The organism is Streptomyces huasconensis (assembly GCF_021028635.1).
Taxonomy (GTDB): domain Bacteria; phylum Actinomycetota; class Actinomycetes; order Streptomycetales; family Streptomycetaceae; genus Streptomyces; species Streptomyces huasconensis.
In genome coordinates, this window is the sequence record NZ_CP086119.1 from 4704649 (window position 1) to 4819991 (window position 115343).

Below are 115343 nucleotides of genomic sequence, written 5' to 3' on the forward strand. Positions count from 1 at the left end.
GCGCTCTTCGGCGTCGGCCGGCTCCAGCCGCTGCTCGACGACCCCGAGGTCGAGAACATCGACATCAACGGCTGCGACCAGGTCTTCGTCGGATACGCCGACGGCCGCGAGGTCAAGGCCGACCCGGTCGCCGAGACCGACGAGGAACTCGTCGAGCTGATCCAGGTCCTCGGCGCGTACTCGGGTCTGTCCTCGCGCCCCTTCGACTCCGCGAACCCGCAGCTCGACCTGCGGCTGCCCGACGGCTCGCGTCTGTCGGCGGTCATGGACGTCACGCGCCGCCCCGCCCTCTCCATCCGCCGCGCCCGCATGGGCAAGGTCTTCATGTCGGACCTGGTCGGCAACGGCACGCTCACCCCGGAGATCGGCCACTTCCTCGCCTGCGCGGTCCGGGCCCGCAAGAACATCATGATCGCGGGCGCGACCAACGCCGGCAAGACCACGCTCCTGCGCGCCCTCGCCAACGAGATCCCGCCGCACGAGCGCCTGGTGACCGTCGAACGCGCCCTGGAGCTGGGCCTCGACCAGTTCGCCGACCTGCACCCGAACGTCGTCGCGTTCGAGGAGCGGCTGCCCAACTCCGAGGGCCAGGGCGAGATCTCGATGGCGGAGCTGGTGCGCCGCTCGCTGCGCATGAACCCCTCGCGCGTCATCGTCGGCGAGGTCCTCGGCGACGAGATCGTGACGATGCTCAACGCGATGTCGCAGGGCAACGACGGCTCGCTCTCCACGATCCACGCCAACAGCTCCAGCGAGGTCTTCAACCGTATCTCCACCTACGCGCTCCAGGCGTCCGAGCGGCTGCCCATCGAGGCGAGCCAGATGCTCGTCGCGGGAGCGGTCAACTTCGTCGTCTTCATCCAGCGGCGCAACAACTACCAGTCCGGCGGCAAGCTCCAGCGCATGGTGACCTCGATCCGCGAGGTCAACGGCGTCGACGGCCGCGTCCTGTCCAGCGAGGTCTTCGCGGAGGCCCCCGACGGGAGGGTCGTCGCGCACGCGCCGATAGCCTGCATGGACGACCTGGCGGCGTTCGGCTACCGCCCCGCCGGGCAATGGGGGTGAGCACGACATGAACACGCTGGGCTCCATGGGCGGCCTCTTCTCGCTGCCCGTCCTGTACGCGCTGGGCTGCGGCGTCGCCGCGGGCGGCGGCATCGCGCTCCTCGTGATCGCCCTCCGCGGCCTGCCCGCCAAGCCCGCCCACGAGAAGCAGAAGGCGAGCGAGCGCGCGAGCGAACTGCTGCGCTTCGCGGGGCAGCGCGGCTCCCTGGCCGCCGGTGTCGGCCTCGTCGTCCTGCTGCTGACCCGCTGGGCGGTGGCGGGCATCGCCGCCGGCATCCTCGTCTTCTTCTGGGACAAGCTCTTCGGCGGCGCCGCGGAGGAGCGGGCGCAGATGAAGCGCGTCGAGGCCCTCGCGGCCTGGACGGAGTCGCTGCGCGACACCATCGCGGGCGCGGTCGGCCTGGAGCAGGCCATCCCCGCCTCCGCCCGCGCGGCGGCACCGGTGCTCCGCCCGCACCTGGACGCCCTGGTGGACCGGCTGCGCGCCCGCACGCCGCTCCCCGAGGCCCTCCAGATCCTCGCCGACGAGATCGACGACGCCTCGGCCGACATCATCGTCGCGGCGCTCATCCTCAACGCCAAGCTGCGCGGCCCCGGCCTGCGCCAGGTCCTCGGCGCGCTCGCCAAGTCGGCGCGCGAGGAGGTCGACATGCGCCAGCGCGTCATGGCGCAGCGCGCGTCGACGCGCCGCTCGGTGCAGATCGTGGTGGCCGTCTCGGTCGCCTTCGTCCTCGGCCTGTCCATCTTCAACCGCGAGTTCGTCGAGCCGTACGGCACGCCCGTCGGACAGCTCGTGCTCGCCATGGTGTGCGCGCTGTTCGCGCTCGGCTTCTGGTGGCTGCGGAAGCTGTCGACGGTGGAGACGCCGGACCGCTTCCTGGTCAGGGACGAGCCGGGCGTGCAGTTCGTCCGCCCGAGGGGCCCGGCCGCCACCGCGGACCAGCCGCAGCAGCCGTCCCAGCAGGGCCTGCCGGGTTATGCCAACTCTCCCGAGGGGGTACGTCGATGAGCCTGACGACGCCGATAGTGATCGGCGCGATCCTCGGCCTCGGCATCTTCACCCTCGTACGCGCCCTCATGCCGTCCAAGCGCAGCGCGGTCGCCACGGTGGCCCGCATCGACGCGATGCGGGCGCGCGGCGCGGCGTACGAGTCGCACCGGGCCACCTCGGACACCGAGAAGCCGGGCCGCATCGGGTCGATGCGGACCCGCGTCGGCCTGCGCGTCGCGGACTTCTACCTCCAGCAGGGGTGGGAGCAGCGGTCGCTGCGGGCCGACCTCGCGGTCCTCGACCGCAGCTGGGAGAAGTTCCTCGCGACGAAGGTGCTCCTTGCCGCGGCCGGTGTCTTCTTCGGCCCGTTCCTCTTCGCCGTCGTCTACACGCTCGGCGTGGGCCGCAGCCCGATCATCCCGGTCTGGCTCGCGCTGATGTTCGGCGTGCTCTTCTTCTTCCTGCCCGATCTGGAGGTACGCAGGGACGCGGCGGACAAGCGGCGCGACCTGCGCCGCGTCATCGGCGCCTATCTGGACCTGGTGTCGATGAGCCTCGCGGGCGGCCGCGGCCTCCCCGAGGCGCTCATGGCGGCGGCGGAGGTCTCCGACGGCTGGGCGACGCAGCGCATCCGCAGCGCGCTGGCCGACGCCCGCATCACCGGCGTCAGCCAGTGGCAGGCCCTCGGCTCGCTCGGCGAGGAACTGGGCGTGGAGGAGCTGAAGGACCTGTCGGCGTCCCTGGCGCTGGTGGCGGACGACGGCGCGAAGGTGCGCGAGTCCCTCGCCTCCCGCGCGGAGACGATGCGCCACCGCGAGCTGGCCGAGATCGAGGGCAGCGCGGGCGAGAAGTCCCAGTCGATGCTGGTCGCGCAGCTGCTGCTGTGCGCGGGGTTCCTGGTCTTCCTCATCTTCCCGGCGGCGATGCGCGTGTTCCAGGTCTAGGGCCCGGCAGCTCCAGGGCCCTGCGAGACGACGGCGCCGGACGAAACGGGGCCCGGCGCCCCTTCCCCCCACCACTTCTGAGAGGACAACTCATCATGAACGGACGGAACTTCAGTCACCCGGCTGTCGACTTCCTCGTGACCTTCCTGAAGGGCCGCGTCCAGCGTGCCCGCTCCGGCGAGCTGGACCGCGGCGCGTCCGCGGTCGAGTGGGTCATCATCTCGGCGGTCGTCGTGGCGATCGTGGGCGTGGTGGCCGCGGTCATCAACGCCGCGCTGAAGGGCGGCGCCGACAAGGTGAGCGACTGCATCAAGGGCGCGGACGCCGGCAGCACCTGCTGACGCGGCGGTGAACGGGGACAGGGGGCGGACACGCGTGCACGAACGTGCGAGACGATGGGTACGCCGCAGGGTGGAGGCCGCCTCCGCCCGCGGCGAATCCGGCCTGACCGCGATCGAGTTCGTGCTGCTCACCCCGGTGCTGTTCTTCATGATCTTCGCGACGGTGCAGTTCGCGCTGTACTTCTTCGCCGACCACGTCGCCCAGGCCGCGGCCCAGGCGGGCGCCCGCAAGGCGCGCGCCACGGCCGACCAGAACCCCGGCGGCTGGCGGGGCGAGGCGCGTGACGTGGCCGACGCGTACATCAGCCAGCTCGGCCCGGAGCTGGTGCTCGGCCCGGACGTGAAGACCATCCAGCCGGAGCAGACCACCGTCGGCGTGGAGATCACGGCCCGGATTCCCACGGTCTTCCCGGGCCTGGACCTGACGGTGCACGCGCGGTCCGCGGGGCCGGTGGAGCGGTTCGTGGAGGAGACCGACTGATGCGGGGCGTACGGGACGCGTGGACCGGGGCGCGGGCGGCGGTGCGCGCCGGCATCCGTCGGGACGACCGGGGCCTGTCGACCGTCGAAGTGGTGATCCTCGCCCCGGTGATGATCCTCTTCATCCTGGTCCTGGTCGCCTTCGGCCAGCTCGTCGAGGGCCGGGGGGCCATCGACGGTGCGGCGCGCGACGCCGCCCGCGCCGGGTCGATCCAGAAGGAGCACGGAACGGCGATGGCGGAGGCGCGCAAGGCCGCGCGGGCCGACCTCGCCGACGTCTGCTCGGGCCCCGTCTCGGTGGTCCAGAAGAGCACCGGCTTCGACGAGAAGGTCGACCCGTTCTTCACCGTCGAGGTCAGCTGCGAGGTCAAGGGCCTGGCCATGCTGGGCCTGGACATCCCGACGACGCTGGAGGCCACCTTCAGCTCGCCGCTCGACCCGTACCGGAGGTCGGCGTGACGCGCCGTCCCGTCGTACGCGACTGGCTCGCGTCCCGCCACGCGCGCCTCGACGACCGGGGCTCGGGGGCCGGCGCGGTCATCGTCTTCGCCATCGTCTTCCTCACCCTGTCGGCGTTCGTCATCGACGGCGGCCTCTCCATCTCCAAACGGGAGCGCGCCGCCGACATCGCGGAACAGGCCGCGCGCTACGCCGCGCAGGACCTCGAACTCGAGGACATCTACGAGGGCGTGAAGGGCGCGCCCATCAACTACGAGAACTGCGAGGCGCGGGTCAGGGCCTTCGTGGAGGAGGCGGGCCTCAAGGGCGCCGACGTGGCCAACACGCACTGCGTCACGGCGAACCCGCAGCAGGTCGAGGTCGAGGTCCAGATGACCTACAGCCCGGTGTTCACGGGCATGTTCTACGGCGGGGACGTGACGGTGAAGGGCAGGGCGGTGGCGGAGAACGAGGTGGGCTGAGGCCGCCGCGGCTACTTGGCGCCGCCCCCGCCCTTCCCGTCTCCCTTGCCCCCCTTGCCGTCGCCCTTGCCGCCCTTGCCCTCCTTCACCTTCACCGCGTCGTTGACGGCCTTCGTCAGGTCGTCCTCCAGCTTCTTGAACTCGCGTACGACCGCGTCCGACAGGTCCGCGAGCTGGTCCAACTGCTGGCCGATGTCCTCGCGGCCGTCCTCCCAGTTGGACTCGAAGTCGTCGAGGGAGTCGCAGACACCGCCGTCCCCTATGTCGTCGCGGTAGGAGTCGAAGATCTTCTTCGTGCGGTTCATGCGGTCCTTGATGGAGCGGAGCCGGCTGCCGTAGTCCTCCAGATCCGTGAGCGGGATCGAGAGGTCGCTCTTGCCCTTGCCGCCCATGTTCCGTATTCCCCCTGAGTGATGCGCCGTGCCGATGGCCGTCGTGTCGTAGGCCGTCATGATGCTTTACGTCATGACGGCGGCGGTAGCTCGTCGGTTCGCTCCCGGTGGCATGTTCAGTGCCACTCGGCCGGGTCCAGTTCGGCCGCCACGAAGCGGTCGCCCGCCGTGACGACCAGGTCGGGCTGCCGGGGTTTCCCGTCACATCCAAGCCGGTCATTCCGGCCATTTCCGCATCACCCCCGTGCATCGTCGCACCGTCGGACACGGGCCCGTCCGATCCGTACCGGAACTGTGACGGGCGCCCTCGATCACGACGAGGCACCTTCCGTACCATCACTCAGTAGTCTCACCCGACCCCTCTCCCCTCCACTCCTCCCCACCGGACACCAGGACACCCGCCATGGCGCGCACCACTTCACGCTCGACGAGCCCGCCTGACCCGCAGCCGCCGCGGAACCGGACGCCGCAGCCCCTGCCGAGGCGCGGGCGCACCGCCGGGGACTTCGTCAAGGCCTTCCTCGCCTTCGTCGCGCTGGCCGTGCTCCTGGTCGGCGTGCCCGGGGCGCTCGTGATGTTCGTGGGGTGGCCGCTGCCGAGCGGGGCGCCCTCGCTCAGCTGGCTGCAGCAGGAGATCACCGTCAGTACGTTCATCAACGTACTGACCGTCGTCGTCTGGTTCGCCTGGGCGCAGTTCACCGCCTGCGTGCTCGTCGAGATAAAGGCCGCGCTGTCCGGGGTGGGCATCCCGAGCCGGGTGCCGGGCGCCGGCGGCAGCCAGATGCTCGCGCGGCAGCTCGTCGCCGCCCTGCTGCTCGTCGGGGCCACCGCCGCCAGCTTCGCGCCCGGGCTCTCGCAGTTCGGGCAGTCGCCGGAGGGGAACCAGAAGCCCGCGTCCGCCGCGAGCGCCCAGCAGACCCCCGGCCTCTTCGCACCGGGGCAGCAGGCCGCCGCGTCCGCCGCCGACGCCCTCGCCGCGCAGGCCGAACAGGCCGCCGCGCACGCGGAGGGCGGCGCGAAGGAGGGGGACACGAAGTACTACCGGATTCAGCCGCCCGAGGGCCGCCACCACGACTCCCTGTGGGAGATCGCCGAGCGGCACCTGGGCGACGGCCGCCGGTACAAGGAGATCTACCAGCTCAACAAGGACCGCGAGCAGCCCGACGGTTCGAAGCTCTCCGAGGCCAGCCTCATCCGGCCCGGCTGGATCATGGAGATGCCCGCGGACGCGCACGGCGGCGAACTCGTCGAGATGCCCGACGAGGCCCCCAAGGTCTCCAAGGACGTCAAGGAGCAGATCTCCGACTACGCCAAGACCGGCGACCAGCGGCAGGGCGGCGGCCAGGAACAAGGTGGCGGCCAGGAGCAGGGCGGCGGCCGGGAGCAGGGCGGCGGCAGCTCCGTCGACCGCGACACCGCGCACATCGTCCTGCCCGAACAGCGGCCCTCCGCGCCGGAGAAGCCCGCGATGCCGCAGGCCCCGGCCACTCCCGAGACACCCGCCGCCGAAGCTCCCGACGCTTCCGGGGCCACCGGCGGCAGGACGTCCGACGGCTCCGGCTTCGGCCTGCCGGAAGCGCTCCTCGGCGCGCCCCTCCTCGCCGCCGGCCTGCTCGGCGCCCTCGGCCGCCGTCGCCGCCACGCCCTGTGGCAGTCGGCGATGAGCGCGGTCGGCGGACACCGCGGCATGCATCCGCGGACCCCGACCGGGGACGCCGCCGACGCGCAGGACGCGCTGCTCGTGGGCGCCGACCCCGAGGGCGTACGCCTGCTCGACCTGTCGCTGCGCGGCCTCGCCGCCTCGCTCGCCGAGGAGAACCGCGAGCTGCCGACCGTGTACGCGGCCTGGCTGACCAACGGCGACCTGCACCTCCAGCTCGCCCAGCCCGCCGGACGGCCGCCCGCGCCCTGGCAGTTGGGGCAGGACCAGACGTTCTGGGTGCTGGCCCGCACCGACGCCGAGCGGTACGAGGACGTGGACACCGCCGCGCCCTACCCGGGGCTCGTCAGCCTCGGCACCCTCGGCGGCCCCGAGGAATCCCGGCTGCTCCTCAACCTGGAGTCCGTGCCCGGCATCGTCTCGCTGAGCGGCGCCGAGAGCGACCGCGCCGCCGTCTTCGCCTCGGTCGCCGCCGAACTCGCCACCAACGGCTGGTCGGACCGCATGACCATCACCGTCGTCGGCTTCGGGCAGGACCTCACCCCGCTCGCCCCGAACCGGCTGCGGCACCTGGAAGACGTCGAGGCGCTCCTGGAGACCATGGAGGCCGAGACGCGGCAGCGGCGCGGCGCGCTCGGCGCCGCCGGGCACGACTCCGTGCTCACCGGCCGCACCGGGCCCGCCCAGCACACCCGCTGGGCCCCGCACCTCGTCTTGCTCGCCGCCGAGCCGACCGGCGAGGACGCCGTCAAGCTCGCCGAACTCGCCGCCGACGCCGCCCGCCTCGGCATCGGCTACCTCGTCGGCACGGAGTCCGGGGACCTGCCCGGCGCCGCCTGGGAGATGGAGATCACCCGCGCGGGCAAGCTCCTCGCGCCCCTGCTCGGCCTCGAACTCCAGGCGCAGACGCTGCCCGAGGCCCAGCAGCGGGCCATCGTCCGCCTCTTCACCGAGGCGGACCCGGAGAGCGACTCCGGTCCCACCGGCCCCGACGACGGGCCCACGGGCGCCGCGCCGCCGTTCCTCGTCGACGTCACCGAGCAGGGGCGGCCCGCGGTCTACGCCCGCCTCGTCGGCACGTACGAGATCATCGGCCTCGACACGCCGGACGGCGAGCGCAGCGCGCTGATGCACGAGGCCCTCGCCCTGCTGCTCATGCACCGCGAAGGAGTGCACCCCCGGGTGCTCGCCTCCGCGCTGTGGCCGCGCGGTGTCACCGACGACGTGCGCGACGCGCTGGTCGAGCGGCTGCGCGAGTGGCTCGGCACCGACCCCGACGGCTCGCCCCGGCTGCGGGCCGACGGCAACGGACGGCTCACGCTCGCCAAGTCCGTCGTCTCGGACCTGGACGTGCTGCGCTCGCTCTACCACGAGGCCACGCAGGGGCGCGGCGCCGGGAACCGCGCCGTGCGCGGGCGGATGCTCACCGACGCCCTGGTGCTCGTCCGCGGACCGCTGCTCGCCGACCGGCCGCAGGGCCGCTACGCGTGGCTCACACACGAGATCATCGACGCGCAGCTGCCGCTGCTCGTCGCCGACATCGGGCTCGCCCTCTGTGAGTTCCACCTGGAGAAGGGGCGGGCCCAGAAGGCGATCGAGGCGTTGAACGCCGCGCTCGGCTCCGCGCCGCGCGACGAGCGGCTCTGGAACGAGCTGCTGCGGGCCACGGCCGCCACCCAGGACCCGGCCCGGCTCCGGCAGGTGGCGGCGGATCTGCTCGCCCGGAGCGGGGCGCGCGGGCTGCCGCCCCGCACCGAGGCCTTGCTGGACGAGCTGCTTCCCGCGTGGCGCAGTGGGGTCACGGCGGCGGGGTGAACCTCGTGCTCGTGCTCCTCGCCTGCGGCGGCGCGCTCTGGGGCGCCCTCACCGGACTCCTCGTCCCCCGCGCCGCCTACCGGCTCTCCGTCCCGCCGGACGGCACCTGGCGCGGAGAGTGCCCCGAGGGGCACCCCCTCGGCGGCTGGGTCGGGCTCGCGCGCTGCGGGCACGGGGACCGCTACGGCCCCCGCGCCGCCCTGGCCGCCGCCGCCACCGCGGCCGTCTGCGCCGCCCTCGCCGGCGCCACCGGCCCCCGCCCCGAACTCGCCGCGTGGCTGCTGCTCGCCCCGGTCGCCGTCCTGCTGACCGTGGTCGACTTCGGGGTGCACCGGCTGCCGGACGTCGTCACGCTGCCGCTGGCCGGGGCCGCGCTCGCGCTGCTCGGGGGCGCCGCGCTGCTGCCCGGGCACGGCGGCTCGTGGACCGGGGCGCTGTACGGGGCGCTGGCGCTGGCCGGGGCGTACTTCGTGCTCTTCCTGATCAACCCCAACGGCATGGGCTTCGGTGACGTCAAGCTCGCCCTCGCGCTCGGGGCGGTGCTCGGCTGGTACGGCTGGGGCGTGCTGCTGCTGGGCACCTTCGCCGGGTTCCTGCTCGCCTCGCTGTACGGCGTCGCGCTCGTCGCCGCCCGCCGTGCCGGCCGCAAGACGGCGATCCCGTTCGGCCCCTTCCTGCTCGGCGGTGCCTTCGTGGGCGTGCTGCTCGGGGCCTGCGCCGCCTGACGTCGGGGCCCCGGAAGGGCTGGCGTACGCTGGCTTGGTCTGTCCACAACCCTTACGAAAGGGACGTCCCGGTGACCGAGAAGGCCGACCTCACGTCGTTTGATGTCCCCGCCGTCCTCGACCGTGCCGCCGCAGGTGGGCGGATCACCCCCGAGGAAGCGCTCGTCCTCTACCGGGACGCCCCGCTGCACGCGCTCGGCGCCACCGCCGACGCCCTCCGCCGCCGGCGCTACGCCGGTACGGAGCACATCGCGACGTACATCATCGAGCGGAACATCAACTACACGAACGTCTGTGTGACGGCGTGCAAGTTCTGCGCCTTCTACGCCGCGCCCAAGGACACGAAGAAGGGCTGGAGCCGCGACCTCGACGACATCCTGCGCCGCTGCGCGGAGACCGTCGAGCTGGGCGGCACCCAGATCATGTTCCAGGGCGGCCACCACCCGGACTACGGCGTCGAGTACTACGAGAAGCACTTCTCCGCGATCAAGAAGGAGTTCCCGCAGCTGGTCATCCACTCCCTCGGCGCGTCCGAGGTCGAGCACATGGCCCGCATCTCCAAGGTGTCGGTGGAGGAGGCCATCCAGCGCATCAACGCCGCCGGCCTCGACTCCTTCGCCGGCGCGGGCGCCGAGCTGCTGCCCGCCCGCCCGCGCAAGGCCATCGCCCCGCTCAAGGAGAGCGGCGAGCGCTGGCTGGAGATCATGGAGACGGCGCACAACCTCGGGGTGGAGTCCACGTCCACCATGCTCATGGGTACGGGCGAGACCAACGCCGAGCGCATCGAGCACCTGCGGATGATCCGCGACGTACAGGACCGGACCGGAGGCTTCCGGGCCTTCATCCCGTACACGTACCAGCCCGAGAACAACCACCTCAAGGGCCGCACGCAGGCCACGATCTTCGAGTACATCCGCATGATCGCGATCGCGCGGATCTTCCTCGACAACGTCGCGCACATCCAGGGCTCCTGGCTCACCACCGGCAAGGAGGCGGGCCAGCTGACGCTGCACTACGGCGCGGACGACCTCGGCTCGGTGATGCTGGAGGAGAACGTCGTCTCCTCGGCCGGTGCCAAGCACCGCTCGAACCTCCGCGAGATGATCGACATGATCCGTACGGCGGACCGCGTGCCGGCCCAGCGCGCCACGACGTACGAGCACCTCGTCGTCCACGATGACCCGGCGAACGACCCGGTCGACGACCGCGTCGCCTCGCACATCTCGTCCACCGCGATCGAGGGCGGCACGGCACACCCGGAGCTGAAGCTCCTCGCCACCAACTGAGGCCGTCTTGCTCACCCTGCACGTCGCCGAAGACTCTCCGGAGACGGCGGTCCTGGTCGACGGGGCGGTCGTCGCGGCCGTCGGCCCGTACGAGGAGCTGGCGGCGGCCCACCCCTCGGCCCGCGTCCGCCGCTGGCCCGGCATCCTGACCCCCGGTCTGCTCAACCCGTACGGCCCCGAGCTGCTGGAAGCCACCTACCACCCCGACCCTCGCGAGGCCGACCGCCTCGGCACGGCGCCGATCGGCGGGGAGCGCGCCCGGGCGATCTTCCGCGCGGACCCGTCCCGCGTCGGCGCCAGCGCGCGGCGCGGGGTGCAGCGGCTGCTGGCCCACGGCACGGTGGCCATCGCGGGCGAACTCCGCGCCCGCCCGGTCCTCGACGCGGTACGCGGAGCGGGCCTCGCGGTGGGCCAACGCCCACCCCGCCTCCCGGGCCCCGCGTCCCTCTCCCCGACCCCCCTGATCCTGCTTCCGCCCCCGACCCCCGGCGCCCCCGCCCGCTTCGCCGTCTTCGACGTACCCGACCGCACGGAGCTGGTGCGCCGGGGCGCGCAGACGTGCGTGGCAACAGTGCTGGCCGGCCGCCTCCTCTACCGCGCCCGCTAGCCCCTGACGGGGCGCCGGAGGCGCTTTCAAGGGGCGCGGGGAACTGCGCGACAAGCCACAACCGACCCGCGCCCGCCAGACCCCCGAACCCGGCAGACGCCCCGCGCATCAGCCCGCCGCAGGCGAAACACCCCCACCCCCGGCACCCAAGGCCCCCGCCACAAGAGAAGACCGGCCTGACACAATGGGCCGGGTGACCCGCGCATCCTTGGACAAGCAGCCGCACGAAGTCGCCACGATGTTCGACGACGTCGCGGAACGATACGACCTCACCAACGACGTGCTCTCCCTCGGCCAGGCCCGCCTCTGGCGCAAGGAGGTCGCCAAGGCCGTCGACGCGCGCCCCGCGCAGAAGATCCTGGACCTCGCCGCCGGCACCGCCACCTCCTCCCAGCCCTTCGCGCAGGCCGGCGCGTACGTCGTACCCTGCGACTTCTCGCTCGGCATGCTCCGGGTCGGCAAGGAGCGCCACCCCTGGATGCCGTTCACGGCGGGCGACGGGACGAAGCTGCCGTTCAAGGACGACACCTTCGACGCCGTCACCATCTCCTTCGGGCTGCGCAACATCCAGGACACCGACGCCGCCCTGCGCGAGCTGTACCGCGTGACGAAGCCCGGCGGCCGGGTCGTGATCTGCGAGTTCTCCAGCCCTACGTGGGAGCCGTTCAGGACCGTCTACACCGAGTACCTGATGCGGGCCCTGCCGCCGGTCGCCCGCGCCGTGTCCTCCAACCCCGACGCGTACGTCTACCTCGCCGAGTCGATCCGCTCCTGGCCCGACCAGCCCGCGCTGGCCGCACGGCTGAAGGACGCGGGCTGGTCGAAGGTGGCCTGGCGGAACCTCACGGGCGGCGTCGTGGCGCTGCACCGCGGCTTCAAGCAGGGCTGAACCGCGACGGGTTCGGCGGGCCGGGAACCGGCCGCCGGGCAAGACGTGTCCGTTCATACGACCCTCGGCAGAACTTATGCGGTTCTTATAGGGTCGGTCCCTCCCGCTCGTGGGGATCTCCTGGACTGTGACGGAGCGTTAGATGGCGTCGTACTGCCCGCACTGTGGGGCACCAGCCCCCGATGAGGCCCGCTTCTGCATGAAGTGCGGGAAGGAACGCCTCCCGGACCCGCCCGCCCCCGACGCACCACCGGTTCCGGACACACCGCCCGCCCCGGCGGAGGCCCCCGCCTCACCGCCTCCGCCCGCCTACACCCCTGCCCCGGCCTCCGCCCCGGCCCCCACCGCCCCCTCTCCCGTCGGCGCCTTCCTCGGCCGTGCGTTCCGCGGCGACTGGGCCGGGTCCGCGCAGGCCGCGCTCTGGCCCTTCGCGCTGCTCCTGCTCGGGGGCCTCTCCCTCGCCATCCCGTCGTACGGCCAGGGCGACGAGACGGTCATCGGCTTCACCGACCGCCTGCGGATCGCCCTCGCGCTGCTCCTCCAGTCGGTGGGCGGCGGCTTCCATCTGACGGGCCATGAGCAGCGGCCGACCCTCGGCGGGTCGGACGGACTCGACACGGGTTCGGACGGCTTGACCTCGGGCGGCCTGGGCTCAGGCGGCCTGGGCTCGGACGGTCTGGGTTCGGGTGGCCTGGGCTCGGACTCCTCGGACGCCGTGCTCGAAGGCACGGCCTCCCTGCACTTCGTCCCGCTCACCGTGACCGCGCTGTGGATCGTGGCACTCCTCATCGGCGTACGCGTCCTGCGCACCCGCCTCCTCGCACGCGGGTACGGACAGCAGGGCGGTGGCACGGCCGGTCTCGAAGCGACCGTGCGGGTCTCGCTGCTGGCGTGCGTCGGCGTCCTCGTACTGGCGCTCTTCGCGCAGCCGGAGATCGAGGGCGTCGAACTGTCGTCCTCCCCGCTGCTCGCGGCGCTCGGCGCACTCGGCATCGCGCTCGTCGTCTCCTGCGGAGTGCTGCACCGCGTCGACCCGCTCCAGGCCGCCGCACGCCCCGGCGTCCAGGCCGCCCTCCGGGCCGCGGGGACCGCGCTGCGGGCCCTGGTCGTCGTCCTGGTGCTCTGCTCCGTCGTCGCCTTCATCAGCCTGGCCCAGGCCGACGACCTGGGCGAGCTGTCCGACCTCGACGACGACGGCGTCTCGCCGCTCCTGGTCGCGCTGCTCATCCTGCCGAACCTCGCGGTCGCGGCCCTCGGCATCGGCTGGGGCGCGGGCGCCGAGTTCTCCGTGAGCGGCAGCAGTTCGCTGTACGGCGGCGGGTACCGGAGCAAGTCCTTCGGCCTCTCCGAACTGGGCGACGCCACCAACGACTGGGCGGTCGTCGGCGCGTTGGCGCTCGGCCTCGTCTGCGCGCTGACGCTCGGTGTCCTCGCCGCCCGGCGCTGCGCGAGCCGGGGCGAGCAACTCCTGGCCGCGGCCGTCTTCTTCGGGCTCGTCCTGTTGCTCGCCGCGGTCGGCGGCCTCGGCCTTGAGGCGTCCGGCGCGGTCACCGGCGACTCGGGGCTGGGCGGGGCCGGCGGCAAGGGCGGCGTGGAGATCGGGCTCAGTGTCCCGGAGGTCCTGCTGTTCGGGCTGCTGTGGGTCTTCCCCGCCGCGCTGCTCGGGCCGTACCTGCTGCGGATGGCGGGGCAGAGCGGCGCTCCGGCCGCGCCCGCGTACGCACCGGCGGTGCCGCCGGTCCCGGGGGCCGCCCCGGCCGGGCCGTCCGCCGCCGAAACCGCCGCGCTCGTCACCCAGTCGGCACCCCCCGGCCCCACCGGCCCCGCCACCCCTTCCGCCCCCGGCACGCCCGTCCACACGTACGGCCCGCACGCCGTGCAGCTCGTCCCGCAGTCCCCCGCCGCCGCCAAGCCGCGCGGCCGGGCCGGGGTGTGGGCGGCCACGCTCGCCGGGGCCTTCCTCATCGGCGGTGGCGCGACGGCCGGCGTCCTTATCTGGCAGGACAACAACGACGACAAGGCGGGTGACGCGGGCAAGGACGACAAGCCCGCCGTCAGCCGGTCCGAAGCGCCGAGCACGGAGCCGAGCCAGGAACCGGGTCCGTCCGCCCCGCCGACCACGCCGAGCCAGGAACCGAGCGACAGCGCGGACTCCGAAGCCGTCGACGAGGCCGAGGTGCCCGAGGGCTCCGAGCGGGTGACGGACCCCGAGAAGTTCTCCTTCGCGGTCCCCGAAGGGTGGACGCGGCAGTCCGTGAACCCGGAGCGGCCCGGACAGATCACCTATGCCGGGTCGACCGGGCGGGAGGAGTTCCTCGTCGGCGTCGTGAAGGACGCGCCCTACACCTCGTACGAGAACTTCACGGACATCGAGAAGCACACCAAGACCGCCTCGGACAAGTCGGACTACCGGCGGATTCGGCTGGAGCGGAACACCTTCCAGGGGCAGGACGGCGCCATCTGGGAGTACACGTACACGGACGAGGCGGACCGCACGATCCACGCCATCAACCAGAGCTACGTCGCCGAGAACGGCACCGAGTACGCCATCCAGCTCTCCTGGCGCGAGGACTTCTGGCCCGCGGGCGAGGGCGCGAAGACGCACCGGACCGCCCTGAAGACCTGGCGGCTCACGGACTGACCCTCCCCCGAGCGAGTCGCGCGCCTCGACCAAAGCTCATACATGTCCTACAGCGTGAGCCGGAAGCAGTGCGCCAGGCGCCGCTCCGCGCCCGTCCCCGGCCTGGTGAACGTCTCGCTCAGCACCATGCCGAGCCGCCGCGCCACCGCGGCGGAGCGCTCGTTGCCGGCGTCGACCACCGCCGTCACGGCGGGCACGCGCGCCGCCCGCAGCCGCTCCAGCGTGGCGTGGGCGGCCGCGGTCGCGTACCCCTTGCCCCAGGCCGCGCGGGCCAGCCGCCAGCCGATCTCTATCTCCCCGGTCGGGCCCCAGTCGCGGGGCCAGGGCTGGGCGCCCGCGAAGCCGATCGGCTCACCCGCCTCGTCCAGCAACGTCCACAGGCAGAAGCCCAGTTCGGCGTCGTGTCTGCGCTGCCGGGCGGTCAGCTCCTCGTACATGGAGAGTTCCGCGGGCGCGCCGCCGAGGAACTCCATGACCTCGCGGTCGCGGAAGAGCCGGTGCCAGGCGAAGGCGTCCTCGTGGGTGGGGACGCGCAGCCGCACCACGGGGAGGTGCGGGGCGGGCAGGGTCTCGGTCTGCTCGGTCACGTGTGGCCCTTCGGCTGGCTGGTCGGTACCGCCTCATAGACTGCCCATATCCCGTGCCGGTCGGCACATAGATTTCGAGCCTGGGGAGAACCCGCCGTGACCGAGCCCCTCTCCGAACACACAGCGGACGTCATCGTCGTCGGAGCCGGGCCCGCGGGTTCGACGACGGCGTACTACCTGGCGAAGGCCGGGCTCGACGTCCTCCTCCTGGAGAAGACCGCGTTCCCGCGCGAGAAGGTCTGTGGTGACGGGCTCACCCCGCGCGCCACCAAGCAGCTCGTCTCCATGGGCATCGACATCTCCGAAGAGGCGGGCTGGCTGCGCAACAAGGGCCTGCGCATCATCGGCGGCGGTGTGCGGCTCCAGCTGGACTGGCCCGAGCTGGCCTCGTACCCCGACTACGGCCTCGTACGCAAGCGCGACGACTTCGACGAGCAGCTCGCCCGGCAGGCACAGAAGGCGGGCGCCCGGCTGTACGAGCGGTGCAACGTGGGGGAGCCGGTCATCGACGACCGCACCGGCCGCATCACCGGCGTGCACGCCAAGCTCGGCGAGGAGAAGACCCCGGTCACCTTCCACGCCCCGCTGGTCGTCGCGGCCGACGGCAACTCCTCGCGCATCTCGCTGGCCATGGGGCTGCACCGGCGCGAGGACCGCCCGATGGGCGTCGCCGTGCGGACGTACTTCACCTCGCCCCGCCACGACGACGACTACCTGGAGTCCTGGCTGGAGCTGTGGGACCGCCGCGGGCCCGGCGAGGACCGGCTCCTGCCCGGCTACGGCTGGATCTTCGGCATGGGCGACGGCACCTCCAACGTCGGCCTCGGCATCCTCAACTCCTCCAAAGCCTTCCGCGAGCTGGACTGGCGCGAGGTCCTCAAGGCGTGGTGCGCCTCGATGCCGGAGGACTGGGGGTACACCCCGGAGAACATGACGATGCCGATCCGCGGCGCGGCCCTGCCGATGGCCTTCAACCGCCAGCCGCACTACACCAAGGGCCTGCTCCTGGTGGGCGACGCGGGCGGCCTGGTCAACCCGTTCAACGGCGAGGGCATCGCGTACGCCATGGAGTCCGGCCAGATCGCGGCCGACGTCATCGTGCAGGCACACGCGCGTGCCACCCCGGCCCAGCGCGAACTGGCCCTCCAGAACTACCCGCAGACGCTCAAGGAGACCTACGGCGGCTACTACACGCTGGGCCGCGCCTTCGTGAAGCTCATCGGCAACCCGAAGGTCATGAAGATCGCCACGCAGCGCGGTCTGACGCACCCCGTCCTGATGAAGTTCACGCTGAAGATGCTGGCCAACCTCACCGACCCGACGGGCGGCGACGCCATGGACCGCATCATCAACGGCCTGAGCAAGGTGGCACCGAAGGCGTGAGCGACGGGCGTCTCGCCCCAGGTCAGACCCTCATCGCCCGATTTGCCCACCCGTCGGAGGCAAGGCAGGCTGACGTCATGATTTTCATCGCCGTCAAGTTCACCGTCCGCCCCGAGCACGCCGACACCTGGCTGGAGCGGACCGCCGAATTCACCCGGGCCACGCGCGCCGAGCCCGGCAACCTCTTCTACGAGTGGTCGCGCAGCGTCGACGACCCCAACCAGTTCGTGCTCCTGGAGGCCTTCGCCTCGCCCGAGGCGGGCGCCGCGCACGTGAACTCCGACCACTTCAAGGCCGGCATGGAGACGATGTCCGAGGCGATCGCGGAGGTCCCGCAGATCATCAACACGGAGATCGAGGGCGACGACTGGTCGCGGATGGCGGAGCTGTCGCCGAAGAACAGCTAGCAGTTCCCCTCTGGAACGGCTGTACGGCCGTCTGAGGGCACGCCAAGGGCCGGAACCCCACCCGGGGGTTCCGGCCCTTGGTACATCGCTCTAAGGGGCCGTCAGAGGACGCGCACGGCGCCCGAGGCCGGGTAACCCGACAGGTCCTGGATGACAACGCCCTTGCTGGGGTTGGCGGCGTCCAGGTACTGGCCGTTGCCGATGTACACACCGACGTGGTACGCGGAGCCGGCGCCACCCCAGTAAAGGATGTCGCCCACCTGGATGTTGGAGAGCGCGACCGGCGTACCGGCGACCGACTGGTCCTGCGAGACGCGCGGAAGGTCCACGCCCGCCTGCTTGAACGCGGCCTGCACGAGGCTGGAGCAGTCCCAGGCGTTCGGACCCGAGGCACCCATCACATACGCGTCGCCGAGCTGCGCCTTGAGGAAGCTGATGACCGTGCCGACGCTGCCGCTGGCCGGGGCGACCGAGTCGGAGGCGGTGGCGGCGGAGGCGCCGGAGCCGGAGGTCGACTGGGTGGAGAGCGTGGTGCGCTCGGTGTCGCGGGAGGCGCGCTCCGCCTCGGCCTTCTTCTTCGCGGCGGCCTCGGCCTTGCGCTTGGCCTCGGCCTTCTTCTCGGCCTGCGCCTGGTCTTCCTTGGCCTGCTTGGCGGCCTTGGCGGCGGCGGCGTCCTGCTCGGCGCGCGACTCGTAGGTGTCGGCGGCCTGCTGGGTGGCGTCCGCCGACTGCGCGATCTGGGCGGTCAGATCGGCGGTCAGGGTGGGCATCTCGATGGTCTCGGACACCGGCTCGGCCGCGTTCGCCGTACCGGCCGCCGCGGCCACTGCCAGGGTGCTGAGGACGCCACCGGCAACTCCGGCCCGCAGGGCCATCTTGGAGGCGCTGCGACGGGGCTTCCGGTGGCTGGGTATGTGAGCGGTGTGGGACATGGGAACAACCGCTATCAGGGACACACGGTTCCCTTCAAGAAACGTGTGGTGCGCCACAGTTGCCGTTTCGGGCCCTGAATCCCGGGCGTGTCGCTCCTTATTGACGCCGTAACGGGCAATGCGGACACGGCCGATCACGCCTGTGATCAAGGGTTTTCTGAGATACGCCCGAATTGCTCCCGGACTACCACCGGTTGAGGCAGATGGCCAAGCCCGGTTGATTGGGGGGTGGGGGAGGTGTGGCGCAGGTCACACGCGTCCCTTGCGGGAAGCTCTCGGGGGTCTCCCCGAGAGCTCGCCGAGACCTCCCTGAGATCTCCCGTACTTTTCGGCTGCCCGTCAGGTGGCTCCCGAACCCTCTCCGTCTCCGGTCCGACAGGGGCGCGCGCTCGTGAATCGGTGCACGCGTCCACATCTGTCCACATCTCTGCCGCCAAAGTGTGAACGCGGCGCCTTTATCAAGTGATCACGTCCAGCGCCAATTTGCGTGCCATGGCCACCTCTTGATAGAGCGACACCCCTTCGACCAGCGATGACGCGCCAAGATGTCACCTCTGGTGATCACTCAGGTGCTTCGCGTACGAAGATCACCGCTCATCCGACTTCATGATCCTTCGTCAGGTGGTGGAGATCACAAAGCCGTTGTCGCGCCCCGTGTCGCAGATCACAGACCGCCGGGCATAAGATGCGGGGCAGTTGGGCTTGTGACCTGCTTCACATGTAAGCGATCTTCAGTGGGAGCCGGGGCCCGGTCCGACGTAACCGCCAACAGTCAGTGCCGACTGAGAGGAGCGAGGAGCGTGAACGCCTATGCGCCCATCCTCGTGCTGGGAGCCCTCGGGGCAGGCTTTGCGATCTTCTCCGTGGTCATGGCCACGCTTATCGGTCCAAAGCGGTACAACCGCGCGAAGCTAGAGGCCTACGAGTGCGGTATCGAGCCGACGCCGACGCCGGCCGGCGGTGGGCGATTCCCCATCAAGTACTACCTGACGGCGATGCTCTTCATCGTCTTCGACATCGAGATCGTCTTCCTCTACCCCTGGGCCGTCACCTTCGACGCGCTGGGGATTTTCGGGCTCGTGGAGATGCTGCTCTTCGTGCTCACCGTCTTCGTCGCGTACGCGTACGTATGGCGGCGTGGCGGCCTGGAATGGGACTAAAGGTCTGAGGGGCCAAAGAGCATGGGACTCGAAGAGAAACTGCCGAGCGGTTTTCTGCTGACCACCGTCGAACAAGCCGCGGGCTGGGTGCGCAAGTCATCCGTCTTCCCCGCCACGTTCGGCCTCGCGTGCTGCGCCATCGAGATGATGACGACGGGTGCGGGGCGGTACGACCTGGCGCGCTTCGGCATGGAGGTCTTCCGCGGCTCACCGCGCCAGGCGGACCTGATGATCGTGGCCGGCCGGGTCAGCCAGAAGATGGCGCCGGTGCTGCGACAGGTCTACGACCAGATGCCCAACCCCAAGTGGGTGATCTCCATGGGAGTGTGCGCCTCGTCGGGTGGGATGTTCAACAATTACGCGATTGTGCAGGGTGTGGACCATGTCGTCCCCGTTGACATCTATTTGCCCGGATGCCCGCCGCGGCCCGAGATGCTGATGGACGCGATTCTCAAGCTCCACCAGAAGATCCAGGGCGGCAAGCTCGGCGTGAACGCGGAAGAAGCGGCCCGCGAGGCGGAGGAGGCGGCCCTCAAGGCGCTCCCCACCATCGAGATGAAGGGGCTGCTGCGGTGAGCGACGCGCACGACAAGCGCCCGAACGACAAGCGCCCGAACGACAAGGGCCCGAACGACAAGGGCCCGAACGACAAGGGTGCCGACAAGAACCTGAACGGCAACGGCCTGCCCGCCCCGCGCGACGCGGCCGGCGAGGTCATCCGCGTACGCAAGGGCATGTTCGGCGCCGAGAACGGCGGCGACACCACCGGCTACGGCGGCCTCGTCCGGACCATCGCGCTGCCCGGCGCCTCCGCGCGCCCCTACGGCGGCTGGTTCGACGAGGTCGCGGACGAACTGGAAGGGGCCCTGGAGGAACAGGGCCTCCTCCCGGAGAACGCGATCGAGAAGACGGTCGTCGACCGCGGCGAGCTGACCTTCCACATCGCGCGCGAGCACCTCGTCCGCGTCGCCCGGACGCTGCGCGACGACCCGGCCCTGCGCTTCGAACTGTGCACGGGCGTCTCCGGCGTGCACTTCCTGGAGGACAAGGGCCGCGAGCTGCACGCCGTCTACCACCTGCGCTCGATCACCCACAACCGGCTGATCCGGCTCGAGGTCAGCGCCCCCGACGCCGATCCGCACGTCCCCTCGCTGGTCTCCGTCTACCCGACGAACGACTGGCACGAGCGCGAGACGTACGACTTCTTCGGGCTGATCTTCGACGGTCACCCGGCCCTGACGCGGATCATGATGCCGGACGACTGGCAGGGCTTCCCGCAGCGCAAGGACTACCCCCTCGGCGGCATCCCCGTCGAGTACAAGGGCGCCCAGATCCCGGCTCCGGACCAGCGGAGGTCGTACAGCTGATGTCTGCTTCTCACGCTTCCGCTCGGGAGACGACCGAGGGGACCGTATATACGGTCACCGGCGGCGACTGGGACGAAGTCGTCCAGTCCGCCGCGAAGGCCGACGACGAGCGCATCATCGTCAACATGGGGCCCCAGCACCCCTCCACCCACGGCGTGCTCCGCCTGATCCTGGAGATCGAGGGCGAGACCGTCTCCGAGGCCCGCTGCGGCATCGGCTATCTGCACACGGGCATCGAGAAGAACCTCGAGTACCGCACGTGGACGCAGGGCACGACGTTCGTCACGCGCATGGACTATCTGACGCCGTTCTTCAACGAGACGGCGTACTGCCTCGGCGTCGAGAAGCTCCTCGGCATCGAGGACCAGATCCCCGACCGCGCCTCGGTCATCCGCGTGCTCCTCATGGAGCTCAACCGCCTCTCCTCGCACCTGGTGTGCATCGCCACCGGCGGCATGGAGCTGGGCGCGACCACGATCATGATCTACGGCTTCCGAGATCGTGAACTGATTCTCGACATCTACGAGTTGATCACCGGCCTGCGGATGAACCACGCGTACATCCGGCCCGGCGGACTCGCCCAGGACCTGCCGCCCGGCGCGGTGGACCAGATCCGCGAGTTCGTGAAGAAGATGAAGAAGAACCTCCCCGAGTACGACAAGCTCGCCACCGGGAACCCCATCTTCAAGGCCCGCATGCAGGACGTCGGCTATCTCGACCTCGCCGGCTGCATGGCGCTCGGCGCCACGGGCCCGGTCCTGCGCTCGGCGGGCCTGCCGCACGACCTGCGCAAGGCCCAGCCCTACTGCGGCTACGAGAACTACGACTTCGAGGTCCCGACCGCGGACACCTGCGACTCCTACGGCCGCTTCCTGATCCGCCTCGAAGAGATGCGCCAGTCGCTGCGCATCATCGAGCAGTGCCTGGACCGGCTCGCCCCGGGCCCGGTGATGGTCGCCGACAAGAAGATCGCCTGGCCCGCACAGCTGGCCCTCGGCCCGGACGGACTCGGCAACTCCCTCGACCACATCAAGAAGATCATGGGCACCTCCATGGAGGCCCTGATCCACCACTTCAAGCTGGTGACCGAGGGCTTCAGGGTGCCGGCCGGACAGGCGTACACCGCGGTCGAGTCGCCCAAGGGCGAACTCGGCGTGCACGTCGTCTCCGACGGCGGCACCCGCCCCTACCGGGTCCACTTCCGCGACCCGTCCTTCACCAACCTCCAGGCCATGGCGGCGATGTGCGAGGGCGGCCAGGTCGCCGACGTCATCGTCGCCGTCGCGTCCATCGACCCCGTGATGGGAGGCGTCGACCGGTGACCACCACTCCGTCAGAGAAGGCCGCGGGCGTCAGCCTGGGCATGCCCCAACTCCCCGCCCCCGACTACCCGGCCGACGTACGGGCCCGGCTCGAGGCGGACGCCAAGGAGATCATCGCCCGCTACCCCGGATCGCGGTCCGCGCTCCTGCCGCTGCTGCACCTGGTGCAGTCCGAGGAAGGCCACGTCACCCGCACCGGCATGCAGTTCTGCGCCGACGTGCTCGGCCTGACCACGGCCGAGGTCACCGCCGTCGCGACCTTCTACACCATGTACCGGCGCAAGCCCTCCGGTGACTACCAGGTCGGGGTGTGCACCAACACGCTCTGCGCGGTCATGGGCGGCGACGCGATCTTCGACGAACTCAAGCAGCACCTCGGCGTCGGCAACGACGAGACCACCGAGGACGGCAAGATCACGCTCGAACACATCGAGTGCAACGCGGCCTGCGACTTCGCCCCCGTGGTGATGGTCAACTGGGAGTTCTTCGACAACCAGACCCCCGAGTCCGCCAAGCAACTCGTCGACGACCTGCGCGCGGGCGTGCCGGTCGAGCCCACCCGCGGCGCGCCCCTGTGCACGTACAAGGAGACCGCCCGCATCCTCGCCGGCTTCCCCGACGAGCGGCCCGGCGCCGTGGAGGCGAGCGGCGGCGCGGGCCCCGCCTCCCTGATCGGACTGCGCCTGGCCAAGGGCGAGGCGCCGCAGCGACGCGTGGTCCACCCGCGCGCGGGAGGGCCGCAGGACGAAGGCCCCCACACGGGCACACAGGACGCCGCCGAGCACCTCAGCTCGCACGACGCACCGCAGCAGACCTCGGCATCCGACCCGGCCCACCCGGCCGGACCGACCGCCGAGGAGGGGGAGTGATGACCTTGGCAGCCGAGATCGACCACGAGACGAGCCCGGAGAAGCTGCTCGCGCCGGTTCTCTCCGCCTTCTGGGACGAGGAGAAGCCCTGGACGCTGGAGACCTACCGGCGCCACGACGGGTACGAAGGCCTGCGCAAGGCGCTCGCCATGGCGCCGGACGACCTCATCGCGTACGTGAAGGACTCGGGCCTGCGGGGCCGGGGCGGCGCCGGATTCCCCACCGGGATGAAGTGGCAGTTCATCCCGCAGGGAGACGGCAAACCGCACTATCTAGTTGTCAACGCCGACGAGTCGGAGCCGGGGACCTGCAAGGACATCCCGCTCCTCTTCGCGAACCCGCATTCCCTCATCGAGGGGATCGTGATCGCGTGCTACGCGATCCGGTCGTCGCATGCCTTCATCTATCTGCGGGGCGAGGTCGTCCCCGTGCTGCGCAGGCTGCACGAGGCCGTCCGCGAGGCCTATGCGGCGGGCTACCTCGGCAAGGACATCCTGGGCAGCGGACTCGATCTGGAACTCACCGTGCACGCGGGCGCGGGCGCGTACATCTGCGGTGAGGAGACCGCGCTGCTCGACTCGCTCGAAGGCCGCCGGGGCCAACCGCGACTGCGTCCCCCCTTCCCGGCCGTCGCGGGCCTTTACGCATGCCCCACTGTGGTGAACAACGTCGAGTCCATCGCGTCGGTTCCCGCGATCCTCCACCGCGGAAAAGACTGGTTCAAATCGATGGGCAGCGAGAAGTCCCCGGGCTTCACGCTCTACTCGCTCAGCGGCCACGTCACCAACCCCGGCCAGTACGAGGCCCCGCTCGGCATCACGCTGCGCCAGCTGCTCGACATGAGCGGCGGCATGCGGGCCGGGCACCGGCTCAAGTTCTGGACGCCCGGCGGCTCCTCGACGCCGATGTTCACCGACGAGCACCTCGACGTGCCCCTCGACTACGAGGGCGTGGGCGCCGCCGGTTCGATGCTCGGCACGAAGGCCCTCCAGTGCTTCGACGAGACGACGTGCGTCGTGCGCGCCGTGACGCGCTGGACCGAGTTCTACGCCCACGAGTCCTGCGGCAAGTGCACGCCCTGCCGTGAAGGGACGTACTGGTTGGTGCAGTTGCTCCGCGACATCGAGGCCGGCAAGGGCGTCATGGCCGACCTCGACAAGCTGAACGACATCGCCGACAACATCAACGGCAAGTCCTTCTGCGCCCTGGGCGACGGAGCGGCCTCACCGATCTTCTCCTCGCTGAAGTACTTCCGGGAGGAGTACGAGCAGCACATCACCGGCGGGGGCTGCCCCTTCGACCCGGCCAAGTCGACTCTCTGGGCCGACCGGCCCGCTGGAAACGCGCAGGTGAACGCATGACAGTGACCACGAACAGCGCTCCCTCCGGGGGCGGGGAGGCGGCCGTCCCGCCGGAGGACCTCGTCTCGCTGACGATCGACGGCATCGAGATCAGCGTCCCCAAGGGCACGCTGGTGATCCGCGCCGCCGAACTCCTCGGCATCGAGATCCCCCGGTTCTGCGACCACCCGCTGCTCGACCCGGCGGGTGCCTGCCGCCAGTGCATCGTGGAGGTGGAGGGCCAGCGCAAGCCGATGGCGTCCTGCACCATCACCTGCACCGACGGCATGGTCGTGAAGTCGCAGCTGAGCTCGCCGGTCGCCGAGAAGGCGCAGCGCGGCGTGATGGAGCTGCTGCTCATCAACCACCCGCTGGACTGCCCGGTGTGCGACAAGGGCGGCGAATGCCCCCTGCAGAACCAGGCGATGCAGGTCGGTGACCCGGACTCCCGCTTCGACGGCAAGAAGCGGACGTTCGAGAAGCCGGTGCCGATCTCCACGCAGGTGCTGCTGGACCGTGAGCGGTGCGTGCTGTGCGCGCGCTGCACCCGCTTCAGCAACCAGATCGCCGGCGACCCGATGATCGAACTCATCGAGCGCGGCGCCCTCCAGCAAGTCGGCACAGGCGAGGGCGACCCCTTCGAGTCGTACTTCTCCGGGAACACCATCCAGATCTGCCCGGTCGGCGCGCTGACCTCGGCGGCGTACCGATTCCGCTCCCGCCCCTTCGACCTGGTGTCGTCGCCGTCGGTGTGCGAACACTGCTCGGGCGGCTGCGCGAGCCGCACCGACCACCGCCGCGGCAAGGTCATGCGGCGCCTCGCGCAGGAGGACCCCGAGGTCAACGAAGAGTGGATGTGCGACAAGGGACGCTTCGCCTTCCGCTACGCCCAGCGGCCCGACCGGCTCACCAACCCCCTGGTGCGCAACGCCGCGGGTGACCTGGAGCCCGCCAGCTGGCCCGAGGCCCTGGCGGTCGCGGCCCGTGGTCTGGCCGCCGCGCGCGGCCGGGCGGGCGTGCTGACCGGCGGCCGGCTCACCGTGGAGGACGCCTACGCGTACAGCAAGTACGCGCGCGTGGCGCTCGACACGAACGACATCGACTTCCGCGCGCGCGTGCACAGCAGCGAGGAGGCCGACTTCCTCGCCGCACGGGTGGCCGGGCGGGGCCGGGACCTCGACGGGAGCGGCGTCACGTACACCGCCCTGGAGAAGGCGCCCGCCGTCCTGCTCGCGGGGTTCGAGTCCGAGGAGGAGGCGCCCGGCGTCTTCCTGCGGCTGCGCAAGGCCTGGCGCAAGCACGGCCAGCGCACCTTCTCCCTGGCGACGCACATGACCCGCGGCCTGGAGAAGGCGGGCGGCACGCTGCTGCCCGCGGCTCCCGGCACCGAGACGGAGTGGCTGGACGCGCTCGCCGCCGGGGTGGGGCTCGCGGACGACGCGGCCAGGGCCGCCGAGGCGCTGCGTACGCCTGGCGCGGTCATCGTCGTAGGGGAGCGGCTCGCGGCCGTGGCCGGCGGGCTCACCGCCGCTGTCCGCGCCGCCACCGCGACCGGCGCCCAGCTGGTGTGGATTCCGCGCAGGGCGGGGGAGCGGGCCGCCGTCGAGGTGGGCGCGCTGCCGTCGCTGCTGCCCGGCGGGCGTCCGGCCACCGACCCGCGCGCGCGGGACGAGGTCGCGGCCGCCTGGGGCGTCGCCGAACTCCCGCACCGCTACGGCCGCGACACCGGCCAGATCATCGAGGCCGCGGCGACCGGCGAGCTGGGCGCGCTGCTCGTCGCGGGCGTCGAGGTCGCCGACCTGCCCGACCCGGCACGCGCGCGTGAGGCGCTCGAAGCGGTCGGCTTCCTGGTCTCGCTGGAGCTGCGGCCCAGCGAGGTGACGGAGCGGGCGGACGTCGTCCTCCCGGTGGCCGCGGTCGCGGAGAAGCCGGGCACTTTCCTCAACTGGGAGGGACGTGCACGGATGTTCGACGCCGCGCTGAAGCCGGACCAGATGACCCGCAGGCTGGCGCCCACCGACGCGCGCGTGCTGCACATGCTGGCCGACGCCGGGGACGTCCACCTCGGCCTGCCCGACCTGGTGACCCTCCGCCGCGAGCTGGACCGGCTCGGCGGCTGGGACGGGCCGTACGCGGACGGGCCCCGCGAGACGGCGGCACAGCCGCCGCGGCCCGCCTCCGGTGAGGCCGTGCTCGCCGGGCACCGGCTGCTGCTCGACCAGGGCCGCCTCCAGGACGGCGACGAAGCGCTGGCCGGTACCCGGCACGCCGCCCACGCGCGCGTGTCGGCCGCCACGGCCGCCGAGGCGGGCGTCAAGGACGGCGACCTCCTCGCGGTCACCGGCCCGGCCGGGTCGACCGCGCTGCCGCTCCAGGTCACGCCGATGCCGGACCGCGTGGTCTGGCTGCCGCTGAACTCGACCGGGGGAGGCGTCACTTCGGACACCGGCGCACGCCCCGGCGACCTCGTCCGTATCGGCCCGGCGGTCCCGCCGGAGTCCACTGAGGCCCCGGAGGTGACGTCGTGACGCACACCGTGGTGCCGCTTGCGGCGGAAGACCTGTCCATGTTCGGCCGCGACCCCTGGTGGCTGATCGCCCTCAAGGCGGTCTTCTGCTTCGCGTTCCTGATGCTGACGGTCCTGTTCTCCATCGTGTGGGAGCGCAAGGTCGTCGCGTGGATGCAGCTGCGCATCGGCCCCAACCGGCACGGCCCCTGGGGCATGCTCCAGTCCCTCGCGGACGGCATCAAGCTGATGCTCAAGGAAGACGTGATCGTCAAGCGCGCGGACAAGGTGGTCTACGTCCTCGCCCCCGTCGTCGCGGCGATCCCGGCCTTCATGGCGATCGCGGTGATCCCCTTCGGGCCCGCGGGCAACGAAATCTCGATCTTCGGCCAGCGCACCACGATGCAACTCACCGACCTGCCGATCGCGATGCTCTACATCCTCGCGGTCGCCTCCGTCGGCATCTACGGCATCGTGCTGGCGGGGTGGAGTTCCGGCTCCACCTATCCGCTCCTCGGCGGCCTGCGCTCCTGCGCGCAGATGATCTCGTACGAGATCGCGATGGGCGCGGCCTTCGCCTCCGTCTTCCTCTACTCCGGGTCGATGTCGACCTCGGCGATCGTGGAGGCGCAGGCGGACCGCTGGTACGTGCTCCTGCTGCCGGTCTCGTTCCTGATCTACATCGTGACGATGATCGGTGAGACCAACCGCGCGCCGTTCGACATGCCGGAGTCCGAGGGCGACCTCGTCGGCGGCTTCAACACCGAGTACTCCTCCATCAAGTTCGCGCTGTTCATGCTCGCCGAGTACGTCAACATGGTCACCGTCTCGGCGGTCTCGGTCACGCTCTTCCTGGGCGGCTGGCGGGCCCCGTACCCGGTCAGTGCCTTCTGGGAGGGCGCGAACCACGGCTGGTGGCCGATGCTCTGGTTCGTGATCAAGGTCCAGCTGCTGCTGTTCTTCTTCATCTGGCTGCGCGGCACGCTGCCCCGCGTGCGCTACGACCAGCTGATGAAGCTCGGCTGGAAGGTCCTCATCCCGGTCTCGGTCCTCTGGCTGATGCTCGTCGCCACGGTCAGGGCGATGCGGAACGAGAACTACGACTTCACCTCGATCGCGCTCTATGTGGGCGGCGGGGTCATCGCGCTGCTGTTGCTCTCCGTGGTCGTCGACATCTTCCGCGACAAGCGGGAGAAGGAGGCCGCCGCCGAGGAGAAGCCGGTCGCCTTCGACCCGATGGCGGGCGGATTCCCCGTACCACCGCTGCCCGGCCAGAGCCTGCCGCCCGTTCCGCGCCGGCGGTCGCGCCGGGAGCGGGAGCTGATTGTCAGTGGTGGACCGGATACTCAAAGTGACGGAACTCGAAGTGGCGGAACCCGAAGTGACGGAAAGGAGGCGTCCGATGGCTGAGTCGAACAACGAATCACCGGCAGCACCGGCAGCACCGGGATCACCGGGATCGCCGGGGTCACCCCACGAGTCGAACCAATCGAAGCAGGGGTTCCAGAACCCCGTCGCGGGCTTCGGCGTGACCTTCAAGGCCATGTTCAAGAAGCGGCTCACCGAGCAGTATCCGGAGCAGCAGAAGATCACCGCTCCCCGCTTCCACGGCAGGCACCAGCTGAACCGCCATCCGGACGGCCTGGAGAAGTGCGTCGGCTGTGAGCTCTGCGCCTGGGCCTGTCCCGCGGACGCCATCTATGTGGAGGGCGCGGACAACACCGAAGAGGAGCGTTACTCCCCCGGCGAGCGGTACGGCCGCGTCTACCAGATCAACTACGCCCGCTGCATCCTGTGCGGCCTGTGCATCGAGGCGTGCCCCACGCGCGCGTTGACGATGACGAACGAGTTCGAGCTGGCCGACAGCAGCCGCGAGAGCCTCATCTACACCAAGGAGCAGCTGCTCGCCGGGCTCGAAGAGGGCATGGTCGACACTCCGCACTCGATCTTCCCCGGCATGGACGAGCAGGACTACTACCGGGGTCTGGTGACCGAGGCCGCTCCGGGGACGGTTCCGCAGGTGGCCCGCTCCAAGGGGGAGACGCCTCAGGAGGCGGCCTCCGACTTCGGGCCCGGCGAACCGGCGTCCGGGAAGGTGGTCGCCGGACCGGCCACCGGGAGAGCGGCCGGCGAATCGGCCACGGGGGAAGCGTCGGTCGACCCGGCCTCCGGGAAGACGGCCAAGGACCCGGCTTCCGGAAAGGGGGTCGGCCGATGACGCAACTCGCCGCCTACACCACCTCCACCGGCGAGGCCGTCCAGTTCTGGGTGCTCGGCACGGTCGCCGTGATCGGCGCCCTGTGCACGATCCTCATGAAGAAGGCCGTGCACAGCGCGCTCTGCCTCGCCGGGACCATGATCGTCCTCGCGGTGTTCTACCTCGCCAACGGCGCGTACTTCCTCGGCATCGTCCAGATCGTCGTCTACACCGGCGCGATCATGATGCTGTTCCTCTTCGTGGTCATGCTCGTCGGCGTCACCGCCGCCGACTCCCTGAAGGAGACCATCAAGGGCCAGCGCTGGCTGGCACTGCTGTGCGGACTCGGCTTCGCGGTGCTGCTCTTCGCAGGCATCGGGAACGCCTCGGTGACGCAGTTCAACGGCCTCGGCAAGGCGAACGCCGGCGGCAACGTCGAGGGTCTCGCGGCCCTCATCTTCACCAAGTACGTCTTCGCCTTCGAGATCACCGGCGCCCTGCTCATCACCGCCACGGTCGGCGCGATGGTGCTCACCCACCGCGAGCGCACGGAGCGCGCCAAGACCCAGCGCGAGCGGTCCGAGGAGCGCGTGCGCGCGGGCAAGCACCTGCCGCCCCTGCCCGCCCCCGGTGTCTACGCCCGGCACAACGCCGTGGACATCGCGGGCCTGTTGCCCGACGGCACCCCGTCGGAGCTGACGGTCAACAAGACGCTGCGCGAGCGCGGCCAGATCCGTGACGTGTCGGCCGAGGCCCTGGACGACCTGCGGGCGCTGGAGCAGCGCTCCGCCGACCGTTTGGAGCGGCCGGACCTGCGCGGCACCGACATCGGGCGGACCGAGGAGGCGTCGAAGTGAACCCCGTCAACTACCTCTATCTCGCCGCCCTGTTGTTCGCGATCGGCGCGACCGGCGTGCTCATCAGGCGCAACGCGATCGTGGTGTTCATGTGCATCGAGCTGATGCTCAACGCCTGCAACCTCGCGTTCGTCGCCTTCTCCCGGATGCACGGCAACCTCGACGGCCAGATCATCGCCTTCTTCACGATGGTCGTCGCCGCCGCGGAGGTCGTGGTCGGGCTGGCGATCATCGTGTCGCTGTTCCGTTCCCGCCACTCGGCCTCGGTCGACGACGCCAGCCTGATGAAGCTGTGAGGGGCTGAAAGTGGAGAACCTGATCGCGCTGCTCGTCGCGGCGCCTGTGCTCGGAGCGGCCGTACTTCTGTGCGGCGGGCGGGCGTTGGACCGCGCGGGCCACTGGCTCGGCACGCTGCTCGCGGCCGCCTCCTTCGTCATCGCCGTGGTGCTCTTCACGGACATGCTGGGCAAGGGCGCCGAGGAGCGCGCCCTGTCGCAGCACCTGTTCAGCTGGATTCCCGTGGAGGGCTTCCAGGCGGACGTCGCCTTCCAGCTCGACCAGCTGTCGATGACGTTCGTCCTGCTGATCTCCGGTGTCGGCACCCTGATCCACGTCTACTCCATCGGCTACATGGAGCACGACGAGCGGCGCCGCCGCTTCTTCGGCTACCTGAACCTCTTCCTCGCGGCGATGCTCCTGCTCGTCCTCGCCGACAACTACCTCCTGCTGTACGTCGGCTGGGAGGGTGTCGGCCTCGCCTCGTACCTCCTGATCGGCTTCTGGCAGCACAAGCCCAGCGCGGCGACCGCCGCGAAGAAGGCCTTCCTGGTCAACCGGGTCGGCGACGTGGGCCTCTCGATCGCGATCATGCTGATGTTCACCACCTTCGGGACGTTCGCCTTCGGGCCCGTCCTGGAGGCGACGGGACAGACCAGCGAGGGCAAGCTCACCGCCATCGGCCTGATGCTGCTGCTCGCCGCGTGCGGCAAGTCCGCACAGGTGCCGCTCCAGTCCTGGCTCGGCGACGCGATGGAGGGCCCGACACCGGTCTCGGCCCTGATCCACGCCGCCACGATGGTGACCGCCGGCGTCTACTTGATCGTCCGCTCCGGAGCGATCTTCAACGGCGCGCCGGACGCCCAGCTCGTCGTCACGATCGTCGGAGCGGTCACGCTGCTGTTCGGTGCGATCGTCGGTTGCGCGAAGGACGACATCAAGAAGGCCCTCGCCGGGTCGACCATGTCCCAGATCGGCTACATGATCCTGGCCGCGGGCCTCGGCCCCATCGGTTACGTCTTCGCGATCATGCACCTGGTGACGCACGGCTTCTTCAAGGCCGGGCTCTTCCTGGGGGCCGGTTCGGTCATGCACGGCATGAACGACGAGGTCGACATGAGGAAGTACGGCGGCCTCAGGAAGTACATGCCGGTCACCTTCGTGACGTTCGGCCTCGGTTACTTGGCCATCATCGGCTTCCCCGGCCTGTCCGGCTTCTTCTCCAAGGACAAGATCATTGAGGCGGCCTTCGCCAAGGGCGGCACGGAGGGCTGGCTCCTCGGCTCGGTGGCGCTCCTGGGCGCGGCCATCACCGCGTACTACATGACGCGCGTGATGATCATGACGTTCTTCGGGGACAAGCGCTGGCAGCCGGATGCCGACGGACACGCACCGCACCCCCACGAGTCCCCGAAGTCCATGACGATCCCGATGATCGTGCTCGCCTTCGGGTCGGTCTTCGCGGGCGGCTTCTTCAGCATCGGTGATCGCTTCATGCACTGGCTGGAGCCGGTCACCCGTCACGACCACGGGAACTCCCCGCTCAGCGCCGCGACGGTCACGGGCGCCACCATGGTGGTTCTCGTCATCGGCGTCGCCCTGGCCTACGTCCAGTACGGGCGCCGGCCGGTGCCGGTCACCGCTCCGCGCGGCTCGCTGCTCACGCGGGCCGCCCGCCGCGACCTCCTCCAGGACGACTTCAACCACGTCGTCCTGGTGCGCGGCGGCGAGCACCTCACGCGCTCCCTGGTCTACGTCGACCACAGCCTGGTCGACGGCGTCGTCAACGGCACGGCGGCCTCCATGGGCGGCCTCTCCGGCCGCCTGCGCAAACTGCAGAACGGCTACGCCCGCTCCTACGCGGTCTCGATGTTCGGCGGCGCTGCGGTGCTCATCGCCGCGACCCTGCTGATGAGGGCGGTCTGATACCGATGTCCTTTCCTCTCCTGACAGCGACGGCGGCCCTGCCCGCGGTCGGCGCGATCGTCACGGCGGCCGTCCCGGCCGCCCGGCGGACCGCCGCCAAGTGGCTCGCGCTGCTCGTCTCGCTCGCCACCCTCGCGCTGGCCGTGACCGTGCTCGTGCGGTTCGACCCGGACGGCGACCGCTACCAACTGACCGAGTCCCGCGCGTGGATCGCCGACTTCGGGGTGCGGTACGAACTGGGGGTCGACGGCATCGGCGTCGCCCTCATCGGACTGACCGCGCTGCTGATCCCCTTCATCATCCTGGCGGGCTGGCACGACGCCGACCCTTCCCCAAGCTCTCAACTTCGTTCGAGCAGGGGAGGCCCCCATGAGACGAAAGCCCCCTACAAATGGCGGCCGACCCAGGGCTTCTTCGCCCTGATCCTGGCCGTCGAGGCGATGGTGATCATCTCCTTCGAGGCCACCGACGTCTTCCTCTTCTACATCTTCTTCGAAGCCATGCTCATCCCGATGTACTTCCTCATCGGCGGCTTCGGGGACCGTGCCCACGCGGGCAGCGACGAGAACGCCTCGGCGCAGCGCAGCTACGCGGCGGTGAAGTTCCTCCTCTACAACCTCGTCGGCGGCCTCATCATGCTGGCCGCGGTCATCGGGCTCTACGTGGTCGCGGGGAACTTCTCCCTCCAGGAGATCGCCGAGGCCCGGGCCAACGGCACACTGGACATGGCGACCAACACCGAGCGGCTGCTCTTCCTCGGCTTCTTCTTCGCCTTCGCGGTGAAGGCGCCGCTGTGGCCGCTGCACACCTGGCTGCCGAACGCGATGGGGGAGGCCACGGCCCCGGTCGCGGTGCTGATCACGGCCGTGGTCGACAAGGTCGGTACGTTCGCGATGCTGCGGTTCTGCCTCGGGCTCTTCCCCGAGGCGAGCAAGTGGGCGACGCCGGTCATCCTCGTACTGGCACTGATCAGCATCATCTACGGCGCGCTGCTCGCGGTCGGCCAGCGTGACATCAAGCGCCTGGTGGCGTACGCGTCGATCTCCCACTTCGGGTTCATCATCCTCGGCATCTTCGTGATGACCTCGCAGGGCCAGTCCGGCGCCACGCTCTACATGGTCAACCACGGCATCTCGACCGCCGCGCTGATGCTGGTGGCCGGCTTCCTGATCTCGCGGCGCGGCTCACGTCTGATCGCCGACTACGGAGGGGTGCAGAAAGTCGCCCCGGTGCTCGCGGGCACCTTCCTGATCGGTGGTCTGGCGACGCTCTCGCTGCCCGGGCTCGCGCCCTTCGTGAGTGAGTTCCTGGTCCTGGTCGGCGCGTTCGCGCGCTACCCGGTGGTCGGGATCATCGCGACGGTCGGCATCGTGCTCGCGGCGCTCTACATCCTCGTCCTCTACCAGCGGACGATGACGGGTCCTGTGAAGCCCGAGGTGTCGGCCATGCCGGACCTGCGGGTGCGGGAACTGGTCGTCGTGGCCCCGTTGATCGCCCTCCTGATCGGCCTCGGGGTCTACCCCAAGCCGCTCACCGAGCTGGTGAACCCGGCGGTCGAGCACACCATGTCCGACGTCCAGAAGAAGGACCCCGAGCCCGAGGTGGAGGCGGCCAAGTGAGCGCATCAGCCGTCCACAGCCTGTGGACAATGGCGGCGGACCCGGTCGACAAGATCGGCGCCCCCAAGATCGAGTATGGGCAGCTGTCGCCGACGTTGATCGTCATCGGCGCCGCCGTCGTCGGAGTGCTCATCGAAGCCTTCGTCCCGCGCAAGTCCCGTTACTACATCCAGCTCTTCGTCTCCGTCGTCGCCCTCGCCGCCGCCTTCGCCGCGGTGGTCGGGCTCGCGGCCCGCGGCTTCGGCACGACGAAGGCACAGATCGCGGCGATGGGCGCGATCGCCGTCGACGGACCGGCGCTCTTCCTCCAGGGCACCATCCTGCTGGCCGGGCTCGTCGCCGTCTTCACCTTCGCCGAGCGGCGGCTCGACCCCGTGGCGCACGGCAACCGCGTCGACTCGTTCGTCGCCCAGGCCGGGTCCGTGCCCGGCAGTGAGGGCGAACAGGACGCCACGAAGGCCGGGTTCACCACCACCGAGGTGTTCCCGCTGGCGCTCTTCGCCATCGGCGGCATGCTCGTCTTCCCCGCGGCCAACGACCTCCTGACGCTCTTCATCGCCCTGGAAGTCTTCTCCCTGCCGCTGTACCTGCTGTGCGCGCTCGCCCGCCGCAAGCGCCTGATGTCGCAGGAAGCCGCCGTCAAGTACTTCCTGCTCGGCGCGTTCGCCTCCGCGTTCACGCTCTTCGGCATCGCCCTCCTGTACGGGTACGCGGGCTCCGTGTCGTACGCGACGATCGCGAACGTCGTCGAGGGCAAGGTCGCGACCGTGGACCCGGCACTGGCCGACACCATGGGCAACGACGCGCTGCTGCTGATCGGCGTCGCGATGGTGGTGATGGGGCTGCTCTTCAAGGTGGGCGCGGTGCCGTTCCACATGTGGACCCCGGACGTGTACCAGGGTGCTCCGACGCCGGTCACCGGCTTCATGGCGGCCGCGACGAAGGTGGCCGCGTTCGGCGCCCTCCTGCGTCTGCTGTACGTGGTCCTGCCGGGCCTGCGCTGGGACTGGCGGCCGGTCATGTGGGGCATCGCGATCATCACGATGCTGGGCGGCGCGATCGTCGCGATCACCCAGACCGACATCAAGCGGCTCCTGGCGTACTCGTCCATCGCACACGCGGGCTTCATCCTCGCCGGTGTGATCGCCACCACCCCGGACGGTGTCTCCTCGGTCCTCTTCTACCTCGCCGCCTACTCCTTCGTGACGATCGGTGCCTTCGCCGTCGTCACGCTGGTCAGGGACGCGGGGGGCGAGGCCACGCACCTGTCGAAGTGGGCGGGGCTCGGGCGCAGGTCCCCGCTGGTCGCGGCCGTCTTCGCGGTCTTCCTGCTGGCCTTCGCGGGCATTCCGCTGACCTCTGGGTTCACCGGCAAGTTCGCGGTGTTCAAGGCGGCGGCGGAAGGTGGCGCGGGCGCGCTGGTGGTCGTCGGTGTGCTGTCGTCGGCGATCGCCGCGTTCTTCTACATCCGGGTGATCGTGCTGATGTTCTTCAGCGAGCCGAAGGCGGACGGCCCCACGGTCGCCGTGCCCTCGCCGCTGACGATGACGGCGATCGGTGTGGGCGTCGCGGTGACGCTGGTGCTCGGTGTGGCCCCGCAGTACTTCCTGGATCTCGCGGGACAGGCGGGGGTCTTCGTCCGGTAGACCGGCCTCCCTGGCGCCGCCTTCCCCGGCCTCGAACGTGTGTCGCCGCCCGGCACCCCGATCTGGGGGTGCCGGGCGGTGGCCTGTGGATAACTTCTCGGGCTGTCGGTGCGGGGCCCTATCGTGGAGGCAGTGGTCGGGGGAGTGACCGGAGCGGTGACCGAGGCAGGACGTACGGCGGGGGACAGAGCGATGGACGGGAACAGCGGTATGAGCGAGGTGACGGAGAGCGACGCGCTGCGGACGCTCCATCGCGTCTTCGGGTACGACGCCTTCCGAGGTGAGCAGGAGGCGATCATCGATCATGTGGTCGCCGGCGGGGACGCCGTCGTCCTCATGCCCACCGGCGGCGGAAAGTCCCTCTGCTATCAGATCCCCGCCCTGGTCAGACCGGGCACGGGCATCGTGGTCTCGCCGCTGATCGCGCTCATGCAGGACCAGGTGGACGCGTTGCGGGCGCTCGGCGTGCGCGCCGGCTTCATCAACTCCACGCAGGACTTCGACGAGCGGCGCGTGATGGAGGCGGAGTTCCTCGCGGGGGAGCTGGACGTGCTCTATCTCGCCCCGGAGCGGCTGCGCCTGGACGCCACCCTGGACCTCCTGTCGCGGGGCAAGATCTCCGTCTTCGCCATCGACGAGGCGCACTGCGTGGCGCAGTGGGGCCACGACTTCCGGCCCGACTACCTCACGCTCTCCGTGCTCGGGCAGCGCTGGCCGGACGTGCCCCGCATCGCCCTGACGGCGACGGCCACGCACGCAACGCACCGGGAGATCACCGAGCGGCTCGGCATGCCGGACGCCAAGCACTTCGTGGCGAGCTTCGACCGGCCCAACATCCAATACCGCATCGTGCCCAAGGCCGAACCGAAGAAGCAGCTGCTGGCCTTCTTGAAGGAGGAGCACGCGGGCGACGCGGGCATCGTCTACTGCCTCTCGCGGAACTCCGTCGAGAAGACCGCCGAGTTCCTCTGCCGGAACGGCATCGAGGCCGTCCCGTACCACGCGGGTCTCGACGGCGGCACGCGCGCGGCGCACCAGTCCCGCTTCCTGCGCGAGGAGGGACTCGTCGTCTGCGCCACGATCGCGTTCGGCATGGGCATCGACAAGCCGGACGTCCGCTTCGTCGCCCACCTCGACCTGCCCAAGTCGGTCGAGGGGTACTACCAGGAGACGGGCCGCGCGGGCCGTGACGGCCTGCCCTCGACGGCCTGGATGGCGTACGGCCTCCAGGACGTCGTCCAGCAGCGGAAGATGATCCAGGGCAGTGAGGGCGACGAGGCGTTCCGGCGCCGCGCCGCCTCGCACCTGGACTCGATGCTGGCGCTCTGCGAGACCGCGCAGTGCCGCCGCGCCCAGCTCCTCACCTACTTCGGCCAGGAAGCGACGGCGCAGTCGTGCGGCAACTGCGACACGTGCCTGACCCCGCCCGAGACCTGGGACGGCACGGTCGCCGCTCAGAAGGTGCTCTCCGCGGTGGTGCGGCTCCAGCGGGAGCGCGGCCAGAAGTTCGGCGCGGGGCAGATCATCGACATCCTGCTCGGCAAGAAGACCGCGAAGGTCATCCAGTTCGACCACGACCAGCTCTCCGTCTTCGGCATCGGAGAGGAGCTGGCGGAGGCTGAGTGGCGGGGCGTCATACGCCAGTTGCTGGCACAGGGCCTGCTCGCGGTCGAGGGGGAGTACGGCACGCTGGTGCTCACCGAGACGAGCGGGTCCGTGCTGGGCCGGGAGCGCGAGGTGCGGCTGCGCAAGGAGCCGAAGCGGGTCCCGGCGGCGCGGGCCGCCAGGGGTGAGCGCAAGGCGAAGTCGGCGGCGGCCGTCGCCGACCTGCCTCAGGAGGCCGTGCCGCTCTTCGAGGCGCTGCGCGCCTGGCGCGGCGCTCAGGCCAAGGAGCAGGGCGTCCCGGCGTATGTGATCTTCCATGACGCCACGCTGCGCGAGATCGCCACGCTGCGGCCGACGTCCGTGGCGGACCTCGCGGGCATCAGCGGCGTGGGCGAGAAGAAGCGGGCGACGTACGGCGAGGGCGTGGTCGGGGTCGTCGCGGAGTTCGCGGGTGGGGACGCCCCGGAGGGCGGGGCTTCCGGTGACTCGGCGGCGGGCCCGGCGGCTGCGGCGCGGGCAGCCGAGCCGCAGCTCAGTGACGACGTGGAGCCGGACTGGGGGGACGAGATGGAGCCGGACTGGACGTCGTGACGATCAGCTTGGCTGCGGGGTGCGGCTGAGGGAACGGCCGCCTCACGTGGTGGCCAGGCGCGGCTGAAGGCACGGTCTTGCCGGCTGCGGGGCGCGGCCTACTGCCTCACCCGGCGGCCGGGCGCGGCTGAGGACCCCCGGCTGCCGGGCGCGGCTGAGGGCACCCGGCTGTGGGCGCCGCCTCGCCCGGCCGCGGGGTTCCACCCGAGGGCACTGCCCCGTCCGGGAGGTTCAGGCCCCGCCTCACACAGGCCCGCCGTATAGGCGCCCCGCAGCCCGGCACTGCCTACCGCGCCGCCACGATCCGTCCCGTCACCTCGCCGAGGCCCACCCTGGTGTGCCCCGGGCCGGGGGCCCAGGCGGAGAGCGTGACCTCGTCGCCGTCCTCCAGGAACGTCCGCTTGCCGTCGGGGAGTTCGATGGGGTCGCGGCCGTTCCAGGTGATCTCGATCAGGGAGCCGTACTGGCCGGCCGAGGGGCCGCTGACCGTGCCGGATCCGTACAGGTCGCCGGTGCGCAGGGAGGCGCCGTTGACCGTCATGTGCGCGAGCTGCTGCGCCGCCGTCCAGTACACGGTGGAGAACGGCGGCTCGGAGATGACCTGGCCGTTGAGCGTGACGGTCATGCGCAGGTCGTAGCCGCCCGGTTCGTCGGCCGCGGACTCGGCGGAGTCGTCCAGGTAGGGCAGGAGCTGGTGCGTGCGCTCCGGGGGTGTGACCCGGGCCGCGTCCAGCGCTTCGAGGGGGGTGATCCACGCCGACACCGACGTGGCGAAGGACTTGCCGAGGAAGGGGCCGAGCGGGACGTACTCCCAGGCCTGGATGTCGCGCGCCGACCAGTCATTGAGGAGGGTGAGGCCGAAGACGTGCTCGCGGAAGTCGGCGAGCGGGACGGGCGTACCGTGCGTCGAGGGCGCGCCGACCACGAAGCCGACCTCCGCCTCGATGTCCAGGCGGGCCGAGGGGCCGAAGACGGGGGCCGTGTCGGTGGGTGCCTTGCGCTGGCCGCAGGGGCGCACCACGTCCGTCCCGGAGACCACGACGGTGCCGGACCGGCCGTGGTAACCGATGGGCAGGTGCTTCCAGTTGGGGGTCAGCGGGGTCGGCGAGTCCGGGCGGAACATCTTGCCCAGGTGCGTCGCGTGGTGCTCCGAGGCATAGAAGTCGACGTAGTCCGCGACCTCGAACGGCAGGTGCAGGGTGACGTCGGAGAGGGGGTGGAGCAGGGGGCGTACGGATTCCCGGTACGACGGGACCGTCACCCACGCGGTCAGGGCGCGCCGCACGTCGGACCAGGCGGTGCGGCCCGCGGAGAGCAGCGGGTTCAGCGTGGGCCGGGCGAGCAGCGAGACGTAGGGGGAGCCGAGCGCGGCGGCCGCGGCGCCCGCGTCCAGGACGTATGAGCCGAGCCGTACGCCGACCCTGCGCTGGTCGTCCCGCTCGCCGGGCAGGGAGAAGACGCCGTAGGGGAGGTTGTGCGGTCCGAAGGGGTCGCCCTCGGGCAGGCCGAAGGGGTCTCCGTCGGACGCGCCGAGGGGGTCGCCCCCGGGCCGGCCGAAGGAGTCGCTTCCGGGGAGGCCGGAGGAGTCACCGGCGGCCGGGTCGAGCGGGGTCTGCTCGGACATGCGTACCTGCCTCGCTTTCCATGGGGGTGTGCCACAGGGTGTGCCACACGTTACGTGTGGTGGACCTCGTTACGGCAGTGCCCACAGAGCTTCGGCCGCATGACAGAACCACTGGGCGCCATGCCCAGACGGGGCCCTGGTTGCGGACGGGGCGCGGACGCGCGGAAAGGGCCTTCAGGGCCGTTGTGTTGGAACGTCAACTTCCACTTTCTGATGAACTGCATGCGGCTCCGCCGCCTCCCGCCCGCACCGGCCTTGCGAAGCCGCTTCCCGCATCGCTCAGGGTCCGTATTCTCTGGATCATGGCCGATCCCCTCGCATATGCCCTCATCGCCACTGACCTGGACGGGACGCTGCTGCGCGGCGACGACACGGTGTCCGACCGGTCCCGGAGGGCGTTGGCCGCCGTGAGCGGGGCGGGAGGGCGGCACCTGGTGGTGACAGGGCGGCCCGCGCCCCGGGTGCGGCCCCTCTTCGACGACCTCGGGTACGACGGGCTCGCCGTCTGCGGGCAGGGCGCCCAGCTCTACGACGCCGGGGCGCACCGCATGGTGTGGTCCGTGACCCTCGACCGGGAGCTGGCCGAGGCCGCCCTCGGGAAGGTCGAGGCCGAGGTCGGGCAGGTCTTCGCGGCCGTCGACCAGGACGGCGTGGACGGCCTCACGCTCATCGAGCCGGGGTACGAGATGCCGCACCCCACGCTGCCCGCGATGCGCGTCCCCGAGCGCGACGTGCTGTGGGAGGCCCCCATCAGCAAGGTGCTGCTGCGCCATCCGACGCTGGCTGATGACGAGTTGGCCGCGGTGGCGCGCGGCGTCGTGGGGTCGCTCGCGACGGTGACGATGTCCGGGCCGGGCACCGTGGAGCTTCAGCCGTGCGGGGTGACCAAGGCGACCGGGCTCGCGCTCGCCGCCGAGCGGCTCGGCCTGACGGCCGCCGACACGGTGGCCTTCGGGGACATGCCCAACGACATCCCGATGTTTCTGTGGGCGGCCCACGGAGTGGCCATGGCCAACGCGCACGAGGAACTCAAGGCGGTGGCCGACGCGTTGACCCTTTCGAACGAGGACGATGGGATCGCCCTGGTCCTCGAACGGATGATGGCGGGCGGGGTGGCTCCCGACCCGCGGCGGGAACCCCTCACCCCGCCGTCCGCCTGATCCGCCGTTGCCAGGTGCGGTGGAAGACGACCTCGTCGCCGTGGCGGCAGATCACCTCGTCGGAGGTGTGGAAGTCCGCCGCGTCGCAGGTGATCTCCGAGTGCGTCTCCACCGACACGTCCCAGCCGAGTTCGGGGCGGTGCAGGCGGATCGTCCAGTCGGAGCGGGTGCGGGCGCTCAGCGGGTCCTTCTCGCGGATCGTGTACGTCTCCAGGGCGTCCTCGGTGAACTCCAGGCCGTCGGGGTAGACGCGCGTGCCGCCGTGGCGCGGGTCGACCTCCAGGCGCCACTCGCCCTTGGCGACATCGCGTACGACCAGACGTTCGGGGCGTTCCTCGTCGAGGGTCGCCGGGCAGGCCACGCCGAGCGGCTCGGAGTGCTCCGGGGGCTCGAAGGTGATCGCCGGGTCCAAGCCGCCCGCCCGTACCGGAAGCTCCAGCGAGCTGCCGAGCGGCTCCAGGGTGAAGCCCGCCGTGTCCGCCTGCGGCCAGATCCACGGCCAGTACGCGGAGGAGATCGCGAGGCGGATGCGGTGGCCCGGCGGGAAGGTGTGCCCGATGCCGTTGAGTTCGAAGGTCACGTCCTCGGTGACGCCGAGCGGCCAGGCATCCGCGCGGTCCCCGCCGTGCCGGGCGGAGAGGTTCAGCACGCCGCGCGTGACCAGCGTCGACGAGCCGTCGGGCGCGATGTCGCACAGGCGTGCGATGGCCTGGCCGAAGGGCACGTCCATCCGCAGCCGCAGCGTCACCTTGGGGCGCCCGAGAATCCGTACCTCCGAAGGCACCTCGAACTCGAAGCACGCCGACTTCGCGTCCTCGTCCCGCTGGTCGGGCGGCAGGTCGGCGTCGTTGCCGAACGGGCAGGAGCGGCCCGCGTCCAGGCCGGTCTGCTGCGGGGAGTTGACCAGCAGCGGGGTGCCCTGGAGGGCGTAGGTCGTCGGGGTGACGTTCGGGGACGGCCAGGTGGGGTCGCCGACCCAGCCGCCGCGCAGCTCGGGGTGGACCGTGGCCGGCGGGTGCGAGTCGCTGATCCAGGAGCGGAGCTTCGGCTCGGCCATGATGCCCGTGTCGACGCCCTTGAGATGGTGGTCCCACCAGCGCAGCGTCTCCTGGAGGAAGCCGATCGCCGGGCCCGGCGCCAGGCCCTGGTCCGGGTACTGGTGCGACCACGGGCCGATCAGACCCCGCACCTGGTCGTCGGGGAGATGTTCGACCAGGCGCAGGACCGTGTCGCGGTACGGGTCGTGCCACCCGCCCACCGCGAGGACCGCGGCGCCGATCGCGGAGTAGTCCTCGCGGACGCTGCCGTGCCGCCAGTAGTCGTCGCGCGTCTGATGGTCCAGCCAGGTGTGGATGAAGGGCTCGACGGCTTCCAGGCGCGTCAGCCACATGGCGCGCCACGCGTCGCCCACGTAGTGCGGGTCCGGTGGGCGCGAGACGAAGGCGAGCATCGTCGCCGCCCACGCGTGCATGTCCACCGCGAGGACGGAACCACCCATGTAGTGCGCGTCGTTGTCATAACGGTCGTCCGTGGAGCAGACCGTGACGACCGCCTTGAGCGGCTCGGGCGCGAGGGCCGCGATCTGGAGGGAGTTGCAGCCACCCCAGGAGATGCCGAACATGCCGACCTTCCCGGTCGACCAGTCCTGCGCGGCCAGCCAGTTCACCACCTCGACGCCGTCGGCCAGCTCCTGCGCCGAGTACTCGTCCGTGGGCAGGCCCTCGCTGTTGCCGTGGCCCCGGACATCGACGCGTACGGAGGCGTAGCCGTGACCGGCGTACCAGGGGTGGCGCTGCCGGTCGCGGGGCGCCGTCCAGTCGCTGAGGCGGCAGGGGAGGTATTCGAGGAGCACGGGCACGGGCTCCTCGGTGACGGGACGCCACACGCGTGCGGAGAGCTTGGTGCCGTCGGCGAGGGGTACGCGGATGTCCTCGTGCGTCGTCTCGTACGGGAAGTCGGTCCGGATCTTCGGGTGCGTCGTCTTCGAGTGCGTCGTTCTTGGATGCGTCGTTTCTGGGTGCGTCGTCTTCGGGTCTGTCGTCTTCCGGTCTGTCGTCATGGGAGGAACCTCGTGGGCGGCGCGGCTTCACGACAGGGAGGACCCGGACGAGCACCCGGACCCAGTTCCAGCACCGGTTCCGGCGCCGGGGCCGCAGGTGGCTCGTACTCGTCAGTAGTACGGGACAAAGTGTCGGCTCCCGGTCTTTGCTCGCATTCTGGTGCAGGGCGGTCTTGTCGGTCGTATGGGCTGATCACGAACATACCGGTGGTGATCGCGGACCGCCCGGTCGCCTCTGCACGGGCAGGTGCTCGCTGTGATCGAAAGGCGACCGGATACGCTGACTTGAGTGATGGCAGCGACACATCGACAAACCGTGTCATCGACCGAGATCCAATGATCGACCGAGTTCGCCATGTGATCGTCAGCAGACAGGAGAACCTCTCGTGACCGTCGTCGGGCCTTTTGGGCTGAGCGTGCGGGACCAGGCTCTCGAAGCCGATGTCCAGGCAGGGTTGGCGGCTGTCGAGGAGGGCCTTCTCGAGGCCACCAAGAGCGAGGTCCCGTTCATCACCGAGGCCGCCCAGCACCTCGTCCGGGCCGGGGGGAAGCGTTTCCGCCCGCTGCTCGTGATGCTCGCCTCCCAGTTCGGCGACCCCTACGCGCCGGGTGTCGTGCCCTCCGCCGTGGTCGTCGAGCTCACGCACCTCGCGACGCTCTACCACGACGACGTGATGGACGAGGCGGACGTGCGCCGCGGCGTCCCCAGCGCCAACCAGCGCTGGGGCAACTCCGTGGCCGTGCTCACCGGCGATTTCCTCTTCGCCCGCGCCTCGTACATCCTCGCCGACCTCGGCCCGGAGGCCGTCCGCATCCAGGCGGAGGCCTTCGAACGCCTGGTCACCGGCCAGATCCTGGAGACCGCGGGGCCCAGCGAGGGCCGTGACCCGGTCGACCACTATCTCGACGTGCTCGGCGGCAAGACCGGTTCGCTGGTCGCCGTGGCGTGCCGGTTCGGCGCGATGATGTCGGGCGCCGACGAGACCGTCGTGGACGTCCTCACGCAGTACGGCGAGCGGCTGGGCGTCGCGTTCCAGCTCGCCGACGACGTGCTCGACATCGCCTCCGACTCGCACGAGTCCGGCAAGACCCCGGGCACCGACCTGCGCGAGGGCATCCCGACGCTGCCGGTCCTGCGTCTGCGTGAACGCGTCGAGCGGCTCGGCCTGCCCGAGGACATCGCCCTGAGCGAACTGCTCGACTCCGACCTCACCGATGACGCCCGCCACAGGGAGGCGCTCACCGGGCTGCGCGCCCACCCCGCCCTGGAGCAGGCCCGCCGGGACACGGTGCGGTACGCCGAGGAGGCGCGGGCCGCGCTGGCGCCGCTGCCGGAGTGCGACGCGAAGACCTCGCTGGTCGAACTCTGCGACCTGGTGGTGCACCGGGCGGGCTGAGGGCCGGTACGCGGTACTTCGGTACGCGGCAGTCCCATACGCGGTACTTCGGTACGTCGTACTCCGGTACGCGTTACTGAGCATCGGCGGCGTCACCCCCTACGGGTCGGGGGAGGCGCCGCCGCTTTTTGTCATCCCGTGGCAGTACGTCGAGTTGCACCCGGGGTCTGACGCTTCTGCGCGGCGGATTTGGTCGGATGGACCTCAGTAAGGACACCACCACTCCTGACCAATTCGGGTGAGAATGGCGGCGCGGGGTGGACGCAGGCACGTACGCATGCATGGACGTAGGGCACGTACACACAGCACTACAGCTGGATACACGCACGCACAGCACGTACAGGCACGTACAGGAGAGCCGCCGCCGACCACGGAGGTAGGGCACACAATGGCACCGTACGAACCGGAACAGGACACCAGCGAAGTCGGGGAACTGCGCGTCGGGCGCCGCAAGGCGGTCCGTTACGTCGTCCCGGTCGCGGTGGCGGGGGTGGCGGCGGCGACCATCGGGCTCGTCCCGGCGCTCGCCACCTCGGGCGACCCGGACCTGCCGAAGGTCACCGCTCAGGAACTCATCGAGAAGATCGCCGCATCGGACACGCAGCGGCTCTCCGGCAACGTGAAGATCAGCACGGATCTGGGCCTGCCGTCGATGGGCGGCATGGCGGGCGGCTTCGCGGGCGCCGGCGGTGGCGCCGACCGCGGCGACGGCGAGGACGGCGGAGGCTCGGCCGCCGACCCCAAGAGCAAGCTGATGGAGCTGGCGTCCGGCACGCACACGCTGCGCGTCGCGGCCGACGGCCCCGACAAGCAGAAGGTGTCCGTCCTGGAGGACGCCGCCGAGTACAGCCTGATCCACAACGGCGACGAGGTGTGGGCGTACGACAGCGCGTCGAACGAGGCGTACCACGCGAAGGGCTTCCAGGTCTCGGGAGACAAGGGCCAGGCGGAGCCGCCGAAGGGCGTGCCCGCGACGCCCAAGGACTTCGCCGAGCAGGCGCTGAAGGCCGTCGACGACACGACGTCCGTGAAGGTCGACGGGACCGCGCAGGTCGCGGGACGCGACGCGTACCGCCTGGTCGTCGAGCCGAAGCAGTCCGGTTCGACGGTCGGCCGGATCACGGTCGCCGTGGACGCGAAGACGGGTACGCCGCTCAAGTTCACGCTGACCCCGGCCTCCGGTGGCGCGGCGGTGATCGACGCGGGCTTCACGAAGGTCGACTTCGGCAAGCCGTCCGCGAGCACGTTCGACTTCGCGCCGCCCAAGGGCGCGAAGGTCACCGAGGCCGACGAGCACGCGGCGGAGGGCCGTGACTTCAGGGACAAGGCGAAGGACGGCAAGGAGTTCAGGGACGAGGACCTGAACGACCTGAAGGTCATCGGCGAGGGCTGGACCGCCATAGCCGAGCTGCGGCTGCCGGGCGGCCAGGGCCTGCCGACGGCTGGTTCGGGTGACGTCCCGCCGGAGGCGCAGAAGCTGCTCGACTCGCTGGGCGACCAGGTCAACGGCAAGTTCGGCTCGGGCACGGTCTTCTCGACCCGCCTGATCAACGCCCTCATCACCGCCGACGGCAAGGTCTACGCGGGCGCCGTCACGAAGGACGCCCTGGTGAAGGCGGCGAACGCGGCGCATTAGGCGCGGGACCGGAGCGGTGGGCCACGGCGGCGGCACCGTGGCCCGCGGCGACGGGCCGTTCCCGGCACCGCCGAACCGTGCACGTGCCGCAGCGGCGCGGGCCGGGCGGGCGAGAGGAGGAGACGGTGGGCGGAGAGGAGACGGTGAGCCGGGACGGGAAGGTGAGCCGGGACGGGAAGGTGGGCGGCCAGGAGACGGTGGGTGGCCAGGAGAGGGTGGGCGGCGAGGGGAAAGTGGGCGGCGAGGAGAAGGCGGGTGGCGAGGAGGCGGTGGGCGGGCGTGGGCGGTCGGGCGGTGACTCACCGTCCCCGTACGTGATCGAGACGCGCGGGCTCACCAAGCGCTATGGCCGGCATCTCGCCGTCGACCGGCTGGACCTGACCGTCCCCGAAGGCAGCGTCTTCGGGTTCCTCGGGCCGAACGGCTCGGGCAAGACGACCACCATCCGCATGCTGATGGGCCTCATCGAGCCGACCTCGGGCACCGCGCGCGTCCTCGGCAGCCCCATGCCGCGGGCCACGCGCACCGTCCTGCCGCACGTGGGCGCGCTGATCGAGGGCCCTGCCCTCTACGGCTTCCTGTCGGGCCGCGACAACCTCCTGCGGTACGACTCCGCCGACCCGGCCGCCGATCCCCGTACCCGGCGCAGACGCGCCGAGGCCGCCCTGGACCGGGTGGGCCTGACCGCCGCCGCGGGCAAGAAGGCGAAGGCGTACTCACTCGGCATGAAACAGCGGCTCGGCCTCGCGGCCGCGCTGCTCCAGCCCCGCAGGCTGCTGGTCCTGGACGAACCGACGAACGGCCTCGACCCGCAGGGCATGCGCGAGATCCGCACGCTCGTGCGGGAGCTGGCGCAGGAGGGCACGACCGTCTTCCTCTCCTCGCACCTCCTCGACGAGATCGAGCAGGTCTGCACCCACGCGGCCGTGATGACCCGGGGCCGCCTGATCACCCAGGGCCCGGTCGCCGAACTGGCGGCGGGCGCGCGCGGCAGGCTGGTCGTGACGACACCGGACCCGGGCGACGCGGCCCGCGTCCTGAAGGAGTGGGGCGTGGCGGACCTCGTCGTGACGCAGGACCGCGTGACGGGCGAGCCGCCGGGCAAGGACGCGTCCGGCCAGGACACGGAACTCGCCGATCTGAACGCCGCGCTGGTCAAGGCGGGCGTACGCGTCCGCGGCTTCGGTCTGGAACGGGCCTCGCTGGAGGACGCGTTCGTGGCGCTGACGGGGGAGGGCTTCGATGTCGCGGGCTGAGCCGTGGGACGTACCAGGGGCGGACGTGACCAGGGCGGACGTACCCAAGGGGGACCTGAACAAGCGGGCCGTACCCAAGGCAGACGTAGGGAGGGAGCCGCGGCTGAGCTGGACTCTTGGGCTCTTCCGCAGCGAGCTCGCGATCACCTTCCGCCGTTGGCGGACCCTCGCGCTGCTCGGCGTGCTCGCCGCCGTGCCGGTTCTCGTCGGTGTCGCCGTCAGGATCGAGACCGGCGACGGTTCGACGATCGGCGGAGGCGGCGAGGGCGGCGGCCCCGCTTTCATCGCGCAGATCACCAACAACGGCCTGTTTCTGGTCTTCACCGCGCTCGCCGCGACGCTGCCGTTCTTCCTGCCGATGGCGGTCGGCGTCGTCGCCGGTGACGCCATCGCGGGTGAGGCGAGCGCGGGCACGCTGCGCTATCTGCTGGTGGCGCCCGCCGGCCGCACCCGCCTGCTCCTCGTCAAGTACGCGACCACACTGACGTTCTGCCTGGTCGCGACCCTGGTCGTCGCCGTATCCGCGCTCGCGACGGGCGCGCTGCTCTTTCCGCTCGGCGAGGTCACCACGATCTCCGGCACCCGCATCGGCTTCGGCGAAGGACTGCTGCGGGCCCTGCTCATCGCGCTCGTGGTGGCCGCGTCACTGATCGGCGTGGCGGCACTCGGCCTGTTCGTCTCGACACTCACCAGCAGCGGCATCGCCGCGATGGCGACCACCGTCGGCCTGCTGATCACCGTGCAGATCCTCGACCAGATCCCGCAACTGGACGCCCTCCACCCGTACTTCTTCTCCCACTACTGGCTGTCCTTCGCCGACCTGATGCGCGAGCCCGTCCAGTGGGACGACCTCATCAAGAACTTCCAGATGCAGGGGCTCTACGCGGCTGTCTTCGGCTCGGCGGCGTGGGCGCGGTTCGGGGCGAAGGACGTCATGGCGTAGCCCGGAGCGCCGCCCTCAGCCCTTACCGTCCCGGGCCCCTGCCGCCTCAGCCCTTGTCGTCCTCAGTCCTTGTCGTCCTCAGTCCTTGTCGTACGGGTAGCGGGCGAGCGGCGGCTCCTGGGCGAAGAACGTCTTGGCGCGTGCCAGGGCCTCGGAGTCCTCCAGGACGTGGCCGGGCCGGGTGCCGTTGCCGAGCAGGACGCCGCCGAAGCGCATCGGGAAGAAGGCGGCGGTGTGGTTCAACGTGCCGACCAGCGGGGCCGCGACCTCCTCCTCGCGGTGCGCGAGCGCCGTCACGCCCCACAGCGTGCGGCCCTTGAGGCTGTCCTTGAAGTCGATCTCCGGCGTCTCCAGCCACGCGTCCCAGTAGTCGAGGTACCGCTTGACGGTGGCCGACACCGAGTACCAGTACAGCGGCGACACGATGACGATGTCGGTGGCGTCGAGCGTGGCGTCCAGGAGCAGCGCCTCGTTGTTCCCCTCGGGGCGCGGGAGGGCGCGGGGGCGGGTGTCGTCGTGACGCAGGTCCTGGAAGTCGGGCAGTGGGTGATCGTCGAGGTGAATCCAGCGCTGTTCGACGTCCGGGGGCAACTGCTCGGCGGCCTTGCGGGCCAGGAGTTCGGTGTTGCCCTCGCGGCGGGCGCTGCCGACGACGAAGAGGAACTTGCGGGTCATAAGAGTCTCCCCCTGGAGGTGGCCCGGCGCGTGAGGCAGGGGCGCCGGGCTGACTGATCGCTGCCACAACTGCGTGCGCGTGCACTATATGCATGTGCATTCAGTTCCGTCCAGGGTTTATGGGGTCACCGGCCGCGCAGCGCCCGGGGCGCCTGGCTTCAGGGGTGGGTGCCGCGTCAGAGGTGCGCGCCCCGCTTCAGGGACGTACGTGGATGGCCCATCCGCGCATATACGTGTCGGGCACCGTGTGGCGCGGCCAGTCGCGGGCCCACTCCGGGGGTGCTGCCCTGCGCATCACGAGGGCAGTGGGGCGGCGCGGATCGTCGAGTCCGCCGCCGGGGGCGCAGCCGGCGGTGTGGGCCAGGGGGATGACGGAGGTGTTGCCGTTCAGGAGGCAGGGCGCGGCGGTGCCGGGGCTCGTGCCGTTGCCGACGCCGTGCTGCTCCAGCGTCTCAGCGATCCGCGCCCAGTCGCGGCGGGCGTCCCCCTGGATCTTGGCGTTGCCGTGGGCGAGGGCGGCCTGGACGGTGAGATGGCCGCCGAGTACGAGCGCGGGTACGACGACGCCGACCCACCGGGGCCGGACCGCGCGCGCGAGGCGGAGCAGGGCGAGGAGTCCGATGGCCGCGGTGGGGGCGAACAGGGCGTGGGTCGGGAGCAGGAACCGCGGGGTCGCGTAGGGGACGAGGACGAAGTACGGGAGGGCGATGGCCAGGCCCGTGACGAGAGCGAGGACGGCGTCGCGGAACGGGGTTGGCGGGGCTGGGGCGACGGGTGGCGGTGGCGGCGCGGCAGATCTGGTTGAGGCTGTGGCGGATGGTGGTGGCGGCGAGGCAGGCCCGGCCGGGGCTGTGGCGGATGCGGGTGGCGGGGCGGCAGGCCCGGCCGGGTGGGGCGTGGGCCGGGCCTCCTCGCGGCCCCCCGCGCGGCGCAGGGCCCACAGGCCGGCCGCCACCAGGAGCGCCAGCAGCACCCACCACTCCGCCGCCACCGGCCGCACGCTGTCGTTGTCGCAGGGGCGGCAGAGCAGCGGCCCGTCGATGACCGTGAGGTGGTGGACGAACGAGAGCAGCGGACGCAGATCGCCCTGCACCTCGCTCGCCTCCTTCAGCCGTTCGAGGACCCCGCCGAAACGGACGTACGCCTCCACGGCCCAGGGCAGGGCGCCCGCCCCGAGCCCGACGAGCACCGCGAGGACGCGGCGTCGTCCGCGCCAGGCGGGGAACAGCAGGGCGGCGATGAGGAGCGGCAGCCCTATGGCGAAGCCGTCGTTGGGCCGCATCAGCGTGGCGAGGGCGATACCGGCGGCGATACCGGTGCAGGTCAGGAGGGACTGCCGTGGCCACAGGAAGAGCCCGACCGCGCCGACGGCGCCCATGGCCGTGTAGTGGTTGGGCATGGCCTCGTTCGCGTAGAAGAGCGTGATCCACAGGCTGCCGTACAGCGCGGCGGCGACGGGCGCCGCCCAGGGCCGGCGGGCCGCGCGCAACCAGGGGCGGAACCCCAGGTAGAGGGCGGCGGTCGCCAGCAGCGTCAGCCACACCCTGAGCAGCACGACGGAGTCGCTCCAGGTGGCCACGGGAGCGATGAGGAACGGCACGCCGCGGGTCCGGGGTGCGCTGAACGGCGTGGCGGGCGCGTAGGGCGAGTACCGGCTGGCGTAGACCAGCTCGTCCCAGCCGAGGGGCAGCGTGAGCGGCACGAGGACGCAGGACAGCAGGGCGAAGGCGCAGCAGACGGCGAGGAGGAGGCGGTGGGCGAGGCGCTCGCGGTCGGGTCCGGGGCTGGGGGCGGGACCGGGCTCGGGGGAGCTGGGCGTGGCGCTGGGGGTGGAGTCGGGGTTGGGGGTGCGGGCGGGGCCGGGGGCGCCGCGTGCGGGGTCGGCGTGGCGGGCGTGGGCGTGGTGGGCGCCGTATCGGCGGGCCGAGTCCGCAGAGGCTCCGCCGGGCGCGGTGGCGGAGCCGCCTGGCCGGTCGGAGCCGTCGACCGCGGAGCCGCCGCCGACCATGGCCTCACCGGCCGTGACTCGGTCAGCCGCGGCTTCGCCAACCGCGTCGTCGCCGCCCGCCTCGTCGTCGGGCGGGTGGCCCACCGGAGCCGTGTCGGGAAGGTCCCCGGAGGCTTTGCCGGACGCGGAGAGTGCGGGTGGTGGCGTCGGACCGCCGGCGTTCGTGGTGGCCTGGTGGCGTGCGACTCCTCGCTCGCTCACCGTGTCTTCGCCGCCGCGCTCAGCCCCTCCACCGGCCTGTCCCCGATCTCCGTAAGCCCTGGTCGGGCGTACGCGGCGCCCGGAAGCAGCGAGTACCGAGGGGCGTGGCCGGCCGCGTGCGCGGTGGGGCGGGGGAACCTCAGGGTCATACCGGGCAGGACCATAAGGAACGGCCTCCTCGACGCTGGCAGCAAGTGGGGCAGGCAGGCTGGCAGGACCGTCCCCCTGCGGCCCGAGGGGCCAGGGAGACGTCACGGCCAGCTTGCCACCGCCGGGCCGCCGCCCCTAGTGGACACAGAACTCGTTCCCCTCCGGGTCGGTCATGATCACCCACTCGCCGCCCGCTTCCTTGACGTGCCGGGTCACGGAGGCGCCCAGCGCCTCCAGACGGGTGACCTCCTCGTCGCGGCGCCCGGCCTCGGAGTGCACATCGAGGTGCAGCCGGTTCTTGCCGGTCTTGGCCTCGGGCACGCGCTGGAAGAGAATCCGGCGGCCCAGGCCCACGCCGGTCTCCTCCTCGTACGGGTCGTCGGGGTGCCGTACGGCGATGAGGTCGCGCCAGGCGCGGCGGCCGCGGAACTCGACGGTCGCCTCCTCCGGTACCGCGCCGAGGTCGAGGAGGCGGCCGATCAGCGCGCTGTTGTCCTCGATCTCGTACCCCAGCGTTGCGCCCCAGAAGGTGGCCTGCGCGTGCGGGTCGGTGGCGTCGACGACGAGCTTCCAGTGCAGAGTGGTCATGTAACCAGTTATATCGGTTACAGGGAGGGTCAGTTACTAAGAGTGGAGATGCCGCTTTGCCCGGCCGCGTGCGAACTCGCGTCACCTAGGGGGAGGTTGGGGGTCGGCTCGGGGTGTTCCCGGATCGCGGGGAGGCGCCCGGGTCGTCATGCTGGAGGGGTCACGGAGAACCTCGCGTGGTCATGGAAGGCCGTGGAGTCGTCACAGGCGATTCGGTCCTGAAGTGATCAGGGGGCAAGGGACCAAGGGCATGGGGCAAGGGTCAAGGGGAGGGGGAGGGCACGTTGAAACCGCGCAGCCGCCGCACGTTCGTGCACGCCACGGACGCCGCCGTCTACGTCAACGCCTTCGCGCTGACCGGCGCCGGCACGGTCCTCGCCACCCGCGCCTTCCTGGCGATGGCCGGTTATCCGAAGCTCGGTGGGAGCGGTGACAGCCGGCTGCACATCGCCCACATGCTCTGGGGCGGGCTCCTGATGATGGCGGCGATCCTGCTCGCGCTCGGCTTCCTCGGCCGCGCGGCCCGGCTCGCGGGCGCCGTCGTGGGCGGCGTCGGCTTCGGGCTCTTCATCGACGAGGTCGGCAAGCAGATCACGGACGAACCGGGGTACTTCTACCGACCAGCCGCCGGAATCATCTACGCGAGCTTCGCCTTGCTCCTCCTGCTCACCTACCTCATACGCGGCCGCGCGGCAGATCCCTCGGCCCTGGACGCCCGGCAGCGCACCGCGAACGCCGCCGACCACGCCCTCACGGGGGTCACCACGGGCCTCACGGCCGAGCAGCGCCGGGCGGCGATACGCCTCGTCGAGGGCTCGGACCGCGAGGTGGACGCGGCGCTGGTCCGGCTGCTCACCGTCGTTCCCGAGCGCCCGCCGGCCATTCCCGCGCGGTGGCGGACCTGGGCGGACGGGGCGGGGCGGGCGCTGCGGTGGCTGGCGCGTACCCGGGTGGTGCTGGGGGCGGCCGTGCTCTGCCTGCTGACGGAGGCGTTGCTGTTCGCCGTCTGGATGTCCATGGACCTCTTCGGCGGGCAGCTGGCGCGGGAGCCGCAGCCGGGCGCCCACCTCGCCGTCGCGCTCACCGAGGTGGCCTCGGCCGCGTTGGGCCTCGCCGGACTGATACGTCTGCGCGGTGACCGGAGGGCGTCCTTGCGGCTCTTCCAGGCGGCGCTGCTCGTGGACATCCTGGTGGGTCAGATATTCAAGTTCACGGCGGACCAGTTCGCCGCGGTGATCGAGCTGGGCATCGATCTGGGGCTGCTCTGGGTGGTCTCCGCGTTCCTCGCGGCTCAGCCCGCCACGCGGAGCGCCGGACCGGAGGCCGCGTTGCCCGAGGCCGGCGAGGCGCCCGCGGTGTCCGCCGTCCGCGAGGCACCCGTCTTGCCCGTGGTCAGCGAGGCACGGTAGGCGCTCGGTGCGATGCCCCTGATGCGCTTGAAGGCGTCGCTGAAGCCGAACCCGTCGGCATAGCCCACCTGCCCGGCCACGGAGGCGACCGTCGCGCCGGGCTCGGCGAGCAGCTCCGCGGCGAGCGTCATGCGCCACTCGGTGAGGTACGCCATCGGGGGCCTGCCGACCAGGTCGGTGAAGTTCCTGGCGAACACCGCGCGGGAGACCTGGGCCCGCGCGGCGAGCGCCGCCACCGTCCAAGGGCGCGCGGGTTCGTCGTGCATGGCGTGCAGGGCGGGGCCGACGACATCGTCGCCGAGCGCGCGGTACCAGGCGGGAGGGCAGGCTTCGGGCAGGTCGAACCACTCGCGCAGGGTGCAGGCCAGCATCCAGTCGAGCATCCGGTCCATCACGTACTGGCGCCCGGGACGGTCGGCGGCGATCTCGGCGGCGATGAGTTCCACGATGGGCATGCACTCCTCTCCGGAGGGGACGGCCAGCAGAGGAGGGAGCGTACTGATCAGACGTCGTCCGACGGAGCTGTCCAACTGGTAGGAGCAGCTGACCAGTTCGCACTCGTTCCCGGCGGCGGCCAGGGTGAACGGCGCCTTCGTGCACACGATCGCGGCGCCGCCCTCACGCAGGGTTCGCGTCTCGTCCGGCGCCACGGAGACGCGGACCGAGCCGCGTACCACCGTGATCAGTTCGAGTGCGGCTCCCTCGGCGCGGCGCGTCTCCCAAGGCCGCGTCAGCACCGTCCGGTTGAACAGCGCGCCGTCCGCGCGCACCCCTCGCAACAGATCCCCCAGAGCGTCCATGTCCCAACGGTAGACGGACGCCCATCCCTTCGAGACGGATGCCCATGCTCCCTGACTCGCCAAGGAGGTTGGCTGAACCCATGACCAGCAACGAGCAGACGAATCACCAGGCCCAGCAGACCCACCAGACCGAGCAGCAGCCCTCGGAGGGCCGGCGGCCCGCACAGCAGCAGCAATCCGCCACCGCACAGGGCCAGACGCCTACCGATGGTGCTCCGATCCTCGTCCTCGGCGCCACCGGCAAGACCGGCCGCCGTGTCGTCGCCCGGCTCCGCGCGGCCGGGCACACCGTGCGGGCCGCCTCCAGGACCGCGGAGACGCCGTTCGACTGGTCCGACCGGGCCACGTGGGGTCCCGCCCTGGAGGGTGTGGGCGCGCTCTACCTGGTCGGTCCGCCCGACCCCGAGCCGATCGCCGACTTCGTCGCCCGGGCCCAGGCGGCGGGAGTGCGCCGCTTCGTGGTCCTGTCCGGCAGAGGCATCGAGGTCTACGGCGACTCCTTCGAGCCGTCCATGGCGGAGGCCGAGCGTGTGGTCCGCGAGGCGGGCGTGGACTGGACGGTGATCCGTCCGAACAACTTCTCGCAGAACTTCGACGAGGACGTCTTCCACGAGCCCCTGCTCGAAGGGCGTCTGGCACTGCCCGTCGGCGACGTGCCGGAGCCGTTCATCGACGTGGAGGACATCGCGGAGGTGGCCGCCGTCCTGCTCACCGAGGACGGCCACTCGGGCCGTACGTACGAACTCTCCGGGCCCCGCTCGCTGACGTTCGCCCAGGCGGTGGCGGAGATGGCGAAGGCGTCGGGGCGGCCGATGCGGTTCGAGCACGTCACGGAGGAGGCGTACGTGGCGGAGCTGATAGGGCGGGGCGCGCCCGAGGAGGCCGCCCGCTCGCTGGCGGCCGTGCTCACGTTCCTCGCCGGGGGCCACAACTGCGCGCCGGTCTCCGGGGTCCGTGAGGTCCTCGGCCGGGAGGCCCGTGACTTCACGGAGTACGCGAAGAGGGCCGCGGAGTCGGGCGCCTGGGGATAGGCAGGGAAAGAGAGATGGAAAGAGAGATGGAAAGAGATGAGGGGGGCGGGGCCGGCGCCGGGTGTCAGACCGCGGGCTCCCGTTCGCCCTGGACGGCGGGCGGGCCGGCCGTCGCGGCCTGGCGGGCGGCGGCCAGCCGGACCGCGTTGCGGCGGGCCGTCCGCAGCGCGTCCCACGTCAGCAGCGAGAGCGCCAGCCACACGAGACCGAAGCCCGCCCACCGCTCGGGCGGCATCGCCTCATGGAAGTACAGGATGCCGAGGAGGAACTGGAAGACGGGCGCGAGGTACTGGAGCAGCCCCAGCGTGGAGAGCGGCACCCGGATCGCCGCCGCTCCGAAGCAGACCAGCGGAGCGGCGGTCACCACCCCGGTGGCGGCCAGCAGCGCCGCGTGGCCGACGCCCTCCGTGCCGAACGTGGCCTCGCCCTGCGCGCCGAGCCACACCAGGTAGCCGACGGCGGGCAGGAACTGCACGGCGGTCTCGGCGGCGAGCGACTCCAGTCCGCTGAGGTTGACCTTCTTCTTCACCAGGCCGTACGTGGCGAAGGAGAAGGCGAGGCAGAGCGAGATCCACGGCGGCTGCCCATAGCCGAAGGCGAGGACGAGGACCGCGGCGAGCCCGACGGCGACCGCCGTCCACTGGACGGGTCGCAGCCGTTCGCCGAGCAGCAGGACGCCCATCGCGATGGTGACCAGGGGGTTGATGAAGTACCCGAGCGAGGCTTCGACGACATGGCCGGTGTTCACGGACCAGATGTAGACGCCCCAGTTGAGGGTGATGACGGCCGCGGCGACCGCCACCAGACCCAGCCTCCGCGGCTGGCGGATCAACTCGCGCGCCCAACCCCAGCGCCGTACGAAGAGCAGCGCGATGCCCACGACGACCAGGGACCACGCCATGCGGTGGGCGAGGATCTCGGCAGCCCCGGACGGCTTGAGGAGCGGCCAGAACAGGGGGACGAGCCCCCACATCCCGTAGGCCGCGAAGCCGTTCAGCAACCCGATGCGCTGCTCGCTCCTCGACTGCCCGGCTGCTCCGCTGTCCACGGCCCCTCCTCCTTGCGCGGCAGTCCGACACTGCCAGACCGAAGGTAGCGCCGAAAGGCCTCGGCTGTCATGCCCGTATGCCAGGAACACTCATGACAGCCCGGCGCGTCTGCCGCAGGCCGCCCCGCTGACCCCGGCGCCCCCCGCCGCGCGTCGCCGACGCCGGCCCCGGCCTCAGCCCCGAAGCGCCGCGGACACCGCGTCGGCGAGAGGCGTGGTCGGGCGGCCGATCAGTCGTGCCAGGTCACCGCTGGTGCCTGCGAGGCGGCCGCGCGCGATCGCCGCGTCCACGTCCACGAGGATCGCGGCCATCGGCTCGGGCACGCCGGCGCCGGTCAGGATCGCCAGGTGCTGCTCGGCGGGGACGTTCGTGTGGGCAATGTCCTTGCCGCTCTGCCGGGCGACCTCGGCGGCGTACTCGGTCATGGACCAGGCGACGTCGCCGCTCAGCTCGTACGCCTTGCCCTCGTGGCCCTCGCCGGTCAGCACGGCGACCGCGGCCGCGGCGTAGTCGGCGCGCGCGGCGGAGGCGACGCGGCCCTCGCCCGCGGAGGCGACGACGGCGCCGTGTGCGAGGACCGGGGCGAGGTGCTCCGTGTAGTTCTCGTGGTACCAGCCGTTGCGCAGGAAGGTGTACGGCAGGCCCGAGTCGAGGATCAGCCGCTCGGTCACCTTGTGCTCGGCCGCGAGGTCGAAGTCGGCGTCGGGCCCGCCGAGGATGCCCGTGTAGGCGAGGAGCGCGACGCCCGCCTCGCGCGCGGCGTCGATCACCGCGCGGTGCTGCGGCACGCGCTGCCCGACCTCGCTGCCGGAGATGAGCAGGACCCGGTCGCCCGCCGCGAAGGCGCCCCGCAGGGTCTCGGGGGCGCTGTAGTCGGCGATCCGCAGCTCGACGCCGCGCTCCGCGAGATCGGCGGCCTTGTCCTTGTCGCGGACCACCGCGGCGACCTCCGCGGCGGGGACGCCGACGGCGAGGAGGCCCTCGATGACGAGGCGGCCGAGGTGTCCGGTGGCTCCGGTGACGACGATGCTCATGCTGAATGCTCCTGATGTGGCTGGTTGAGCGTTGGTGCGGCGATTCAGCCGCCCTCATGCGGTACGCCCCCATGTGGTACGCCCTCATGTGGTATGCCACTCACCCTAGACCCGGCACTAACTATCCGTAAGTACCCACTTTGAAGTAAGGTACTGGTATGGCCGTAAGTAAGGAAAAGCCCGGTGACGAGGACATGTGCCCGTACCGGCTGGTCCTGGAGCACGTCACCAGCCGGTGGGGTGTCCTCGTTCTGATCGCCCTCGAAGAGCGCTCCTACCGCTTCAGCGAGCTGCGCCGCGCCATCGGCCGCGTCAGCGAGAAGATGCTGACCCAGACCCTCCAGACCCTGGAGCGGGACGGCCTGGTGCACCGCGACGCCAAGCCGGTCATCCCGCCCCGCGTCGACTACTCCCTCACGGACCTCGGTCGCGAGGCCGCCGCGCAGGTCAGGGGCCTCGCGACCTGGACGGAGCGGCGCATGGCCGACGTGCAGAAGGCGCGCACGGCATACGACGAGGCCCGGTCCTGAGGGGTTCAGGACCGGGCCCCGGGAGAAGGCCGGCGGCTGCGGGGCCGGGCTAGCCGACGACCGTCCAGGTGTCGCCGCCCGCGAGCAGGGCGGCGAGATCGCCCTTGCCGTCCCTTTCGACGGCGGTGTCGAGCTGGTCGGCCATGAGCGTGTCGTAGACCGGCCGCTCGATGTCGCGGAAGACGCCGATCGGCGTGTGGTGCAGGGTGTCGGGGTCGGCGAGGCGGGAGAGGGCGAACGCGGTCGTCGGGGACGCGGAGTGCGCGTCGTGGACGAGGATGTCGCGTTCGTTCTCCGGGGTGACGGCGACGACCGCCAGGTCGCCGGTCAGCGCGTCGCGGACGACGCCCTTCGACTGGTCGGCGCCGAAGCGGATCGGCTGCCCGTGCTCCAGGCGGATCACCGCCTCCTCGGCCTGCTGCTTGTCCTTGAGGACCTCGAAGGCGCCGTCGTTGAAGATGTTGCAGTTCTGGTAGATCTCGACCAGGGCGGTGCCGGGATGGTCGGCGGCCTGGCGCAGCACCGACGTGAGGTGCTTGCGGTCGGAGTCCACCGTCCGCGCCACGAAGGACGCCTCCGCGCCGATCGCCAGCGAGACCGGGTTGAAGGGCGCGTCGAGCGAGCCCATCGGCGTCGACTTGGTGATCTTGCCGACCTCCGATGTGGGGCTGTACTGCCCCTTGGTGAGGCCGTAGATCCGGTTGTTGAAGAGCAGGATCTTCAGGTTGACGTTGCGGCGCAGCGCGTGGATGAGGTGGTTGCCGCCGATGGAGAGCGCATCGCCGTCACCGGTGACCACCCACACGCTCAGGTCGCGCCGCGAGGAGGCGAGACCGGTGGCGATGGCCGGGGCGCGGCCGTGGATGGAGTGCATCCCGTACGTGTTCATGTAGTACGGGAAGCGGGAGGAGCAGCCGATGCCGGAGACGAAGACGATGTTCTCCTTCGCCAGGCCGAGGTCCGGCATGAAGCCCTGCACGGCGGCCAGTACGGCGTAGTCCCCGCAGCCCGGGCACCAGCGCACTTCCTGGTCGGACTTGAAGTCCTTCATGGACTGCTTGGCCTCGGCCTTGGGCACCAGCTTCAGCAGTGCGTTGCCGGCGTCAGTCATCGATGGCCTCCTTGAGAGCCGTGGCGAGCTGCTCGGCCTTGAACGGCATGCCGTTGACCTGGTTGTACGAGACCGCGTCCACCAGGTACCTCGCCCTGATGAGGGTGGCGAGCTGACCGAGGTTCATCTCGGGGATCACCACCTTGTCGTAACGTCCGAGCACCTCGCCGAGGTTCCGCGGGAACGGGTTCAGGTGGCGCAGATGGGCCTGCGCGATGGGGACCCCGGCCGCGCGCAGCCGGCGGACCGCCGCGGTGATCGGCCCGTACGTCGAGCCCCAGCCGAGCACCAGCGTGCGGGCCTCGCCGCTCGGGTCCTCGGCCGCCAGGTCGGGTACGTCGATGCCGTCGACCTTGGCCTGGCGGGTGCGGACCATGAAGTCGTGGTTGGCCGGGTCGTAGGAGATGTTGCCTGTGCCGTCCTGCTTCTCGATGCCGCCGATCCGGTGCTCCAGGCCGGGCGTGCCCGGGATCGCCCAGGGGCGGGCCAGGGTCTGCGGGTCGCGCTTGTAGGGCCAGAACACCTCGGTGCCGTCGTCCTCGGTGTGGTTGGTCCCCGAGGCGAACTGCACGCGCAGGTCCGGCAGTTCGTCCACGTCCGGGATGCGCCAGGGCTCGCTGCCGTTGGCGAGGTAGCCGTCGCTCAGCAGGAAGACCGGCGTGCGGTAGGTGACCGCGATCCGGGCCGCCTCCAGGGCGGCGTCGAAGCAGTCCGCCGGAGTTCTGGGCGCCACGATCGGCACGGGGGCCTCGCCGTTGCGGCCGTACATTGCCTGGAGCAGGTCGGCCTGCTCGGTCTTGGTCGGCAGGCCGGTGGAAGGGCCGCCGCGCTGGATGTCCACGATCAGCAGCGGCAGTTCGAGCGAGACGGCGAGCCCGATGGTCTCCGACTTGAGCGCCACACCGGGCCCCGAGGTCGTCGTCACCGCCAGCGAACCGCCGAACGCCGCGCCGAGCGCCGCGCCGATCCCCGCGATCTCGTCCTCCGCCTGGAACGTGCGTACGCCGAAGTTCTTGTGCTTGGACAGCTCGTGGAGGATGTCCGAGGCCGGCGTGATGGGGTACGAGCCGAGATACAGCGGCAGATCCGCCTGCCGGCCCGCCGCGATCAGCCCGTACGAAAGGGCCAGGTTCCCCGAGATGTTGCGGTACGTGCCGGTGGGGAAGGCCGTGGCGGCCGGGGCGACCTCGTAGGAGACCGCGAAGTCCTCGGTCGTCTCACCGAAGTTCCAGCCCGCCCGGAACGCCGCGATGTTCGCCTCGGCGATCTCGGGCTTCTTCGCGAACTTGGTCCGCAGGAACTTCTCGGTGCCCTCGGTCGGCCGGTGGTACATCCACGACAGCAGGCCCAGCGCGAACATGTTCTTGGACCGGCCCGCGTCCTTGCGCGAGAGGTCGAAGTCCTTCAGGGCCTCCACCGTCAGCGTGGTCAGCGGCACCGGGTGCACGCTGTAGCCGTCCAGGGAGCCGTCCTCCAGCGGCGAGACGTCGTAACCGACCTTCTGCATCGCGCGCTTGGAGAACTCGTCGGTGTTGACGATGATCTCCGCGCCGCGCGGCACGTCGCCGATGTTCGCCTTCAGGGCCGCCGGGTTCATCGCCACCAGGACGTTCGGGGCGTCGCCCGGGGTCAGGATGTCGTGGTCGGCGAAGTGGAGCTGGAAGGAGGAGACACCCGGCAGGGTCCCGGCGGGCGCCCTGATCTCGGCCGGGAAGTTCGGCAGCGTCGACAGGTCGTTGCCGAAGGACGCGGTCTCCGAAGTGAAGCGGTCGCCCGTGAGCTGCATGCCGTCACCGGAGTCACCCGCGAAGCGGATGATCACCCGGTCCAGGCGTCGTACGTCTTTCCCACCCGCGGGCTTGCGTTGCTCTCCGACGACTGCCCCGTCGGCCTGCTCGGCTTCGCTACTGACCTGGCTGGTCACTGAACTGGACCTCCCTCAAGGCGGCTGAGGGCAAACGCCGGGACGCCCGGCGCTCCCAAGGCCCACCCTACGTCTGTAAGGGGTGCCTTCCTCGGGTAGCTCGTCATGTGGACGCCATTTTGAGACGCCTTGTTGTCCTGGTTTGCCATGGTTCGCCTATTCCCCCGGCCCTTGGTAGATGATGCTCCCCGCTCATCCTTTGGTTCTAGGACTCCTACGGGTTGTCTCTGACCGATCCCTGACCCGGACCTGACACGATCTTGTGTTTCCGGCCCGTCCGGTCCGGTCCCTTCGGTGTGGTCCGACCCGTCTGACCTGCCCGGACCGGCCTGTCCGGCCCGCCTGGCCCGTCCGGCCTCCGGCGGGTCGCGGCCCGGTCATGAATTGAGGTACGTGAGGACGGCGAGCACCCTGCGGTGGTCTCCGTCGCTGGGGGACAGGCCGAGCTTCAGGAAGATGTTGCTCACGTGCTTCTCGACGGCGCCGTCGCTCACGACGAGCTGCCGGGCGATCGCCGAGTTCGTCCGGCCCTCCGCCATCAGCCCGAGCACCTCGCGCTCACGCGGCGTGAGCCCCGCCAGGACGTCCTGCTTGCGGCTGCGGCCGAGCAGCTGCGCCACGACCTCCGGGTCGAGCGCCGTACCGCCCTCGGCCACCCGCACCACCGCGTCCACGAACTCGCGCACCTCGGCGACGCGGTCCTTGAGCAGGTAACCCACGCCCCGGCTCGACCCGGCGAGCAGCTCGGTGGCGTACTGCTCCTCGACGTACTGCGAAAGGACCAGCACTCCGAGCCCCGGGTGCCGGTGCCGCAGCTGCACCGCGGCCCGCACCCCCTCGTCGGTGTGCGTCGGCGGCATCCGTACGTCGGCGACGACCACGTCCGGCAGGGCGTCCTGCGCCGCGAGGTCGGTGATGGTCTTGATCAGCGCCTCGGCGTCGCCCACCCCGGCGACCACGTCGTGCCCGCGGTCGGTCAGCAACCGGGTCAGGCCCTCCCTGAGCAGCACTGAATCCTCGGCGATGACCACCCGCACTGTGTCCTCCACTGTTCTTGGCCCCCCGGCCCGCTCGGCCGATGTCACCGCCGTCGGTCCGACAGGTCCGCCATGTTCGCCATGGGGAATGTCGGCCGAGCGTCCGGCACCTCAGTATCGCGCGATCCGGGGCCGTCCACCGGTGCTGTTGCCAGACTGGTTCATCCGTCACCCGCCGCGGCGCCCCCGGTCCGGCGTACGGGGCGGGGGCGGCGTGCTTGGTGGGGGTGGCTGCCGACGCGGGTGGGGCGGGCCTCCGGGGGGGGCAATTCGGGCGTGACGCCGTGTCGGCTCGGGCGTGACGTGCCGCCAACTCGGGTGTGACGACCTGGCAACTCGCGTGTGGGGCCCGGTCGGCTCGGGTGGGCGGCTCGGTTGGCTTGCGCGGGAGGGCTCGGTTGGGCGGGGCGGGATGTCCTGACGGCTCGCGTACGAGGTCCTGACGGGTCACGCGCGACGGCCGGTCACTTCGCGTGCGGCGCCCTGACGGCTTACGTGCGACGGCCTGGCGGCTCACGCGCAACGAACGGTCAACTCGCGCGCGACGACTGGTCGACTCGCGTCCGACGGCCGGTCGACTTGCGTGTGGCGTCCAGGCGGCTCACGTGCGACGGCCGGGCAACTCGCTCGCGGCGACTGGTCACTGCACGCGCGGCGGTCGGTCGCTTCGCGTGCGACGGCTGGTCACTTCGCGTACAGCGCCGGGCCAACTCGCGTGTGTCAACCGGTCAGTACGCGTGTGTCGACCGGTCAGTACGCGTCCGACGGCCGGTCACTACGCGTCCGACGACCGCTCACTACACGTGCGGTGACCGGTCAACTCACCTGCGATGACCGGCCACTTCGCACGCGGCCGCCGGGCAACTCACGCCTGTCGCCACGGAAGTTCCGCCGTGACCGTCGTCGGTCCGCCCTGCGGTGAGTCGACCACCAGGATGCCGTCGACCGCGTCCAGCCGCTCCGCGAGGCCCGCGAGACCGGAGCCCGCCGTCACGTCGGCGCCGCCCGCGCCGTTGTCCGTGACCTGGAGCATCAGCCGGTTCTCGGACCGCCACACGTCCACCGAGGCCTGGCTCGCCCCGCTGTGCTTGCTGATGTTCTGCAGCAGCTCGGAGACGGTGAAGTACGCGATGCCCTCGATGGCGGCGGCCGGACGGCTCGCCAGCTCCACCTCCACCTGGACCGGCACCGTGCAGCGCGCGGCCAGCGCGGAGAGCGCGGCGTTCAGGCCGCGGTCGGTGAGGACCGCCGGGTGGATGCCGCGTGCCAGGTCGCGCAGCTCCTGGAGGGCGACCTTCACCTCGCCGTGCGCCTCGTCCACCATGCGGGCCGCGGCCTCGGGGTCGTCGGCCAGCTTCTCCTTGGCGAGGCCGAGGTCCATGGCGAGGGCGACCAGCCGGGCCTGCGCGCCGTCGTGCAGGTCGCGCTCGATGCGGCGCAGGTCGGCGGCGGCGGTGTCCACGACCACGCCCCGGTCCGACTCCAGCTCGACGACGCGGGTCGCGAGCCGCGAGGGGCCGAGCAGCCCGTGCACCATCAGCCGGTCCACGGTCGTCAGGGCCCGCACGATCCACGGCGTGGCCAGCGTGATCAGCAGGCCGGTCGCCGCCGTGGCGCCGATCTCGAAGGGGTTGTCGAGGTAGATGCGGTGGTTCTCGTCGCCGTAGAGCTGGATGCCTGCCTGGCCGCCGTACATCGGGAAGAGCCAGAACCACAGCGGGTACGTGAGCATCAGCCAGCCGTACGACCAGAAGACGACCGCCACGACGAACGAGAAGATCGACCAGGGCATCAGCAGCACGGAGTAGAGCAGGTGCCGCCAGGACGCGCCGCTTTTGAGGACGGCCCCGACGAGCGCCATCGCGCCGCCGCCCTTGGGCCGCAGCGGTTCCGGGGGAGCGACCTCCAGGCCGAGCAGACCGCGGGCCCGCGTCCGCTCCAGGGCGCCGATGCCGCGGCAGCCGGCCAGGGCGCCGGCGAGGACCGGGACCCCGATGAAGGTGACCAGCAGCCCCGCGCCGAGCGAGAGCATCGTGACCGCGAAGACGAAGGACGCGATACCGATGGGCAGGCTGAGCAGGGTGTAGCCGAACTCCTTCCAGGTACGGGCCTCGATCGGGGCGCGCAGCCCCGCGGGGAGGCGGTGGCGCCGCTCTCCGACGCCGGTCGCCCGGAAGTCCGGCCGGTCCATCTGCGCGTACCCCTGTCCGTACTCCGTGGCCATCGCCGCCATCCGTTTCTGCGTGAGTCGTGAGTGGTGAGTCGTCGGTCGTGAGTCGTGAGCCGTCAGTCATGGGCCGTGAGCCGTGCTGACGCCGTCCCTTTCTCCGTCCTCCCAGCCTCGCGGTCGCGCCGCCGCCGGGCCATGGAGCGCGTCGGCGTCTTGGGACGGGGGTTTTCCCTACCTCCGGGAGGCGCGGGCGAGGCCATCGGCAGGAGGGCCGGACGGCGTCACGCCCTGCGCGCCCCGGAGGGCCGGTCCGCCGCCGTGCGGTCGCGCCACGGCAGCTCCGCCGTGATCGTCGTCGGCCCGCCCTGCGGCGAGTCGATCACGAAGAGGCCGTCGACCGCGCCGAGCCGGTCCGCGAGCCCCGCCATGCCGGTGCCGCCGTCCAGCCGGGCCCCGCCCCGCCCGTCGTCCCACACCTGGATGAGCAGCCGGTCGTCCGCGCGCCACACCTCGACGCTCGCGTTCCGCGCCCCGCTGTGCTTGCTGATGTTCTGCAGCAGCTCGGAGACGGTGAAGTACGCGATGCCCTCGATGGCCGCCGCCGGACGCGCCGGCAGGTCGGCGGTCACCTTCACCGGCACCGTGCAGCGTGACGCGACGGAGGACAGCGCGGCGTTCAGGCCGCGGTCGGTGAGGACCGCCGGGTGGATGCCGCGTGCCAGGTCGCGCAACTCCTGGAGGGCCAGCTTCACCTCGCCGTGCGCCTCGTCCACCATCAGGGCCGCGGCGTCGGGGTCCTCCAGCAGCTTCTCCTTGGCGAGACCGAGCCCCATCGCGAGGGCGACCAGGCGGGCCTGCGCGCCGTCGTGCAGGTCGCGCTCGATGCGGCGCAGGTCGGCGGCGGCGGTGTCCACGACCACGCCGCGGTCGGACTCCAGTTCGGCGATGCGTCGCTCCAGCTCGTCGGAGGGGCAGAGCAGCCCCCGCACCATCGCCCGGTCGGCGTTGGTCAGGCCACGGGCGATGAAGGGCAGCACCGGCCAGAGCACGATGAGCCCGACGAGCGTCACGGTGAAGGTGACCACGCCCCACGGCAACCGGATGACCGCGTACAGCATCGTGCGCCAGCCCACCGGGTCCTTCAGGGTCGACCAGAGCCGGCCGAAGAAGCCGCCCCCGTAGGGCACCCGCATCGGGCTCGGCTCCTCCACCCGTACGCCGAGCAGCTTCCTCGCCCGCACCCGCTCGGCCCGGCCCAGCGCACGCGCACCGAGCAGCCCCAACGCCAGCAACGGCAGGCCGACGACCGTCACCGTCAGCCCGGCGCCGAGCGACAGCGTGCACACCGCGTAGACGAAGCCGGCGATGCCCACCGGCAGGTTCACCAGAAGGTGGGTGATCTCCTGCCACGTGCGCGTGTCGTACGCGAAGCGCGCGGGCGGCAGCGGTTCGGCGTCGAGGGGGAGTGTGGTGCTGCGTACGGTCATACGCGCCAGAGTGCCGGGCGCGCCGCCGTAACGCCATGAGGAACCCCGCCAGGCCGCCCGGGGGATAACCCCACCTCGCCTCACCGGCGGGTGACGCGCACGTCGACCGAGGAGTGACGCTCTGCTTACCGATCCTTTAGCAGGCCCTAGACTCCCGTGCGTACAGATCGTCGAACAGGCTCAGGCACAGGCCAAGGCGCAGGTACGGAATCAGGATCAAGGCGGTCGAGGAGTGAAGGGGCTGACGTGCACGTGACGAACGTCGCGGCGAGCTACTACCAGTCGTACTCCGTCGTGGGGCTGCTCGCGCTCATCGGCGTGCTGTTCGTCGCCGTCGCCTTCGGCGCGGGACGGCTGCTGCGCCCGGTGGTGCCCACCCCCGAGAAACTCCTGACGTACGAGTGCGGCGTCGACCCCGTCGGCGAGGGCTGGGCCCACACCCAGGTCCGCTACTACGTCTACGCCTTCCTCTACGTGATCTTCGCCGTCGACTCGATCTTCCTCTTCCCCTGGGCGACGGTCTTCGCCGCGCCCGGCTACGGCGCGACGACGCTCGTGGAGATGTTCATCTTCCTCGGCTTCCTCGCCGTGGGCCTGCTGTACGCATACAAGAAGGGCGTCCTCACATGGACGTGAGCCCCGTGACCCCCGCCCCCGTAGACCTTCCGGAGCCGAAGCGGCTGGGCGTGCTCTCCCGCCTCGCCCCCGAGCCCATGAAGGTGGTCCTCAACTGGGGCCGCCGCTACTCCCTGTGGGTCTTCAACTTCGGCCTCGCCTGCTGCGCGATCGAGTTCATCGCCGCCTCGATGGCGCGCCACGACTTCATCCGGCTCGGCGTCATCCCGTTCGCACCCGGCCCGCGCCAGGCCGACCTGATGGTCGTGTCCGGCACGGTCACCGACAAGATGGCGCCCGCCGTGAAGCGTCTGTACGAACAGATGCCCGAACCGAAGTACGTCATCTCCTTCGGCGCCTGCTCCAACTGCGGCGGACCGTACTGGGACTCGTACTCCGTCACCAAGGGCGTCGACCAGATCATCCCCGTCGACGTGTACGTTCCCGGCTGCCCGCCCCGGCCCGAGGCGCTGCTCCAGGGCATCCTCAAGCTCCAGGAGAAGATCGCCCGCGAGTCGCTCGGTGAGCGGTACGGCGGCGGAACGCGGCCTTCCGCGGCGGCGCTGCGCAGCGGCCTCGTCCAGGGACCCGCGTCCGCGCCCGAGGCCCGGGAGGGCGACCGGTGACCGGCTGGCTGCCGAGCCCCGTCGAGGAGCTCTTCGGCGCGGAGGCGACGGCCGAGGAGTCGTACGACGTACTGACTGTCGACGTCCCCCCGGCCCAGTGGACGACCGCCCTGGAAACCGCCCGCACCACGCTCTCCTGCACCTACTTCGACTGGCTGAGCGCGGTCGACGAACCCGGCACGGGCTTCCGGATCTGCGCCCACGTGGTCGCACTCGCGCCCGTACGCCGCCTCCTCCTGCGTACGACGGTCCCGCACGACGCCCCGGTGCTCGCCTCCGCGGTCGGCGTCTACGCGGGCGCCGCCTGGCATGAGCGCGAGACCCACGAGATGTTCGGCGTGACGTTCGAGGGCCACCCCGGGCTGACCCCGCTGCTGCTGCCCGAGAACTTCGAGGGCCACCCGCTGCGCAAGGACTTTGTCCTCGCGGCGCGCGTCGCGAAGGCCTGGCCGGGCGCCAAGGAGCCGGGGGAGTCGGAACACGGCGGCCCCAAGCGACGCCAGATGCTGCCGCCCGGCGTCCCCGACCCCAACGAGTGGGGCCCCCTGAAGGGCCAGCTCCCCGCGGCCCCGACCCGCCCGGCCCGAGGCGCGGGCCGCGCGGCGACCGGTGACCGCCCGGTACGGCGAACCCGCTCGGCGAGCGAGGGCTCGGCGAGCCAGCCGGCCACCTCCCAGCAACCGGAAGCCCCGTCCCGCCCCCCGCGCCGCTCCCGCAGCGTCACCCAGGGCTCGGCCTCCCAGCGACCGACGGATACGCCTACGCCTACGCCCACGCCGACTGAGGCAGAGGCGGTGCGCGAACCGGTGTCCGAGCCGGAGCCCGCGGGCGGAACTGCGGCCAAGGCCGACCCGCCGACCAACCGCCCCTCGCCACCCCGCAGTTCCGACGCCCCCTGGCACCACGCCCGCCCGACGTTCGACGCCCCACCCCACCCGACCACTCCGGAACCTGAGAGTCCGGAGCCGGAGGCAGAGCGCCCGGCAGACAAGCCGACGCGTCCCGAGCCAAAGCCCGCCCGGGCGGCAGCGGAGCCCACGCAGCCCGCAGCAGCACCCGTACGCCCCGAGCCGCAGACCAACCAGTCGGCAGCCGAGCCCGATCCCCAGGCGGACCGGCCCGCTGCGGCGCCCGCGCGCCCTGAGCCCGAGGCGGACCGGCCCGTGGCGGAGTCCATGCGGCCCGAGCCGCAGACCAACCAGTCGGCAGCCGAGCCCGAGCCCCAGGCGGACCGGCCCGCTGCGGCGCCCGCGCGCCCCGAGCCCGAGACGGACCGGCCCGCGACCGAGCCCACACACCCCGAGCCCCAGGCCAACCAGTCGGCAGCCGAGCCCAAGGCCGACCGGCCCGCTGCGGCGCCCGCGCGCGCTGAGCCCGAGGCGGACGGGCCTGTGGCCGAGCCCGCACACCCCGAGCCGCAGGCCAACCAGTCGGCAGCCGAGCGCGAGCCCGAGCCCAAGGCCGACCGGCCCGCTGCGGCGCCCGCGCGCCCCGAGCCGCAACCCAACCAGCCCGCAGCCGCCCCCAAGCCCGACCCCGCACCGGGCCCGGCAGCCAACCCCACCTCACCCACCACCCCGTCCCCCGCAAACGACGACCGCACCGGAGGCACCGAGTGAACGACGCCCTCGACGTCGCCCTGCGCCTCGTCATCGTCTTCGCGGTGTTCCTGGTCCTGCCCCTCGTCATCGGTCAGACCGAACACAAGGTGATGGCCCACATGCAGGGCCGCCTCGGCCCCATGTACGCCGGCGGCTTCCACGGCTGGGCGCAACTCGTCGCGGACGGCGTCAAGTTCGCGCAGAAGGAAGACATCGTCCCGGCCGACGCCGACCGCCGCGTCTTCCAGCTCGCCCCCGCCATCGCCCTGCTGCCCTACCTCCTCGTACTCGTCGCCATCCCGATCGGCCCCGGCGAGGGCGCCGTCGGCGAGGTCGTCGACGCGGGCATCTTCTTCGTCCTCGCGATCATGGGCATCAGCGTCCTCGGCTCGCTCATGGCGGGCTGGGCCAGCGCCAACAAGTTCTCCCTCCTCGGCGGCCTGCGCACCGCCGCCCAGCTCCTCGCCTACGAACTGCCGATGCTGCTCGCCGCCGCCTCGGTCGCGATGGCGGCGGGCACGGTCTCCCTGCCCGGCATCGTCGACGAGTTCGAGTGGTGGTGGCTGCCCTGGCAGATCGTCGGCGCCCTCGTGTTCTTCGTCGCCGGCCTCGCCGAACTCCAGCGCCCGCCCTTCGACATGCCGGTCGCCGACTCCGAGATCATCTTCGGTGCCTACACCGAGTACACGGGCCTGCGCTTCGCCCTCTTCCTCCTCGCCGAGTACGCCGGAATCGTCGTCCTGTGCGGCCTGACCACCGTCCTCTTCCTGGGCGGCTGGCACGGCCCATGGGGCGCCGACGGCCTGGGCTGGGTCTGGACCCTGCTCAAGACGGCCGTCCTCGCGTTCGTCGTGATCTGGCTGCGCGTGTCCTACCCCCGTCTCCGTGAGGACCAGCTCCAGAAGCTGGCCTGGACCACCCTCGTCCCCCTCGCCCTCGCGCAGATCGCGCTCACCGGAATCGTGAAGGTGGCGATCAACTGATGCCCCCGATCCCAGGGTCCGGCCTCGCCAAGGGCCTCGCCGTCACCCTCCGCACGATGACGAAGAAGACCGTCACCGAGCAGTACCCCGACGCCCAGCCCGAACTGCCGCCCCGCACCCGCGGCGTCATCGGCCTGTTCGAGGAGAACTGCACGGTCTGCATGCTGTGCGCCCGCGAGTGCCCGGACTGGTGCATCTACATCGACTCCCACAAGGAGACGGTGCCGCCCGCCGCCCCCGGTGGCCGCGAGCGCAGCCGCAACGTCCTCGACCGCTTCGCCATCGACTTCTCCCTCTGCATGTACTGCGGCATCTGCATCGAGGTCTGCCCCTTCGACGCCCTCTTCTGGTCCCCGGAGTTCGAGTACGCCGAGACCGACATCCACGAACTCACCCACGAGCGCGACAAGCTCCGCGAGTGGATGTGGACGGTCCCGGCCCCGCCCGCCCTCGACCCCGGCGCCGAGGAGCCGAAGGAGCTCGCCGCCGCCCGCAAGGCAGCGGAGAAACTCGCCGCAGCCCAAGAACCCGAGCCCGAGCCGCGGGAAGGGGAGTCGTGACCTCCGCAGCAGCCACCGCGGCGACGGCGGCCGCGGCCGCCGAGAACCACGGTTTCCTCTCACCGACCGGCGTCGAGATCGCCTTCCTCCTCGTCGGCCTCGTCACGCTCGGCGCGGCGGTCATCACCGTCACGACCCGCCAACTGGTGCACGCCGCCCTGTGGCTGGTCGTGGCGCTCGGGGGCCTCGCCGTCGAGTACCTCCTGCTGACCGCGGAGTTCATCGCCTGGGTGCAGGTCCTCATCTACGTCGGTTCCGTCGTGGTCCTCCTCCTCTTCGGTCTGATGCTCACCCGGGCGCCCATCGGCCGCTCCCCGGACGCCGATTCGGGCAACCGCCCGCTCGCGCTCGCCGTGGCCCTCGCCGCTGCCGCCGCCCTGGTCTGGGTCGTCGTGGACGCGTTCCGCACCACGGTGATCGACCTGGACGGCGCCGCCCAGGGCTCCACCGGCGTGACCGGCTCGGTCCTCTTCCGGCACTGGGTGCTCCCCTTCGAAGCGCTCTCCGTCCTCCTCCTCGCCGCCCTCGTCGGCGCGATCGTCCTGTCCCGCAAGACGGCCAAGGGCACACCCGCCCCGGAGGGAGACCGCTGATGCACCTCCACCTCGCCTATCCCGCCGTCCTCGCCGCCCTCCTCTTCTGCGTCGGCCTGTACGGCGTACTCGCCCGGCGCAACGCGATCCTGGTCCTGATGTCCGTCGAGCTGATGCTCAACGCCGTCAACCTCAACCTCGTCGCCTTCGACGTCTGGCTCCGCGACTCCCTCCACGCCGGCCAGGCCCTGACCCTCTTCGTCATCGCCATCGCCGCCGCCGAGATCGGCATCGGCCTCGCGATCGTCCTCGCGGTCTACCGCAACCGCGGCACCTCCGCCGTCGACGCCCTCCGCGACACCGCCGAGCCCACCACGGAGCACGAGGCGCGGGCACAGGAGGAACAGATGCAGGCCGAGCAGGCACAGATGCAGGCCGAGCAGGCACAGGCGTCGCGCGCGCCCCAGCCGTCACCGCAGTCGCAGAAGACCGAGGCCACCGCGTGACCACCACCACCCTCGCCACTCTCGTCCCCCTCCTCCCGTTCCTGGGCGCGGCCGCGGGCCTGCTGCTCGGCCGCCGGAGCCCCGGACTCGTACGCCCCCTCGCGGTGCTGCCCACGCTGACGGCACTCGTCCTGGCCGTCCTCGTCGCCGCCCGCCAAGGCGGCGGCCGGGCCGTCGACGCCGCGACCGAGCTGACCCCGACCGGCTCGGTCCCCATTGAGCTGGCCCTGCACATCGATGGCTTCGCCGCCCTCGTCGCCGTCCTGGTCGGCGTCGTCGCCTCCTGCGTGCAGATCTACTCGACGGGCTACCTCCGCGAGGACCCGCGCTACCCCTCGTACGCCGCTCTCGTCTCCCTCTTCACCTCCGCGATGCTGCTCGTCGTCTACTCCGGCGACCTGATGGTGCTGCTGGTCGGCTGGGAGATCATGGGCATCTGCTCGTACTTCCTCGTCGGCCACTACTGGGAGACGCCCGAGGCGCGCGCCGCCTCCCTGAAGGCCTTCCTGGTCACCAAGCTCGGCGACGTCCCCTTCCTGATCGGCCTGTTCGCCCTCGCCGTCGACGCGGGCTCCTTCCGGATCACGACGATCCTCGCGGCGGTCGGCGACGGCGGGCTCGACCACCCGACGCTGATCGCCCTGCTGCTCCTCGCGGGCGTGGCGGGCAAGTCGGCGCAGTTCCCGCTGCACACCTGGCTGCCCGACGCGATGGCGGGCCCCACGCCCGTCTCGGCGCTAATCCACGCCGCGACGATGGTCGCCGCCGGTGTCTACTTCGTGGCCCGGCTCCTCCCCGTCTTCGCCGCCTCCGGGGCGGCCCTGGTCGTCCTCGCCGTCATGGCCGCCGCCACGATGGCCGGTTCGGCCCTCGCCGCGCTCGCCCAGGACGACATCAAGCGCGTCCTCGCGTACTCGACGATCGGTCAGCTCGGGTACATGACCGGCGCCCTCGCCGTCGGCGACCGCGGTGCCGCCGTCTTCCACCTCCTGTCCCACGGCGCCTTCAAGGCGCTGCTGTTCCTGGCGGCAGGCATGGTCATCCACGCCGCCGGCACGAACTCCCTGGCCGCCATGTCCCGCATGCGGGGCCTGCCCGACCGCATCCCGGACGCCTACTGGACGATGACCGTGGCACTCCTCGCGCTCGCCGCGATCCCGCCGTTCAGCGGCTTCTTCTCCAAGGAGGCCGTGCTCGGTGCCGCCGAGCACACCGCCACGGGCCACGCCGACTCCGTGCCCACCGCAGCCGGCTGGATCGTCCTCGTCGCCGGACTGCTCACCGCCCTCCTCACCGCCGCCTACGCGACGCGTCTGTGGCTGCTCGCCTTCCACGGCAGGGGAGCGGAAGCCCCCGACCACGGGAAGCAGCCCGTGGCCATGACCGCCGTGCTCTGGGTGCTCGCGGTCCCCTCCCTCGCCTTCGGACTCACCGTCGGTGTCCTGCCGGACTGGTTCGACGGGCACTCACTCACCCCGACGCTGACGACCTCCGTGCTCGGCACGGGCCTCGCCCTCGCCGGCGGCCTTGTCACGTACGGCGCGTGGCGGCACACCACCGCGCTCGCCGCCCGTGTCCCGATGGGCGCGGTCGCGGTGAGCCCGGGCGGCGACGGAGGACAGGTCGAGGCGCAGGCCATCGCCTCGCACACCCCCGCCTACGGGAACGTGGCCTCGGCCCACGACCCGGCCGACCCCGGCCGCCTCCTGCTCGGCCCCCTGCACCGCCAAGCCGCCGGCGGCTTCCGCCTCGACGCCGTCTACACCGCCCTGTTCGTCCGCCCGGTCCAGGCCGCCGCGCGTCTCGTCCGCTTCCTCGACCGCGAGGTCGTCGAGACGTACGTGCGCGGCGCGGGCACCGCACCCCGCTGGCTCGGCGCGGCCGTCCGGCGCGCGCAGACCGGCAACGTGCAGACCTATCTGAGCGCGCTGCTCGCAGGCACGGTCGTCCTGGCCGTCGCCGCCGTCCTCGTCGCCACCGCCGGAGCGTGAGCAGCCGTGATCGGTATCAGTGAGTCCGTGATGCAGTTTCTTCTGGCGTTGATTGTCGTCGGCCCGCTCATCGGCGCCGTGGCCGCTCTCCTGCCGGCCCCGCCCGGGCTGAAGGGAGAGTCACCCGACCAGGCAGTGCTCCGCCACGGCGTGATCGTGACCGGCGCCGTCCTGCTCGCCGCGCTCGTCCTCGCGCTCGGCTTCGACCACGACCACCCGTCGAAGATGCAGGCGACGACCGACATCAGCTGGATTCCCGCACTCGACGTGCGCATCCACCTCGGCATCGACGGCATTTCGCTCCCCCTCCTGGTCCTGACCGCGCTGCTGACCTTCCTCTGCGCGCTCTACAGCTACTTCAAGATGCCCAAGGGCCCGTCCCCCAAGGCATTCGTCGCACTGATCCTCGTCCTCGAGTCCGGCACCCTCGCGACCTTCGCCGTCCTCGATCTGCTGCTGTTCTTCCTGGCGTTCGAGATGGTGCTCATCCCGATGTACTTCCTCATCGCCCGCTGGGGCGGCGAGCAACGAACCCAGGCCGCCTGGAAGTTCATCCTCTACACCCTGCTCGGGTCCGTCGTGATGCTGCTGGGCCTGCTCCTCATCGGGCTCAAGTCCGGCACATTCGACATGGTGGCACTCGCCACTGACAACGGCCGCGGACTGAGTACGTCGGTGCAGGTCATCGCCGTTCTGGCGATCGGGATCGGGCTCGCGGTCAAGACGCCGATGTGGCCGCTGCACAGCTGGCTGCCCGACGCCCACACCGCCGCGCCCACCGTCGGCTCGGTCCTGCTCGCCGGCGTGCTGCTGAAGATGGGTACGTACGGGTTCGTCCGCATTCTCCTGCCCATCGCCCCCGACGGCATGCGGGAGTTCGCGCCCTACCTCGCGGCCTTCGCGGTCGTCGGGATCATCTACGGCTCCCTCGCCTGCCTCGCCCTCGCCAAGCGGGGCGCGAAGGGTGACCTCAAGCGGCTCATCGCGTACTCGTCTGTCGGCCACATGGGCTTCGTACTGCTCGGCATCGCGACGATGAGCCCGACCGGCGTGAACGGCGCGCTGTTCGCCAACATCGCCCACGGCCTCATCACCGGCCTGCTCTTCTTCCTCGTCGGCGCGCTCAAGGACCGCACCGGCACCACCGACCTCGACTCGCTCGCACAGGAGTCCGGCGCCGCGCTCTACGGCAAGGCCCCCCGCCTCGGCGGCCTGCTCGCGTTCGGCGCGGTCGCCTCCCTCGGCCTGCCGGGCCTCGCCGGGTTCTGGGGCGAGATGCTCGCGCTGTTCGGTGCCTTCAAGCCCGCCGACGGCCTGAGCCGTCCCGCCTTCCTCACCTTCATGGCGATCGCCGCCTTCGGCACGCTGCTCACCGCCGCGTACATGCTCATCGTCGTACGGCGTGTCTGCATGGGCCCGATGCCGCAGCCCGCGGCCGAGCCCGCGCCCCCGGTGCTCGCCGACGTCCACGGCTACGAACTCGCCGCCTGGACCCCGCTCGTCGCCCTCACCGTCCTCGCCGGACTCTGGCCCGCGGCTCTCCTCGGCCTGACCGACCCGGCCGTGCAGAAGCTCCTCACTGGAGGCAAGTCGTGACCGTGGCCGCCGAAAGCGCCGCAAGCCTCGTCCAGTCCGTCGACTGGCTCGCGATCGCGCCGCCGACCATCGCCGCGGTGGCCGGCCTCGTCGTCCTCGTGGCGGACCTCTTCGTGGGCGACGGCAAGAAGGCCGTCCTCGGCTGGGTCTCCGTGGCGGGCCTGGCCGCGGCCGCGCTCGCCCTGCTGCCCCTCCTGGACGACGACCGCTCGACCTTCTGCCTGACCGGTGGCGGCACGCACGCGTGCAGCTACACCGCCGACCGCTTCACTCTGGTCATCCAGCTCCTCGTCCTCGGCGGCGCCCTGCTGGCCGCCCTGCTCTCCATGAGCACCCTCAAGGACTCCCGAGGCGACCTGCCGGCGGGGGAGTACTGGTTCCTCCTGCTGTCCTCCGCGGCGGGCGCCGCCCTGCTGCCCGCCTCACGCGACCTCGCGACGCTCATCGTCGCCCTGGAGGTCGCCTCCCTGCCCGCCTTCGCCCTCGTCGGCCTCCGGCACGGCGACAAGCGCTCCTCCGAAGCGGCCCTGAAGTTCTTCCTCTCCTCGGTCACCGCCACCGCCGTGAGCCTGATGGGCGTCAGCTTCGTGTACGCGGCCACCGGCACCCTGCACCTCACCGAGATCGCCACCAAGCTTCAGGAGGTCGACGGACAGCTGGACACGCTCGCCCGCACAGGTGTTGCCCTCACCCTCGTCGGCTTCGCCTTCAAGGTGGCGGCCGTGCCCTTCCACTTCTGGGTACCGGACACCTACGTAGGCGCGCCCCTGCCGGTCGCCGCGTACCTCTCCGTCGTCGGGAAGGCCGTCGGCTTCACCGGCCTCATCCTCGTCACCGTCGTCGCCTTCCCCTCGTACGCCGACGTCTGGGGCCCGGTGCTCGCCGTCCTCGCCGCGCTCACCATGACCGCGGGCAACGTCGCCGCCCTGCGGCAGCAGTCCACGCGCGCGTACAGCGCGGTCCGCCTCCTCGCCTGGTCCTCGGTCGGCCAGGCCGGCTACCTTCTGGTGCCGATCGCCGCCGCCGGGTACGCCGACAACGAAGCCGCCGCGGAGAAGGCCGTCGGCTCCACCGTCGCGTACGCCCTGATGTACGCGGCCGTGAACCTCGGAGCCTTCGCCGTCGCCGCGCTCGTCGGCCGCACCCAGCGCCTGAACCGCGTCAGCGACTACCGGGGCCTGTACGCGCGCAGCCCCCTGGCCGCCCTCGTCCTGGCCTTCTTCCTGCTCTGCCTCGCGGGCCTGCCGCCCGGCATCATCGGCCTCTTCGCCAAGGTCACGGTCTTCTCGGCGGCGGTCGACGCGGGCCTCGGCTGGCTCGCCGTCGTGATGGCCGTGAACGTCGTGATCGCGCTCTACTACTACCTCCAGTGGACCGCGCTCCTGTTCCGCGCCCCTGAGGGCGAGCCGGTCGCCCACCGTGCCCCGGCCCCTCTCACCGCGGCCATCGCTCTGACCGCGGTCCTCGGGATCGCCCTCTCCGGAGCGCCCCAGCTGGTCCTGAGGTTCGCGGACACCGGCCTCTTCTGACGCGGGCGCGGGCCGTCACCCGCGTGGCCCAAGCCGCTCCTGGGCGCACAAGGGAACTAGTGCTCCCCGCCTGGCGTTGACCAGTACGGGAGGGTCCACTGAACAGTGGAAGCACCAGTCAGCAGAGGGTTCCCCCACGCACCACCAGGAGGGCGTACCGTGCACCGCCGGCACAACGGGTTGAAGACCGCCGTACTCCTCGGGGGACTGTCCGCGCTCATCCTTGTCGTCGGCAGCTTCTTCGGGCGTACCGGCCTGTTCGTCGCGCTCTTGGTGGCGCTCGGCACCAATGCGTACGCCTACTGGAACAGCGACAAGCTGGCCCTGCGCGCCATGCGCGCGCGTCCGGTGAGCGAATTCGAGGCCCCCACGCTGTACCGCATGGTCCGCGAGCTCTCCACGCAGGCCCGCCAGCCCATGCCCCGGCTGTACATCTCACCCACGGAGGCCCCCAACGCCTTCGCGACCGGCCGCAACCCGCGCAACGCCGCGGTGTGCTGCACCGACGGCATCCTGCGCCTCCTCGACGAGCGCGAGCTGCGCGGCGTCATCGGCCACGAGCTGAGCCACGTCTACAACCGCGACATCCTGATCTCCTCGGTCGCGGGTGCCCTCGCCTCCGTGATCATGTTCCTGGTCAACTTCGCCTGGCTCATCCCCGTCGGCCGGTCGAACGACAACGAAGGCCCCGGCATCTTCGGGATGCTCCTGATCATGCTGCTCGGCCCCCTGGCGGCCTCGATCATCCAACTGGCCATCAGCCGCTCCAGGGAGTACGAGGCCGACGCCTCCGGCGCGCAACTGACCGGCGACCCCCTCGCTCTCGCGAGCGCCCTGCGCAAACTCGAAGCCGGTACCAAGCAGTTGCCGCTGCCGCCCGAGCCCCGTCTTGAGACGGCCAGCCACATGATGATCGCGAACCCGTTCCGTCCGGGGCAGGGCATGTCCAAGATGTTCTCCACGCACCCGCCGATGGCGGAGCGCATCGCCCGACTCGAGCAGATGGCAGGTCGTCACCAGTGAAGACAATCCTCAACGTCATATGGCTCGTCCTCTGCGGCTTCTGGATGTTCCTGGCCTACCTGCTGGCGGGCGTGCTGCTCTGCGTCACGGTCATCGGCATCCCGTTCGGCCTGGCCAGCTTCCGCATCGGCCGCTATGCCCTGTGGCCCTTCGGCTACACCGCGGTCGAGCGCCGCGACGCGGGCGCCCCCTCGTGCGTGGGCAACGTCCTGTGGCTGGTCCTCGCGGGCTGGTGGCTCGCCCTCGGTCACGTCGTCACGGGCCTCCTCCTGTGCGTCACGATCATCGGCATCCCCCTCGGCGTCGCCAACTTCAAGCTGATCCCGGTCTCGCTGCTGCCGCTCGGACGCGAAATCGTCCGCACGGACCAGCCGTTCACCGCGCGCTACTAGAACCGGCACTTCTCCTCCGGCCACGCGGCACGGAAGGCCGGGACGCAACCGCACCCCCGGTAGAGGCGTCCTTACAGGACAAGAGCGCACAAAAAGCTCACCGCGCGAGAAGGGCCGGGTCACTGCATGGGCATCATCAGCTGGATCGTTCTGGGGCTGCTCGCGGGGGCCGTCGCCAAACTGCTCCTGCCCGGCCGAGACCCGGGCGGCTTCATCGGCACGACCGTCATCGGCATCGCGGGCGCCTTCACCGGCGGCTGGATATCCGCCCGCTACCTCGACCGCCCGATCGCCAACCACTTCTACGACGGGGCCACCTGGGCCGCGGCCATCGGCGGCTCGCTCGTCCTGCTCGTCGCCTACCGCATCCTCTTCGGCCACTCACGCCGCTGAGAGCCGTACGCAGGGGGACGCGGCAGCGCCGTCATCTGAGAGGGGCGGGGCGGCCGGATTCGAACCGGCGTCCTCCTCCATGCTGTGTAGGCGCACTACCTCTGTGCTACGACCCCGCCTTGCCATGATCATAAACCAGCGGCCCGTCCAGAGGAACGGGCCGCCGGGGCTTGCGACTGCTCACCGGCGACGCACGCGCGTACCGGCCACAGTCTGCGCGTCTACCGGTAGTTGACGAACTGCAGGGCGAAGTCGAAGTCCTGGCCCTTGAGCAGCGCCTGTACGGCCTGGAGGTCGTCCCGGCTCTTCGAGCTGACCCGCAGCTCGTCGCCCTGGACCTGCGCCTTGACGCCCTTCGGGCCCTCATCGCGGATGATCTTGGCGACCTTCTTCGCGTTCTCCTGGGAGATGCCCTCCTCGATCGAGGCGAAGATCTTGTACTCCTTGCCGGACAGCTGCGGCTCGCCCGCGTCCAGCGCCTTCAGCGAGATGCCGCGCTTGACCAGCTTGGACTGGAAGACATCGAGGATCGCCTTGACCCGCTCCTCGCCGCTCGCCTCCATCAGGATCTTCTCCCCGGACCACGAGATCGAGGCGTCCGTGCCCCGGAAGTCGTAGCGCTGCGAGATCTCCTTGGCGGTCTGGTTGAGGGCGTTGTCGACCTCCTGCCGCTCGACCTTCGAGACGATGTCGAAACTGGAGTCGGCCATGTCCTGTGGCTCCTTGTATCGGGGTCTGCGTACTCAGCGGATACACGGCCGCCTGACGCTGGCCGCATCCGCAAAGCCTAGCCACCGCCCCCGCGCGGGGTGCCGATCAATCGGGTGGCGAAGCACCCCTGTGCATCAGGTATCGTTTACGTCGTTGCCACGGAGCGCCGCGAAAGCGGGGCGAGGCAGCAAACCCGGCGGTGTGCCCGAGCGGCCAAAGGGAGCAGACTGTAAATCTGCCGGCTCAGCCTTCCCAGGTTCGAATCCTGGCGCCGCCACACGAAGGAGACCCTCTCCGAATTGCGGAAACGCAAATCGGAGAGGGTCTTTTCGCGCGTCCGGAGGGCGGGGCGCGCGGGCTCCACCACGAGGCGCACGGGGGCTCAGAATGGGCTCATGTCGTCCCGCCGCAGAAACTGCCCGGAGTGCCGCCGCGAGATCGCCGTCGTCGGCGGACGGTTCGCCCGCCACGACCCGCCGGGCCCGCGTGCCACCGGCGACCTGGTCTCCTGCCCGGGGTCCCGCCGCCAGGCCCAGCTGGGGGCCGTGCAGCCCGCTCTGGACGGTTACACGGTGCCGGACCTGCCGGGCCAGCTCCCGCTGTTCTGAACGCGCCTGAGGGGCCCTCAGGGCCTCGGGGGACCGGAAGGCCGGACTCAGTTCCCCGCGACGGACTTGACGGCCACCGAGACCGGCATCGAGCCGCTCACCAGCTCCAGCGTCAGCCCGGCCGTCGCGGACGTCTCCAGCAGCTCCGCGAGCACCGCGGCGACGTCATCGCGCGGGATCGGCCCGCGCCCGGTCGACGCCTCCAGGCGTACGAGGCCGGTGCCCGCGTCGTCCGTCAGCATGCCGGGACGCAGGATCGTCCAGTCCAGGGCGGCACGCGCGCGTACGTTCGCGTCCGCCTCGCCCTTGGCCCGCAGATAGGCGTCGAAGATCTCGTCGCCCTGGTGGGCCGGATCGGCGCCCATCGACGACACGACGATGTACCGCCGCACGCCGGCCCGCTCCGCCGCGTCAGCGAAGAGCACGGCCGCGTCCCGGTCCACGGTGTTCTTCCGGTCGGCGCCGCTGCCCGGACCCGCGCCCGCCGCGAAGACGGCCGCGTCGGCCCCGCGCAGCTTCTCGGCGACCTCATCGAGCGTGGCCGACTCCAGGTCGCACAGCACCGGTTCGGCGCCGGCCGCACGCAGGTCGTCTCCCTGATCGGCGTTGCGGATCAGCCCCGCGACCTCGTCACCACGCGCGGCGAGCAGGCGCTCCAGCCGCAGCGCGATCTGACCATGACCTCCAGCGATGACAATGCGCATGCTTTCGACCGTACGGCAGCGCGGACGCGTTCGCCGCACGCGCAGCGAGCGGGGCTCCTGGACCACGCGGAGATCACGCGTATGCCTCGGACACCGGACACCGATGCGGCCCCCCGTCCGCCCTCCTCACGGGCGCGCTGACCCCTCGGCCGCAGGTCGCCGTGCGCACCGCCGTGCCATCAGGCTCTGCACTCCTGGACGCCCTCAAAGCTCCTCAGGAAGCCGCCTCCCCGCCCCCGGGCCGCCCGGACTCGTTCCCCTGGGCGCGGCCCTGGCGCGGCAGATCCAGGGCCACGGCCGCCGCCGAGTCGCAGTACTCGCGCACCGCGCTGGTCCGCGCCACCACGCGCCCCCGGTGCACCACGATCCGGCTGTAGGCGAGCGACAACGCCCCCGCGAGCCGGTCACCACGTACGGCCAGAAGCTCGGCGGGGAAGCCCGCCTCGACCCGCACCTCGGGCAGGCCCATGGCGTCCCGCGCCGCCCCGCTCACCGCGGCGTAGGCGTCCTCGGGGCGCAGGCCGCACCGTGAGGCCAGCAGGTACGCGGCCTCCAGCGGATCGCCGCGCCCCACCGGGTTCGACACGTCCCGCATGGACCCGCTGCCCGCGGCCACCCGGACGCCCGCCGACCGCAGCAGCCGCACCGGCGCCACCCCGCGCCGCTCCGCGCTTCCGCATCCGCCCTGCGGCAGGCAGACCACGGTCACCCCGGCCGCCGCCAGTTGCTCGGCCGCGCGCGCGGCCACACTCCTCGGCAGCCGGCCGAGCCCGCCGCACGGGCCGACCGTGACCCCCGCCCGCAGCCCGGCCGCCATCGCCGCGAGCCGCCCGAGCCGGGCCGGATCGTCACCGTCCGTGTGCAGATCGACGGGGCAGCCATGCTCGGCGGCAAGCTCCAGAACCGCCTCCGTGTACCCCGCGGGATCGGGGTCGAGATCCGGGCAGCCGCCCACTACGGAGGCGCCCATCTTCACCGCGTCCCGCAGCATCGCGAGACCGTCGGCGCCCGCGACGCCGGTCAGCAGCCGCGGCACGGCGACCGTCGTCAGGTCCACCAGGCCCCGCAGCGAACGCCGCGCTTGGAGCACGGCCTCCATCGGGTCGAGCCCCTGGACATCGCCGATCCGTACGTGTGACCGCAGGGCCGTCGCGCCGTGCCCGAGCTGGAGCAGAGCCGCCTCTGTCACTCTGCGTTGCACATCAGGGATGTCGTACGACACAGGGCCCGGCGCCTCCGCCGACAGGGCCGTGTCGCCGTGCGCGTGCGGTTCGGCGGCGGCCGGCAGCAGCAGGTAGCCGGCCAGGTCCACGCGCGTGGCGTGCGCGGGCAGGCTGCCGGTCGTGCCGACCGCCTCGATGCGCCCACCGCCGAGCCGGACGTCCACCGTCCTGCCGTCGGTGAGCCGGGCACCGCAGAGCAGCAGGGAACCGGATTCCGCCGTGGGGTCGGGGCCGGAGGAGCCGGAGGAGTGGGGCTGCTGCGGCTGGCTGTCGGGCATCGCGCTCCTGGGGTTCGGGGGCGGCTGCTGTCGTTCGAGGCGTCAAGATCACGCAGCGTGTGCCGAGCCTAGGACGGCGACAGGTCCGCTTCGAGGAGGAGCGAAATAGTCGTACCGGTGTGGTGCGACCTGTGCTGTGACTGTCCTGACGAGGGGTGCGGATGAGGTGCTCGGCGACGCCTGAGGCGCTGTTCCCGATGCCCTCGGACGGCCCGCGCGAAACGGATTTGGGCGATCGGCGACCAACCGTGTAATGTCTTCATCGCTCGCCCCAATAGCTCAGTCGGTAGAGCGTCTCCATGGTAAGGAGAAGGTCTGCGGTTCGATTCCGCATTGGGGCTCTGATGTCGAGTGATCCTCGCCTTCGGGCGGGGAGATCCGGCATCGCAGCGGTGTAGCTCAGTCGGTAGAGCAAGCGGCTCATAATCGCTGTGTCACCGGTTCAAGTCCGGTCACCGCTACTCCTGGTAGCCGATTGTGGGGTCGGTCCTTCGATCGGCTACTCTTTTATGCGTTCATCCGTCCATCGTCCGTCCAAGGAGCACTCACGTGGCTGCCACCGACGTCCGCCCGAAGATCACGCTGGCCTGCGTGGAGTGCAAGGAGCGGAACTACATCACCAAGAAGAACCGGCGTAACGACCCGGACCGTCTTGAGATGAAGAAGCACTGTCCGCGCTGCAACGCGCACACTGCGCACCGCGAAACGCGCTGACACACAGGCTCGTACCCGAGGCCGTCCCCTTTTGTGGGGGGCGGCCTCGCGTCGTTTGCACACGAAATTCTTATGTAATCACCAACCACAGGAGGTACCGAGTCCATGGCGCTCGACCAGTCCTTCGTGGGGCGGTCCTATCCGCCCACCGATCCTTATGAGGTCGGCCGGGAGAAGATCCGCGAGTTCGCGGAAGCGGTGGGGGATGCCAATCCCGCGTACGCCGACACGGAAGCCGCCAAGGCGCTCGGCCACCCCGATGTGATCGCCCCGCCGACTTTTGTGTTCGCGATCACTTTCAAGGCCGCGGGTCAGGTGATCCAGGACCCGCAACTCGGGCTCGATTACAGCCGCGTCGTGCACGGCGACCAGAAGTTCGCCTACACACGCCCGGTGCGCGCGGGTGACCGGCTCACGGTCACCTCGACCATCGAGGCCATCAAGTCGCTCGCCGGCAACGACATCATCGACATCCGCGGTGAGGTCCACGACGAGGCCGGAGAGCATGTCGTGACCGCCTGGACGAAGCTCGTCGCGCGTGCGGCGCAGCCCGCGGGAGAGGGAGTCTGAGGCGATGACGGCGAAGATCTCTTACGACGACGTCGAGGTCGGCACCGAGCTGCCGCCCCAGACCTTTCCGGTGACACGCGCCACACTCGTGCAGTACGCGGGTGCCTCGGGGGACTTCAACCCGATCCACTGGAACGAGAAGTTCGCGGTGGAGGTCGGTCTCCCCGACGTCATCGCGCACGGCATGTTCACCATGGCCGAGGCGATCCGTGTCGTGACCGACTGGGTGAGCGACCCGGGGGCGGTCGTCGAGTACGGCGTCCGCTTCACCAAACCCGTCGTCGTGCCCAACGACGACAAGGGCGCCACCATCGACGTCAGCGCCAAGGTCGCGGCCAAGTTGGACGACAACCGTGTCCGGGTCGACCTGGTCGCCAAGAGCGCGGACCAGAAGGTGCTCGGCATGTCGCGTGCGGTCGTGCAGCTGGCCTGACGGTCGCGTCCCCTGACGTCCGCGTCCGCGGTCGCGGCCGTCTCCGTAGATGTAGGCAGTAGATGTAGGTAAGGGGCGCACTCCAGGCGGTGTGCCCCTTACGCATGCGACCGTGCCCCTTACCTCCGTACCTCCCTACCTCTTGACTCATTAGTGATTGGCCACTAACTTTCCCTCCATGGTCAGGATGAGCGCAGAAGAGCGGCGCGAGAGCGTCATTCGCGCGGCAGTGGTCGAGTTCGCACGCGGCGGCTACAAGGGCACCTCCACCGAGGTCATCGCCAAGCGCGTGGGCGTCTCGCAGCCGTATCTCTTCCGGCTCTTCCCGAGTAAGCAAGCCATCTTCCTCGCCGCGTCCCTGCGGTGCTGTCAGGGCGTCACCGAAGTCTTCAGGCGGGCGTCCGAGGGGCTTGAGGCGGAGGAGGCCGTGCAGGCCATGGGGCAGGCCTATCAGGCGCTCATCGCCGACGATCCGGACCTGCTGCTCATGCAGATGCAGATGTACGTCGCGGTGGCCTCCGCGGAGGCCGACGGGGACCAGGAGTTCGGCGAGGCGTTGCGGGCCGCCTGGATGGAGATGTACGACACGGTCGTGCTCGCGGTGGGGGCGGAGATCGGTGAGGCCACGCAGTTCCTCGCGTACGGGATGCTCATCAACGTCCTCGTGTCGATGGGTTTCCGGCCCGAGCACCGGGTGTGGAGCGGGTTCGACGACCCGACGCAGCCCCAGGGGTGATCGGGCGCTCGCGGCGCGGGGCTCCGTCCGCGCTTTCCGCGCTTTTTCATGACCACAGAAGTTAGTCATCAATAACTAACCCACAACCGCAGGGGGAAGCGATGTCACAGAAGACCGCACGGGCCGGAGGGACGGGCATGGCCTGGGCCCTCGTCATCACCGGCGTGGCCGGGTTCATGGCGGCGCTGGACAACCTCGTCGTCACCACCGCTCTGCCGTCCATCCGCGAAGACCTCGGGGGAGGGCTGCACGACCTGGAGTGGACGGTCAGCGCCTACACCCTCACGTTCGCCGTGCTCCTGATGTTCGGCGCGGCCCTGGGTGACCGCTTCGGCCGCCGCAGGCTCTTCATCGTCGGCCTGGCCGTCTTCACCGGAGCCTCCGCCGCCGCGGCCCTCGCCCCCGGTCTCGACGCCCTCATCGCCGCCCGGGCCGTGCAGGGCGTCGGCGCCGCGATCATGATGCCGATCACACTGACCCTGCTGACCGCGGCCGTGCCCGAGGCGAAACGCGGGATGGCGTACGGGATATGGGGCGCTGTCAACGGCCTGGCGGTCGCCGGCGGACCGCTCATCGGCGGCAGCCTCACCGAGCACGTCTCCTGGCAGTGGATCTTCTGGCTGAACGTCCCGCTCGGCCTGGCCCTGCTGCCGCTCGCCCGTCTGCGCCTCGCCGAGTCGTACGGCTCCGGAGCGCGCCTCGACATCCTGGGCACCCTGCTCGCCAGCGGCGGCCTCTTCGGGATCGTGTACGGCCTGGTCCGCGGGCCCATCGACGGGTGGGCGAGCGCCACCGTGCTCGGCGGTCTCATCGCGGGCACGGCACTGCTCGGCGGATTCGTCCGCCACGGGATGCGCGCCAAGGCGCCGATGCTGCCGATGCGTCTCTTCCGTAGTCGCGCGTTCTCCGGCATCAACGCGGCGAGCCTGCTGATGTTCCTCGGCATGTTCGGCTCGATCTTCCTGCTCAGCCAGTACATGCAGATCGTCCTCGGCTACTCGCCCACCGAGGCCGGGCTGCGGATGCTGCCCTGGACCGGCATGCCGATGCTCGTCTCACCCCTCGCGGGCTACCTCTCCGACCGGATCGGCGGTCGCTCGGTCGTGGCCGCGGGCCTCTTCCTCCAGGCGACGGGACTGGCCTGGTACGCGTGCGTGGCAGCGGCCGACGCCACCTACACCACCCAGCTGCCCGCGCTGGTCCTCAGCGGCATCGGGATGTCCCTGTACTTCGCCCCGGCCGCCAGCCTGGTCATGGCCGGCGTCCGGCCGCACGAACAGGGCATCGCGTCCGGCGCGAACAACGCGCTGCGCGAGGTCGGCGGCGCCCTCGGCATCGCCGTGATGTCCTCCATCTTCTCGGCCCGGGGCGGCTACGCGTCCCCGCAGCACTTCGTCGACGGCCTGCGCCCCGCGCTGTGGGCGGGCGCCGCGGTGGTGGCCCTCGCGGCGGTGGCCGCGCTGTCCATCCCCGGCCGCCGGGAAGCCGGTACACGTGGCCAGGGAGCGCCCGCGGAGCGTGCGGAAGCGCTGACCACGGCCTGACCGGTACCCCTGCGGGAACGGCCCCACCAGACCGGTGGGGCCGTTCTCGTACTCTTGGGCACGTGCAGGAACTCATCGACGCCCCCCTCGCCCCGCTGACCACCTTCCGTCTCGGTGGCCCCGCGACCCGCCTGATCACCGCCACGACCGACGCCGAGGTGATCGCCGCCGTCCGCGAGGCCGACGACTCCGGGACCCCGCTGCTGCTCATCGGCGGCGGCTCCAACCTGGTCATCGGCGACAAGGGCTTCGACGGGACCGCCCTGCGCATCGCCACCCAGGGCTTCGTCCTCGACGGCACCGAGCTGGAACTGGCGGCCGGCGAGGTCTGGACGGACGCGGTCGCCCGCACCGTCGAGGCGGGCCTCGCGGGCATCGAGTGCCTCGCCGGAATCCCCGGCTCCGCGGGCGCGACGCCGATCCAGAACGTGGGCGCGTACGGCCAGGAGGTCTCCTCGACGATCACCGAGGTGGTCGCGTACGACCGGCGGACCCGCGAGACGGTCGTGATCCCGAACGCCGAGTGCGACTTCTCGTACCGCCACAGCCGCTTCAAGGCCGAGCCCGAGCGTTTCGTGGTCCTGCGGGTCCGCTTCGCGCTGGAGGACGCGCAGGGGATGAGTGCCCCGCTCAAGTACCCCGAGACGGCACGCACGCTCGGTGTCGAGGCCGGCGAGCGGGTTCCGGCCTCGGTCGCGCGGGAGACCGTCCTCAAGCTCCGCGCGGGCAAGGGCATGGTGCTCGACCCCGAGGACCATGACAGCTGGTCGGCCGGGTCCTTCTTCACCAACCCGATCCTCACCGAGGACGAGTTCGCCGCCTTCCACGCGCGCGTGGCGGACCGGCTCGGCCCGGACATCGACCCGCCCGGCTTCCCCACGGGCGACGGCCGTGTGAAGACGTCCGCCGCCTGGCTCATCGACAAGGCGGGCTTCACGAAGGGCTACGGAGAGGGCCGGGCCCGCATCTCCACCAAGCACACCCTCGCCCTCACCAACCGGGGCGGCGCGACCACCGAGGACCTGCTGGCCCTCGCCCGTGAGGTCGTCGCCGGGGTACGGGACGCCTTCGGGATCACGCTGGTCAACGAGCCGGTGATGGTCGGCGTCAGTCTGTAGGACGACTGCGGCTGAACGGCTGCCGCCGACCGGCAGCCCGCCGCAGCCCTACTAGGCCACGCCCTGCTTCACCGCCGACGGGCCGTCGATCATCGCCGGCATCGCGTGCGCCACGTCGGCGCCCCCGATGCGGCGTACGCTGCGCGGAGTGCCTCCGACGGCCGCCCTGTAGACCCCCGCCACCGGCTTGTCCCGGAGCCTCGGCGGGCGCACCGACCTGCGGGCCCCCAGCCAGCCGTTCCGTTCGTCAAGGCGGGTTGGACGGCATGGGGATCAGCCGCTGAGCCAGGCGTCGATTCCGGCCAGCAGCTTCTCCCGTACGTCCGCGGGAGCGGCCGAGCCGCGGACCGACTGGCGCGCCAGCTCGGCCAGTTCGGCGTCGTCGAAGCCGTGGTGCTCGCGCGCGATCTCGTACTGGGCGGCCAGACGCGAGCCGAAGAGCAGCGGGTCGTCGGCGCCGAGGGCCATCGGCACCCCTGCGTCGAAGAGGGTCCGCAGCGGCACGTCCTCGGGCTTCTCGTAGACCCCGAGGGCGACGTTGGAGGCCGGGCACACCTCGCACGTCACGCCGCGGTCCGCGAGCCGCTTCAGGAGCCGCGGGTCCTCGGCGGCCCGCACCCCGTGCCCGATCCGTGCCGCGCCCAGGTCGTCCAGGCAGTCCCGGACCGAGGCGGGGCCGGTCAGCTCACCGCCGTGCGGCGCCGCGAGGAGCCCGCCGTCGCGCGCGATCGCGAAGGCCCGGTCGAAGTCCCGTGCCATGCCCCGCCGCTCGTCGTTGGAGAGCCCGAAGCCGACGATGCCCCGGTCCGCGTAGCGCACCGCGAGGCGCGCCAGCGTGCGGGCGTCCAGCGGGTGCTTCATGCGGTTCGCGGCGACCAGCACGCGCATCCCGAGGCCGGTCTCCCGCGAGGCGCCGTCGACCGCGTCCAGGATGACCTCCATGGCCGGGATCAGCCCGCCGAGCCGCGGCGCGTACGAGGTCGGGTCGACCTGGATCTCCAGCCACCCCGAACCGTCCCGCAGATCCTCCTCGGCGGCCTCCCGCACCAGCCGCTGGATGTCCTCGGGCTCACGCAGACAGGAGCGCGCCGCGTCGTAGAGCCGCTGGAAGCGGAACCAGCCGCGCTCGTCGGTGGCGCGCAGCTTCGGCGGTTCGGCACCGGTCAGCGCGTCCGGCAGCCGCACCCCGTACTTGTCGGCCAGCTCCAGCAGGGTGGAGGGCCGCATCGACCCGGTGAAGTGCAGGTGCAGATGGGCCTTGGGCAGCTCACTTATGTCTCGTACACGCGCCATTCCAGGATCTTGCCGTACGCACCTGGCGTCCCGGTAGCGCCTTTCCCCCTTCGGGTCTGCCCCGAACGAAGAAACGGGCCGCCCCTCCAGTGGAAAGCCAGTGGAAAGGCGGCCCGCACGCGCGCGTGGAGCGCGGTTTTCTTTAGGGAACCTCAGTCGCGGGCCTCCGCAAGCAGCTTCTGGAGCCGCGAGACGCCCTCGACGAGGTCCTCGTCCCCGAGCGCGTACGAAAGGCGCAGGTAACCCGGCGTCCCGAAGGCCTCGCCCGGGACCACCGCGACCTCGGCCTCCTCCAGGATCAGCGCGGCCAGCTCGACGGAGTTCTGCGGGCGCTTGCCGCGGATCTCCTTGCCGATGAGCCCCTTGACCGACGGGTAGGCGTAGAAGGCGCCCTCGGGCTCGGGGCAGAAGACGCCCTCGATGTCGTTGAGCATCCGCACGATGGTCTTGCGGCGCCGGTCGAAGGCCTCGCGCATCTTCTCGACGGCGACCAGGTCACCGGAGACGGCCGCGAGCGCGGCGGCCTGCGCGACGTTGGAGACGTTGGACGTGGCGTGCGACTGGAGGTTCGTCGCGGCCTTCACGACGTCCCGCGGGCCGATGATCCAGCCGACGCGCCAGCCGGTCATCGCATACGTCTTGGCGACGCCGTTGACCACGATGCACTTGTCGCGCAGCTCGGGGAGGATCGCGGGGAGCGAGGTGAACCTCGCGTCTCCGTAGACGAGGTGTTCGTAGATCTCGTCGGTCATCACCCACAGGCCGTGCTCGACGGCCCAGCGGCCGATCGCCTCGGCGTCGGCCTCGCTGTAGACGGCGCCCGTGGGGTTCGACGGCGAGACGAAGAGCACGACCTTCGTGCGCTCCGTGCGCGCGGCCTCCAGCTGCTCGACGGAGACGCGGTAGCCGGTGGTCTCGTCGGCGACGACCTCGACCGGGACACCGCCGGCCAGCCGGATCGACTCCGGGTACGTCGTCCAGTAGGGAGCCGGGACGATGACCTCGTCACCCGGGTCGAGGATGGCGGCGAACGCTTCGTAGATGGCCTGCTTGCCGCCGTTGGTCACCAGGATCTGCGAGGCGTCCACCTCGTACCCGGAGTCGCGCAGCGTCTTCGTGGCGATCGCGGCCTTCAGCTCGGGGAGGCCGCCCGCCGGCGTGTAGCGGTGGAACTTCGGGTTCTTGCAGGCCTCGACGGCCGCCTCGACGATGTAGTCCGGAGTCGGGAAGTCGGGCTCGCCCGCGCCGAAGCCGATCACCGGGCGCCCGGCGGCCTTCAGGGCCTTGGCCTTGGCGTCGACGGCGAGGGTCGCGGACTCGGAGATCGCGCCGATGCGCGCGGACACCCGGCGCTCGGTCGGAGAAGTTTCAGCGCTCATGGCCCCATCGTTCCAGACCCCAAAGGCCTCCGGTGCGGGGGTTTCCCGCCGGGCCGGAACCCAATCTGTTCGACGGCGGGCCGCGGACCACGTACACTCACTGCTCGTTGGCCCTCACCGGCCGCGCCCTCTCGCCGCACTCCGTGCACCTGAGCGGATGCGGTAGGTTGGGGGAAATCAAAGGGTCGTAGCTCAATTGGTAGAGCACTGGTCTCCAAAACCAGCGGTTGGGGGTTCAAGTCCCTCCGGCCCTGCTACACACTCCTTCGCCAGGATGTGTGCGCATGTACGTACTGCAATGCACCGCCGTGCGGCTCAACCGGGCGCGGCACGGCCACGACCCGGAATCAGGTGAGGACGAGTGACGGACGCCGTGGGCTCCATCGACATGCCTGATGCCCAGGACGAGGCGCCGGAGTCCAAGAAGAAGGCCCGCAAGGGCGGCAAGCGCGGCAAGAAGGGCCCCTTCGGCCGTCTCGCGCTCTTCTACCGCCAGATCATCGCGGAGCTTCGCAAGGTCGTCTGGCCGACTCGCAGCCAGCTCACGACCTACACCACAGTGGTGATTGTCTTCGTCGTCATCATGATCGGCCTCGTGACCGTGATTGACTATGGCTTCAGCAACGCTGTCAAGTACATCTTCGGCTGAGCCGAGAGCGAAGGGCGCCGTACTCGGCGCCCCTATTCGCGTGTTCCACCCCTTGTATCCAGGAAGAAGCAGCCACCGTGTCTGACCCGAACCTGAACGACGCCGTCGCGCCTCGCGGAGAGGACGCGGAGTCCGTGGAGGACCAGCTCGACATCGTCGAGGCGGCGGACGCCGAGGAGCCGGATCAGGCCGAGGCCGCCGACGCCGCCGCGGGCGAGCCCGCCGAAGAGGCCGCCGTCCACCTGGAGGGCGACGCCGAGGCTGCCGCCGAGTCCGAAGAGGACGAGGCCGCGGACGATGACGTCGAAGCCGACGCCGACGCCGACATCGAGGACGCCGAGGCCGAGGCCGCCGATGAAGACGGCGCCGAGGACGAGGAGGCCGTCGAGGAGGAGCCCGAGCCGGTCGACCCGATCGCCGCCCTGCGCGAGGAGCTGCGCACCCTCCCCGGCGAGTGGTACGTCATCCACACCTACGCCGGTTACGAGAACCGCGTGAAGACCAACCTCGAGCAGCGCGCCGTCTCGCTGAACGTCGAGGACTTCATCTTCCAGGCCGAGGTGCCGCAGGAAGAGGTCGCCCAGATCAAGAACGGCGAGCGCAAGACCATCCGTCAGAACAAGCTCCCCGGCTACGTGCTGGTGCGCATGGACCTGACGAACGAGTCGTGGGGCGTCGTCCGCAACACCCCCGGCGTCACCGGCTTCGTGGGCAACGCCTACGACCCCTACCCGCTGACCCTGGACGAGATCGTCAAGATGCTCGCCCCCGAGGCCGAGGAGAAGGCCGCCCGCGAGGCCGCCGAGGCCGAGGGCAAGCCGGCTCCCGCCCGCAAGGTCGAGGTCCAGGTCCTGGACTTCGAGGTCGGCGACTCGGTCACCGTCACCGACGGCCCGTTCGCGACGCTGCAGGCGACGATCAACGAGATCAACGCCGACTCGAAGAAGGTCAAGGGCCTCGTCGAGATCTTCGGCCGCGAGACCCCGGTCGAGCTGAGCTTCGACCAGATCCAGAAGAACTAGCCCGCGGCCCTCGCGGCTGCCACGGCTTCCTCTGGAACACACGCCTCCGAACAGGTCAGACGGGCTGCCAAAGCCGGTCTGACCTGCTCGGTTTTTAGCCGCGCGACTATACCCGTTATCGTTGTGCGGTATGCCTCCATCCGGATGACCGGATGGCCGGCTGAAAACTCTCACTAGGACCCGGAGAGAGCAATGCCTCCCAAGAAGAAGAAGGTCACGGGGCTTATCAAGCTCCAGATCCAGGCTGGTGCCGCCAACCCGGCCCCGCCGGTCGGCCCCGCGCTGGGCCAGCACGGCGTCAACATCATGGAGTTCTGCAAGGCCTACAACGCCGCGACCGAGTCGCAGCGTGGCTGGGTGATCCCGGTGGAGATCACGGTCTACGAAGACCGTTCCTTCACCTTCATCACCAAGACGCCGCCGGCCGCCAAGATGATCCTGAAGGCCGCTGGTGTCGAGAAGGGCTCCGGCGAGCCCCACAAGACCAAGGTCGCCAAGGTCACCGAGGCGCAGATCCGCGAGATCGCGCAGACCAAGATGGAAGACCTCAACGCCAACGACCTGGACGCCGCGTCGAAGATCATCGCCGGCACCGCCCGTTCCATGGGCATCACGGTCGAGGGCTGAGACTCCTCCCCCGTCTGACCTTTCTCCAGTGGTAGGGCCAAGCGCTGGCCCGCACCACGACTCCATACCTGAAAACACCAGGAGCAGAAGTGAAGCGCAGCAAGACTCTCCGCGCTGCGGACGCCAAGATCGACCGGGAGAAGCTGTACGCCCCGCTCGAGGCCGTCCGTCTCGCCAAGGAGACCTCCGCGACCAAGTTCGACGGCACCGTCGAGGTCGCCATGCGTCTGGGCGTCGACCCGCGCAAGGCCGACCAGATGGTCCGTGGCACCGTGAACCTCCCGCACGGCACCGGCAAGACCGCCCGGGTCCTGGTCTTCGCGACCGGTGACCGTGCTGCGGCCGCGGAAGCCGCTGGGGCCGACATCGTCGGCGCCGACGAGCTGATCGACGAGGTCGCGAAGGGCCGCCTGGACTTCGACGCCGTCGTCGCCACCCCGGACCTCATGGGCAAGGTCGGCCGCCTCGGCCGCGTGCTCGGTCCGCGTGGTCTGATGCCGAACCCGAAGACTGGCACCGTGACCCCCGATGTCGTCAAGGCTGTCAACGACATCAAGGGCGGCAAGATCGAGTTCCGCGTCGACAAGCACTCGAACCTGCACTTCATCATCGGCAAGGTGTCCTTCGACGACACGAAGCTGGTGGAGAACTACGCCGCGGCCCTGGAGGAGATCCTCCGTCTGAAGCCGTCGGCCGCCAAGGGTCGCTACATCAAGAAGGCCGCCATCACCACCACGATGGGCCCCGGCATCCCGCTGGACTCGAACCGCACCCGCAACCTCCTCGTCGAGGAGGACCCGGCCGCCGTCTGAAACTGACGGCAGCCGCGTCGCGTACGCGTTCTGTGGACGGGCCCCGCAACCTTTCGAGGTGCGGGGCCCGTCCTGTTTCTGTACAAGCCTTTCGGATACGACTGTCAAAGGCCCCGCGGCACGGACGCGGCGCCTCCACGAAGCCAAGGGGTGGGACGAGATGAACAGCACGACCATGCGGCGTACGGGGCTCTCGATCGCGGTGGCGGCCGCGCTGACGGGCCTGGCGGCCTGCGGTTCGGGTGACTCGGGGGGCTCCTCCGACAAGGCCGGGGACGGGAAGGACAGCGGCGGGATCAAGCTCAGCCCCATAGCCGCCCTGCGCTCGGTCCAGAAGTCGACCGACCAGGCGGACACCGCCCGGATCGACGGCAAGACCTCCATGGGCTCGCAGGTGTCCATGGACATGAAGGGCGTCATGGGCTGGTCCGACGGCATCACGGGCAACGTGACCGTGACGTTCACGGGCGGCGCCCAGGCCCAGCAGATGGAGCAGCTGGGTCAGACGAAGATCGACTACCGGTACCTGAAGAACGGCTTCTACGCGAACATGGGGGACACGTTCGCGTCCCAGGCGGGCGGCGGTCGGCACTGGCTGGAGTACGACTACGACACGCTGGCGGAGATGAGCGGCGCCGCGGGCGAGGCGTTCCAGGACCAGATGCAGAACAGCACGCCGAACCAGTCGGTGAAGATGCTGCTGGCTTCGGGCGACGTGAAGCGCGTCGGCGAGGAGGAGGTCCGCGGGACGAAGGCCACCCACTACTCGGGCAAGGTCGACATCGCCGATTTCACCGCCAAGAGCGCCGATCTGGACGAGGAGCAGCTGAGCGAGCTGAAGAAGCAGTTCGAGCAGGCCGGCATGAGCACCGAGACGATCGACATCTGGGTCAACGACGACGATCTGCTCGTCAAGAAGATCGAGAAGGCCGACACGAAGAACGGCGCCTTCGAGCAGACCGCCTACTACAGCGACTACGGCACGCCGCTCTCCGTCGAGAAGCCCCCGGCCTCGGACACCGTGGGCTTCAAGGAACTCATGAACAAGCAGCGGCCCGCGGTGTAGGCGCGAGGGGTCCCACGGCCCGCTCCACCCCTCTCCGACCGGCCCCGTCGGCGGATAACCCGGAGGAAAGCGCCGCTTTCCTTCGGGTAATCTCAGCCCACCTTGATAAGTCGATCAAATGTTCCTAGATCAAATGTTCCTAGGGGTGGGGCCATGAGTATGTCTGTGCGTACGGGACGCAAGAAGATCGCGGGGGCGGCGCTGGCGGCCGTGCTGCTCGCCGGTGGCGCGGTCAGCTGCGGATCGGAGAAGTCCGACAAGGCGGCGGGGGAGGGCATGGCCCCGGTGGCGGCCGTGCAGAAGGCCGCGAAGAAGACCGAGGACCTGACCTCGTTCACCTTCCGCATGAAGGGGACCGTCCCGGGCGACGGGAAGGTCCGGGCCGACGCGGCGATGAGCACCAAGCCGCTCGCCATGAGCATGAAGGTCTCCGCGCCCGACCAGGGCCCGCAGAAGATGGAGCTGCGGTACGTCGACGGCGCCGTCTACCTCGGCGGCGGCAAGGAGGCCGCCAAGGAGATGGACGGCAAGAGCTGGATCAAGTTCGACGCCGCGGCCATGGGCAAGGCCGGCGGCAAGCCCGCCGCCACCTCGGTGGCCGGGCAGGCCGAGAACAACCCGGCCGACCAGTCCACGCTCCTGACCAACTCCAAGGACCTCAAGAAGGTCGGCAGCGAGTCGGTCGAAGGCGTCGAGACCACCCACTACACCGGCACGGTCACGCTGGACCGGATTCGCGAGCTGTCCAAGGGCAAGGACGCGGCCGCCCGCAAGCGTGACGAGAAGGCCATCCGGCAGTACGAGGACCTGGGCGTCGAGAAGCTGACGATGGACCTGTGGGTCGACGGCGAGGACCACACCAAGCAGTTCCGCGCCCGCGGCAAGGCCGACAAGGGCGCTCTCGACATGACCATCACCTTCCTCGACTACAACAAGCCGGTGAACGTCACGGCTCCGCCGAAGAACGAGGTCATGGATCTCGCCCAGGAGATGAAGGGCATGGAGAACTGACCGGATTTGCCTGACGCGGACCCGTTCGCGTAGTCTTCCCCAGAAGCCAAAGACCGCTGGTCGTTGCTGTGTTCTCAACTCAGAGGGTGCAGTGGCCGAAGGATCCGCTGAAACTGCGGACGACCCGCGCAGGTGACATGTGGAAGTGCTCCCGGACGGGATTCTGTTCGGTTGAGCTCACGCCCCGTGCGCCTGCGCCGGGGCGTCTCGTTTTTCCCAGCCCCTTCTGAGCGGTCCTCATCACCCGGAAGGAGGCCGACGCTCTATGCCGACGCCCGACAAGGCTGCCGCGGTAGCCGAGCTCACGGACAAGTTCCGCAGCTCGAACGCCGCCGTGCTGACCGAGTACCGGGGTCTCACCGTGGCCCAGCTCAAGCAGCTGCGCCGTTCCCTCGGTGCGAACTCCGAGTACGCCGTGGTGAAGAACACGCTGACCAAGATCGCGGCCAACGAGGCCGGGATCAACACGCTCGACGACCTGTTCACGGGTCCGACGGCGGTCGCCTTCGTCACCGGTGACCCGGTGGAGTCGGCGAAGGGTCTTCGTGACTTCGCCAAGGAGAACCCGAACCTCGTCATCAAGGGCGGTGTCCTTGACGGCAAGGCGCTGTCCGCCGACGAGATCAAGAAGCTTGCGGACCTCGAGTCCCGCGAGGTTCTGCTCGCCAAGCTGGCGGGCGCCATGAAGGGCAAGCAGTCCCAGGCTGCCGCGCTCTTCCAGGCGCTTCCCTCGAAGTTCGTCCGCACCGCGGAGGCGCTTCGTGCCAAGAAGGCCGAGCAGGGCGGTGCCGAGTAATTCGGCTCGCACATTGACCGCCGCCTGAGGCGACGGTCACCGCGGGCCCAACGTACGCCCGCCTCCATATACACCCGGCACCCGCCGAATTAGTGGAAGGACGCCACCATGGCGAAGCTGTCCCAGGACGACCTGCTCGCGCAGTTCGAAGAGATGACCCTCATCGAGCTCTCCGAGTTCGTGAAGGCCTTCGAGGAGAAGTTCGACGTCACCGCCGCCGCTCCGGTCGCCGTTGCCGCTGGTGGCGCCGCTGCCGCCCCGGCCGAGGCCGAGGCCGAGCAGGACGAGTTCGACGTCATCCTCACCGGCGCCGGCGAGAAGAAGATCCAGGTCATCAAGGTCGTGCGTGAGCTGACCTCGCTGGGCCTGAAGGAGGCCAAGGACCTCGTCGACGGCACCCCGAAGCCGGTCCTCGAGAAGGTCGCCAAGGACGCCGCGGAGAAGGCTGCCGAGTCCCTCAAGGCTGCCGGCGCCTCCGTCGAGGTCAAGTGACTTCACGAGTCGTCTGACTCTTCTCACCGCACGTACGGCGGAAACGCTGTAACGCGCGGGACGCCAAGGGCGATCACCCATGTGGGTGGTCGCCTTTCGGCGTTCCCGGGACCTGCGCGAGGCCTGCCTTGCGATGTCGGTCCCGGCGAGTATGGTGATCTTCGTTGTGCCTCGGGACAGCCCGTGACGGTGAGTGTCTCAGGGCGACGTCTGGGCAGGGGGGCCTTGACGAACCGCACGCAGCGCGCAATTCTCAGGACGCGTCGTCACAACGATCCGCATCCGAGGCATGGATCGGCGGCGAAGAGGGCAGTATCGATGTGCATCGAGGGCGTGGCTTGCAGCAGGGGTTGAGAACAACGAGGGTCTCCCAGAACCCGCACTGGACATCAGTGGGCCAACTGGCTACACTGACCCTTTGCGCTGCCTGTTAGCTGCCTCCTGCCCGTCACCAGGGGCATGACCACGCTTGAGCACAGTGGACCGGAACTTCCCTGACCTGGGATTTCTGCCCCTGTGTCCCGCCTGGGACCGGTACGCGCGTAGTGAGTCCGAGCCCTCGGAAGGACCCCCTCTTGGCCGCCTCGCGCACTGCCTCGACCGCGAATACGAACAACGGCGCCAGCACCGCCCCGCTGCGCATTTCCTTTGCAAAGATCAAGGAGCCCCTCGAGGTTCCGAACCTTCTTGCGCTGCAGACCGAGAGCTTTGACTGGCTGCTCGGCAACGACGCGTGGAAGGCTCGTGTCGAGGCGGCTCTTGAAAGCGGACAGGACGTCCCCACCAAGTCCGGTCTGGAGGAGATCTTCGAGGAGATCTCCCCGATCGAGGACTTCTCCGGGTCGATGTCCCTGACGTTCCGCGACCACCGTTTCGAGCCTCCGAAGAACTCGATCGACGAGTGCAAGGAGCGCGACTTCACGTTCGCGGCCCCGCTCTTCGTCACCGCCGAGTTCACCAACAACGAGACCGGCGAGATCAAGTCCCAGACGGTCTTCATGGGCGACTTCCCGCTCATGACCAACAAGGGCACCTTCGTCATCAACGGCACCGAGCGTGTCGTCGTGTCGCAGCTGGTCCGTTCGCCGGGCGTCTACTTCGATTCCTCGATCGACAAGACGTCCGACAAGGACATCTTCTCCGCCAAGATCATCCCGTCCCGGGGTGCCTGGCTGGAGATGGAGATCGACAAGCGCGACATGGTCGGTGTCCGCATCGACCGCAAGCGCAAGCAGTCGGTCACCGTTCTGCTCAAGGCTCTCGGTTGGACGACCGAGCAGATCCTGGAGGAGTTCGGCGAGTACGAGTCCATGCGCGCCACCCTGGAGAAGGACCACACCCAGGGCCAGGACGACGCGCTGCTCGACATCTACCGCAAGCTCCGTCCGGGCGAGCCGCCGACCCGTGAGGCCGCCCAGACGCTGCTGGAGAACCTCTACTTCAACCCCAAGCGCTACGACCTCGCGAAGGTCGGCCGCTACAAGGTCAACAAGAAGCTGGGTGCGGACGCTCCGCTCGACGCGGGCATCCTCACGGTCGAGGACATCATCGCCACGATCAAGTACCTGGTGAAGCTGCACGCCGGTGAGACCGAGACCGTCGGTGACAGCGGCACGTCGATCGTCGTCGAGACCGACGACATCGACCACTTCGGCAACCGCCGTCTGCGCAACGTGGGCGAGCTCATCCAGAACCAGGTCCGCACGGGTCTGGCTCGTATGGAGCGCGTCGTCCGCGAGCGCATGACGACCCAGGACGTCGAGGCGATCACGCCGCAGACCCTGATCAACATCCGGCCGGTCGTCGCCTCCATCAAGGAGTTCTTCGGCACCAGCCAGCTGTCGCAGTTCATGGACCAGAACAACCCGCTGTCGGGTCTCACCCACAAGCGCCGTCTGTCGGCGCTTGGCCCGGGTGGTCTCTCCCGCGAGCGGGCCGGCTTCGAGGTCCGTGACGTGCACCCGTCTCACTACGGCCGCATGTGCCCCATTGAGACGCCCGAAGGCCCGAACATCGGTCTGATCGGTTCGCTCGCCTCCTACGGCCGCGTCAACGCGTTCGGCTTCGTCGAGACGCCGTACCGCAAGGTCGTCGACGGCCAGGTCACCGACGACGTCGACTACCTGACGGCCGACGAGGAGGACCGCTTCGTCATCGCGCAGGCCAACGCGCCGCTGACGGACGACCTCCACTTCGCCGAGGCCCGCGTCCTGATCCGCCGCCGCGGCGGCGAGATCGACTACGTGCCCGGCACGGATGTCGACTACATGGACGTCTCGCCGCGCCAGATGGTGTCCGTCGCGACCGCGATGATCCCCTTTCTGGAGCACGACGACGCCAACCGTGCCCTCATGGGCGCGAACATGATGCGTCAGGCCGTGCCGCTGATCACCGCCGAGGCCCCCCTCGTCGGCACCGGCATGGAGTACCGCTGCGCGGTCGACGCCGGTGACGTGATCAAGGCCGAGAAGGCGGGTGTGGTCCAGGAGGTCTCCGCGGACTACGTCACTGTCACCAACGACGACGGCACGTACACCACGTACCGCATCGCCAAGTTCTCCCGGTCGAACCAGGGCACCTCCGTCAACCAGAAGGTTGTCGTCGACGAGGGCGCCCGCGTGATCGAGGGCCAGGTTCTGGCCGACGGTCCCGCGACCGAAGAGGGCGAGATGGCCCTCGGCAAGAACCTGCTCGTGGCGTTCATGCCGTGGGAGGGTCACAACTACGAGGACGCGATCATCCTGTCGCAGCGCCTCGTGCAGGACGACGTCCTCTCCTCGATCCACATCGAGGAGCACGAGGTCGACGCCCGTGACACCAAGCTCGGCCCCGAGGAGATCACCCGGGACATCCCGAACGTCTCCGAGGAGGTCCTCGCCGACCTCGACGAGCGCGGCATCATCCGTATCGGTGCCGAGGTCGTCGCCGGTGACATCCTCGTCGGCAAGGTCACGCCCAAGGGTGAGACCGAGCTGACGCCCGAGGAGCGCCTGCTCCGCGCGATCTTCGGTGAGAAGGCGCGCGAGGTGCGCGACACCTCGCTGAAGGTGCCGCACGGTGAGATCGGCAAGGTCATCGGCGTCCGCGTCTTCGACCGCGAAGAGGGCGACGAGCTGCCGCCGGGCGTGAACCAGCTCGTCCGTGTCTACGTGGCGCAGAAGCGCAAGATCACCGACGGTGACAAGCTCGCCGGCCGTCACGGCAACAAGGGCGTCATCTCGAAGATCCTGCCGATCGAGGACATGCCCTTCCTGGAGGACGGCACCCCGGTCGACATCATCCTCAACCCGCTGGGTGTCCCGTCCCGAATGAACCCGGGTCAGGTCCTGGAGATCCACCTCGGCTGGCTCGCCAGCCGCGGCTGGGACGTCTCCGGCCTCGCGGACGAGTGGGCGCAGCGCCTCCAGGCCATCGGTGCCGACAAGGTCGACCCCGGGACGAACGTCGCCACCCCCGTCTTCGACGGTGCGCGTGAGGACGAGCTGGCCGGTCTGCTCCAGCACACCATCCCGAACCGCGACGGCGAGCGCATGGTGCTCCCGTCCGGCAAGGCACAGCTGTTCGACGGCCGCTCCGGCGAGCCGTTCCCGGACCCGATCTCGGTCGGGTACATGTACATCCTCAAGCTGCACCACCTGGTCGACGACAAGCTCCACGCCCGTTCGACCGGCCCGTACTCGATGATCACGCAGCAGCCGCTGGGTGGTAAGGCGCAGTTCGGTGGTCAGCGCTTCGGTGAGATGGAGGTGTGGGCGCTTGAGGCTTATGGCGCCGCGTACGCCCTTCAGGAGCTCCTGACGATCAAGTCCGACGACGTGACCGGCCGCGTGAAGGTCTACGAGGCCATCGTCAAGGGCGAGAACATCCCCGAGCCCGGCATCCCTGAGTCCTTCAAGGTGCTCATCAAGGAAATGCAGTCGCTCTGCCTCAACGTGGAGGTGCTGTCCTCGGACGGCATGTCCATCGAGATGCGCGACACCGACGAGGACGTCTTCCGCGCGGCGGAGGAGCTCGGCATCGACCTGTCCCGGCGCGAGCCGAGCAGCGTCGAAGAGGTCTGACGGGTCTGGTCGGGGCCTCCTCGTGAGGCCCCGGCCCTGCCCCGGACCCGTACAGACCATGATTGAGACTCGACCCCGAAAGAGGGATTGACGACAAAGTGCTCGACGTCAACTTCTTCGACGAGCTGCGGATCGGCCTTGCCACCGCGGACGACATCCGACAGTGGTCCCACGGCGAGGTCAAGAAGCCGGAGACCATCAACTACCGCACGCTCAAGCCCGAGAAGGACGGACTCTTCTGCGAGAAGATCTTCGGTCCGACCCGGGACTGGGAGTGCTACTGCGGCAAGTACAAGCGTGTCCGCTTCAAGGGCATCATCTGTGAGCGCTGTGGCGTAGAGGTCACGCGCGCCAAGGTGCGCCGCGAGCGGATGGGCCACATCGAACTGGCCGCTCCCGTCACCCACATCTGGTACTTCAAGGGCGTCCCGTCGCGCCTCGGATACCTCCTCGACCTCGCCCCGAAGGACCTCGAGAAGGTCATCTACTTCGCGGCGTACATGATCACGTTCGTGGACGAGGAGCGTCGTACCCGCGACCTGCCGTCCCTGGAGGCGCACGTCTCCGTCGAGCGTCAGCAGATCGAGAACCGTCGCGACTCCGACCTGGAGGCCCGCGCCAAGAAGCTCGAGACCGACCTGGCCGAGCTCGAGGCCGAGGGCGCCAAGGCCGACGTGCGCCGCAAGGTGCGCGAAGGCGCCGAGCGCGAGATGAAGCAGCTCCGTGACCGCGCCCAGCGCGAGATCGACCGTCTCGACGAGGTGTGGAACCGCTTCAAGAACCTCAAGGTCCAGGACCTTGAGGGCGACGAGCTGCTCTACCGCGAGCTGCGTGACCGCTTCGGCACGTACTTCGACGGCTCCATGGGTGCCGCTGCCCTGCAGAAGCGCCTGGAGTCCTTCGACCTCGACGAGGAGGCCGAGCGCCTCCGCGAGATCATCCGTACCGGCAAGGGCCAGAAGAAGACCCGTGCGCTCAAGCGCCTCAAGGTCGTCTCCGCGTTCCTGCAGACCAGCAACAGCCCCAAGGGCATGGTGCTCGACTGCGTGCCGGTTATCCCGCCGGACCTGCGTCCGATGGTGCAGCTGGACGGTGGCCGCTTCGCGACCTCCGACCTGAACGACCTGTACCGCCGCGTGATCAACCGCAACAACCGCCTGAAGCGGCTTCTCGACCTCGGCGCGCCCGAGATCATCGTGAACAACGAGAAGCGCATGCTCCAGGAGGCCGTCGACGCGCTCTTCGACAACGGCCGTCGTGGTCGCCCGGTCACGGGTCCCGGCAACCGTCCGCTGAAGTCGCTGTCCGACATGCTCAAGGGCAAGCAGGGCCGCTTCCGTCAGAACCTCCTCGGCAAGCGTGTGGACTACTCCGCGCGTTCGGTGATCGTCGTCGGTCCGCAGCTGAAGCTGCACCAGTGCGGTCTGCCGAAGGCCATGGCGCTGGAGCTCTTCAAGCCGTTCGTGATGAAGCGCCTGGTCGACCTGAACCACGCGCAGAACATCAAGAGCGCCAAGCGGATGGTCGAGCGCGGCCGCACGGTCGTGTACGACGTCCTCGAAGAGGTCATCGCCGAGCACCCGGTTCTGCTGAACCGTGCGCCCACGCTGCACCGCCTCGGCATCCAGGCCTTCGAGCCGCAGCTGGTCGAGGGCAAGGCCATCCAGATCCACCCGCTCGTCTGCACCGCGTTCAACGCGGACTTCGACGGTGACCAGATGGCCGTCCACCTGCCGCTCTCCGCGGAGGCGCAGGCCGAGGCCCGCATCCTGATGCTGTCCTCGAACAACATCCTGAAGCCGGCCGACGGCCGTCCCGTCACCATGCCGACCCAGGACATGGTGCTGGGCCTGTTCTTCCTCACCACCGACGAGGAAGAGCGCAAGGTCATCGGCGAGGGCCGGTCCTTCGGCTCCACGGCCGAGGCGATCATGGCGTTCGACGCCCGCGAGCTGTCGCTCCAGGCGAAGGTCGACATCCGCTTCCCGGTGGGCACCATCCCGCCGCGCGGCTGGACCCCGCCGGTCAGCGCCGAGGGCGACGACTTCGGTGACGAGCGTGCCTACCAGCAGGGCGACAGCTTCCGGCTGCGTACGACGCTGGGCCGCGCGCTCTTCAACGAGCTGCTGCCCGAGGACTACCCCTTCGTCGACTACTCCGTCGGCAAGAAGCAGCTCTCCGAGATCGTCAACGACCTCGCCGAGCGCTACCCCAAGGTCATCGTGGCGGCGACGCTCGACAACCTGAAGGCGGCGGGCTTCTACTGGGCGACCCGTTCCGGCGTCACCGTGGCCATCTCCGACGTCGTCGTGCCCGAGGCCAAGAAGGCCATCGTCAAGGGCTACGAGGAGCAGGACGAGAAGGTCCAGAAGCAGTACGAGCGCGGTCTGATCACCAAGGACGAGCGCACGCAGGAGCTCATCGCGATCTGGACCAAGGCGACCAACGAGGTCGCCGAGGCGATGAACGCGAACTTCCCCAAGACCAACCCCATCTTCATGATGGTTGACTCGGGTGCCCGAGGAAACATGATGCAGATGCGGCAGATCGCCGGTATGCGTGGTCTGGTGTCGAACGCGAAGAACGAGACCATCCCGCGTCCGATCAAGGCCTCGTTCCGTGAGGGCCTCTCCGTCCTCGAGTACTTCATCTCCACGCACGGTGCCCGTAAGGGTCTGGCGGACACGGCTCTGCGTACCGCCGACTCCGGTTACCTCACCCGTCGTCTGGTCGACGTCTCCCAGGACGTCATCATTCGCGAGGAGGACTGTGGCACCGAGCGCGGTCTGAAGCTCAAGATCGCGGTCAAGGGCGAGGACGGCGTGCTCCGCAAGACGGAGAACGTCGAGACCTCGGTGTACGCCCGCATGCTGGCCGAGGACGTCGTCATCGACGGCAAGGTCATCGCGCCGGCCAACGTCGACCTCGGTGACGTGCTCATCGACGCCCTGGTCGCCAACGGCGTCGAGGAGGTCAAGACCCGCTCGGTCCTGACCTGTGAGTCGGCGGTCGGCACCTGTGCCTTCTGCTACGGCCGCTCGCTCGCCACCGGCAAGCTGGTCGACATCGGTGAGGCGGTCGGCATCATCGCCGCCCAGTCCATCGGTGAGCCCGGTACCCAGCTGACGATGCGTACCTTCCACACCGGTGGTGTGGCCGGTGACGACATCACCCAGGGTCTGCCCCGTGTCGTCGAGCTCTTCGAGGCTCGTACGCCGAAGGGTGTCGCCCCGATCTCCGAGGCCGCGGGCCGTGTCCGCATCGAGGAGACCGAGAAGACCAAGAAGATCGTCGTCACCCCGGACGACGGCAGCGACGAGACGGCGTTCCCGATCTCGAAGCGTGCCAAGGTCCTGGTGCGCGAGGGTGACCACGTCGAGGTGGGCCAGCCGCTCACCTTCGGTGCCACCAACCCGCACGACGTGCTGCGCATCCTCGGTCAGCGCGCGGTCCAGGTCCACCTGGTCGGCGAAGTCCAGAAGGTCTACAACTCGCAGGGCGTGTCGATCCACGACAAGCACATCGAGATCATCATCCGGCAGATGCTGCGCCGCGTGACGATCATCGAGTCCGGCGACGCGGAGCTGCTGCCGGGCGAGCTGGTCGAGCGTTCGAAGTTCGAGACCGAGAACCGTCGTGTGGTCACCGAGGGCGGTCACCCCGCCTCCGGCCGTCCGCAGCTGATGGGTATCACCAAGGCCTCGCTGGCGACGGAGTCGTGGCTGTCCGCGGCCTCCTTCCAGGAGACGACCAGGGTCCTGACGGACGCGGCGATCAACGCCAAGTCCGACTCCCTGATCGGCCTCAAGGAGAACGTCATCATCGGTAAGCTCATCCCGGCCGGTACGGGCCTGTCCCGCTACCGCAACATCCGGGTGGAGCCGACCGAGGAGGCCAAGGCAGCGATGTACTCGGCCGTCGGTTACGACGACATCGACTACTCGCCGTTCGGCACGGGCTCCGGTCAGGCCGTTCCGCTGGAGGACTACGACTACGGGCCGTACAACCAGTAGGACCCAGGTCTGTTGAAGGGCGGTCACCTTTTGGGGTGGCCGCCCTTTGGCGTTGCCGGGCGCCAACTGTCTAGGATGCGGGTGGTTCGGGCCGCCGAAGTGCCGTGCGGCGCAGGGGAGTTGGAGGGTCGGTACGTGGAGACGGCGCGGCTCTCTTTCGGTCTGGCGGCCGCGGTGCTGATCCCGCTGGGACTCGCGTGGCACGGGCCGCGCCCCTGGCGGATGGTCCTCTTCACGGCCCTCTACGGGGCATACGCGGTCCTCCCGTACGCCGATGAGGGCAAGCCGTGGATCGCGCTCTGCGTGGCCGCTCTGCTGTCCCTGGGCCTCGTCCTGTGGAAGCACCCGGTCGGCCTGCCCGGCCTCGGCTTCTCGGTCACGCTGCCCCTGATGATGGGGCGAGTGGCGCGCAACCGCTGGGTGAGCGCCGTGGCCCTCCTGGGCGCCGTCGCCCTGGCGGCCTGGTCCGCCGGGCCCACGGCGGGGCCGCTCATGCGGGAGCTGGTGCTGAGCGACGAGGTGGCGGTGTTCCTCTCGGCGGCGCTCATTTCCGTGTTCGGGGGCGGAGCCCTGGCCAAGAGCGCGACGGGCCCGGTGCGCCGGGAGATCCTGGCCCTGCCGGACAGCCCGGAGCGGCGGGCCGCGGTCGAGTTCATGAGCGCGGGACGGGTGATCGGCCTGCTGGAGCGGGGGCTCCTCTTCGCCTTCCTCGCCGCGGGCCAGCCGGAGGCCGCGGCGCTGGTGCTCGCCGCCAAATCGCTGGCCCGGGTGCCGACGAGCGAACACGGCAAGCACGCGTCCGAGTACTTCCTCATCGGTACGCTGGCCAGTGTCATCGCCTCGCTGGCGATGAGCATGGCTGCTCGCTCAGCGGTCGGGCTGCCCATCCTCTAGGAGGCGCCGCCTTGGAGCTGCGAAGGCATCCCCTGGTCGTGAAGCTGCTGTCCCTGCACCTGCCGGCCACGGACTATGTGGTGGCCGGGAGCGGGCCGCTGCTGGCGCACGGCATCCGGGACCGGATCGGTGACCTGGACATCGTCGCTCGCGGGGCCGCCTGGAAGACCGCCGAGGCGTTGGCCGATCCGGTGGCGGCACCGTCCTGGCACGGCCACATGGTGCTGCTCTTCGGGGGCGACATCGAGGTCTTCGACCGGTGGCTGCCGGGTACGCCGGAGCCGGACGAGCTGATCGAGGGAGCGGAGTGGATCTCCGGCATCCCCTTCTGCCCTCTCTCCCAGATCCTGCTGTGGAAAGAGCGGTCGATCCGGCCCAAGGACCAGGCGGACGTCAAACTGATCAAGGACTTTCTGTGGCGCTCCTGATTCGCCCGGATGTCCGGCGTGTCGCCCCCCACCGCATTTGTTTTGACCAGACTCGATGAGGTAGGTACGCTCAGACCTTGTGCCTGGGGTGTGCCTGGGCTCGTGCGCGTGTCTTCAACCGCAGCGCGGGTCCGTCGACAAGGCCACCGCAATCTGCGCCCCTTTCCGCCTCGCGGCGGGAGTCTGCAGCATTCGACACACCCGACCGCGTGGGTCGGGGACGTTCCAGGTTAGCTTTACTATTCGGCACACAGAAACCGGAGAAGTAGTGCCTACGATCCAGCAGCTGGTCCGTAAGGGCCGGCAGGACAAGGTCGAGAAGAACAAGACGCCCGCACTTGAGGGTTCGCCCCAGCGCCGTGGCGTCTGCACGCGTGTGTTCACGACCACCCCGAAGAAGCCGAACTCGGCCCTCCGTAAGGTCGCGCGTGTGCGTCTGACCTCCGGGATCGAGGTCACGGCCTACATTCCGGGTGAGGGACACAACCTGCAGGAGCACTCCATCGTGCTCGTGCGTGGTGGCCGTGTGAAGGACCTGCCTGGTGTTCGCTACAAGATCATCCGCGGTTCCCTCGACACCCAGGGTGTCAAGAACCGCAAGCAGGCCCGCAGCCGCTACGGCGCCAAGAAGGAGAAGTAAGAATGCCTCGTAAGGGCCCCGCCCCGAAGCGCCCGGTCATCATCGACCCGGTCTACGGTTCTCCTCTGGTGACCTCCCTCATCAACAAGGTGCTGCTGAACGGCAAGCGCTCCACCGCCGAGCGCATCGTGTACGGCGCCATGGAGGGCCTGCGCGAGAAGACCGGCAACGACCCGGTCATCACGCTCAAGCGCGCGCTCGAGAACATCAAGCCGACCCTCGAGGTCAAGTCCCGCCGTGTCGGTGGCGCGACCTACCAGGTCCCGATCGAGGTCAAGCCGGGTCGTGCGAACACGCTCGCCCTGCGCTGGCTGGTCGGTTACTCCCGCGCCCGTCGCGAGAAGACCATGACCGAGCGTCTGCTCAACGAGCTCCTCGACGCCTCCAACGGCCTCGGTGCCGCTGTGAAGAAGCGCGAGGACACCCACAAGATGGCCGAGTCCAACAAGGCCTTCGCGCACTACCGCTGGTAGTCGCTACCCCCATCGAGACCGAGAGAAGACTGAGCCGACATGGCTACCACTTCACTTGACCTGGCCAAGGTGCGCAACATCGGCATCATGGCTCACATCGACGCGGGCAAGACGACGACCACCGAGCGGATTCTGTTCTACACCGGTGTCTCGTACAAGATCGGTGAGGTCCACGACGGTGCCGCGACGATGGACTGGATGGAGCAGGAGCAGGAGCGTGGCATCACGATCACCTCTGCTGCCACCACCTGTCACTGGCCGCTGAACGACGTCGACCACACCATCAACATCATCGACACCCCGGGCCACGTCGACTTCACCGTCGAGGTGGAGCGTTCGCTCCGCGTGCTCGACGGTGCCGTGACGGTGTTCGACGGCGTCGCCGGCGTTGAGCCCCAGTCCGAGACCGTGTGGCGTCAGGCGGACCGCTACGGCGTCCCGCGCATCTGCTTCGTCAACAAGCTCGACCGCACCGGTGCCGAGTTCCACCGCTGTGTCGACATGATCGTCGACCGCCTCGGTGCGACCCCCCTGGTCATGCAGCTGCCCATCGGCGCAGAGGCTGACTTCAAGGGCGTCGTCGACCTCGTCACCATGAAGGCCTTCGTCTGGTCCGCCGAGACCAAGATGGGCGAGGCCTACGACATCGTCGACATCCCCGACACGCACACCGAGGCTGCCGAGGAGTACCGCGGCAAGCTCCTCGAGGCCGTCGCGGAGAACGACGAAGAGATGATGGAGCTGTACCTGGAGGGCCAGGAGCCCACCGTGGAGCAGCTGTACGCGGCGATCCGCCGCATCACCATCGCCTCCGGCAAGGGCGGCGACACCACCGTCACCCCCGTCTTCTGCGGTACCGCGTTCAAGAACAAGGGCGTCCAGCCCCTGCTCGACGCGGTCGTGCGCTACCTGCCGTCCCCCCTGGACGTCGAGGCCATCGAGGGCCACGACGTGAAGGACCCGGAGACGGTCATCAAGCGCAAGCCGTCCGACGACGAGCCGCTGTCGGCCCTCGCGTTCAAGATCGCGAGCGACCCGCACCTCGGCAAGCTCACCTTCGTCCGGATCTACTCCGGTCGCCTGGACGCCGGCACCGCGGTGCTGAACTCCGTCAAGGGCAAGAAGGAGCGCATCGGCAAGATCTACCGCATGCACGCGAACAAGCGTGAGGAGATCGACTCGGTGGGCGCCGGTGACATCGTGGCCGTCATGGGCCTGAAGCAGACCACCACGGGTGAGACGCTCTCCGATGACAAGAACCCGGTGATCCTGGAGTCCATGGACTTCCCGGCGCCGGTCATCGAGGTCGCCATCGAGCCGAAGTCCAAGGGTGACCAGGAGAAGCTGGGTGTCGCCATCCAGCGTCTCTCGGAGGAGGACCCCTCCTTCCGCGTTCACTCGGACGAGGAGACCGGCCAGACCATCATCGGTGGTATGGGCGAGCTTCACCTCGAGGTGCTCGTCGACCGCATGAAGCGCGAATTCCGCGTCGAGGCGAACGTCGGCAAGCCGCAGGTGGCCTACCGCGAGACGATCCGCAAGGCCGTCGAGCGCGTGGACTTCACCCACAAGAAGCAGACCGGTGGTACCGGTCAGTTCGCGAAGGTGCAGATCGCGATCGAGCCCATCGAGGGCGGCGACGCGTCGTACGAGTTCGTGAACAAGGTCACGGGTGGCCGCATCCCCAAGGAGTACATCCCCTCGGTGGACGCGGGTGCTCAGGAGGCCATGCAGTTCGGCATCCTGGCGGGCTACGAGATGACGGGCGTCCGCGTCACGCTCATCGACGGCGCCTACCACGAGGTCGACTCCTCCGAGCTCGCCTTCAAGATCGCCGGTTCGCAGGCCTTCAAGGAGGCCGCGCGCAAGGCGTCCCCCGTGCTCCTCGAGCCGATGATGGCCGTCGAGGTCACCACGCCCGAGGACTACATGGGCGATGTCATCGGTGACATCAACTCCCGCCGTGGCCAGATCCAGGCCATGGAGGAGCGCAGCGGCGCTCGCGTCGTGAAGGGCCTCGTGCCCCTCTCGGAGATGTTCGGCTACGTCGGAGACCTCCGCAGCAAGACGTCGGGTCGCGCAAGCTACTCAATGCAGTTCGACTCCTACGCCGAGGTTCCGCGGAACGTCGCCGAGGAGATCATCGCGAAGGCCAAGGGCGAGTAACTCACCCCAGTTAACGCTTTAGGCTTGACACCATCCGCCGGGGTTCGACCCCGTAAGGCAAGAACCCCGGCGGCTGGCTTCCCAGCAAAGATCACCTGGCGCCGATGAAGCAAGGCGTACAGAACCACTCCCAGGAGGACCCAGTGGCGAAGGCGAAGTTCGAGCGGACTAAGCCGCACGTCAACATCGGCACCATCGGTCACATTGACCACGGTAAGACGACCCTCACGGCCGCCATTACCAAGGTGCTGCACGACGCGTACCCCGACCTGAACGAGGCCTCGGCCTTCGACCAGATCGACAAGGCTCCCGAGGAGCGCCAGCGCGGTATCACGATCTCCATCGCGCACGTCGAGTACCAGACGGAGACGCGTCACTACGCCCACGTCGACTGCCCCGGTCACGCGGACTACATCAAGAACATGATCACGGGTGCGGCGCAGATGGACGGCGCCATCCTCGTGGTCGCCGCCACCGACGGCCCGATGCCGCAGACCAAGGAGCACGTGCTCCTGGCCCGCCAGGTCGGCGTTCCGTACATCGTCGTCGCCCTGAACAAGGCCGACATGGTGGACGACGAGGAGATCCTGGAGCTCGTCGAGCTCGAGGTCCGTGAGCTCCTCTCCGAGTACGAGTTCCCGGGCGACGACCTGCCGGTCGTCAAGGTCTCGGCGCTCAAGGCGCTCGAGGGCGACAAGGAGTGGGGTGAGTCCGTCCTCAACCTGATGAAGGCTGTCGACGAGTCGATCCCGGAGCCCGAGCGCGACGTCGACAAGCCGTTCCTGATGCCGATCGAGGACGTCTTCACGATCACCGGTCGTGGCACCGTCGTCACCGGTCGTATCGAGCGTGGTGTCCTCAAGGTCAACGAGACCGTCGACATCATCGGCATCAAGACCGAGAAGACCACCACCACGGTCACCGGCATCGAGATGTTCCGCAAGCTGCTCGACGAGGGCCAGGCCGGTGAGAACGTCGGTCTGCTCCTCCGTGGCATCAAGCGCGAGGACGTCGAGCGCGGCCAGGTCATCATCAAGCCCGGTTCGGTCACGCCGCACACCGAGTTCGAGGCCCAGGCCTACATCCTGTCGAAGGACGAGGGTGGCCGTCACACCCCGTTCTTCAACAACTACCGCCCGCAGTTCTACTTCCGTACGACGGACGTGACCGGCGTCGTGACCCTCCCCGAGGGCACCGAGATGGTCATGCCGGGTGACAACACCGAGATGAAGGTGGAGCTCATCCAGCCCGTCGCCATGGAAGAGGGCCTGAAGTTCGCCATCCGTGAGGGTGGCCGGACCGTCGGCGCCGGCCAGGTCACCAAGATCAACAAGTAAGCTTCCCGCTTGCTTGAAGATCGGGGAGACCCGGTCGCTCTGAACTGAGCGCATCGCAGTACACGCAGTAAGGGAAGGGCCCGTACGACTTCGGTCGTGCGGGCCCTTTCTGGTTCCCTCCGGACGTACGAGGTCTGCCGTGCGGGCGCTCTGGCGACCTTCAGGATCGGCAGTCACGGCAGTGGCCCGGGGCCGGGGCGCGGAAGGCGCGGTCGCAGGAGTCGCAGTTGTGCAGGGGATGGAGTGTGGGCGGCGGGGCCGCGGCCGGGGGCCTGAAGGGCGGTGGTGGCGGCAGCAGGGCCGTGAGGCGGTGGGCGAGCAGGGCGGCGGGGCGGCGGAGGCCCTCGGGTGGCAGGTCGCGGGTGAGGGCGCGGCGTACGGCGGTGGGCTCGACGTCGCGTTCCAGCCAGGCAGCCACGCCGGGGGCGAGGTGGGCCGTGTCGTGGGCGGAGAGGAGTAGGCGGGCGTCGTGGTGGCGCAGCTCCGCCAGGAGGTCGGCGGTCTGCTGGAGGAGCGCCGGGGCCGGATACGCGGGGTGTGGCACGGCCGGGAGGGGGCGTGGCTGCTTACGCGGCGGCGGGCGGGGTACCGGGTGCTCGACGGCCTCTGGAGGCCCGGTCCGCGTCGCAGCGGGGGAGGGCGGCTGCTGTCGGGCCGCGCCCGGCTGGTTGCAGGAGATCGTGCGGGTGACGATGCGGCCGGCGGGAGTGCGTTCGCGCTCGCGGCGCAGATGGCCGGAGGCGGCGCCGAGCTGAAGTGGCGCAAGAGCAGCTACAGCGGCAACGGCAGCGAAACCGACTGCGTCGGGGTCGCGCCCGCCACGGACGCGTGGCGCACGCTGCCGGGATCTGACCCTGGGCAGGAGCTACGGGCGGGCGGACCGCCACGGCGGGTTTGACCTTCGTCACTCACGGGGTAGTCTTCTGGGCTCGATTGGCCCCGAGGGTGCCCCATGTGGCAGACTGTCGGGGTTGCTCGGTTGAGTGCCGATGCTGCGCGCCTCCCGCCGGGAGGACCGGAAGCGAGTCCCACAGTACTCGTCGCCTTATCTGCCGCCTGCGGCAGCGCTGGGGCGGACGTACGGGAATCTTTCGGGAAGTGTCAGCGGGGGGCTCGACCAGGCACCTGGTGGGTTTCTTCCCCCAGACCTTGCGGCTTTGGGCCGCAGACCCTTGGCAGGGAATCCGTACGGATATTTCTGTCAGCGGGACTGCGACACGCCCGACCGCGTGGGTCGGAGGAAGAGTGAAACAGGGCCCACAGGTTCCAGAGCGTTACGAGAGACAGGACTACTAAGTAGCCATGGCGGGACAGAAGATCCGCATCCGGCTCAAGGCCTACGACCACGAGGTCATCGACTCTTCGGCGAAGAAGATCGTCGAGACGGTGACTCGCACTGGTGCGTCGGTCGCGGGCCCGGTGCCGCTGCCCACTGAGAAGAACGTGTACTGCGTCATCAAGTCGCCGCACAAGTACAAGGACTCGCGCGAGCACTTCGAGATGCGCACGCACAAGCGCCTGATCGACATCCTCGACCCGACGCCCAAGACCGTTGACTCGCTGATGCGCCTGGACCTTCCGGCCGGCGTTGACATCGAGATCAAGCTCTGAAGGGCGCGAAGAAGATGACCAAGCAGATCAAGGGCATCCTGGGCGAGAAGCTCGGCATGACCCAGGTCTGGGACGAGAACAACCGTGTCGTCCCGGTGACCGTGGTCAAGGCCGGGCCCTGCGTCGTTACCCAGGTCCGTACGAATGACAGCGACGGCTACGAGTCGGTCCAGATCGCCTTCGGCGAGATCGACCCGCGCAAGGTGAACAAGCCCCTCAAGGGCCACTTCGCCAAGGCCGACGTGACCCCCCGTCGCCACCTCGTCGAGATCCGTACCGCTGGTGCCAGCGAGTACACCCTCGGCCAGGAGCTGACCGCCGAGACGTTCGAGGCCGGTATCAAGGTCGACGTCACCGGCAAGAGCAAGGGCAAGGGCTTCGCCGGTGTGATGAAGCGTCACAACTTCCACGGCGGCAAGGCCTCCCACGGTGCCCACCGCGTGCACCGCAAGCCCGGTTCCATCGGTGGCTGTGCCACCCCCGGCCGTGTCTTCAAGGGCATGCGCATGGCGGGCCGCATGGGCAACGAGCGGGTCACCACCCAGAACCTGACCGTCCACGCCGTTGACGCGGAGAAGGGTCTGCTGCTCATCAAGGGCGCGGTCCCCGGTCCGAACGGCGGCCTCGTCCTGGTCCGTACCGCGGCCAAGGGGGCCTGAGGTAACCCATGAGCACCATTGACATCCTTTCGCCGGCAGGCGACAAGACCGGGACGGTCGAGCTCCCCGCGGAGATCTTCGACGTCGAGAAGATCAGCATCCCGCTGATCCACCAGGTCGTCGTCGCGCAGCTGGCCGCGGCCCGTCAGGGCACGCACAAGACCAAGACCCGCGGTGAAGTCCGTGGTGGCGGCAAGAAGCCGTACCGCCAGAAGGGCACCGGCCGCGCGCGCCAGGGTTCGACCCGTGCGCCGCAGTTCGCCGGCGGTGGCGTCGTCCACGGCCCCGTGCCGCGTGACTACTCCCAGCGCACCCCCAAGAAGATGAAGGCTGCCGCCCTGCGTCACGCCCTCACCGACCGGGCGCGCAACTCCCGCATCCACGTCGTCACCGGCGTGGTCGAGGGCGAGATCTCCACGAAGGCCGCCAAGAGCCTGCTCGGCAAGGTCAGTGAGCGCAAGAACGTGCTCCTGGTCATCGAGCGCTCGGACGAGGCCTCGCTGCTCTCCGCCCGCAACCTGCCCCAGGTGCACATCCTGGAGCCGGGCCAGCTGAACACGTACGACGTGCTCGTCTCGGACGACGTGGTCTTCACCAAGGCCGCCTTCGAGTCCTTCGTGTCTGGCCCCAAGGCCAATGAGACCGAAGGGAGCGAAGCCTGATGGCTATTCGTCACCAGAGCATCGCGTCCAAGGCTGCGAAGGCCGCCAAGGCCGCGCGCGTCGCCAAGGCGAAGCGCATCGCGACCGAGGGCAAGATCGCTGTTGAGCCCACCCCGCTGAGCAAGTCCTTCTCGGACCCGCGCGACGTCCTCGTCAAGCCGGTCGTCTCCGAGAAGTCGTACGCGCTGCTCGACGAGGGCAAGTACACGTTCATCGTGGCCCCCGGCTCCAACAAGACCCAGATCAAGCAGGCCGTCGAGGCGGTCTTCTCGGTCAAGGTCACCGGAGTCAACACGATCAACCGTCAGGGCAAGCGCAAGCGCACGAAGTCTGGTTTCGGCAAGCGTGCCGACACCAAGCGCGCGATTGTGACCCTTGCTGAGGGCGACCGTATCGACATCTTCGGCCAGGCCTCCTAACGGAGCGCCCTGGTCCGAATATCGGACGAGGACTGAGAAATGGGAATCCGCAAGTACAAGCCGACTACGCCGGGCCGCCGTGGCTCCTCCGTAGCCGACTTCGTCGAGGTAACGCGGTCCACGCCGGAGAAGTCGCTGGTTCGCCCGCTGCACAGCAAGGGCGGCCGTAACAACGCCGGTCGGATCACCGTTCGCCACCAGGGTGGCGGACACAAGCGCGCCTACCGCGTCATCGACTTCCGTCGCCACGACAAGGACGGCGTGCCGGCCAAGGTCGCGCACATCGAGTACGACCCCAACCGCACCGCGCGCATCGCGCTGCTGCACTACGCGGACGGCGAGAAGCGCTACATCCTCGCCCCGCGCGGCACGCAGCAGGGTGACCGGATCGAGAGCGGCCCCGGCGCCGACATCAAGCCCGGCAACAACCTGGCGCTGCGCAACATCCCGGTCGGTACGACCATCCACGCCATCGAGCTGCGGCCCGGCGGCGGCGCGAAGTTCGCCCGCTCCGCGGGTGCCTCCGTGCAGCTGCTCGCGAAGGAAGGCGCCATGGCGCACCTTCGTATGCCGTCCGGTGAGATCCGTCTGGTCGACGTCCGCTGCCGCGCCACCATCGGCGAGGTCGGCAACGCCGAGCAGTCGAACATCAACTGGGGCAAGGCCGGCCGCATGCGCTGGAAGGGCGTCCGCCCGACCGTGCGTGGTGTCGTGATGAACCCGGTCGACCACCCGCACGGTGGTGGTGAAGGCAAGACCTCCGGTGGTCGTCACCCGGTCTCGCCGTGGGGCAAGAAGGAGGGTCGTACTCGTGATCGCAACAAGGCGAGCAACAAGTACATCGTCCGCCGCCGCAAGTCGAACAAGAAGCGCTAGGAGCGGGTTTAGATGCCGCGCAGTCTCAAGAAGGGGCCCTTCGTCGACGACCACCTCGTAAAGAAGGTGGACGCCCAGAACGAAGCCGGCACCAAGAACGTCATCAAGACCTGGTCCCGTCGCTCGATGATCATCCCCAGCATGCTGGGCCACACGATCGCGGTGCACAACGGCAAGACCCACATCCCGGTGTTCGTCACCGAGTCGATGGTCGGCCACAAGCTCGGCGAGTTCTCGCCGACGCGCACCTTCCGGGGTCACGTCAAGGACGACCGGAAGTCGAAGCGCCGCTAAGGCGGGGTGGAATCGACTATGACTAACACCGAAGGGACAACCATGGAAGCCAGGGCCCAGGCGCGGTACATCCGCGTCACGCCCATGAAGGCCCGCCGCGTGGTGGACCTCATCCGTGGCATGGATGCCACGGAGGCTCAGGCGGTCCTGCGTTTCGCCCCGCAGGCCGCGAGCGTGCCGGTCGGCAAGGTGCTGGACAGCGCCATTGCCAACGCCGCGCACAACTACGACCACACCGACGCCTCTTCGCTGGTCATCAGCGAGGCGTACGTGGATGAGGGCCCGACCCTGAAGCGGTTCCGTCCGCGTGCTCAGGGCCGTGCCTACCGGATCCGTAAGCGGACCAGCCACATCACCGTGGTCGTCAGCAGCAAGGAAGGAACCCGGTAATGGGCCAGAAGGTAAACCCGCACGGGTTCCGGCTCGGTGTCACGACCGACTTCAAGTCGCGTTGGTACGCCGACAAGCTGTACAAGGACTACGTCAAGGAAGACGTCGCCATCCGTCGGATGATGACGTCCGGCATGGAGCGCGCCGGCATCTCGAAGGTGGAGATCGAGCGCACCCGTGACCGCGTGCGTGTGGACATCCACACCGCTCGTCCCGGCATCGTCATCGGCCGCCGTGGCGCCGAGGCCGACCGCATCCGCGGCGACCTCGAGAAGCTCACGGGCAAGCAGGTCCAGCTGAACATCCTCGAGGTCAAGAACCCCGAGGTCGACGCTCAGCTCGTGGCCCAGGCCGTGGCGGAGCAGCTGTCCTCCCGCGTCTCCTTCCGTCGTGCCATGCGCAAGAGCATGCAGTCGGCGATGAAGGCGGGCGCCAAGGGCATCAAGATCCAGTGTGGTGGCCGTCTCGGCGGCGCCGAGATGTCGCGCTCGGAGTTCTACCGCGAGGGCCGCGTGCCCCTGCACACGCTCCGCGCCAACGTCGACTACGGCTTCTTCGAGGCCAAGACGACCTTCGGCCGCATCGGCGTGAAGGTCTGGATCTACAAGGGCGACGTCAAGAACATCGCCGAGGTCCGCGCCGAGAACGCCGCTGCCCGCGCCGGCAACCGCCCGGCCCGTGGCGGCAACGACCGCCCGGCCCGTGGTGGCCGCGGTGGCGAGCGTGGCGGTCGCGGTCGCAAGCCGCAGCAGTCGGCTCCGGCCGCCGAGGCCCCCAAGGCCGAGGCGTCCGCCGCTGCTCCGGCTGCTGAGAGCACCGGAACGGAGGCCTGACCGAAATGCTGATCCCCCGTAGGGTCAAGCACCGCAAGCAGCACCACCCGAAGCGCAGCGGTATGTCCAAGGGTGGTACGCAGGTTGCGTTCGGCGAGTACGGCATTCAGGCCCTCACTCCGGCGTACGTGACCAACCGCCAGATCGAGGCGGCTCGTATCGCGATGACCCGCCACATCAAGCGTGGCGGCAAGGTCTGGATCAACATCTACCCGGACCGTCCGCTCACCAAGAAGCCCGCCGAGACCCGCATGGGTTCCGGTAAGGGTTCTCCCGAGTGGTGGATCGCGAACGTCAAGCCCGGTCGGGTGATGTTCGAGCTGTCCTACCCGAACGAGAAGATTGCTCGTGAGGCGCTCACCCGCGCTGCTCACAAGCTTCCGATGAAGTGCCGCATCGTCCGGCGCGAGGCAGGTGAGTCGTGATGTCGGCCGGTACCAAGGCTTCCGAGCTGCGCGAGCTGGGCGACGAGGAGCTTGTCAACAAGCTTCGCGAAGCCAAGGAAGAGCTGTTCAACCTCCGCTTCCAGGCGGCGACGGGTCAGCTCGAGAACCACGGTCGGCTCAAGGCCGTCCGAAAGGACATCGCGCGGATCTACACCCTGATGCGTGAGCGCGAGCTGGGCATCGAGACGGTGGAGAGCGCCTGATGAGCGAGAGCAACGTGACTGAGAACACCGAGACCCGCGGCTTCCGCAAGACCCGTGAGGGTCTGGTCGTCAGCGACAAGATGGACAAGACCGTCGTCGTCGCCGTCGAGGACCGCGTCAAGCACGCGCTGTACGGCAAGGTCATCCGCCGTACGAACAAGCTCAAGGCGCACGACGAG

General features: G+C 70.1%; 108 protein-coding genes, 5 tRNA genes and 1 pseudogene (2 of these 114 only partly in view). 90 read left to right on the forward strand and 24 right to left on the reverse strand.

Features of this window, described 5'->3' with window-relative positions:
- From J2N69_RS21495 to J2N69_RS21525, 7 genes are all read left to right on the forward strand, one after another.
- Positions 1-1065, forward strand: the 3' portion of a protein-coding gene (locus J2N69_RS21495; protein WP_230902231.1) for a CpaF family protein. The gene continues 246 nt to the left of window position 1, outside the view; 1065 of the gene's 1311 nt are visible here — the last part of the coding sequence; the start codon falls outside the window, past its left edge; it ends in the stop codon at positions 1063-1065.
- A gap of 7 nt (positions 1066-1072) precedes the next feature.
- A complete protein-coding gene (locus tag J2N69_RS21500) occupies positions 1073-2074 on the forward strand; it encodes a type II secretion system F family protein (protein WP_230902232.1) in 1002 nt (333 codons plus the stop codon).
- Entirely contained in the window at positions 2071-3000 is a 930-nt protein-coding gene (locus tag J2N69_RS21505) for a type II secretion system F family protein (protein ID WP_230902233.1), read from the forward strand. Before J2N69_RS21500 ends, J2N69_RS21505 begins: the two co-directional genes overlap by 4 nt.
- Positions 3001-3095: 95 nt before the next feature.
- Positions 3096-3341 (forward strand): hypothetical protein, encoded by a 246-nt coding sequence (locus J2N69_RS21510; protein ID WP_055567411.1) that lies wholly within the window; start codon positions 3096-3098, stop codon positions 3339-3341.
- A gap of 34 nt (positions 3342-3375) precedes the next feature.
- Positions 3376-3822 carry a TadE family protein gene (locus tag J2N69_RS21515; RefSeq protein WP_230902234.1) on the forward strand — a complete coding sequence of 149 codons (447 nt, stop codon included), beginning with the start codon at positions 3376-3378 and terminating at the stop codon, positions 3820-3822.
- On the forward strand, positions 3822-4280 hold the full coding sequence (locus J2N69_RS21520; RefSeq protein ID WP_230902235.1) for a TadE/TadG family type IV pilus assembly protein: 459 nt from the start codon (positions 3822-3824) through the stop codon (positions 4278-4280). The genes J2N69_RS21515 and J2N69_RS21520 overlap by 1 nt, the downstream gene beginning before the upstream one ends.
- Entirely contained in the window at positions 4277-4741 is a 465-nt protein-coding gene (locus J2N69_RS21525; RefSeq protein ID WP_230902236.1) for a TadE/TadG family type IV pilus assembly protein, read from the forward strand. The genes J2N69_RS21520 and J2N69_RS21525 overlap by 4 nt, the downstream gene beginning before the upstream one ends.
- Positions 4742-4752: 11 nt before the next feature.
- Here the strand turns inward: J2N69_RS21525 and J2N69_RS21530 are convergent, their stop codons facing one another.
- Complete coding sequence (locus J2N69_RS21530) at positions 4753-5133, reverse strand: hypothetical protein (RefSeq protein WP_230904810.1); 381 nt, start codon at positions 5131-5133, stop codon at positions 4753-4755.
- Between the two features lie 403 nt (positions 5134-5536).
- Between J2N69_RS21530 and J2N69_RS21535 the strand changes: the two genes are divergently transcribed.
- The 6 genes from J2N69_RS21535 (at position 5537) to J2N69_RS21565 (ending at position 14756) form a co-directional block, all read left to right on the forward strand.
- A complete protein-coding gene (locus J2N69_RS21535) occupies positions 5537-8608 on the forward strand; it encodes a bacterial transcriptional activator domain-containing protein (protein WP_230902237.1) in 3072 nt (1023 codons plus the stop codon).
- Positions 8578-9333, forward strand: a complete 756-nt coding sequence (locus J2N69_RS21540) for a prepilin peptidase (RefSeq protein ID WP_408056767.1) — start codon at positions 8578-8580, stop codon at positions 9331-9333. Before J2N69_RS21535 ends, J2N69_RS21540 begins: the two co-directional genes overlap by 31 nt.
- 71 nt (positions 9334-9404) lie before the next feature.
- Entirely contained in the window at positions 9405-10619 is a 1215-nt protein-coding gene (gene mqnC / locus J2N69_RS21545; protein WP_127912112.1) for a cyclic dehypoxanthinyl futalosine synthase, read from the forward strand.
- 7 nt (positions 10620-10626) lie between these two features.
- Positions 10627-11226, forward strand: coding sequence for an imidazolonepropionase-like domain-containing protein (locus J2N69_RS21550; RefSeq protein ID WP_230902238.1), 600 nt, complete (start codon positions 10627-10629; stop codon positions 11224-11226).
- Positions 11227-11419: 193 nt separating this feature from the next.
- Positions 11420-12115 carry a demethylmenaquinone methyltransferase gene (locus J2N69_RS21555; RefSeq protein WP_230902239.1) on the forward strand — a complete coding sequence of 232 codons (696 nt, stop codon included), beginning with the start codon at positions 11420-11422 and terminating at the stop codon, positions 12113-12115.
- A 142-nt stretch (positions 12116-12257) separates the two neighbouring features.
- Positions 12258-14756, forward strand: coding sequence for a zinc-ribbon domain-containing protein (locus J2N69_RS21565; protein WP_269075621.1), 2499 nt, complete (start codon positions 12258-12260; stop codon positions 14754-14756).
- Positions 14757-14803: 47 nt separating this feature from the next.
- Here the strand turns inward: J2N69_RS21565 and J2N69_RS21570 are convergent, their stop codons facing one another.
- The gene (locus J2N69_RS21570; RefSeq protein WP_230902240.1) at positions 14804-15343 is read right to left on the reverse strand and encodes a GNAT family N-acetyltransferase; all 540 of its coding nucleotides are present in this window, start codon (positions 15341-15343) and stop codon (positions 14804-14806) included.
- A gap of 96 nt (positions 15344-15439) precedes the next feature.
- Here J2N69_RS21570 and J2N69_RS21575 point away from each other — a divergent pair, with 96 nt between their 5' ends.
- Together J2N69_RS21575 and J2N69_RS21580 are read left to right on the forward strand one after the other, a co-directional pair.
- Entirely contained in the window at positions 15440-16726 is a 1287-nt protein-coding gene (locus tag J2N69_RS21575; RefSeq protein ID WP_230902241.1) for a geranylgeranyl reductase family protein, read from the forward strand.
- Between the two features lie 77 nt (positions 16727-16803).
- Entirely contained in the window at positions 16804-17133 is a 330-nt protein-coding gene (locus J2N69_RS21580) for a putative quinol monooxygenase (protein WP_127911060.1), read from the forward strand.
- Between the two features lie 101 nt (positions 17134-17234).
- Here J2N69_RS21580 and J2N69_RS21585 read toward each other — a convergent pair whose 3' ends face one another.
- Positions 17235-18065 (reverse strand): C40 family peptidase, encoded by an 831-nt coding sequence (locus J2N69_RS21585; protein WP_230902242.1) that lies wholly within the window; start codon positions 18063-18065, stop codon positions 17235-17237.
- 800 nt (positions 18066-18865) lie between these two features.
- Here J2N69_RS21585 and J2N69_RS21590 point away from each other — a divergent pair.
- The 15 genes from J2N69_RS21590 to recQ all read left to right on the forward strand — a co-directional run bounded on the left by J2N69_RS21590 (position 18866) and on the right by recQ (position 37346).
- Positions 18866-19225 carry an NADH-quinone oxidoreductase subunit A gene (locus J2N69_RS21590; protein WP_003992243.1) on the forward strand — a complete coding sequence of 120 codons (360 nt, stop codon included), beginning with the start codon at positions 18866-18868 and terminating at the stop codon, positions 19223-19225.
- 21 nt (positions 19226-19246) lie between these two features.
- The gene (locus tag J2N69_RS21595; protein WP_127911059.1) at positions 19247-19801 is read left to right on the forward strand and encodes a NuoB/complex I 20 kDa subunit family protein; all 555 of its coding nucleotides are present in this window, start codon (positions 19247-19249) and stop codon (positions 19799-19801) included.
- 92 nt (positions 19802-19893) lie between these two features.
- The gene (locus tag J2N69_RS21600) at positions 19894-20592 is read left to right on the forward strand and encodes an NADH-quinone oxidoreductase subunit C (protein WP_230904812.1); all 699 of its coding nucleotides are present in this window, start codon (positions 19894-19896) and stop codon (positions 20590-20592) included.
- Positions 20592-21914 (forward strand): NADH-quinone oxidoreductase subunit D, encoded by a 1323-nt coding sequence (locus J2N69_RS21605; protein WP_230902243.1) that lies wholly within the window; start codon positions 20592-20594, stop codon positions 21912-21914. Before J2N69_RS21600 ends, J2N69_RS21605 begins: the two co-directional genes overlap by 1 nt.
- Positions 21911-22783 (forward strand): NADH-quinone oxidoreductase subunit NuoE, encoded by an 873-nt coding sequence (nuoE, locus tag J2N69_RS21610; RefSeq protein ID WP_230902244.1) that lies wholly within the window; start codon positions 21911-21913, stop codon positions 22781-22783. Before J2N69_RS21605 ends, nuoE begins: the two co-directional genes overlap by 4 nt.
- Complete coding sequence (nuoF, locus tag J2N69_RS21615) at positions 22783-24144, forward strand: NADH-quinone oxidoreductase subunit NuoF (RefSeq protein ID WP_205039491.1); 1362 nt, start codon at positions 22783-22785, stop codon at positions 24142-24144. Before nuoE ends, nuoF begins: the two co-directional genes overlap by 1 nt.
- On the forward strand, positions 24141-26651 hold the full coding sequence (locus J2N69_RS21620) for an NADH-quinone oxidoreductase subunit G (protein ID WP_230902245.1): 2511 nt from the start codon (positions 24141-24143) through the stop codon (positions 26649-26651). Before nuoF ends, J2N69_RS21620 begins: the two co-directional genes overlap by 4 nt.
- Before the next feature lie 38 nt (positions 26652-26689).
- Complete coding sequence (nuoH, locus tag J2N69_RS21625; RefSeq protein ID WP_408056902.1) at positions 26690-28039, forward strand: NADH-quinone oxidoreductase subunit NuoH; 1350 nt, start codon at positions 26690-26692, stop codon at positions 28037-28039.
- Positions 28032-28847 carry an NADH-quinone oxidoreductase subunit NuoI gene (gene nuoI / locus J2N69_RS21630; protein ID WP_230902246.1) on the forward strand — a complete coding sequence of 272 codons (816 nt, stop codon included), beginning with the start codon at positions 28032-28034 and terminating at the stop codon, positions 28845-28847. The genes nuoH and nuoI overlap by 8 nt, the downstream gene beginning before the upstream one ends.
- A complete protein-coding gene (locus J2N69_RS21635; RefSeq protein WP_230902247.1) occupies positions 28844-29683 on the forward strand; it encodes an NADH-quinone oxidoreductase subunit J in 840 nt (279 codons plus the stop codon). The genes nuoI and J2N69_RS21635 overlap by 4 nt, the downstream gene beginning before the upstream one ends.
- A complete protein-coding gene (gene nuoK / locus J2N69_RS21640; RefSeq protein WP_055529377.1) occupies positions 29680-29979 on the forward strand; it encodes an NADH-quinone oxidoreductase subunit NuoK in 300 nt (99 codons plus the stop codon). The genes J2N69_RS21635 and nuoK (J2N69_RS21640) overlap by 4 nt, the downstream gene beginning before the upstream one ends.
- Positions 29980-29989: 10 nt before the next feature.
- Positions 29990-31885, forward strand: coding sequence for an NADH-quinone oxidoreductase subunit L (gene nuoL, locus J2N69_RS21645; protein ID WP_230902248.1), 1896 nt, complete (start codon positions 29990-29992; stop codon positions 31883-31885).
- Positions 31886-31890: 5 nt separating this feature from the next.
- Positions 31891-33504, forward strand: coding sequence for an NADH-quinone oxidoreductase subunit M (locus tag J2N69_RS21650; RefSeq protein ID WP_230902249.1), 1614 nt, complete (start codon positions 31891-31893; stop codon positions 33502-33504).
- The gene (gene nuoN / locus J2N69_RS21655; protein WP_230902250.1) at positions 33501-35150 is read left to right on the forward strand and encodes an NADH-quinone oxidoreductase subunit NuoN; all 1650 of its coding nucleotides are present in this window, start codon (positions 33501-33503) and stop codon (positions 35148-35150) included. The genes J2N69_RS21650 and nuoN overlap by 4 nt, the downstream gene beginning before the upstream one ends.
- A 210-nt stretch (positions 35151-35360) precedes the next feature.
- On the forward strand, positions 35361-37346 hold the full coding sequence (gene recQ, locus J2N69_RS21660; protein ID WP_230902251.1) for a DNA helicase RecQ: 1986 nt from the start codon (positions 35361-35363) through the stop codon (positions 37344-37346).
- Between the two features lie 286 nt (positions 37347-37632).
- On the opposite strand, the gene fahA is transcribed toward recQ, so the two are convergent.
- Positions 37633-38970, reverse strand: a complete 1338-nt coding sequence (gene fahA, locus J2N69_RS21665) for a fumarylacetoacetase (protein ID WP_230902252.1) — start codon at positions 38968-38970, stop codon at positions 37633-37635.
- Between the two features lie 302 nt (positions 38971-39272).
- Here fahA and J2N69_RS21670 point away from each other — a divergent pair, with 302 nt between their 5' ends.
- Positions 39273-40130, forward strand: a complete 858-nt coding sequence (locus tag J2N69_RS21670) for an HAD family hydrolase (RefSeq protein ID WP_230902253.1) — start codon at positions 39273-39275, stop codon at positions 40128-40130.
- On the opposite strand, the gene J2N69_RS21675 is transcribed toward J2N69_RS21670, so the two are convergent.
- On the reverse strand, positions 40111-42189 hold the full coding sequence (locus J2N69_RS21675) for a CocE/NonD family hydrolase (protein WP_230902254.1): 2079 nt from the start codon (positions 42187-42189) through the stop codon (positions 40111-40113). The two genes, J2N69_RS21670 and J2N69_RS21675, sit on opposite strands and share 20 nt — an antisense overlap.
- A gap of 386 nt (positions 42190-42575) precedes the next feature.
- Here J2N69_RS21675 and J2N69_RS21680 point away from each other — a divergent pair, with 386 nt between their 5' ends.
- The 4 genes from J2N69_RS21680 (at position 42576) to J2N69_RS21695 (ending at position 47421) form a co-directional block, all read left to right on the forward strand.
- Positions 42576-43586, forward strand: a complete 1011-nt coding sequence (locus tag J2N69_RS21680) for a polyprenyl synthetase family protein (RefSeq protein WP_127911047.1) — start codon at positions 42576-42578, stop codon at positions 43584-43586.
- Between the two features lie 388 nt (positions 43587-43974).
- The gene (locus tag J2N69_RS21685; protein ID WP_230902255.1) at positions 43975-45222 is read left to right on the forward strand and encodes a LolA family protein; all 1248 of its coding nucleotides are present in this window, start codon (positions 43975-43977) and stop codon (positions 45220-45222) included.
- Between the two features lie 269 nt (positions 45223-45491).
- A complete protein-coding gene (locus J2N69_RS21690) occupies positions 45492-46478 on the forward strand; it encodes an ABC transporter ATP-binding protein (RefSeq protein WP_230904814.1) in 987 nt (328 codons plus the stop codon).
- The gene (locus J2N69_RS21695) at positions 46465-47421 is read left to right on the forward strand and encodes an ABC transporter permease (RefSeq protein ID WP_408056768.1); all 957 of its coding nucleotides are present in this window, start codon (positions 46465-46467) and stop codon (positions 47419-47421) included. The genes J2N69_RS21690 and J2N69_RS21695 overlap by 14 nt, the downstream gene beginning before the upstream one ends.
- 78 nt (positions 47422-47499) lie before the next feature.
- Here the strand turns inward: J2N69_RS21695 and J2N69_RS21700 are convergent, their stop codons facing one another.
- The 3 genes from J2N69_RS21700 to J2N69_RS21710 all read right to left on the reverse strand — a co-directional run bounded on the left by J2N69_RS21700 (position 47500) and on the right by J2N69_RS21710 (position 51043).
- Complete coding sequence (locus tag J2N69_RS21700) at positions 47500-48096, reverse strand: flavodoxin family protein (protein WP_230902257.1); 597 nt, start codon at positions 48094-48096, stop codon at positions 47500-47502.
- A gap of 196 nt (positions 48097-48292) precedes the next feature.
- A complete protein-coding gene (locus J2N69_RS21705) occupies positions 48293-50305 on the reverse strand; it encodes a hypothetical protein (protein WP_230902258.1) in 2013 nt (670 codons plus the stop codon).
- Between the two features lie 285 nt (positions 50306-50590).
- Positions 50591-51043: a VOC family protein gene (locus J2N69_RS21710; protein WP_230902259.1), complete on the reverse strand. Its 453-nt coding sequence runs from the start codon at positions 51041-51043 to the stop codon at positions 50591-50593.
- 284 nt (positions 51044-51327) lie between these two features.
- On the opposite strand from J2N69_RS21710, the gene J2N69_RS21715 reads away from it, so the two are divergent.
- Positions 51328-52452, forward strand: a complete 1125-nt coding sequence (locus J2N69_RS21715) for a hypothetical protein (RefSeq protein WP_230902260.1) — start codon at positions 51328-51330, stop codon at positions 52450-52452.
- On the opposite strand, the gene J2N69_RS21720 is transcribed toward J2N69_RS21715, so the two are convergent.
- Entirely contained in the window at positions 52335-53252 is a 918-nt protein-coding gene (locus J2N69_RS21720) for an AraC family transcriptional regulator (protein ID WP_230902261.1), read from the reverse strand. The genes J2N69_RS21715 and J2N69_RS21720 overlap by 118 nt on opposite strands.
- An 80-nt stretch (positions 53253-53332) precedes the next feature.
- On the opposite strand from J2N69_RS21720, the gene J2N69_RS21725 reads away from it, so the two are divergent.
- Positions 53333-54283: an NmrA family NAD(P)-binding protein gene (locus tag J2N69_RS21725; protein ID WP_230902262.1), complete on the forward strand. Its 951-nt coding sequence runs from the start codon at positions 53333-53335 to the stop codon at positions 54281-54283.
- A gap of 64 nt (positions 54284-54347) precedes the next feature.
- Here J2N69_RS21725 and rarD read toward each other — a convergent pair whose 3' ends face one another.
- Positions 54348-55331: an EamA family transporter RarD gene (gene rarD / locus J2N69_RS21730; RefSeq protein WP_269075622.1), complete on the reverse strand. Its 984-nt coding sequence runs from the start codon at positions 55329-55331 to the stop codon at positions 54348-54350.
- 174 nt (positions 55332-55505) lie between these two features.
- The gene (locus J2N69_RS21735; RefSeq protein ID WP_230902263.1) at positions 55506-56366 is read right to left on the reverse strand and encodes an SDR family oxidoreductase; all 861 of its coding nucleotides are present in this window, start codon (positions 56364-56366) and stop codon (positions 55506-55508) included.
- Between the two features lie 158 nt (positions 56367-56524).
- Here J2N69_RS21735 and J2N69_RS21740 point away from each other — a divergent pair, with 158 nt between their 5' ends.
- The gene (locus J2N69_RS21740) at positions 56525-56896 is read left to right on the forward strand and encodes a winged helix-turn-helix transcriptional regulator (RefSeq protein ID WP_230902264.1); all 372 of its coding nucleotides are present in this window, start codon (positions 56525-56527) and stop codon (positions 56894-56896) included.
- A 49-nt stretch (positions 56897-56945) separates the two neighbouring features.
- On the opposite strand, the gene J2N69_RS21745 is transcribed toward J2N69_RS21740, so the two are convergent.
- The 5 genes from J2N69_RS21745 to J2N69_RS21765 form a co-directional block, all read right to left on the reverse strand.
- Positions 56946-58007, reverse strand: a complete 1062-nt coding sequence (locus J2N69_RS21745; protein ID WP_230902265.1) for a 2-oxoacid:ferredoxin oxidoreductase subunit beta — start codon at positions 58005-58007, stop codon at positions 56946-56948.
- Entirely contained in the window at positions 58000-59931 is a 1932-nt protein-coding gene (locus J2N69_RS21750; RefSeq protein WP_230902266.1) for a 2-oxoacid:acceptor oxidoreductase subunit alpha, read from the reverse strand. The genes J2N69_RS21745 and J2N69_RS21750 overlap by 8 nt, the downstream gene beginning before the upstream one ends.
- Before the next feature lie 377 nt (positions 59932-60308).
- Positions 60309-60968, reverse strand: coding sequence for a response regulator transcription factor (locus tag J2N69_RS21755; protein WP_330166856.1), 660 nt, complete (start codon positions 60966-60968; stop codon positions 60309-60311).
- A gap of 865 nt (positions 60969-61833) precedes the next feature.
- Positions 61834-63192, reverse strand: coding sequence for a sensor histidine kinase (locus tag J2N69_RS21760; protein WP_230902268.1), 1359 nt, complete (start codon positions 63190-63192; stop codon positions 61834-61836).
- A gap of 227 nt (positions 63193-63419) precedes the next feature.
- Positions 63420-64625 carry a sensor histidine kinase gene (locus J2N69_RS21765; protein WP_230902269.1) on the reverse strand — a complete coding sequence of 402 codons (1206 nt, stop codon included), beginning with the start codon at positions 64623-64625 and terminating at the stop codon, positions 63420-63422.
- A gap of 246 nt (positions 64626-64871) precedes the next feature.
- Here J2N69_RS21765 and J2N69_RS21770 point away from each other — a divergent pair, with 246 nt between their 5' ends.
- The 13 genes from J2N69_RS21770 (at position 64872) to J2N69_RS21830 (ending at position 76973) form a co-directional block, all read left to right on the forward strand.
- Positions 64872-65261 (forward strand): NADH-quinone oxidoreductase subunit A, encoded by a 390-nt coding sequence (locus tag J2N69_RS21770; RefSeq protein ID WP_127913338.1) that lies wholly within the window; start codon positions 64872-64874, stop codon positions 65259-65261.
- A complete protein-coding gene (locus J2N69_RS21775) occupies positions 65252-65866 on the forward strand; it encodes an NADH-quinone oxidoreductase subunit B (protein WP_230902270.1) in 615 nt (204 codons plus the stop codon). The genes J2N69_RS21770 and J2N69_RS21775 overlap by 10 nt, the downstream gene beginning before the upstream one ends.
- Positions 65863-67485, forward strand: coding sequence for an NADH-quinone oxidoreductase subunit C (locus J2N69_RS21780; protein ID WP_230902271.1), 1623 nt, complete (start codon positions 65863-65865; stop codon positions 67483-67485). Before J2N69_RS21775 ends, J2N69_RS21780 begins: the two co-directional genes overlap by 4 nt.
- The gene (locus J2N69_RS21785; RefSeq protein ID WP_230902272.1) at positions 67482-68450 is read left to right on the forward strand and encodes a complex I subunit 1/NuoH family protein; all 969 of its coding nucleotides are present in this window, start codon (positions 67482-67484) and stop codon (positions 68448-68450) included. Before J2N69_RS21780 ends, J2N69_RS21785 begins: the two co-directional genes overlap by 4 nt.
- Positions 68450-69010, forward strand: a complete 561-nt coding sequence (locus J2N69_RS21790; protein WP_230902273.1) for a NuoI/complex I 23 kDa subunit family protein — start codon at positions 68450-68452, stop codon at positions 69008-69010. The genes J2N69_RS21785 and J2N69_RS21790 overlap by 1 nt, the downstream gene beginning before the upstream one ends.
- A complete protein-coding gene (locus J2N69_RS21795) occupies positions 69007-69603 on the forward strand; it encodes an NADH-quinone oxidoreductase subunit J family protein (RefSeq protein WP_127910245.1) in 597 nt (198 codons plus the stop codon). The genes J2N69_RS21790 and J2N69_RS21795 overlap by 4 nt, the downstream gene beginning before the upstream one ends.
- The gene (gene nuoK / locus J2N69_RS21800; RefSeq protein WP_230902274.1) at positions 69603-70049 is read left to right on the forward strand and encodes an NADH-quinone oxidoreductase subunit NuoK; all 447 of its coding nucleotides are present in this window, start codon (positions 69603-69605) and stop codon (positions 70047-70049) included. Before J2N69_RS21795 ends, nuoK (J2N69_RS21800) begins: the two co-directional genes overlap by 1 nt.
- Entirely contained in the window at positions 70046-72040 is a 1995-nt protein-coding gene (locus J2N69_RS21805; protein ID WP_230902275.1) for an NADH-quinone oxidoreductase subunit 5 family protein, read from the forward strand. Before nuoK (J2N69_RS21800) ends, J2N69_RS21805 begins: the two co-directional genes overlap by 4 nt.
- Positions 72041-72046: 6 nt before the next feature.
- On the forward strand, positions 72047-73636 hold the full coding sequence (locus J2N69_RS21810) for an NADH-quinone oxidoreductase subunit M (protein WP_230902276.1): 1590 nt from the start codon (positions 72047-72049) through the stop codon (positions 73634-73636).
- Positions 73633-75165, forward strand: a complete 1533-nt coding sequence (locus J2N69_RS21815; RefSeq protein ID WP_230902277.1) for an NADH-quinone oxidoreductase subunit N — start codon at positions 73633-73635, stop codon at positions 75163-75165. Before J2N69_RS21810 ends, J2N69_RS21815 begins: the two co-directional genes overlap by 4 nt.
- A gap of 159 nt (positions 75166-75324) precedes the next feature.
- Positions 75325-76188, forward strand: a complete 864-nt coding sequence (gene htpX, locus J2N69_RS21820; protein WP_127910243.1) for a zinc metalloprotease HtpX — start codon at positions 75325-75327, stop codon at positions 76186-76188.
- Positions 76185-76580 (forward strand): YccF domain-containing protein, encoded by a 396-nt coding sequence (locus tag J2N69_RS21825; RefSeq protein WP_230902278.1) that lies wholly within the window; start codon positions 76185-76187, stop codon positions 76578-76580. Before htpX ends, J2N69_RS21825 begins: the two co-directional genes overlap by 4 nt.
- Positions 76581-76706: 126 nt before the next feature.
- Complete coding sequence (locus J2N69_RS21830) at positions 76707-76973, forward strand: GlsB/YeaQ/YmgE family stress response membrane protein (RefSeq protein WP_230902279.1); 267 nt, start codon at positions 76707-76709, stop codon at positions 76971-76973.
- A 43-nt stretch (positions 76974-77016) separates the two neighbouring features.
- Here the strand turns inward: J2N69_RS21830 and J2N69_RS21835 are convergent.
- Positions 77017-77091, reverse strand: a tRNA-Ala gene (locus J2N69_RS21835).
- Positions 77092-77194: 103 nt separating this feature from the next.
- Positions 77195-77683 carry a YajQ family cyclic di-GMP-binding protein gene (locus J2N69_RS21840; protein WP_127910240.1) on the reverse strand — a complete coding sequence of 163 codons (489 nt, stop codon included), beginning with the start codon at positions 77681-77683 and terminating at the stop codon, positions 77195-77197.
- A 196-nt stretch (positions 77684-77879) separates the two neighbouring features.
- On the opposite strand from J2N69_RS21840, the gene J2N69_RS21845 reads away from it, so the two are divergent.
- Together J2N69_RS21845 and J2N69_RS21850 are read left to right on the forward strand one after the other, a co-directional pair.
- Positions 77880-77961, forward strand: a tRNA-Tyr gene (locus J2N69_RS21845).
- 118 nt (positions 77962-78079) lie between these two features.
- Positions 78080-78292: a hypothetical protein gene (locus J2N69_RS21850; protein WP_223776198.1), complete on the forward strand. Its 213-nt coding sequence runs from the start codon at positions 78080-78082 to the stop codon at positions 78290-78292.
- Between the two features lie 47 nt (positions 78293-78339).
- Here the strand turns inward: J2N69_RS21850 and J2N69_RS21855 are convergent, their stop codons facing one another.
- Together J2N69_RS21855 and J2N69_RS21860 are read right to left on the reverse strand one after the other, a co-directional pair.
- Positions 78340-78996, reverse strand: a complete 657-nt coding sequence (locus J2N69_RS21855; protein WP_127910238.1) for an SDR family oxidoreductase — start codon at positions 78994-78996, stop codon at positions 78340-78342.
- A gap of 214 nt (positions 78997-79210) precedes the next feature.
- Complete coding sequence (locus J2N69_RS21860; protein ID WP_230902280.1) at positions 79211-80497, reverse strand: amidohydrolase family protein; 1287 nt, start codon at positions 80495-80497, stop codon at positions 79211-79213.
- Between the two features lie 268 nt (positions 80498-80765).
- On the opposite strand from J2N69_RS21860, the gene J2N69_RS21865 reads away from it, so the two are divergent.
- The 8 genes from J2N69_RS21865 to J2N69_RS21900 all read left to right on the forward strand — a co-directional run bounded on the left by J2N69_RS21865 (position 80766) and on the right by J2N69_RS21900 (position 85612).
- Positions 80766-80838, forward strand: a tRNA-Thr gene (locus J2N69_RS21865).
- A gap of 47 nt (positions 80839-80885) precedes the next feature.
- Positions 80886-80958: transfer RNA gene (locus J2N69_RS21870), tRNA-Met, on the forward strand.
- 88 nt (positions 80959-81046) lie between these two features.
- Positions 81047-81211, forward strand: coding sequence for a 50S ribosomal protein L33 (rpmG, locus tag J2N69_RS21875; protein WP_004571794.1), 165 nt, complete (start codon positions 81047-81049; stop codon positions 81209-81211).
- A gap of 105 nt (positions 81212-81316) precedes the next feature.
- Positions 81317-81781, forward strand: a complete 465-nt coding sequence (locus J2N69_RS21880) for a MaoC family dehydratase N-terminal domain-containing protein (protein WP_230902281.1) — start codon at positions 81317-81319, stop codon at positions 81779-81781.
- A gap of 4 nt (positions 81782-81785) precedes the next feature.
- A complete protein-coding gene (locus J2N69_RS21885) occupies positions 81786-82214 on the forward strand; it encodes a MaoC family dehydratase (protein ID WP_127910236.1) in 429 nt (142 codons plus the stop codon).
- A 178-nt stretch (positions 82215-82392) separates the two neighbouring features.
- Complete coding sequence (locus J2N69_RS21890; protein WP_230902282.1) at positions 82393-82950, forward strand: TetR/AcrR family transcriptional regulator; 558 nt, start codon at positions 82393-82395, stop codon at positions 82948-82950.
- Positions 82951-83051: 101 nt separating this feature from the next.
- Complete coding sequence (locus J2N69_RS21895) at positions 83052-84494, forward strand: MFS transporter (protein ID WP_230902283.1); 1443 nt, start codon at positions 83052-83054, stop codon at positions 84492-84494.
- Positions 84495-84556: 62 nt separating this feature from the next.
- Positions 84557-85612, forward strand: a complete 1056-nt coding sequence (locus tag J2N69_RS21900; RefSeq protein WP_230902284.1) for a UDP-N-acetylmuramate dehydrogenase — start codon at positions 84557-84559, stop codon at positions 85610-85612.
- Positions 85613-85663: 51 nt separating this feature from the next.
- On the opposite strand, the gene J2N69_RS21905 is transcribed toward J2N69_RS21900, so the two are convergent.
- From J2N69_RS21905 to J2N69_RS21915, 3 genes are all read right to left on the reverse strand, one after another.
- Positions 85664-85795 carry a hypothetical protein gene (locus J2N69_RS21905; protein ID WP_408056769.1) on the reverse strand — a complete coding sequence of 44 codons (132 nt, stop codon included), beginning with the start codon at positions 85793-85795 and terminating at the stop codon, positions 85664-85666.
- A gap of 90 nt (positions 85796-85885) precedes the next feature.
- Entirely contained in the window at positions 85886-86905 is a 1020-nt protein-coding gene (locus J2N69_RS21910) for an adenosine deaminase (RefSeq protein WP_230902285.1), read from the reverse strand.
- A gap of 152 nt (positions 86906-87057) precedes the next feature.
- Positions 87058-88284 (reverse strand): pyridoxal phosphate-dependent aminotransferase, encoded by a 1227-nt coding sequence (locus J2N69_RS21915; protein ID WP_127910233.1) that lies wholly within the window; start codon positions 88282-88284, stop codon positions 87058-87060.
- A 181-nt stretch (positions 88285-88465) separates the two neighbouring features.
- Between J2N69_RS21915 and J2N69_RS21920 the strand changes: the two genes are divergently transcribed.
- The 17 genes from J2N69_RS21920 (at position 88466) to tuf (ending at position 108771) form a co-directional block, all read left to right on the forward strand.
- A tRNA-Trp gene (locus J2N69_RS21920) sits at positions 88466-88538 on the forward strand.
- A gap of 107 nt (positions 88539-88645) precedes the next feature.
- Positions 88646-88933 carry a preprotein translocase subunit SecE gene (secE, locus tag J2N69_RS21925; RefSeq protein ID WP_127910232.1) on the forward strand — a complete coding sequence of 96 codons (288 nt, stop codon included), beginning with the start codon at positions 88646-88648 and terminating at the stop codon, positions 88931-88933.
- Positions 88934-89010: 77 nt separating this feature from the next.
- The gene (nusG, locus tag J2N69_RS21930; RefSeq protein ID WP_230902286.1) at positions 89011-89955 is read left to right on the forward strand and encodes a transcription termination/antitermination protein NusG; all 945 of its coding nucleotides are present in this window, start codon (positions 89011-89013) and stop codon (positions 89953-89955) included.
- Between the two features lie 192 nt (positions 89956-90147).
- Positions 90148-90582: a 50S ribosomal protein L11 gene (gene rplK / locus J2N69_RS21935; RefSeq protein WP_030782612.1), complete on the forward strand. Its 435-nt coding sequence runs from the start codon at positions 90148-90150 to the stop codon at positions 90580-90582.
- 89 nt (positions 90583-90671) lie between these two features.
- Entirely contained in the window at positions 90672-91394 is a 723-nt protein-coding gene (rplA, locus tag J2N69_RS21940; protein WP_055698213.1) for a 50S ribosomal protein L1, read from the forward strand.
- Positions 91395-91554: 160 nt separating this feature from the next.
- Positions 91555-92460 carry an SCO4651 family lipoprotein gene (locus tag J2N69_RS21945; protein ID WP_230902287.1) on the forward strand — a complete coding sequence of 302 codons (906 nt, stop codon included), beginning with the start codon at positions 91555-91557 and terminating at the stop codon, positions 92458-92460.
- Between the two features lie 165 nt (positions 92461-92625).
- Positions 92626-93471 carry an SCO4651 family lipoprotein gene (locus J2N69_RS21950; protein WP_408056903.1) on the forward strand — a complete coding sequence of 282 codons (846 nt, stop codon included), beginning with the start codon at positions 92626-92628 and terminating at the stop codon, positions 93469-93471.
- Positions 93472-93736: 265 nt separating this feature from the next.
- Positions 93737-94267 carry a 50S ribosomal protein L10 gene (gene rplJ / locus J2N69_RS21955; RefSeq protein ID WP_030782600.1) on the forward strand — a complete coding sequence of 177 codons (531 nt, stop codon included), beginning with the start codon at positions 93737-93739 and terminating at the stop codon, positions 94265-94267.
- A gap of 108 nt (positions 94268-94375) precedes the next feature.
- Positions 94376-94759: a 50S ribosomal protein L7/L12 gene (gene rplL / locus J2N69_RS21960; protein ID WP_005313624.1), complete on the forward strand. Its 384-nt coding sequence runs from the start codon at positions 94376-94378 to the stop codon at positions 94757-94759.
- 575 nt (positions 94760-95334) lie between these two features.
- Positions 95335-98820 carry a DNA-directed RNA polymerase subunit beta gene (rpoB, locus tag J2N69_RS21965; protein ID WP_230902289.1) on the forward strand — a complete coding sequence of 1162 codons (3486 nt, stop codon included), beginning with the start codon at positions 95335-95337 and terminating at the stop codon, positions 98818-98820.
- Between the two features lie 98 nt (positions 98821-98918).
- Positions 98919-102833: a DNA-directed RNA polymerase subunit beta' gene (locus J2N69_RS21970; protein ID WP_127910227.1), complete on the forward strand. Its 3915-nt coding sequence runs from the start codon at positions 98919-98921 to the stop codon at positions 102831-102833.
- Positions 102834-102968: 135 nt separating this feature from the next.
- On the forward strand, positions 102969-103727 hold the full coding sequence (locus tag J2N69_RS21975) for a hypothetical protein (RefSeq protein WP_230902290.1): 759 nt from the start codon (positions 102969-102971) through the stop codon (positions 103725-103727).
- Between the two features lie 11 nt (positions 103728-103738).
- A complete protein-coding gene (locus tag J2N69_RS21980; RefSeq protein ID WP_230902291.1) occupies positions 103739-104155 on the forward strand; it encodes a hypothetical protein in 417 nt (138 codons plus the stop codon).
- Positions 104156-104423: 268 nt separating this feature from the next.
- A complete protein-coding gene (gene rpsL, locus J2N69_RS21985; RefSeq protein ID WP_003948652.1) occupies positions 104424-104795 on the forward strand; it encodes a 30S ribosomal protein S12 in 372 nt (123 codons plus the stop codon).
- A gap of 2 nt (positions 104796-104797) precedes the next feature.
- Positions 104798-105268, forward strand: coding sequence for a 30S ribosomal protein S7 (rpsG, locus tag J2N69_RS21990; protein WP_003974303.1), 471 nt, complete (start codon positions 104798-104800; stop codon positions 105266-105268).
- Between the two features lie 39 nt (positions 105269-105307).
- Positions 105308-107434, forward strand: coding sequence for an elongation factor G (gene fusA, locus J2N69_RS21995; protein WP_127910222.1), 2127 nt, complete (start codon positions 105308-105310; stop codon positions 107432-107434).
- A gap of 143 nt (positions 107435-107577) precedes the next feature.
- Positions 107578-108771: an elongation factor Tu gene (gene tuf, locus J2N69_RS22000; RefSeq protein WP_127910221.1), complete on the forward strand. Its 1194-nt coding sequence runs from the start codon at positions 107578-107580 to the stop codon at positions 108769-108771.
- Positions 108772-108931: 160 nt separating this feature from the next.
- Here the strand turns inward: tuf and J2N69_RS22005 are convergent.
- Positions 108932-109543, reverse strand: a pseudogene (locus tag J2N69_RS22005) (helix-turn-helix domain-containing protein); the annotation flags it as partial.
- Here J2N69_RS22005 and J2N69_RS36685 point away from each other — a divergent pair.
- The 12 genes from J2N69_RS36685 to rpsQ form a co-directional block, all read left to right on the forward strand.
- Complete coding sequence (locus J2N69_RS36685) at positions 109502-109669, forward strand: DUF397 domain-containing protein (protein WP_408056904.1); 168 nt, start codon at positions 109502-109504, stop codon at positions 109667-109669. The pseudogene J2N69_RS22005 and the gene J2N69_RS36685 sit on opposite strands and share 42 nt — an antisense overlap.
- Positions 109670-110073: 404 nt before the next feature.
- Positions 110074-110382 carry a 30S ribosomal protein S10 gene (gene rpsJ / locus J2N69_RS22010; protein ID WP_003948644.1) on the forward strand — a complete coding sequence of 103 codons (309 nt, stop codon included), beginning with the start codon at positions 110074-110076 and terminating at the stop codon, positions 110380-110382.
- A gap of 14 nt (positions 110383-110396) precedes the next feature.
- Positions 110397-111041, forward strand: coding sequence for a 50S ribosomal protein L3 (gene rplC / locus J2N69_RS22015; protein WP_030782583.1), 645 nt, complete (start codon positions 110397-110399; stop codon positions 111039-111041).
- 8 nt (positions 111042-111049) lie between these two features.
- Complete coding sequence (gene rplD, locus J2N69_RS22020) at positions 111050-111703, forward strand: 50S ribosomal protein L4 (RefSeq protein WP_062775135.1); 654 nt, start codon at positions 111050-111052, stop codon at positions 111701-111703.
- Complete coding sequence (gene rplW, locus J2N69_RS22025) at positions 111703-112122, forward strand: 50S ribosomal protein L23 (protein ID WP_125514474.1); 420 nt, start codon at positions 111703-111705, stop codon at positions 112120-112122. The genes rplD and rplW overlap by 1 nt, the downstream gene beginning before the upstream one ends.
- A gap of 39 nt (positions 112123-112161) precedes the next feature.
- Positions 112162-112998, forward strand: a complete 837-nt coding sequence (gene rplB, locus J2N69_RS22030) for a 50S ribosomal protein L2 (RefSeq protein WP_030782576.1) — start codon at positions 112162-112164, stop codon at positions 112996-112998.
- Between the two features lie 12 nt (positions 112999-113010).
- Entirely contained in the window at positions 113011-113292 is a 282-nt protein-coding gene (gene rpsS / locus J2N69_RS22035) for a 30S ribosomal protein S19 (RefSeq protein ID WP_030782571.1), read from the forward strand.
- A gap of 42 nt (positions 113293-113334) precedes the next feature.
- Positions 113335-113682 (forward strand): 50S ribosomal protein L22, encoded by a 348-nt coding sequence (gene rplV / locus J2N69_RS22040; RefSeq protein WP_004571827.1) that lies wholly within the window; start codon positions 113335-113337, stop codon positions 113680-113682.
- On the forward strand, positions 113682-114515 hold the full coding sequence (gene rpsC, locus J2N69_RS22045; protein WP_127912616.1) for a 30S ribosomal protein S3: 834 nt from the start codon (positions 113682-113684) through the stop codon (positions 114513-114515). The genes rplV and rpsC overlap by 1 nt, the downstream gene beginning before the upstream one ends.
- A 5-nt stretch (positions 114516-114520) precedes the next feature.
- Complete coding sequence (rplP, locus tag J2N69_RS22050) at positions 114521-114940, forward strand: 50S ribosomal protein L16 (protein ID WP_014047785.1); 420 nt, start codon at positions 114521-114523, stop codon at positions 114938-114940.
- Complete coding sequence (gene rpmC, locus J2N69_RS22055) at positions 114940-115164, forward strand: 50S ribosomal protein L29 (protein WP_127912615.1); 225 nt, start codon at positions 114940-114942, stop codon at positions 115162-115164. The genes rplP and rpmC overlap by 1 nt, the downstream gene beginning before the upstream one ends.
- On the forward strand, positions 115164-115343 hold the 5' portion of the coding sequence (rpsQ, locus tag J2N69_RS22060) for a 30S ribosomal protein S17 (RefSeq protein ID WP_125514477.1). It continues 105 nt past the right edge of the window; the window shows 180 of its 285 coding nt (coding positions 1-180); it begins with the start codon at positions 115164-115166; its stop codon lies beyond the right edge, outside the window. The genes rpmC and rpsQ overlap by 1 nt, the downstream gene beginning before the upstream one ends.

Bases quoted from the DNA above. Each gene is read 5' to 3' on its own strand.
- J2N69_RS21565 (WP_269075621.1), top strand. From the start codon at position 12,258: ATGGCGTCGTACTGCCCGCACTGTGGGGCACCAGCCCCCGATGAGGCC.
- J2N69_RS21580 (WP_127911060.1), top strand. From the start codon at position 16,804: ATGATTTTCATCGCCGTCAAGTTCACCGTCCGCCCCGAGCACGCCGAC.
- J2N69_RS21700 (WP_230902257.1), bottom strand. From the start codon at position 48,096: ATGACCCGCAAGTTCCTCTTCGTCGTCGGCAGCGCCCGCCGCGAGGGC.
- J2N69_RS21720 (WP_230902261.1), bottom strand. From the start codon at position 53,252: ATGGACGCTCTGGGGGATCTGTTGCGAGGGGTGCGCGCGGACGGCGCG.
- rpmC (WP_127912615.1), top strand. From the start codon at position 114,940: ATGTCGGCCGGTACCAAGGCTTCCGAGCTGCGCGAGCTGGGCGACGAG.
- rplW (WP_125514474.1), top strand. From the start codon at position 111,703: ATGGCTATTCGTCACCAGAGCATCGCGTCCAAGGCTGCGAAGGCCGCC.
- rpsG (WP_003974303.1), top strand. From the start codon at position 104,798: ATGCCTCGTAAGGGCCCCGCCCCGAAGCGCCCGGTCATCATCGACCCG.
- J2N69_RS21855 (WP_127910238.1), bottom strand. From the start codon at position 78,996: ATGCGCATTGTCATCGCTGGAGGTCATGGTCAGATCGCGCTGCGGCTG.
- nuoF (WP_205039491.1), top strand. From the start codon at position 22,783: ATGACCTTGGCAGCCGAGATCGACCACGAGACGAGCCCGGAGAAGCTG.
- nuoK (WP_230902274.1), top strand. From the start codon at position 69,603: ATGCACCTCCACCTCGCCTATCCCGCCGTCCTCGCCGCCCTCCTCTTC.
- J2N69_RS21675 (WP_230902254.1), bottom strand. From the start codon at position 42,189: ATGACGACAGACCGGAAGACGACAGACCCGAAGACGACGCACCCAGAA.
- J2N69_RS21595 (WP_127911059.1), top strand. From the start codon at position 19,247: ATGGGACTCGAAGAGAAACTGCCGAGCGGTTTTCTGCTGACCACCGTC.
- rpsC (WP_127912616.1), top strand. From the start codon at position 113,682: ATGGGCCAGAAGGTAAACCCGCACGGGTTCCGGCTCGGTGTCACGACC.
- rplB (WP_030782576.1), top strand. From the start codon at position 112,162: ATGGGAATCCGCAAGTACAAGCCGACTACGCCGGGCCGCCGTGGCTCC.
- J2N69_RS21840 (WP_127910240.1), bottom strand. From the start codon at position 77,683: ATGGCCGACTCCAGTTTCGACATCGTCTCGAAGGTCGAGCGGCAGGAG.
- J2N69_RS21620 (WP_230902245.1), top strand. From the start codon at position 24,141: ATGACAGTGACCACGAACAGCGCTCCCTCCGGGGGCGGGGAGGCGGCC.
- J2N69_RS21510 (WP_055567411.1), top strand. From the start codon at position 3,096: ATGAACGGACGGAACTTCAGTCACCCGGCTGTCGACTTCCTCGTGACC.
- rplP (WP_014047785.1), top strand. From the start codon at position 114,521: ATGCTGATCCCCCGTAGGGTCAAGCACCGCAAGCAGCACCACCCGAAG.
- recQ (WP_230902251.1), top strand. From the start codon at position 35,361: ATGAGCGAGGTGACGGAGAGCGACGCGCTGCGGACGCTCCATCGCGTC.
- J2N69_RS21765 (WP_230902269.1), bottom strand. From the start codon at position 64,625: ATGACCGTACGCAGCACCACACTCCCCCTCGACGCCGAACCGCTGCCG.
- J2N69_RS21775 (WP_230902270.1), top strand. From the start codon at position 65,252: ATGGACGTGAGCCCCGTGACCCCCGCCCCCGTAGACCTTCCGGAGCCG.
- J2N69_RS21830 (WP_230902279.1), top strand. From the start codon at position 76,707: ATGGGCATCATCAGCTGGATCGTTCTGGGGCTGCTCGCGGGGGCCGTC.
- J2N69_RS21910 (WP_230902285.1), bottom strand. From the start codon at position 86,905: ATGGCGCGTGTACGAGACATAAGTGAGCTGCCCAAGGCCCATCTGCAC.
- J2N69_RS21650 (WP_230902249.1), top strand. From the start codon at position 31,891: ATGTCCTTTCCTCTCCTGACAGCGACGGCGGCCCTGCCCGCGGTCGGC.
- J2N69_RS21500 (WP_230902232.1), top strand. From the start codon at position 1,073: ATGAACACGCTGGGCTCCATGGGCGGCCTCTTCTCGCTGCCCGTCCTG.
- J2N69_RS21790 (WP_230902273.1), top strand. From the start codon at position 68,450: ATGCCCCCGATCCCAGGGTCCGGCCTCGCCAAGGGCCTCGCCGTCACC.
- J2N69_RS21505 (WP_230902233.1), top strand. From the start codon at position 2,071: ATGAGCCTGACGACGCCGATAGTGATCGGCGCGATCCTCGGCCTCGGC.
- J2N69_RS21760 (WP_230902268.1), bottom strand. From the start codon at position 63,192: ATGGCCACGGAGTACGGACAGGGGTACGCGCAGATGGACCGGCCGGAC.
- J2N69_RS36685 (WP_408056904.1), top strand. From the start codon at position 109,502: ATGGCCGGAGGCGGCGCCGAGCTGAAGTGGCGCAAGAGCAGCTACAGC.
- nuoI (WP_230902246.1), top strand. From the start codon at position 28,032: ATGGCTGAGTCGAACAACGAATCACCGGCAGCACCGGCAGCACCGGGA.
- J2N69_RS21635 (WP_230902247.1), top strand. From the start codon at position 28,844: ATGACGCAACTCGCCGCCTACACCACCTCCACCGGCGAGGCCGTCCAG.
- rplC (WP_030782583.1), top strand. From the start codon at position 110,397: ATGACCAAGCAGATCAAGGGCATCCTGGGCGAGAAGCTCGGCATGACC.
- fahA (WP_230902252.1), bottom strand. From the start codon at position 38,970: ATGTCCGAGCAGACCCCGCTCGACCCGGCCGCCGGTGACTCCTCCGGC.
- J2N69_RS21535 (WP_230902237.1), top strand. From the start codon at position 5,537: ATGGCGCGCACCACTTCACGCTCGACGAGCCCGCCTGACCCGCAGCCG.
- rplV (WP_004571827.1), top strand. From the start codon at position 113,335: ATGGAAGCCAGGGCCCAGGCGCGGTACATCCGCGTCACGCCCATGAAG.
- J2N69_RS21520 (WP_230902235.1), top strand. From the start codon at position 3,822: ATGCGGGGCGTACGGGACGCGTGGACCGGGGCGCGGGCGGCGGTGCGC.
- fusA (WP_127910222.1), top strand. From the start codon at position 105,308: ATGGCTACCACTTCACTTGACCTGGCCAAGGTGCGCAACATCGGCATC.
- J2N69_RS21740 (WP_230902264.1), top strand. From the start codon at position 56,525: ATGGCCGTAAGTAAGGAAAAGCCCGGTGACGAGGACATGTGCCCGTAC.
- rplJ (WP_030782600.1), top strand. From the start codon at position 93,737: ATGCCGACGCCCGACAAGGCTGCCGCGGTAGCCGAGCTCACGGACAAG.
- rpsJ (WP_003948644.1), top strand. From the start codon at position 110,074: ATGGCGGGACAGAAGATCCGCATCCGGCTCAAGGCCTACGACCACGAG.
- rplD (WP_062775135.1), top strand. From the start codon at position 111,050: ATGAGCACCATTGACATCCTTTCGCCGGCAGGCGACAAGACCGGGACG.
- J2N69_RS21885 (WP_127910236.1), top strand. From the start codon at position 81,786: ATGACGGCGAAGATCTCTTACGACGACGTCGAGGTCGGCACCGAGCTG.
- J2N69_RS21605 (WP_230902243.1), top strand. From the start codon at position 20,592: ATGTCTGCTTCTCACGCTTCCGCTCGGGAGACGACCGAGGGGACCGTA.
- rplL (WP_005313624.1), top strand. From the start codon at position 94,376: ATGGCGAAGCTGTCCCAGGACGACCTGCTCGCGCAGTTCGAAGAGATG.
- J2N69_RS21710 (WP_230902259.1), bottom strand. From the start codon at position 51,043: ATGACCACTCTGCACTGGAAGCTCGTCGTCGACGCCACCGACCCGCAC.
- J2N69_RS21915 (WP_127910233.1), bottom strand. From the start codon at position 88,284: ATGAGCGCTGAAACTTCTCCGACCGAGCGCCGGGTGTCCGCGCGCATC.
- J2N69_RS21530 (WP_230904810.1), bottom strand. From the start codon at position 5,133: ATGGGCGGCAAGGGCAAGAGCGACCTCTCGATCCCGCTCACGGATCTG.
- J2N69_RS21735 (WP_230902263.1), bottom strand. From the start codon at position 56,366: ATGAGCATCGTCGTCACCGGAGCCACCGGACACCTCGGCCGCCTCGTC.
- J2N69_RS21670 (WP_230902253.1), top strand. From the start codon at position 39,273: ATGGCCGATCCCCTCGCATATGCCCTCATCGCCACTGACCTGGACGGG.
- J2N69_RS21880 (WP_230902281.1), top strand. From the start codon at position 81,317: ATGGCGCTCGACCAGTCCTTCGTGGGGCGGTCCTATCCGCCCACCGAT.
- nuoH (WP_408056902.1), top strand. From the start codon at position 26,690: ATGTTCGGCCGCGACCCCTGGTGGCTGATCGCCCTCAAGGCGGTCTTC.
- J2N69_RS21585 (WP_230902242.1), bottom strand. From the start codon at position 18,065: ATGTCCCACACCGCTCACATACCCAGCCACCGGAAGCCCCGTCGCAGC.
- rplK (WP_030782612.1), top strand. From the start codon at position 90,148: ATGCCTCCCAAGAAGAAGAAGGTCACGGGGCTTATCAAGCTCCAGATC.
- J2N69_RS21725 (WP_230902262.1), top strand. From the start codon at position 53,333: ATGACCAGCAACGAGCAGACGAATCACCAGGCCCAGCAGACCCACCAG.
- J2N69_RS21890 (WP_230902282.1), top strand. From the start codon at position 82,393: ATGGTCAGGATGAGCGCAGAAGAGCGGCGCGAGAGCGTCATTCGCGCG.
- rpsS (WP_030782571.1), top strand. From the start codon at position 113,011: ATGCCGCGCAGTCTCAAGAAGGGGCCCTTCGTCGACGACCACCTCGTA.
- J2N69_RS21895 (WP_230902283.1), top strand. From the start codon at position 83,052: ATGTCACAGAAGACCGCACGGGCCGGAGGGACGGGCATGGCCTGGGCC.
- J2N69_RS21945 (WP_230902287.1), top strand. From the start codon at position 91,555: ATGAACAGCACGACCATGCGGCGTACGGGGCTCTCGATCGCGGTGGCG.
- J2N69_RS21685 (WP_230902255.1), top strand. From the start codon at position 43,975: ATGGCACCGTACGAACCGGAACAGGACACCAGCGAAGTCGGGGAACTG.
- J2N69_RS21745 (WP_230902265.1), bottom strand. From the start codon at position 58,007: ATGACTGACGCCGGCAACGCACTGCTGAAGCTGGTGCCCAAGGCCGAG.
- J2N69_RS21860 (WP_230902280.1), bottom strand. From the start codon at position 80,497: ATGCCCGACAGCCAGCCGCAGCAGCCCCACTCCTCCGGCTCCTCCGGC.
- J2N69_RS21850 (WP_223776198.1), top strand. From the start codon at position 78,080: ATGTCGTCCCGCCGCAGAAACTGCCCGGAGTGCCGCCGCGAGATCGCC.
- J2N69_RS21695 (WP_408056768.1), top strand. From the start codon at position 46,465: ATGTCGCGGGCTGAGCCGTGGGACGTACCAGGGGCGGACGTGACCAGG.